Source organism: Pantoea sp. X-Soil-ISGK-259 (genome assembly GCF_059730705.1).
On sequence record NZ_AP035986.1, the window covers coordinates 115,343 to 230,685 of the forward strand.

At 55.5% G+C, this 115,343-nt stretch carries 93 protein-coding genes, 10 tRNA genes, 3 rRNA genes, 1 other RNA gene and 1 pseudogene (2 of these 108 running past the window's edge); 85 read left to right on the top strand and 23 right to left on the bottom strand.

The features are described from left to right. The 3 genes in view from AC6I77_RS00530 to AC6I77_RS00540 are tightly spaced (at most 8 nt apart) and all read left to right on the top strand, a layout consistent with a single transcriptional unit that may run on beyond the window. Positions 1–1,220, top strand: the 3' portion of a protein-coding gene (locus tag AC6I77_RS00530) for a cellulose biosynthesis protein BcsC (protein ID WP_497816673.1). The gene continues 2,596 nt to the left of window position 1, outside the view; the window shows 1,220 of its 3,816 coding nt (coding positions 2,597–3,816); its start codon lies off the left edge, out of view; its stop codon occupies positions 1,218–1,220. Continuing rightward, positions 1,220–1,663, top strand: coding sequence for a cellulose biosynthesis protein BcsD (bcsD, locus tag AC6I77_RS00535; protein ID WP_039658633.1), 444 nt, complete (start codon positions 1,220–1,222; stop codon positions 1,661–1,663). The genes AC6I77_RS00530 and bcsD overlap by 1 nt, the downstream gene beginning before the upstream one ends. Before the next feature lie 8 nt (positions 1,664–1,671). Beyond that, on the top strand, positions 1,672–2,679 hold the full coding sequence (locus AC6I77_RS00540) for a family 8 glycosyl hydrolase (protein WP_078805053.1): 1,008 nt from the start codon (positions 1,672–1,674) through the stop codon (positions 2,677–2,679). Positions 2,680–2,794: 115 nt separating this feature from the next. On the opposite strand, the gene bcsG is transcribed toward AC6I77_RS00540, so the two are convergent. The 3 genes from bcsG to bcsE are packed head-to-tail and all read right to left on the bottom strand — an operon-like array spanning position 2,795 to position 6,178. Next, positions 2,795–4,456: a cellulose biosynthesis protein BcsG gene (gene bcsG, locus AC6I77_RS00545; RefSeq protein WP_039658631.1), complete on the bottom strand. Its 1,662-nt coding sequence runs from the start codon at positions 4,454–4,456 to the stop codon at positions 2,795–2,797. Continuing rightward, positions 4,446–4,643, bottom strand: coding sequence for a cellulose biosynthesis protein BcsF (gene bcsF / locus AC6I77_RS00550; protein WP_039658630.1), 198 nt, complete (start codon positions 4,641–4,643; stop codon positions 4,446–4,448). Before bcsF ends, bcsG begins: the two co-directional genes overlap by 11 nt. Then, entirely contained in the window at positions 4,640–6,178 is a 1,539-nt protein-coding gene (bcsE, locus tag AC6I77_RS00555) for a cellulose biosynthesis protein BcsE (protein WP_039658629.1), read from the bottom strand. Before bcsE ends, bcsF begins: the two co-directional genes overlap by 4 nt. A 201-nt stretch (positions 6,179–6,379) precedes the next feature. Between bcsE and bcsR the strand changes: the two genes are divergently transcribed. From bcsR to AC6I77_RS00595, 8 genes are all read left to right on the top strand, one after another. Continuing rightward, positions 6,380–6,577 carry a cellulose biosynthesis protein BcsR gene (gene bcsR, locus AC6I77_RS00560; RefSeq protein WP_039658691.1) on the top strand — a complete coding sequence of 66 codons (198 nt, stop codon included), beginning with the start codon at positions 6,380–6,382 and terminating at the stop codon, positions 6,575–6,577. Continuing rightward, complete coding sequence (bcsQ, locus tag AC6I77_RS00565) at positions 6,577–7,308, top strand: cellulose biosynthesis protein BcsQ (protein ID WP_497816674.1); 732 nt, start codon at positions 6,577–6,579, stop codon at positions 7,306–7,308. Before bcsR ends, bcsQ begins: the two co-directional genes overlap by 1 nt. Next, a complete protein-coding gene (gene bcsA, locus AC6I77_RS00570; RefSeq protein ID WP_497816675.1) occupies positions 7,305–9,905 on the top strand; it encodes a UDP-forming cellulose synthase catalytic subunit in 2,601 nt (866 codons plus the stop codon). The genes bcsQ and bcsA overlap by 4 nt, the downstream gene beginning before the upstream one ends. Positions 9,906–9,909: 4 nt before the next feature. Then, positions 9,910–12,195: a cellulose biosynthesis cyclic di-GMP-binding regulatory protein BcsB gene (gene bcsB / locus AC6I77_RS00575; protein WP_078805049.1), complete on the top strand. Its 2,286-nt coding sequence runs from the start codon at positions 9,910–9,912 to the stop codon at positions 12,193–12,195. Continuing rightward, positions 12,188–15,655, top strand: coding sequence for a cellulose synthase complex outer membrane protein BcsC (gene bcsC / locus AC6I77_RS00580; RefSeq protein WP_497816676.1), 3,468 nt, complete (start codon positions 12,188–12,190; stop codon positions 15,653–15,655). Before bcsB ends, bcsC begins: the two co-directional genes overlap by 8 nt. A 116-nt stretch (positions 15,656–15,771) precedes the next feature. Continuing rightward, a complete protein-coding gene (gene hmsP / locus AC6I77_RS00585; RefSeq protein ID WP_375150737.1) occupies positions 15,772–17,778 on the top strand; it encodes a biofilm formation regulator HmsP in 2,007 nt (668 codons plus the stop codon). A gap of 225 nt (positions 17,779–18,003) precedes the next feature. After that, positions 18,004–19,293 (top strand): dicarboxylate/amino acid:cation symporter, encoded by a 1,290-nt coding sequence (locus AC6I77_RS00590; protein ID WP_003851983.1) that lies wholly within the window; start codon positions 18,004–18,006, stop codon positions 19,291–19,293. Positions 19,294–19,539: 246 nt separating this feature from the next. Next, on the top strand, positions 19,540–21,030 hold the full coding sequence (locus tag AC6I77_RS00595; RefSeq protein ID WP_008926420.1) for a M16 family metallopeptidase: 1,491 nt from the start codon (positions 19,540–19,542) through the stop codon (positions 21,028–21,030). Between the two features lie 2 nt (positions 21,031–21,032). Here the strand turns inward: AC6I77_RS00595 and AC6I77_RS00600 are convergent, their stop codons facing one another. Beyond that, complete coding sequence (locus AC6I77_RS00600) at positions 21,033–21,905, bottom strand: alpha/beta hydrolase (protein WP_003851978.1); 873 nt, start codon at positions 21,903–21,905, stop codon at positions 21,033–21,035. Between the two features lie 482 nt (positions 21,906–22,387). Here AC6I77_RS00600 and msbA point away from each other — a divergent pair, with 482 nt between their 5' ends. Beyond that, positions 22,388–24,145, top strand: a complete 1,758-nt coding sequence (msbA, locus tag AC6I77_RS00605) for a lipid A ABC transporter ATP-binding protein/permease MsbA (protein WP_497816677.1) — start codon at positions 22,388–22,390, stop codon at positions 24,143–24,145. A 96-nt stretch (positions 24,146–24,241) separates the two neighbouring features. Here the strand turns inward: msbA and kdgK are convergent, their stop codons facing one another. Then, entirely contained in the window at positions 24,242–25,174 is a 933-nt protein-coding gene (kdgK, locus tag AC6I77_RS00610; protein ID WP_110411748.1) for a 2-dehydro-3-deoxygluconokinase, read from the bottom strand. 279 nt (positions 25,175–25,453) lie between these two features. Between kdgK and pdeH the strand changes: the two genes are divergently transcribed. Both pdeH and AC6I77_RS00620 read left to right on the top strand, forming a co-directional pair. Beyond that, the gene (gene pdeH, locus AC6I77_RS00615; RefSeq protein ID WP_003851972.1) at positions 25,454–26,227 is read left to right on the top strand and encodes a cyclic-guanylate-specific phosphodiesterase; all 774 of its coding nucleotides are present in this window, start codon (positions 25,454–25,456) and stop codon (positions 26,225–26,227) included. 63 nt (positions 26,228–26,290) lie between these two features. Beyond that, positions 26,291–28,351: an AsmA family protein gene (locus AC6I77_RS00620; protein WP_497816678.1), complete on the top strand. Its 2,061-nt coding sequence runs from the start codon at positions 26,291–26,293 to the stop codon at positions 28,349–28,351. On the opposite strand, the gene ppiC is transcribed toward AC6I77_RS00620, so the two are convergent. Then, on the bottom strand, positions 28,352–28,633 hold the full coding sequence (gene ppiC / locus AC6I77_RS00625) for a peptidylprolyl isomerase PpiC (protein WP_312545504.1): 282 nt from the start codon (positions 28,631–28,633) through the stop codon (positions 28,352–28,354). It lies immediately after the preceding gene. 75 nt (positions 28,634–28,708) lie between these two features. Here ppiC and rep point away from each other — a divergent pair, with 75 nt between their 5' ends. Beyond that, positions 28,709–30,730 (top strand): DNA helicase Rep, encoded by a 2,022-nt coding sequence (gene rep, locus AC6I77_RS00630; protein ID WP_003851968.1) that lies wholly within the window; start codon positions 28,709–28,711, stop codon positions 30,728–30,730. A 43-nt stretch (positions 30,731–30,773) separates the two neighbouring features. Here rep and gppA read toward each other — a convergent pair whose 3' ends face one another. Continuing rightward, entirely contained in the window at positions 30,774–32,258 is a 1,485-nt protein-coding gene (gppA, locus tag AC6I77_RS00635; protein WP_497816679.1) for a guanosine-5'-triphosphate,3'-diphosphate diphosphatase, read from the bottom strand. Positions 32,259–32,264: 6 nt separating this feature from the next. Continuing rightward, positions 32,265–33,557, bottom strand: a complete 1,293-nt coding sequence (gene rhlB, locus AC6I77_RS00640; protein ID WP_003851965.1) for an ATP-dependent RNA helicase RhlB — start codon at positions 33,555–33,557, stop codon at positions 32,265–32,267. Between the two features lie 117 nt (positions 33,558–33,674). Between rhlB and trxA the strand changes: the two genes are divergently transcribed. From trxA to AC6I77_RS00730, 18 genes and pseudogenes are all read left to right on the top strand, one after another. Beyond that, positions 33,675–34,007: a thioredoxin TrxA gene (gene trxA, locus AC6I77_RS00645; protein ID WP_003851963.1), complete on the top strand. Its 333-nt coding sequence runs from the start codon at positions 33,675–33,677 to the stop codon at positions 34,005–34,007. A gap of 351 nt (positions 34,008–34,358) precedes the next feature. Continuing rightward, positions 34,359–35,618 (top strand): transcription termination factor Rho, encoded by a 1,260-nt coding sequence (gene rho / locus AC6I77_RS00650; RefSeq protein WP_003851960.1) that lies wholly within the window; start codon positions 34,359–34,361, stop codon positions 35,616–35,618. 280 nt (positions 35,619–35,898) lie between these two features. Continuing rightward, a complete protein-coding gene (gene wecA / locus AC6I77_RS00655; protein ID WP_003851958.1) occupies positions 35,899–36,978 on the top strand; it encodes a UDP-N-acetylglucosamine--undecaprenyl-phosphate N-acetylglucosaminephosphotransferase in 1,080 nt (359 codons plus the stop codon). Between the two features lie 30 nt (positions 36,979–37,008). Beyond that, positions 37,009–38,058: an ECA polysaccharide chain length modulation protein gene (wzzE, locus tag AC6I77_RS00660; protein ID WP_497816680.1), complete on the top strand. Its 1,050-nt coding sequence runs from the start codon at positions 37,009–37,011 to the stop codon at positions 38,056–38,058. Between the two features lie 10 nt (positions 38,059–38,068). Beyond that, positions 38,069–39,199, top strand: coding sequence for a non-hydrolyzing UDP-N-acetylglucosamine 2-epimerase (gene wecB / locus AC6I77_RS00665; protein WP_003851955.1), 1,131 nt, complete (start codon positions 38,069–38,071; stop codon positions 39,197–39,199). Further along, positions 39,196–40,455 (top strand): UDP-N-acetyl-D-mannosamine dehydrogenase, encoded by a 1,260-nt coding sequence (gene wecC, locus AC6I77_RS00670; RefSeq protein ID WP_039658619.1) that lies wholly within the window; start codon positions 39,196–39,198, stop codon positions 40,453–40,455. The genes wecB and wecC overlap by 4 nt, the downstream gene beginning before the upstream one ends. 86 nt (positions 40,456–40,541) lie before the next feature. After that, positions 40,542–40,658, top strand: a pseudogene (locus AC6I77_RS00675) (glucose-1-phosphate thymidylyltransferase 2 RmlA2); the annotation flags it as partial. Next, complete coding sequence (rffC, locus tag AC6I77_RS00680) at positions 40,636–41,343, top strand: dTDP-4-amino-4,6-dideoxy-D-galactose acyltransferase (RefSeq protein WP_187513414.1); 708 nt, start codon at positions 40,636–40,638, stop codon at positions 41,341–41,343. The pseudogene AC6I77_RS00675 and the gene rffC, both read left to right, overlap by 23 nt. Then, complete coding sequence (gene rffA, locus AC6I77_RS00685) at positions 41,330–42,460, top strand: dTDP-4-amino-4,6-dideoxygalactose transaminase (protein WP_039658617.1); 1,131 nt, start codon at positions 41,330–41,332, stop codon at positions 42,458–42,460. The genes rffC and rffA overlap by 14 nt, the downstream gene beginning before the upstream one ends. After that, positions 42,460–43,710: a lipid III flippase WzxE gene (gene wzxE / locus AC6I77_RS00690; protein ID WP_039658616.1), complete on the top strand. Its 1,251-nt coding sequence runs from the start codon at positions 42,460–42,462 to the stop codon at positions 43,708–43,710. The genes rffA and wzxE overlap by 1 nt, the downstream gene beginning before the upstream one ends. Next, a complete protein-coding gene (gene wecF / locus AC6I77_RS00695) occupies positions 43,707–44,774 on the top strand; it encodes a TDP-N-acetylfucosamine:lipid II N-acetylfucosaminyltransferase (RefSeq protein ID WP_105100008.1) in 1,068 nt (355 codons plus the stop codon). Before wzxE ends, wecF begins: the two co-directional genes overlap by 4 nt. Next, a complete protein-coding gene (wzyE, locus tag AC6I77_RS00700; protein ID WP_008926432.1) occupies positions 44,771–46,114 on the top strand; it encodes an ECA oligosaccharide polymerase in 1,344 nt (447 codons plus the stop codon). Before wecF ends, wzyE begins: the two co-directional genes overlap by 4 nt. 25 nt (positions 46,115–46,139) lie before the next feature. After that, positions 46,140–46,880, top strand: a complete 741-nt coding sequence (gene wecG, locus AC6I77_RS00705; RefSeq protein ID WP_008926433.1) for a lipopolysaccharide N-acetylmannosaminouronosyltransferase — start codon at positions 46,140–46,142, stop codon at positions 46,878–46,880. A 158-nt stretch (positions 46,881–47,038) separates the two neighbouring features. Next, positions 47,039–47,115 (top strand) — tRNA-Arg (locus AC6I77_RS00710). A gap of 98 nt (positions 47,116–47,213) precedes the next feature. Then, positions 47,214–47,289, top strand: a tRNA-His gene (locus AC6I77_RS00715). A gap of 16 nt (positions 47,290–47,305) precedes the next feature. Beyond that, positions 47,306–47,392: transfer RNA gene (locus AC6I77_RS00720), tRNA-Leu, on the top strand. Between the two features lie 20 nt (positions 47,393–47,412). Beyond that, positions 47,413–47,489, top strand: a tRNA-Pro gene (locus AC6I77_RS00725). Between the two features lie 32 nt (positions 47,490–47,521). Then, positions 47,522–47,651, top strand: a non-coding RNA gene (locus AC6I77_RS00730) — RtT sRNA. A gap of 926 nt (positions 47,652–48,577) precedes the next feature. Here AC6I77_RS00730 and hemY read toward each other — a convergent pair. The 4 genes from hemY to hemC are packed head-to-tail and all read right to left on the bottom strand — an operon-like array spanning position 48,578 to position 52,602. Continuing rightward, positions 48,578–49,774: a protoheme IX biogenesis protein HemY gene (gene hemY, locus AC6I77_RS00735; RefSeq protein WP_008926434.1), complete on the bottom strand. Its 1,197-nt coding sequence runs from the start codon at positions 49,772–49,774 to the stop codon at positions 48,578–48,580. Positions 49,775–49,776: 2 nt separating this feature from the next. Continuing rightward, complete coding sequence (hemX, locus tag AC6I77_RS00740; protein WP_003854351.1) at positions 49,777–50,910, bottom strand: uroporphyrinogen-III C-methyltransferase; 1,134 nt, start codon at positions 50,908–50,910, stop codon at positions 49,777–49,779. Positions 50,911–50,935: 25 nt separating this feature from the next. Then, entirely contained in the window at positions 50,936–51,664 is a 729-nt protein-coding gene (hemD, locus tag AC6I77_RS00745) for a uroporphyrinogen-III synthase (protein ID WP_003854352.1), read from the bottom strand. Beyond that, positions 51,661–52,602, bottom strand: coding sequence for a hydroxymethylbilane synthase (gene hemC / locus AC6I77_RS00750; protein WP_033743361.1), 942 nt, complete (start codon positions 52,600–52,602; stop codon positions 51,661–51,663). The genes hemD and hemC overlap by 4 nt, the downstream gene beginning before the upstream one ends. 316 nt (positions 52,603–52,918) lie before the next feature. On the opposite strand from hemC, the gene AC6I77_RS00755 reads away from it, so the two are divergent. The 10 genes from AC6I77_RS00755 (at position 52,919) to AC6I77_RS00800 (ending at position 63,723) form a co-directional block, all read left to right on the top strand. Further along, on the top strand, positions 52,919–55,477 hold the full coding sequence (locus tag AC6I77_RS00755; protein WP_003854355.1) for a class I adenylate cyclase: 2,559 nt from the start codon (positions 52,919–52,921) through the stop codon (positions 55,475–55,477). A 147-nt stretch (positions 55,478–55,624) separates the two neighbouring features. After that, positions 55,625–55,825: an LPS translocon maturation chaperone LptM gene (lptM, locus tag AC6I77_RS00760; protein WP_442844260.1), complete on the top strand. Its 201-nt coding sequence runs from the start codon at positions 55,625–55,627 to the stop codon at positions 55,823–55,825. Positions 55,826–55,853: 28 nt separating this feature from the next. Beyond that, on the top strand, positions 55,854–56,678 hold the full coding sequence (gene dapF, locus AC6I77_RS00765) for a diaminopimelate epimerase (RefSeq protein WP_008926438.1): 825 nt from the start codon (positions 55,854–55,856) through the stop codon (positions 56,676–56,678). After that, positions 56,675–57,379: a DUF484 domain-containing protein gene (locus AC6I77_RS00770; RefSeq protein WP_003854361.1), complete on the top strand. Its 705-nt coding sequence runs from the start codon at positions 56,675–56,677 to the stop codon at positions 57,377–57,379. Before dapF ends, AC6I77_RS00770 begins: the two co-directional genes overlap by 4 nt. Further along, complete coding sequence (gene xerC, locus AC6I77_RS00775) at positions 57,376–58,281, top strand: tyrosine recombinase XerC (protein WP_008926439.1); 906 nt, start codon at positions 57,376–57,378, stop codon at positions 58,279–58,281. The genes AC6I77_RS00770 and xerC overlap by 4 nt, the downstream gene beginning before the upstream one ends. After that, positions 58,278–58,994: a 5-amino-6-(5-phospho-D-ribitylamino)uracil phosphatase YigB gene (yigB, locus tag AC6I77_RS00780; RefSeq protein ID WP_457172227.1), complete on the top strand. Its 717-nt coding sequence runs from the start codon at positions 58,278–58,280 to the stop codon at positions 58,992–58,994. Before xerC ends, yigB begins: the two co-directional genes overlap by 4 nt. Positions 58,995–59,148: 154 nt before the next feature. Then, the gene (gene uvrD / locus AC6I77_RS00785; protein WP_003854368.1) at positions 59,149–61,311 is read left to right on the top strand and encodes a DNA helicase II; all 2,163 of its coding nucleotides are present in this window, start codon (positions 59,149–59,151) and stop codon (positions 61,309–61,311) included. Positions 61,312–61,378: 67 nt separating this feature from the next. Next, positions 61,379–61,435, top strand: coding sequence for a YsgD/CorL family protein (ysgD, locus tag AC6I77_RS00790; protein WP_369690086.1), 57 nt, complete (start codon positions 61,379–61,381; stop codon positions 61,433–61,435). A gap of 178 nt (positions 61,436–61,613) precedes the next feature. Next, entirely contained in the window at positions 61,614–62,567 is a 954-nt protein-coding gene (gene corA / locus AC6I77_RS00795; RefSeq protein ID WP_003854370.1) for a magnesium/cobalt transporter CorA, read from the top strand. A 97-nt stretch (positions 62,568–62,664) separates the two neighbouring features. Further along, entirely contained in the window at positions 62,665–63,723 is a 1,059-nt protein-coding gene (locus AC6I77_RS00800) for an AbrB family transcriptional regulator (protein WP_497816681.1), read from the top strand. On the opposite strand, the gene rarD is transcribed toward AC6I77_RS00800, so the two are convergent. Both rarD and AC6I77_RS00810 read right to left on the bottom strand, forming a co-directional pair. Continuing rightward, positions 63,688–64,593, bottom strand: coding sequence for an EamA family transporter RarD (gene rarD, locus AC6I77_RS00805; protein ID WP_003854374.1), 906 nt, complete (start codon positions 64,591–64,593; stop codon positions 63,688–63,690). The two genes, AC6I77_RS00800 and rarD, sit on opposite strands and share 36 nt — an antisense overlap. 23 nt (positions 64,594–64,616) lie before the next feature. Next, positions 64,617–65,087 (bottom strand): thioesterase family protein, encoded by a 471-nt coding sequence (locus AC6I77_RS00810; RefSeq protein WP_003854376.1) that lies wholly within the window; start codon positions 65,085–65,087, stop codon positions 64,617–64,619. Between the two features lie 194 nt (positions 65,088–65,281). On the opposite strand from AC6I77_RS00810, the gene pldA reads away from it, so the two are divergent. The 4 genes from pldA (at position 65,282) to AC6I77_RS00830 (ending at position 69,681) form a co-directional block, all read left to right on the top strand. Beyond that, positions 65,282–66,160 (top strand): phospholipase A, encoded by an 879-nt coding sequence (gene pldA / locus AC6I77_RS00815; RefSeq protein ID WP_003854378.1) that lies wholly within the window; start codon positions 65,282–65,284, stop codon positions 66,158–66,160. Positions 66,161–66,184: 24 nt separating this feature from the next. Beyond that, entirely contained in the window at positions 66,185–68,014 is a 1,830-nt protein-coding gene (recQ, locus tag AC6I77_RS00820) for an ATP-dependent DNA helicase RecQ (protein WP_003854379.1), read from the top strand. A 12-nt stretch (positions 68,015–68,026) separates the two neighbouring features. After that, complete coding sequence (gene rhtC, locus AC6I77_RS00825) at positions 68,027–68,650, top strand: threonine export protein RhtC (protein ID WP_003854380.1); 624 nt, start codon at positions 68,027–68,029, stop codon at positions 68,648–68,650. 221 nt (positions 68,651–68,871) lie between these two features. Next, entirely contained in the window at positions 68,872–69,681 is an 810-nt protein-coding gene (locus AC6I77_RS00830) for a DUF1460 domain-containing protein (protein ID WP_457172222.1), read from the top strand. A 70-nt stretch (positions 69,682–69,751) separates the two neighbouring features. Here AC6I77_RS00830 and rhtB read toward each other — a convergent pair whose 3' ends face one another. Beyond that, on the bottom strand, positions 69,752–70,375 hold the full coding sequence (gene rhtB / locus AC6I77_RS00835; RefSeq protein ID WP_003854387.1) for a homoserine/homoserine lactone efflux protein: 624 nt from the start codon (positions 70,373–70,375) through the stop codon (positions 69,752–69,754). Positions 70,376–70,487: 112 nt separating this feature from the next. On the opposite strand from rhtB, the gene pldB reads away from it, so the two are divergent. Beyond that, positions 70,488–71,480, top strand: a complete 993-nt coding sequence (gene pldB, locus AC6I77_RS00840) for a lysophospholipase L2 (protein WP_497816682.1) — start codon at positions 70,488–70,490, stop codon at positions 71,478–71,480. Between the two features lie 51 nt (positions 71,481–71,531). Beyond that, positions 71,532–72,332: a sugar/pyridoxal phosphate phosphatase YigL gene (gene yigL, locus AC6I77_RS00845; RefSeq protein ID WP_497816683.1), complete on the top strand. Its 801-nt coding sequence runs from the start codon at positions 71,532–71,534 to the stop codon at positions 72,330–72,332. 49 nt (positions 72,333–72,381) lie between these two features. Here yigL and glpT read toward each other — a convergent pair whose 3' ends face one another. Then, positions 72,382–73,722, bottom strand: a complete 1,341-nt coding sequence (gene glpT, locus AC6I77_RS00850) for a glycerol-3-phosphate transporter (protein ID WP_003854394.1) — start codon at positions 73,720–73,722, stop codon at positions 72,382–72,384. A 375-nt stretch (positions 73,723–74,097) separates the two neighbouring features. Between glpT and AC6I77_RS00855 the strand changes: the two genes are divergently transcribed. Continuing rightward, positions 74,098–74,958 (top strand): carboxylate/amino acid/amine transporter, encoded by an 861-nt coding sequence (locus AC6I77_RS00855; RefSeq protein ID WP_003854395.1) that lies wholly within the window; start codon positions 74,098–74,100, stop codon positions 74,956–74,958. A gap of 399 nt (positions 74,959–75,357) precedes the next feature. Here the strand turns inward: AC6I77_RS00855 and AC6I77_RS00860 are convergent, their stop codons facing one another. Both AC6I77_RS00860 and metR read right to left on the bottom strand, forming a co-directional pair. Further along, complete coding sequence (locus AC6I77_RS00860) at positions 75,358–75,837, bottom strand: YehS family protein (protein WP_003854397.1); 480 nt, start codon at positions 75,835–75,837, stop codon at positions 75,358–75,360. An 83-nt stretch (positions 75,838–75,920) separates the two neighbouring features. After that, on the bottom strand, positions 75,921–76,847 hold the full coding sequence (metR, locus tag AC6I77_RS00865) for an HTH-type transcriptional regulator MetR (RefSeq protein ID WP_003854400.1): 927 nt from the start codon (positions 76,845–76,847) through the stop codon (positions 75,921–75,923). Positions 76,848–76,991: 144 nt separating this feature from the next. Here metR and metE point away from each other — a divergent pair, with 144 nt between their 5' ends. Next, positions 76,992–79,262, top strand: coding sequence for a 5-methyltetrahydropteroyltriglutamate--homocysteine S-methyltransferase (gene metE / locus AC6I77_RS00870; protein WP_182630201.1), 2,271 nt, complete (start codon positions 76,992–76,994; stop codon positions 79,260–79,262). Positions 79,263–79,312: 50 nt separating this feature from the next. On the opposite strand, the gene AC6I77_RS00875 is transcribed toward metE, so the two are convergent. Further along, positions 79,313–80,146 carry a dienelactone hydrolase family protein gene (locus AC6I77_RS00875; RefSeq protein ID WP_008926448.1) on the bottom strand — a complete coding sequence of 278 codons (834 nt, stop codon included), beginning with the start codon at positions 80,144–80,146 and terminating at the stop codon, positions 79,313–79,315. 304 nt (positions 80,147–80,450) lie between these two features. On the opposite strand from AC6I77_RS00875, the gene udp reads away from it, so the two are divergent. From udp to tatD, 10 genes are all read left to right on the top strand, one after another. Beyond that, positions 80,451–81,212 (top strand): uridine phosphorylase, encoded by a 762-nt coding sequence (udp, locus tag AC6I77_RS00880; protein WP_008926449.1) that lies wholly within the window; start codon positions 80,451–80,453, stop codon positions 81,210–81,212. A gap of 89 nt (positions 81,213–81,301) precedes the next feature. Further along, a complete protein-coding gene (locus AC6I77_RS00885) occupies positions 81,302–82,570 on the top strand; it encodes a tetratricopeptide repeat protein (RefSeq protein ID WP_008926450.1) in 1,269 nt (422 codons plus the stop codon). 85 nt (positions 82,571–82,655) lie between these two features. Continuing rightward, positions 82,656–84,155: a DNA recombination protein RmuC gene (gene rmuC, locus AC6I77_RS00890; RefSeq protein WP_105100016.1), complete on the top strand. Its 1,500-nt coding sequence runs from the start codon at positions 82,656–82,658 to the stop codon at positions 84,153–84,155. Positions 84,156–84,230: 75 nt separating this feature from the next. After that, positions 84,231–84,989 carry a bifunctional demethylmenaquinone methyltransferase/2-methoxy-6-polyprenyl-1,4-benzoquinol methylase UbiE gene (gene ubiE, locus AC6I77_RS00895; protein ID WP_008926452.1) on the top strand — a complete coding sequence of 253 codons (759 nt, stop codon included), beginning with the start codon at positions 84,231–84,233 and terminating at the stop codon, positions 84,987–84,989. An 11-nt stretch (positions 84,990–85,000) separates the two neighbouring features. Continuing rightward, the gene (ubiJ, locus tag AC6I77_RS00900) at positions 85,001–85,606 is read left to right on the top strand and encodes a ubiquinone biosynthesis protein UbiJ (protein ID WP_110411789.1); all 606 of its coding nucleotides are present in this window, start codon (positions 85,001–85,003) and stop codon (positions 85,604–85,606) included. Beyond that, complete coding sequence (gene ubiB / locus AC6I77_RS00905; RefSeq protein WP_008926454.1) at positions 85,603–87,240, top strand: ubiquinone biosynthesis regulatory protein kinase UbiB; 1,638 nt, start codon at positions 85,603–85,605, stop codon at positions 87,238–87,240. Before ubiJ ends, ubiB begins: the two co-directional genes overlap by 4 nt. 109 nt (positions 87,241–87,349) lie before the next feature. Further along, positions 87,350–87,604 carry a twin-arginine translocase TatA/TatE family subunit gene (gene tatA, locus AC6I77_RS00910; protein WP_008926455.1) on the top strand — a complete coding sequence of 85 codons (255 nt, stop codon included), beginning with the start codon at positions 87,350–87,352 and terminating at the stop codon, positions 87,602–87,604. A 3-nt stretch (positions 87,605–87,607) separates the two neighbouring features. After that, positions 87,608–88,309 (top strand): Sec-independent protein translocase protein TatB, encoded by a 702-nt coding sequence (tatB, locus tag AC6I77_RS00915; RefSeq protein ID WP_039658604.1) that lies wholly within the window; start codon positions 87,608–87,610, stop codon positions 88,307–88,309. Further along, complete coding sequence (tatC, locus tag AC6I77_RS00920; RefSeq protein ID WP_008926457.1) at positions 88,309–89,067, top strand: Sec-independent protein translocase subunit TatC; 759 nt, start codon at positions 88,309–88,311, stop codon at positions 89,065–89,067. The genes tatB and tatC overlap by 1 nt, the downstream gene beginning before the upstream one ends. 94 nt (positions 89,068–89,161) lie before the next feature. After that, a complete protein-coding gene (tatD, locus tag AC6I77_RS00925; RefSeq protein ID WP_039658603.1) occupies positions 89,162–89,944 on the top strand; it encodes a 3'-5' ssDNA/RNA exonuclease TatD in 783 nt (260 codons plus the stop codon). Here the strand turns inward: tatD and rfaH are convergent. Beyond that, the gene (rfaH, locus tag AC6I77_RS00930; RefSeq protein ID WP_008926459.1) at positions 89,941–90,429 is read right to left on the bottom strand and encodes a transcription/translation regulatory transformer protein RfaH; all 489 of its coding nucleotides are present in this window, start codon (positions 90,427–90,429) and stop codon (positions 89,941–89,943) included. The two genes, tatD and rfaH, sit on opposite strands and share 4 nt — an antisense overlap. A gap of 240 nt (positions 90,430–90,669) precedes the next feature. Here rfaH and ubiD point away from each other — a divergent pair, with 240 nt between their 5' ends. Both ubiD and fre read left to right on the top strand, forming a co-directional pair. Beyond that, on the top strand, positions 90,670–92,154 hold the full coding sequence (gene ubiD / locus AC6I77_RS00935; protein WP_008926460.1) for a 4-hydroxy-3-polyprenylbenzoate decarboxylase: 1,485 nt from the start codon (positions 90,670–90,672) through the stop codon (positions 92,152–92,154). Positions 92,155–92,195: 41 nt separating this feature from the next. Further along, positions 92,196–92,897, top strand: coding sequence for an NAD(P)H-flavin reductase (gene fre / locus AC6I77_RS00940; RefSeq protein ID WP_008926461.1), 702 nt, complete (start codon positions 92,196–92,198; stop codon positions 92,895–92,897). 80 nt (positions 92,898–92,977) lie between these two features. Here fre and fadA read toward each other — a convergent pair whose 3' ends face one another. Further along, positions 92,978–94,141, bottom strand: coding sequence for an acetyl-CoA C-acyltransferase FadA (fadA, locus tag AC6I77_RS00945; protein ID WP_110411740.1), 1,164 nt, complete (start codon positions 94,139–94,141; stop codon positions 92,978–92,980). Between the two features lie 10 nt (positions 94,142–94,151). Further along, positions 94,152–96,335: a fatty acid oxidation complex subunit alpha FadB gene (fadB, locus tag AC6I77_RS00950; protein WP_004571216.1), complete on the bottom strand. Its 2,184-nt coding sequence runs from the start codon at positions 96,333–96,335 to the stop codon at positions 94,152–94,154. Between the two features lie 187 nt (positions 96,336–96,522). Between fadB and pepQ the strand changes: the two genes are divergently transcribed. The 11 genes from pepQ to birA all read left to right on the top strand — a co-directional run bounded on the left by pepQ (position 96,523) and on the right by birA (position 108,294). After that, positions 96,523–97,854, top strand: a complete 1,332-nt coding sequence (gene pepQ, locus AC6I77_RS00955; protein WP_004571217.1) for a Xaa-Pro dipeptidase — start codon at positions 96,523–96,525, stop codon at positions 97,852–97,854. Continuing rightward, on the top strand, positions 97,854–98,471 hold the full coding sequence (locus AC6I77_RS00960; RefSeq protein ID WP_008926464.1) for an IMPACT family protein: 618 nt from the start codon (positions 97,854–97,856) through the stop codon (positions 98,469–98,471). The genes pepQ and AC6I77_RS00960 overlap by 1 nt, the downstream gene beginning before the upstream one ends. 32 nt (positions 98,472–98,503) lie before the next feature. After that, the gene (trkH, locus tag AC6I77_RS00965) at positions 98,504–99,955 is read left to right on the top strand and encodes a Trk system potassium transporter TrkH (RefSeq protein ID WP_039658600.1); all 1,452 of its coding nucleotides are present in this window, start codon (positions 98,504–98,506) and stop codon (positions 99,953–99,955) included. Between the two features lie 17 nt (positions 99,956–99,972). Beyond that, positions 99,973–100,506 (top strand): menaquinone-dependent protoporphyrinogen IX dehydrogenase, encoded by a 534-nt coding sequence (gene hemG / locus AC6I77_RS00970; RefSeq protein ID WP_039658599.1) that lies wholly within the window; start codon positions 99,973–99,975, stop codon positions 100,504–100,506. 410 nt (positions 100,507–100,916) lie between these two features. After that, positions 100,917–102,457, top strand: a 16S ribosomal RNA gene (locus AC6I77_RS00975). Positions 102,458–102,531: 74 nt separating this feature from the next. Continuing rightward, positions 102,532–102,608 (top strand) — tRNA-Ile (locus AC6I77_RS00980). A gap of 142 nt (positions 102,609–102,750) precedes the next feature. Next, positions 102,751–102,826, top strand: a tRNA-Ala gene (locus tag AC6I77_RS00985). Positions 102,827–103,033: 207 nt separating this feature from the next. Beyond that, positions 103,034–105,941: ribosomal RNA gene (locus AC6I77_RS00990) — 23S ribosomal RNA — on the top strand. 93 nt (positions 105,942–106,034) lie between these two features. Beyond that, positions 106,035–106,150, top strand: a 5S ribosomal RNA gene (gene rrf, locus AC6I77_RS00995). Together the 16S, 23S and 5S rRNA genes with 2 tRNA genes alongside form the textbook arrangement of a ribosomal RNA operon. A gap of 150 nt (positions 106,151–106,300) precedes the next feature. Then, positions 106,301–107,338, top strand: coding sequence for a UDP-N-acetylmuramate dehydrogenase (gene murB / locus AC6I77_RS01000; protein ID WP_008927171.1), 1,038 nt, complete (start codon positions 106,301–106,303; stop codon positions 107,336–107,338). Next, entirely contained in the window at positions 107,335–108,294 is a 960-nt protein-coding gene (birA, locus tag AC6I77_RS01005) for a bifunctional biotin--[acetyl-CoA-carboxylase] ligase/biotin operon repressor BirA (RefSeq protein WP_497816684.1), read from the top strand. The genes murB and birA overlap by 4 nt, the downstream gene beginning before the upstream one ends. 42 nt (positions 108,295–108,336) lie before the next feature. Here birA and coaA read toward each other — a convergent pair whose 3' ends face one another. Then, positions 108,337–109,284, bottom strand: a complete 948-nt coding sequence (gene coaA, locus AC6I77_RS01010) for a type I pantothenate kinase (RefSeq protein WP_033743664.1) — start codon at positions 109,282–109,284, stop codon at positions 108,337–108,339. Positions 109,285–110,062: 778 nt separating this feature from the next. On the opposite strand from coaA, the gene AC6I77_RS01015 reads away from it, so the two are divergent. The 11 genes from AC6I77_RS01015 to rplL all read left to right on the top strand — a co-directional run. After that, positions 110,063–110,138, top strand: a tRNA-Thr gene (locus AC6I77_RS01015). Positions 110,139–110,145: 7 nt separating this feature from the next. After that, positions 110,146–110,230 (top strand) — tRNA-Tyr (locus AC6I77_RS01020). Positions 110,231–110,420: 190 nt separating this feature from the next. After that, positions 110,421–110,495: transfer RNA gene (locus tag AC6I77_RS01025), tRNA-Gly, on the top strand. Positions 110,496–110,500: 5 nt separating this feature from the next. Further along, a tRNA-Thr gene (locus tag AC6I77_RS01030) sits at positions 110,501–110,576 on the top strand. A 108-nt stretch (positions 110,577–110,684) separates the two neighbouring features. Then, positions 110,685–111,869 (top strand): elongation factor Tu, encoded by a 1,185-nt coding sequence (tuf, locus tag AC6I77_RS01035; protein WP_013359730.1) that lies wholly within the window; start codon positions 110,685–110,687, stop codon positions 111,867–111,869. Positions 111,870–112,100: 231 nt separating this feature from the next. Next, entirely contained in the window at positions 112,101–112,484 is a 384-nt protein-coding gene (gene secE, locus AC6I77_RS01040; RefSeq protein WP_008927141.1) for a preprotein translocase subunit SecE, read from the top strand. Between the two features lies 1 nt (position 112,485). Beyond that, positions 112,486–113,031 (top strand): transcription termination/antitermination protein NusG, encoded by a 546-nt coding sequence (nusG, locus tag AC6I77_RS01045; RefSeq protein WP_003848088.1) that lies wholly within the window; start codon positions 112,486–112,488, stop codon positions 113,029–113,031. Positions 113,032–113,178: 147 nt separating this feature from the next. Beyond that, positions 113,179–113,607, top strand: a complete 429-nt coding sequence (rplK, locus tag AC6I77_RS01050) for a 50S ribosomal protein L11 (protein ID WP_006121495.1) — start codon at positions 113,179–113,181, stop codon at positions 113,605–113,607. A 3-nt stretch (positions 113,608–113,610) separates the two neighbouring features. Beyond that, entirely contained in the window at positions 113,611–114,315 is a 705-nt protein-coding gene (rplA, locus tag AC6I77_RS01055; protein WP_003848092.1) for a 50S ribosomal protein L1, read from the top strand. A gap of 365 nt (positions 114,316–114,680) precedes the next feature. Beyond that, complete coding sequence (rplJ, locus tag AC6I77_RS01060; protein WP_003848098.1) at positions 114,681–115,178, top strand: 50S ribosomal protein L10; 498 nt, start codon at positions 114,681–114,683, stop codon at positions 115,176–115,178. A 65-nt stretch (positions 115,179–115,243) separates the two neighbouring features. Then, positions 115,244–115,343, top strand: partial view of a 50S ribosomal protein L7/L12 gene (gene rplL, locus AC6I77_RS01065; RefSeq protein WP_008927142.1) — the 5' end (the start) only. 263 nt of this gene lie beyond the right edge of the window; the window shows 100 of its 363 coding nt (coding positions 1–100); the start codon lies at positions 115,244–115,246; the stop codon falls past the right edge of the window.

Genomic DNA, 115,343 nt, shown 5'->3' on the forward strand with positions numbered 1-115,343 from the left:
CGCAGGGCGATCTGGCCGCGGGCAGCGAAACCGTCTCTCATCAGTCACAGGTTCTGCACGACGTCGATACCATGATGGATTCGCTTCAGGAGAAAACCGGCACCTGGAGTCAGGGCATGGTGCAGGTGCGGGGGCGTGATGGCGAGTCAGGCCTCAGTAAGCTGACAGAAGCCAAAGCGCCGCTGACCTTCTCAACCGTGCCGTTTGAAACGGCGCGTCTCGACTTTACCGCCACGCCGGTCTCACTCACGGCGGGCAGTGGCGCAGCCGATGCCTGGCGTCGTTTCGGCACCAATGCACTGAGTCAGGGCCGGGTTGTCGCCGCAGGCCGTGCGACGGTGAATGATCTGCCGAACGGCGTTACCGATTCGCAAACCGCCTCTGGCGTGGAGCTGAATCTGGCACTGAAGGGCGACAGTTATAAAGTGGACATTGGCAGCACGCCACTGGGCCAGGATCTCAGTACACTGGTCGGTGGCGTGCAGTGGTCACCGAAACTCACTGACTTCCTGACGCTGATCCTCACCGGTGAGCGTCGTGCGATTACTGATAGCCTGCTCTCCTACGTCGGCGCAGAAGATAAAACCAGCGGCAAACGCTGGGGACGCGTCACGAAGAACGGCGCGAACGCCCTGTTAAGCTATGACAATGGCGATGCAGGCTTCTATGCTGGCGCGGGCGCGTACAGCTACCTTGGCGAGAATGTCGCCAGCAATAACAATCTGCAGGCAACCGCTGGCGCTTATGTCCGTCCGTTCCACAGTGACGATCGCGAGCTGAAAGTAGGCATGAGCCTGTCGTGGATGGATTTCTCGAAAAACCTCAGCTACTTCAGTTACGGTCAGGGCGGCTACTTCAGCCCGCAGAACTACGCGTCGGTCTCATTCCCGATAGAGTTCTCACGTAAATTTGACGATCTCAACGTGAATATTGGCGGTGCGGCTGGTTATCAGACCTACAGTCAGGATAAGAGCGCGTACTTCCCTGCAAATGCCAGCCTGCAATCTGAGCTGGAAGCCCTTGCCGCAAGAGGCAGTGTAAAAGACGCTTACTATTCTGGTGGCAGCAAAAACGGCATCGGCTACAACCTGCACGCCGGGGCGGACTACAAACTCAACAAAGATGTGACGATTGGCGGCCAGCTGGGCTATGACACCTTTGGTGACTACAACGAAAGCAGCGCGCAGCTCTATGTCCGTTATCTGTTTGGAGAGAAGTAATGAGTGAACATTCTGGGGTATCACATCCACATCAGCCGGGCTGGTTTGACCTGGTCAGCGTGATGATTGACGGGATGGTGGCCAACGCGGGTCAGCGGGAGGCGGAGGCCTTTCTCTATAAAATGGGTGAATCACTGGCGACCCGCTATCCTTTGCCAGCGTCACGCACCGTGCAGGATCTGGAGCGCGAGGCCAACTTACAGCTGGCGCGATTTAACTGGGGCTTTGTGCAGCTTCAGCCGGAAGAGACGGCGCTGCTGATGACGTATCACGCCTTACCGGCTGGCGACAATACCCATTCTCCGGCTGACTGGCAGGCAGTATTTGGCGCAGTCATAGCCGGACTGTTTTCAGGCTGGTTACAGGGCCAGGGCGGCAGCAGGATTGTGCCGGTTACACTTGAACTCAATGATGGCAGCACGCTGCACTATCGATATCAATAGGATCGGAAATGAAACGTAAGCCATTCTGGATGGGCTGGATCTGCTCTGTTTTACTGCTGGCCTGCAGTGCGCAGGCGAGTGCCAGCGGCTGGGACACGTTTAAAGGTCGTTTTCTGACGGCGGAAGGGCGGATCACGGACACCGCCAATAACAATGTCAGTCACACCGAAGGTCAGGGTTATGGCATGTTGCTGGCGGTAGCCAACAATGATCGCGCCACGTTTGACAGGTTGTGGCAGTGGACACGCACCCAGTTAGGTAATCCGCAGACCGATCTCTTCTACTGGCGCTATGTGCCAGGCAGTGACAATCCGGTTGCTGATAAGAACAACGCCTCGGATGGTGATGTGCTGCTGGCCTGGGCGCTGCAGCGTGCTGCTCAGAAATGGCAGGTGGAGAGCTACCAGCAGGCATCTGACCGTATTCAGCGCGCCATCATCAAGCTGGATGTCACGAACTTTGGCGGCTATACCGTCCTGCTGCCGGGCGCGCAGGGTTTCAATAAAACCAGTTACGTGGTGCTTAACCCTTCCTATTTCCTGTTTCAGGCGTGGCGTGAGTTTGGCGAGCGCAGTCATCTGCAGGTCTGGGATAAGCTGATTAATGATGGTTTTACGCTGCTGGGTAAGCTGAGTTTTGGCAAAACCGGTCTGCCGCTGGACTGGGTTGCGCTGAATGCCGACGGTTCGGTTGCCCCGGCTGTCGGTTACTCAAACCGCTTCAGTTATGACGCGATTCGCGTACCGCTGAACATCTGGTGGTATGACCCGCACAGTCTGGCGCTGGTGCCGTTTCAGCGCGTCTGGCAGGGTTACAGCCGTATGCTGACTCCCGCCTGGTTCGACGTGCTGGCAAATGCACCTGCACCTTATCATCTTGAGGGCGGTCTGCTGGCGGTGCGCGACCTCACGCTGAATGAGACCGGCTATCTGAGCGATAAGCTGGCTGCGGATCAGAACTACTTTTCCGCCAGTCTGCAGCTGCTGACCTGGCAGGCGTTTCAGGAGAAGCGCTGATAACAGGCAGAATGGCGGCGCTGGCCGCTATTCTGCTGCCGACAGTAACACGATAAAAATGGGTCAGGCGCTAAGCGGCGGCTGACCCGCACTTCTGCTTTCCGGCAGTGATGCGTTACTCCGGATAGGGCACCCAGTCTCCGCCATTTAGCCTGATCCAGGGCTTGCCCTGATACATCATCACCACTGCACCGTCGTTTTCCGACACCACTGGCGTCTGCGGCAGCTTGTCAGTCAGCACCGACATATTGACATTGGGCGCATTAAATACCTGCCCATCCACCACGCGAGACACAATCTCTGAGACTGCCAGCAGACTGGTTGGCGCATCAATATTGAGTGGCTGTCCCTGATGCGGGGCTTTCATGCCGACAAACTTAATCCCGACCGGCACATGCGTAATACCCGGGCTGGGAATGTCGCGCAGCCCTGACATCTGCATCTTATCGCCCTGCAGGGCGGCCCCATGCTCCGGCACCACCAGCACCATCACCCGACGGCCTGACTTCTCCAGCTGAGTAAGGAAGGCGTCGATCTGATCAAACAGCAACTGAGCGCGCGGCTTCCATGGGGCTGTCTGGGTGCTGCCCAGTTCGCGGGTGCCGTCGTGCAGCGGGATCAGGTTATAGAAGGTGGCGCTGCGGGCATCGCTGCTCTTGCTGCGATCGTCGAGCCAGCGCTGCATCAGTTGGGCATCATTGAACACCGGCGTGCTGTCGAATGAAGTCACCTCCGGCGCAATACCCGCCTGCGACATCAGCGGTGCCTGAATATCCCCGCCTTCGCGCAGTTCTTTGAGATAGTTACCAAACACGCCGGTGTGGTCCATCATCAGCTGCTCTTTAAAGCCCAGCTTCGCCAGATTATCGAACAGATAGCAGCGTGAATCAGTGGGTTTGTAGAGATCGCTGTGCGAGGTCTGACCGCAGCTGGCACGCAGCAGACGAATCCCTGCCGGTCCGCTGTAGCTCGTGGCGGAGTTGTAGTTGGTCAGCATGATGTCGAAGTGATGCCACAGCGGATGATTACGCAGTTGCGAGGCATCCATATCTGACCAGGCGAGCGAACAGATGTTGATCACCAGAATGTCGAATGGCTGTGAATCGGCAGGCAGGCTGTCGGGGAAGTGGGTAACGCGCTTGCGCTCACTCTCATAGAAACGGTTGAGCCAGGCGGTCAGATTCGTACTGGTCGCGGGTGCAGACTGATCGAGCCCATCCGGCGTAGCGGCTGGCTGGCTGGCGGCTGGCGTCTGATTCAGGACCACCTGCGGAGTGGCTGCGCGGGTCGGTAGCAGCGACATCGCCGGGCCAGCGATAGTGAGTACGTTGAGCCAGATCAGCATCAATGAAACCAGCACGGTGATACGAATCCACTGCGCAACAAAGAGATAGAGAACCAGCAGGACAAAGAGCGCACCTATCATTTGCCAGTTGATAAAGCGGTCTGCCAGATCGAGAAGATAGGCTGCGGAGAAGCCCGCCAGCTGATCGCCCTGGCTCATGATGCTGCTGAGTCCGGGCAGCCAGGTGTCATGCCAGAACAGCCCGACACCAATGGGGATCGAGACCCAGTGGCGCAGGCGATGCAGGCGTACCGTCGGCAGCGGGAAGAGCAGCCAGGCGAGAAACACCAGGTTGCTCAGCGCGTGAAAGTTGAGATAGCCATACCACAGCAGGGCGAACTTCACTAAAAAGTAGAAATTCCAGCCGCCCAGTCCGCGCCAGCAGGACCACAAACCGGAAGAGTGGGCCGCAGCGGGTTGATCATTTTTCATTAATTTTTGCATCCGTTTTTGGAGATTGACGCTGCCAGTCACCTTCAGACTTTAGCGCACGCGCAGGCAACAGCCGATTCAGCAGGCCGTTCCAGCGACGCGGCAGCCAGCGTTGCCAGACAGGCTTTAGAATCAGCAGGATAAAAATAGCCAGCAGCGCAATCTGTACCCAGTCCATCAGGTTCATCGGGATTCTTTCTCCGGCAGTAAAGTGATGGGCTGCGGTGCCGAACGTACAGGCGCATCCACTGGCTTGAGGGTGGATTCGAGCAGAGATTCTGAAACCGGCGTCAGTTCCTGAATCGCCATCGGCGTCAGTTTTTTAATATTGCTGACTTCCGCAAGAATATGATTATCCTCGAACCAGACCATCCGGTTTGCAAATAGCTCATCGTGAGGCAATGAAAATATATATTTCAAGGCCTTATCGAGATCGTTGTAGCGGCAGGAGGAGAGAAACAGTATGACGCGATCTTCCAGCACCGTGACCAGGTCGCCGAAGCGACGCGGTTTACAGAGCGTCAGAATCTGCTGGGGTTGAAGCTGCGGCACTGGCCGCAATGCCACCAACAGGCCCTTATCATTTTCCGGCAGTAAGGTATTACTGATCAACTGGCTGACTGATTGACAGAAGGCGTCAAGCCGCAGGTAGCCTTTCTCATGCAGCGGCTGCAATGAGGCGGTTAACGCCTCAAGACTGGCGGGAACGCGACGGTTAAACACCTGTCCCTGAAGACCTTCCAGCGTGGTCAGAAAGCGCGACATAGCTGCGTTAGCCGGCACGATGGTGTTGACTCCGCAGGCCAGCAGCAGCCGCTCGTCGCTATAACGCAGGCTGGCCCCCATCTCACGTACCACAATTTTCATTCCGTTGCCGCGAGCACGACGCAGGCTGTGAACCATCTTCGCCAGTTCGCCGATATAGTCGCTGCGGGTCAGACTAAAAATAACTGTCGCGGCATTAGCCTGCTGTGCCTGGAACCAGACCTGCTCATTATCATCAAAGAGCTGCCACTGGCGTGAAAGCGGCGGCGCGCCCTCAAGCACGATTTTGTCCGCGAGATAATGTTGTTCGTCATTAAGGCTCAACGGTTCCTGCTTTTCATTTAAGGCAAAGAAACGATCTTCTTCACAGCCCAGACGTATTGCACGATCGGCGAGCAGGCGTTCCGCGGCATACCACCAGTTAATTCGATACTGCCAGCTGTCCTGCTGAAAGCTCAAATGGGCAACGCCATCCAACTGACGAAAATAACGCTGAAGATTATTACTCAGGTTTATTATGGTGGTGCCGGAGGTAATGATTAAAAGTGTGAGTTTGCTTTTATGTAGCGTGCGGCGCATACCCTTTATCCACCGGGTTAATTCGGCGTCATCGAGCTTATCCCATTGCGCTGCGCTGCTGTTAAATATCACCAGTCCGTTTTTACTGCCAAGCGTACGCAGAAAATCATTTTCCAGCAGCAAAAGACTCCGTTTGCTTTTGGAAAGAGAAAATAGCGGGATACGGTCGGGGCCGCCGATCGGGTCGGGCGTCAGGAGATCACGAGGCGGTTGATCAGCGCTGATGAGCGTGACGGCCTGCTGATGTGAAATCACCTGTCGAATCAACATGCGGGCGTCATCCTGCCGTGCACACGTCACCCAATAACAGCCAGGCGTTTGCAATGCCGTTAATTCAGGCTGAACATGCAACAGCCCTAGCGAAAAAGAATTTTTCATATTGAATTCGTTATTTTTCCAGTCCAGGCTAGCTTATTATAGACAGGCCAGGATGTAACCTGAGAAATTTAAACATTGCCAATGACAAACTGGCTCACAACGTCTGGCAAATGCAGCGTTGCTGAAAATCTTTTTGAACCTCCTTTTTATGCGCAGGCGACTATTCTGAGTCTGACAGTGTTTTATCTTTGGCGAACAGTAATGAAAAATCCAAATCTTCATACCCCTGAGGCCGCCGATGGCGATCGTCAGGATGATATTAGTGCTTTGCGTGACGCCTTTTCTTTGCACGCTTTTCGCTATGTCGATATTGCGCGCGAAGAGCGTCTGAAAGAGATTTTGTCACGCTGGACGCTGTTAGCCGAAACGGTCCCCAGCCAGCCTGAGCAACCTCACTGATGCCGCAGATAGCGCTTCAGGGCGTGCGGGGCGGTGTCGGCACAACGTCTCTTTGTGCCGGACTGGGCTGGGCGCTGGCGGCTCTCGGCGAGCGGGTGTTGCTGATCGACGGCTCGCCGGTTAGTCAGCTCGGCATGCATTTCAATCTGCCCGCTCAGCAGGAGAATGGCTGGATGAAAGCCCTGTGCGAAGGGGGAGACTGGCAGCACAGCGCGCTGTGCTATCCCCATGGGCCTGACTTGCTGCCACATGGTGTGCTTTCTCATCAGCATTCTTTGACTATCACCCGTCAGAATGAGTCTGTCGCCGCACCGCTGCTCCAGGTATTGCCGGACCTGCAGGCGCGCTATCAGTGGATTATTTTTGATCTGCCTGCCGACTCCCTGCCGTGGCATGAAACACTCTATCAACAGCTGGACGGCATACTCTGTGTCATCCAGCCTGACGCCAATTGTCATTTGCGCCTTAGCCAGCGCCGCTTTCCGGCGCGCACCTGCTTTGTTATCAATCAGTTTAATGCTAACAGCCGTCTGCAGCAGGATCTGCATCAGCTTTGGATGGCTTCACTGGCGCAGCTGATACCGCTGCTGATTCATCGCGATGAGGCGCTGGCAGAGGCGCTGATGATGAAGCAGCCGGTCGGTGAATATCGGCCACATGCGTTAGCCAGCGAGGAGATCATCACGCTGGCTAACTGGCTGTTACTCAATCTGAAGGGAGTAAGTTCTTGAATCCGTTGCGCTGGCTGTTGACTGCGCCCGCCTGGCAATCGCTGCATCGGGGCTATACCACTGCGCGAGGCAATGGTGCCTCCCGCTTCGCCAGCGCACTTCATCTTTTCTGGTCTGTTCTGGGCCTGATGCTGCTCCGCTTCGAAAGCCCGGGCTGGCAGAGTGTGATTCAGCAGCGCCGCCGCCTCTATCCGCACATCTCACCGGAGCGTCCGCGTCCGCTGGATATCCTGCGCTATCTGATCCAGACACTGTGGCTGATTATGATCCGGCTCCCCCAGGCGAGCGCCCGCGATGGCGTTAAGGGCCTGAGCGCACTTTCTGGCTGGCGGCAGCACGGCTATCGCTGGCTGGACAACGTTATTGCCCGCTCGCAAACCCAGGGCATTGATACGCGCATCGAACAGCGACTGAAGCGCCTGTCGCCGCCGATGCGACGCAGCCTCTTTGTCGTGACGGCTCTCTTTGCCTCACTGCTGGCGCTGCTCTGTATCAGCCAGCCCTTTGGTCTGATGACGCAGTTTATTTTTGTCGTACTGCTCTGGGGTCTGGCGATGCTGGTCCGGCGCATTCCGGGTCGTTTTCCTACCATGATGCTGATCGTGCTGTCGTTGACCGTGTCGTGCCGCTACCTCTGGTGGCGCTATACCTCGACGCTGAACTGGGACGATCCGCTGAGCCTGATCTTTGGTTTGCTGCTTATTGCAGCAGAGACCTACGCCTGGGTGGTGCTGGTGCTGGGCTATTTCCAGACGCTGTGGCCGCTTAACCGGCAACCCGTCTCCATGCCGGCTGACCGTTCGCAGTGGCCATCGGTGGACCTGCTGGTGCCGACCTATAACGAAGCTCTTAGCGTTGTCAGACCGACGCTCTATGCTGCGCTGGGTATCGACTGGCCGAAAGATCGCCTGAATATCTATCTCCTTGACGACGGCAACCGGCCGGAATTCCGCGAGTTTGCCACCAGCATTGGCATTAACTATGTGGCGCGTCCCTCTAACGAACATGCCAAGGCGGGGAACATCAACCACGCGCTGAAAAACTACTGCCGCAGCGACTTCGTGTCGATCTTTGACTGCGACCATGTGCCGACACGCGCTTTTTTACAGATGGCCATGGGCTGGTTTATCAAAGATCCCCGGCTGGCGATGCTGCAGACGCCGCATCACTTCTTTTCGCCCGATCCGTTTGAGCGCAATCTCGGGCGGTTTCGCCGTACGCCGAATGAGGGTTCGCTCTTTTATGGGCTGGTGCAGGACGGTAACGATACCTGGGACGCCGCCTTCTTCTGTGGCTCCTGCGCCATTCTGCGCCGCACTGCGCTGGAAGAGATTGGCGGTATTGCCGTAGAAACCGTCACTGAAGATGCCCATACGTCGCTGCGTCTGCACCGGCGTGGCTACACCTCGGCCTACATCCGCATTCCTCAGGCGGCCGGGCTGGCGACCGAAAGTCTGTCAGCGCATATCGGACAGCGTATTCGCTGGGCACGCGGGATGGTGCAGATTTTCCGCCTTGATAACCCGTTGTTTGGTAAGGGGTTGAAGTGGGTACAGCGGCTCTGTTATGCCAACGCTATGCTGCACTTTTTGTCCGGTATTCCGCGGCTGATCTTCCTGCTGGCACCGCTGGCGTTTTTACTCTGCCATGCCTACATCATCTATGCGCCTGCCCTGGCGATCGCTATCTATGTTTTACCTCACATGCTGCACACCAGCCTGACCAACTCGCGTATTCAGGGGCGCTGGCGTCACTCTTTCTGGAGCGAAGTTTACGAGACGGTGCTGGCCTGGTATATCGCCCGGCCTACTACCGTGGCGCTGTTCAATCCTCACAAGGGTAAGTTTAACGTCACGGCGAAAGGCGGACTGGTCGAGGAGCAGCATCTGGACTGGGTGATAACCAAACCCTATATGTTGCTGGTGTTGCTTAATGTGGCGGGCGTGTTGATGGCGTTCTGGCGCATGCAGCACGGTCCGGCCAACGAGATACTGACCGTCTGCGTAAGTCTGATTTGGGTGCTCTATAACATGATTATTCTTGGCGGTGCGGTGGCGGTTTCCGTTGAAGCCCGGCAGATCCGCGAGGCGCACCGTGTAGAGATCGCCATGCCGGCCGCCATCGCACGCGAAGATGGTCATATGCTGCCCTGCACGCTGCGTGACTACTCGGATGGCGGCGTCGGGCTGGAGATGCGCGAGCCGGATGCGCTGCGGGAGAATGAAAAAGTGTGGCTGCTGCTGCGTCGTGGACAGCAGGAGTTCAGCTTCCCCTGCCAGGTGCAGCGTGTCTTTGGCCACCGGGCTGGCGTGCGTCTCCATCAGCTGACCACCCGGCAGCATATTGAATTTATCCAGTGTACCTTCGCTCGCGCCGATACCTGGGCACTGTGGCAGGACGGTTTTCCGGAAGATAAGCCGGTGCAAAGCCTCGCCGATATCATGATCCTCGGTTTCAAAGGTTACCTGCGCCTGGCGGAATATGGCCCGCCGCAGTTACGTCGGTTGTTTAACCTGCTTACCGTTGGGGTGAGCTGGCTGGCTTCGCTGTTGCCGCAAGGCATCCGTGCGCCAGCTTCAAAAAACGCATTGAGTTGATGATATGACGATAACGAGAGTAAACAGGTGGGTCGCTGCGCTGCTGTTGGGTTCCACAACACTAAGCTGCGCCCTGGCGCAGGAAAATATGGCGGTCACTCCCGGAGAAACCGCGGTGCAATCTTTGCCGCCACAGCCTGCTGCACCGCTGCGTAACAGTCAGCTGAGCTTTGTTAAGCTGGCACCACCGCCGGGTAGCATGACGCTGAGCGGAACACGTACCAGCGGGCAGATCGAGTTCGGTGTGCGCAGTGATGAGGTGGTGACGCGTGCGCTGCTTAATCTTACCTATCGGCCCTCGCCTGCGCTGCTACCTGTGCTGTCGCAGCTGAAGGTTTATCTCAACGATGAGCTGATCGGCCTGATCACCATTACCCCGGACCAGCCGGGTAAAGAGATTCAGACGCAGCTGGCAATCGATCCTCACTATATTGCTGACTTTAACCGCGTGCGCTTTGAGCTGGTTGGTCACTACGCCAACATCTGCGAAAATCCGGCCAACAGCACCATCTGGCTTGATATCGGCAAAGAGAGCGGCATCGATCTGACGCTGCAAAAACTGCCGCTGAAAAATGACCTCTCCCATTTTCCTGAACCCTTTTTTGATACCCGCGACACGCGACCGCTGACCTTGCCGATGGTGTTTGCTGCCCAGCCGGACATAAAGCAGCAGCGGGCTGCCGCGATTCTCGCCTCCTGGTTCGGCAGCAAAGCTGCCTGGCGCGGACAGCGCTTTCAGGTGCTCTACAATCAGCTGCCGCAACAGCAGCATGCTGTGGTGTTTGCCACCAACGATGCGCGCCCGGATTTTCTGAAAGATTTGCCGCCGGTTGTAAAGCCGACCGTGGAGATAGTGAGTCAGCCTGACAGTCCCTATGAAAAAATGCTGCTCATCCTGGGACGCAACGACGACGATTTGCTGACGGCGGTGCAGGGGATTGCGCAGGGTGAGTTGCTGTTACGCGGGGACACCTCGACCATCGACCGCGTTACGCTGCTGGCACCGCGCCAGCCCTATGATGCGCCAAACTGGGTGCGCACCGATCGCCGCACCACCTTTGCTGAACTGACTCAGTATGAAAACCAGCTGCAGTCTGACGGCCTGCAGCCCAATCCCATCAGCCTGACGCTGAATCTGCCGCCCGATCTCTTCCTGGTTCGCGCGCGCGGCATCGACATGGATCTGAGCTATCGCTATACCGCGCCTTTCCAGTCGGATGGCTCGCGGCTGGCAGTGAACCTGAATAATCAGTTCATCCAGGATTATCCGCTACCGCCTAAAAACACGGCCGGTCAGCAGTTGCTGCATATTCCCCTGATTCAGGGAATGCTGGACAAAAACCATGAACTGCTGATTCCGGCGTTACGCCTGGGTGTGGTTAACCAGCTGCGCTTCGATTTTGACTATGCCAACACCTTTATTGGTGGCAATGCTGACGGGCGTTGTGAAACCGTGACGCCGGTCGGTCATCATGTGGTGGTGGACGACAGTTCCAGCATCGATTTTTCTGGCTATCGCCACTACATCGAAATGCCATCACTGCGTGCCTGGGCAAATGCGGGCTTCCCGTTCAGCCGTTATGCCGATCTGGCGCAAACCCTGGTGCTGATGCCGCCAAAACCAGACGTCCAGCAGGTCAGCACACTGTTGAATGCGATGGGCAATAGTGGTGCACAGACTGGCTATCCGGCACTGCGCGTTCAGTTGACCGACGACTGGGCCACGGCGAAAAAGCAGGATGTGGATCTGCTGATGATCGGTGTCATCCCCAAAGATCTTCAGAATGACCTGCGGATCCCGGCGCTGGTCGACGCCACCGCCAGCTGGCTGAAAGAACCCGTGCGACGGGTCACGCCACAGATGAATCCGCAAAGCGGTCGCGATCAGACGGCAGAAAGCACCACTGCCATCAGCTCCCGCGGCCCGCTGGCAACGGTGATTGGCTTCCAGTCGCCGTTTTACGATCAGCGCAGCGTGGTTGCGCTGCTCGCCGATGGCACGCCGCGTGGCTGGCAACTGCTCAACGAGGCAATGAGTGACAGCGATAAGCGTGGCGCAATGTCTGGCTCCACCGCGATTATCCGCGAGTCAGGGGTTAACAGTCTGCGGGTTGGCGAGAGCTACTACGTTGGTCATCTGCCGTGGTGGGAGCGTCTCTGGTCGCTACTCTCGACCCATCCCTTCTGGCTGGCACTCTGCACACTCTTTGTGGTGGTGCTGTTCGCGCTAATGACGTGGCGTCTGATGCGAATTATTACCCGTCGTCGTTTACTGGATGAAGATGAATAACGCTCAGGTACTGCGGGCGGGCATGCTGCTTGGTGCGCTAAGTGCGCTGCCGGGGCTGGCCGCACCGACTGACGGACCGGAAGTCTCGCCAGTCGAGTGGCTGCTGGCACAGGTCCGCACCGGCGAGTCGACTAACAAATACGATCTGGTACAGCAATCGCTCTACCGGCTGGAGAAGATGGACCCGGATAATCCGCAGGTGCTTGCGGCGCGTCTGCGTCTGGCGCTGCATCAGGGCGATATCACCGCAGCGCAGACGTTGCTGGATCAGCTCAACAGGCTGGCGCCCGGCTCGACGGCGGCGCGTGAGTCTGCCGCAGGCCTGCGCATGATGTCGCCAGAGGGGCGGCAGCAACTGCAGCAGGCGCGATTGCTTGCTACCTCAGGGCGGCTGGCGGAAGCAAAAAGCGCGTACGATGCGCTGTTCAACGGCGTGTTTCCCGATCCCAACATCGCCCTGGAGTACTGGCGGCTGATGGCGCGCCTTCCTGGCCAGGAAGAGGTCGTATGGCAGCAGCTGCAGGCGATGGAACAGCGCTATCCGGGCAACGTTGGCGTCGGATTGCAGATTGCCCGCATGGCATTTGCCCGGCAGCAGTCGGCGCAGGCGATAGTCCAGCTGAAGCGGCTGGCGGAAAGCAGCGGCGGGCGTGATGCCGCGGCTGATCTCTGGCTGAAACAGATTAACGATCAACAGGTCAGCGACAGTAGCGTCGCGCAGTTGAAAGAGTATCTCACCGTCTTCACCGAGGGCGATGCGCATCAGCAGGGCCTGGAGGCGCTCTCGAAGCAGCAGACGACGCTGGCCGATCCCGCTTATCGCGAACGGATGCGCGCGCTGGCGCTGGTCGACGCAGGCAATGTGAATAACGCGATGGCGATCCTGAACCGGGCACTGAAAGCGAATCCCGATAATGCCGAATTAATGGGGGCGATGGGGCAGACCCAGGCCCGCGCGGGCCATCGTGATGCCGCCATTCTCTGGCTGGAACGCGCCATCAAAGCGGGACAGCAGAGCACGCTGATCGGCAAATGGCAGTCGCTGCTGCAGAGCAATCGCTACTGGCTGGCGATTGAGCAGGGCGATAAAGCGCTGGCGCAGCATGATATTGAAGGGGCCGGACAGCACTATCGTGCGGCCCAGAAGTATGACAGCAGCGACAGCTATGCCCTGATTGGCCTGGGTGATGTGGCGATGGCGCGTAAAGATGCGGCGGGCGCAGAACAGTTCTGGCAGCGCGCGCGACGGCTGGATGGCACCAATATCACCGCAGTGCGTCGGCTGGCGGGGCTTTATCAGGCTGTGTCGCCTGCACGCGAGCTGGAATTTATTACTACCTTACCCGCCGGGCAGCAGCGCGCCCTGGCTGACACGCTGCGCCTGCTGCGCAGCGATAGCCTGCGCACGGAAGCAGATGCTTTGGCGCAGCAGGCTCGCTGGCCGCAGGCGGCAGAGAAATATCGCCAGGCACGGGAGCTGGCTCCGGATGACGTCTGGCTCAGTTACCGGCTGGCTGGCGCGCTGCGTAACAGTGGTGACGTGCAGCAGGCGCAGACGATAATGCGCGCGGTCGCGCAGCAACATCCGCAGGATGCGACTGCACTTTACGCGACCGCACTCTGGTTCTCGGGCAACGATAACGACAGCGAGGCACTGGCCACGCTGCATCGTCAGCCCGATGCGCAGTGGAGCAGCGATATGCGTCAGCTGGCTGACCGCCTGAAACAGAATCAGATCTATGCCCAGTCCGAGGCGCTGCGCGCCGCCGGGCGGGAGCCAGCAGCCGTAACGCTGCTTGAGCAGCAGCCAGTTTCCAGCCGACGTGACCTGACGCTGGCCGACTGGGCACTGGCACGCGGTGACGCGCTGCAGGCGCTGGCAGGCTATCAGCAGGTACTGTCTCGCGAGCCGGAAAACGGCGATGCGGCGCTGGGACGAATCGAAGCGCTGGTTGCCCTGCAGCGCAACAGCGAAGCCCTACAGGCGCTTGAGCAACAGCCGCCGATTCAGGCGAGTGTCAATGCGGACAGGCGTGCTGCGCTGGCGTGGCAGGCGGTGGGTGAAACCACGCGGGCTGCCGTGTTGTTTAGCGATCTGAAACAGCGCGCCGCCTCGCTGCCACCTTCTCAGGATAAGGCGCTGGTGTTTCGTGATTCGGCACGACTTGAACGTTCGCAGCAGCAGCCTGAACAGGCACTGGCCGATTATCGTCAGGCGATGACGGCCAGCGGTATTGATAGCAGTGGCAATATCAGCCGCGCCACCCGCAACGATCCGCAGGATGAGTGGCTGAAGCGCAGCCTGCGCAGCGACACGGCCGATCTCTATCGTCAGCAGCAAACCACGCTGACAGTGCAGCAGGACTATTCACGCAACAGCGGTACGGGCGGCATCTCTGACTTTACGGCGCACACCACCATGCTGCAGGCGGAACATCCGTTTGCCGATGGGCGCGGCTTTTTCCGGCTCGACCGGGTGGACGTTTCCGCAGGGACCTTTACCACCCGAAACGGTAGCTTTAATGATTTATTTGGCAGCTGTGACGATGTGAATTCCGGCGGCTGCACTTCTCAGACTCACCAGCGTGACAGTGGCACGGCGCTGGCCGCTGGCTGGCATAATGCGATCTGGTCGGCCGACCTCGGCACCACGCCGCTGGGTTTTGAAGTCACTAACTGGACCGGCGGCCTGAGCTGGAAAACCGATGTGAAGCAGCTCGGTGTGACGCTGACCGCTTCACGCAGGCCAATTGCCAGTTCGCTGCTCTCCTATGCCGGGACGCGCGATCCGGCAGTCAACGGCAGTAAAAGCTGGGGCGGTGTGGTGGCAACGGGCGGCAGCATCGGGCTGAGTTACGATCAGGGCGGTGCGCATGGTGTCTGGGGCGACATCAGTGTGCATCAGATCACCGGCAAGAATGTCGCTGATAACAGCCGCGAGCGCCTGATGGGCGGCTATTACTACAAGCTGATCAACACCGACAATCGCCGTGCGACCATCGGGCTGAACAGCATGCTCTGGCACTATCAGAAGGATCTCAGTGATTACACCTTCGGCCAGGGCGGCTACTACAGTCCACAGCAATATCTCTCCTTTGCTGTGCCGGTCACCTGGCGGCAGCGTACGGAGAACTGGTCATTTGATCTGGGCGGTTCAGTTTCGTGGTCACATTCGAAAACGGATGCGCAGCAGCGTTATCCGGTTAATCCTGGCTTCACCCTTGCCAGCAATCCCTCTTCCGCAAGCAGCGCCGGCGGGGGGATCGGCTACACGCTGCAGGCAGTAGTTGAGCGGCGGCTGACGTCGGCGTGGTTTGTAGGAGCAGGTGTCGATATTCAGCAGGCGAAAGATTACACCCCGAGCCACGGCCTGATCTATGTACGCTATGCTGCCGGGGGCTGGGAAGGGGATCTGGATATGCCGCCACAGCCGCTGGTTCCCTACGCAGATTTTAAATAATCCCGATCGGGAAAAAGCCGGACTTTTCAGACGGTAAAAAAGTCAGTTTATGGGATATACTGGCGGGCATTGTACTGTCTGCTATCTGGGCTTTTTTCATCGTCAGGAGAGAATTTTTGCGCGTAAGCCGGTCACTTACGATAAAGCAGATGGCGACAGTTTCGCTGGTTGCGGTTATCACCATCAGTATCTTTATCGTCATCCAACTGTTTCATTTTGTGCAGCAGCGCAGAATTGACTACGCCCAGCAGATGGAGAATATCGCGCACACCGTCCGTCAGCCGCTGTCGGAAGCGGTGCTGCGCGCCGATATTCCTCAGGCCGAACGTATTCTTCACTCCCTGAAACCGGCCGGTATTTTATCGCGCGCCGATGTGGTGCTGCCGAATGCGTTCCAGGCACTGCATGCCGATTTCGAGGTGGAAAAACCGGTGCCGCGTCTGGTCGCCCGCCTGTTTGAGCTGCCGGTACAGATTACCCTGCCGCTCTATTCAGTCGAAAATACCGGGATGCCGAAGCCGCTGGCCTATCTGGTGTTGCAGGCTAACTCGACGCGCGTCTACCAGTTTATCCTCAGCACGCTCTCGACCATGATTATCACCTATCTGTTGCTGGCGCTGATTCTTTCCGTGGCGATCAGCTGGTGCATTAACCGGCTGGTGGTGCATCCGCTGCGCAATCTCTCTCGCGAACTGCAGGAGCTGCCGCCCCAGTCGATTCTGACGCACAAGCTGTCGCTACCGCAGAGCCACCGTGATGATGAAATCGGTATGCTGGTCCGTAGCTACAACCGCAATCAGCAGGTGCTGGAGTCAATCCATGATGAGATGAGCCGGCTGACGACCCATTTTCCCGTCACCGATCTGCCCAACCGCACTCTGTTTCTGGCGCTGGTCGATCAGTGCATGCGCATGCCTGAACAGTCACTGGGTCTGATGGTCATCCGCATTGAAACCCTCCAGGAAGCTAACGGCGTACTCAGCGATGAGCAGCGCGATACACTGATGCTGACGCTGGTGGAGAAGATCCGTAATACCCTGGACGACCATACTTTGCTGGCGCAGACCGGGACCAGCGATTTTGTCCTGCTAATGAAGCGTGCAAGCAATCCGTTCCGCGCGCTGCGTCTGGCGCGTAATCTGATGATTCGCCTTAATCAGCCGGTTAACCTCCATCAGCTCCAGCTGCGCCCAAATCTCAGCATCGGTCTGGCGCTGCATGAGGATCAGCCGCTGAGCGCGAATGAGCTGCTTGACCGCGCGACGTCGGCGATGATGTCGGCCCGTCATCAGGGCAAAAATCAGATCCTGTTCTTTGATGCCGCACTGACTGAGCGCGCGCAGAAGCGTCTGACTCAGGAGCATGACATCCTGCAGGGTCTGCATGATGATCAGTTCGCGCTTTACCTGCAACCGCAGGTCGATATGCGGACCGGCGCGTTAACCGGCGCCGAAGCCCTGTTGCGCATGCGCCAGCCAGACGGCAGTTATGGTCTTACCGAAGAATTTATTGCCAGCGCCGAAGAGATTGGCGTGATTAGCGCGATAGGTCGCTGGGTGTTTGAAGAGGCGTGCCGCATTCTGGCTGGCTGGCAGCGCCAGGGCATTATGCTGCCGCTGAGTGTGAATATTTCCGCTGTGCAACTGCGGGACACCGGCGTGGTCTCTCATCTGCAAGCCCTGCTGACGCGCCACCGCATCGCACCCGACACGCTGGTGCTGGAAGTGACAGAGACCGCTCAGCTTGATGATGCAGAACAGGCGATGTCGATGCTGCGCCTGTTGCAGCAGACCGGCGTCGCCGTGGCCCTGGATGATTTTGGCATGGGCTACTCCAACCTGAACTATCTGCATCAGCTGAAAGCGTTGCCGGTAAACAAGCTGAAGATGGATCGCAGCTTCGTGGCGGCGCTACCGCATGACGACACAATGGTCCGTATCGTCGCGGCTATCGCCGAGATTATCCACCTTGAAGTGATTGCCGAAGGCGTGGAAACAGCCGAGCAGCGCGACTGGCTTCTGGCGCGCGGTATCGCTATCGGGCAGGGCTATCTCTACGCTGAAGCCCTGCCTCTGACCCGATTTAATCAGGCGTGGATTGAAAACTCCTCACTGCCGCAATAATTGCCTGATTCATTGATTTTGCGAGAATTTTAGTTACAAAACCCCTTGCTGAAGCGTTTCAGTTCAGAATTACGATCCCAGGGTTTCCTGGGCGTTTGTCACCCTGTATTAATCACGTAAACAGAGTGTTATTTTCGGGTTACTGTCAGGCGCTACCTCTGTTGCCTGACAGTCACAATAACGAATCCGACAACATCACCTCACGGCGTTAGTGGACACCTGTTTATGAAAACCTCACTTTTTAAAAGCCTTTATTTCCAGGTGCTGATGGCGATTGGCATCGGCGTTTTGTTAGGCCATTTTTACCCGGAGTTAGGGACCCAGATGAAGCCGCTGGGAGATGCCTTTGTTAAGTTAATCAAGATGATTATCGCCCCGGTCATTTTCTGTACCGTGGTGACCGGCATCGCTGGCATGGAAAGCATGAAAGCGGTAGGACGGACCGGTGCGGTTGCGCTGCTCTATTTTGAAATTGTCAGCACCATCGCGCTGCTTATCGGCCTGATCGTGGTGAACGTGGTGCAGCCAGGTGCCGGGATGAACGTTGATCCTGCCACGCTGGATGCCAAAGCTGTGGCGATGTACGCGCAGCAGGCTGAGCAACAGGGTGTCGTCGCTTTCCTGCTGGATATTATCCCCAACAGCGTGATTGGCGCCTTTGCCAGCGGCAACATTCTGCAGGTACTGCTGTTTGCCATTCTGTTTGGTTTTGCCCTGCATCGTCTGGGTAACACCGGCACGCTGATTTTCAACGTGATTGAAAATTTCTCAAAAGTGATTTTCGGCATTATCAATATGATCATGCGTCTGGCACCGATAGGGGCATTTGGCGCAATGGCGTTCACCATCGGTAAATATGGCGTGGGTTCACTGGTGCAACTCGGCCAGCTGATTATCTGTTTCTATATCACCTGTATTCTGTTTGTGGTGATTGTGCTGGGGCTGATTGCGCGTCTGTTTGCCGGGTTCAGCATCTTCAAGTTTATCGCCTACATAAAAGAAGAGCTGCTGATTGTGCTGGGGACTTCCTCTTCCGAATCTGCGCTGCCGCGCATGCTGGATAAGATGGAGAAGCTGGGCTGCAAGAAATCGGTGGTCGGGCTGGTGATTCCCACCGGCTATTCCTTTAACCTGGACGGCACCTCGATTTACCTGACCATGGCGGCGGTATTTATTGCTCAGGCGACCAATGCGCACATGGATATCTTCCATCAGATTACGCTGCTGGTGGTGCTGCTGCTCTCTTCCAAAGGTGCGGCGGGGGTAACCGGAAGTGGATTCATCGTGCTGGCGGCGACGCTCTCTGCGGTGGGCCATCTGCCGGTGGCGGGTCTGGCGTTGATTCTCGGTATTGACCGCTTTATGTCCGAAGCCCGTGCGCTGACTAACCTGATTGGTAACGGTGTAGCGACCGTGGTGGTGGCGAAATGGGTCGACCAGCTGGATCATAAACAGCTGACCGATACGCTGGCAGGCCGAAATAAAGAGAATAAAGCGACTGAATCTTCAATTTAATCATTGAATTTAACTTAAATCCCCACAAATGCCCGCTGTCGCTTGCCCTGACAGCGGGCATTTGCATAATAAACCCCACTTGTTTTTTTTGACGTTTTTCACTTCGTTACGCGACATCCTGAGCTTCCTGTGGTCAAACACTTTGTTGTTGGATAACAGCGCGATTCGGCGCCAGCCGATTCGTTAATAACAGCGGCAATATGCGCCAGTGATAACAATATTTGAATTATTTGAGTAGGGGTTCACATGCAGGGCACCAGAATTCGGCTTTTGGTTGGTGGATTAGTGCTGGCAAGCAGCTTTGGTCTCCAGGCAGAAACGCTGCAACCGGATCCGGCCTGGCAGGAAGGCAAGCTGGATAATGGATTTAACTGGCAGTTACTGGCCACACCGCAACGCCCCAGCGACCGCATTGAACTGCGGCTGGTGGTGAATACCGGTTCGCTGGTAGAGAGTGCGCAACAGACGGGCTTCAGTCATCTGCTGTCGCGCCTGGCGATGGTGCATAACACCGCGCTTGATAACAACCAGCAACGCGCGCTATGGCAACAGGCGATGGATCCACAGCGTCCGCTGCCGCCTGTCATTACCTCCTATGACTCCACCCAATATAATCTGAGTCTGCCGAATAACCGTCCCGAACTGCTGAAAGAAGCACTGAACTGGCTGGCGGCCACGGCGGGCAATATGGCTATCACCGAACAGGTGGTCAACACTGCGCTGGCCGCCTCCGATCCGGTGGCGACCTGGCCGAAAGATTCGCAGGATGTCTGGTGGCGCTACCGCCTGAAGGGCTCTGCGCTGCTGGCGCACGATCCCGCCGCGCAGCCGCGCGCACCCGTCGATTTAACCCAGCTCAACGATTTTTATCATCAGTGGTACACCCCTGATGCGATGACGCTCTACGTTGTTGGCAATGTTGATAGCCGGAACCTTTCTGAGCAGATCAACAAAACCTTCTCGGCGCTAACCGGGAAACGTGAAACGCCTGCACCTCTGCCCACCCTGTCGCCGCTGCCGCACGAGCCGGTGAATCTGGTGAGCAGCAACATGACGCAGGATCGTCTCTCACTGGTGTGGGATACGCCGTGGCAACCGATTCGGGACTCCCAGAATCTGCAACGTTACTGGCAGGGCGACCTGGCCCGTGAAGCGCTGTTCTGGCATGTCCAGCGTGCACTCAGCGACAGCAAGGCGCAGGGCATCCAGGTAGGATTTGATTGCCGCGTGCTCTATCAGCGTGCGCAGTGCTCGATCAACATGGACGGGCGCAACGACAACCTGGCGCAGAATATGAATCTGGTGGCGCGCGAGCTGGCGAACGTGCGTGATAAAGGCATTCCGCAGGAGGAGTTTGATGCGCTGATGGCGCAGAAGCTGCTGGAGCTGAATAAGCTCTTTACCACCTATGCCCGCACCGATACCGATGTGCTGATGAGCCAGCGCCTGCGATCTCAGCAGAACGCCGTGGTCGATATTGCGCCTGAGCAGTATCAGAAGCTGCGTCAGACTTTCCTGGCCGGCCTGACCCGTGAACAGTTGAACCAGGAGCTGCGCCAGCAGCTGACGCAGGAACTGATGATGGTTCTGATTCAGCCGGAAGGCGAAGCGGAAACTAACGTGAAGAGCCTGCAGGAGAGCTGGGACAAAGTAATGTCACCGGCAACGGCACCGGCGACCAGCAATGAAGCCAGCCCGCCGGATAGCAACGTCAAAGACGTTCCGCCCGCCGCTTAACGTCAGGTTTTTGCCCTGAGCCACTCGGTCACTAACATCGGCCAGCTGGCGAGGGGCAAATCTGCCACGCCACGGATACCAAATCCGTGCCCGCCTTTCTGATAGAAATGCACCTCTGCCGGCACCTTATGCTCACGCAGCGCGCCAAAAAACGCCATGCTGTGATTCACCGAGACATCATCATCGTCGGCGGCGTGGATCAACAGTGTCGGTGGCACCAGCGGATGAACACGGGTTTCCATTGAATAGGCTTCAATGGTTTTCTGATCCGGCCACGCACCCAGCAGGCGGGTTCTGGCACCCTCATGGGCAATGCCATCACGCATGCTGATCAGCGGATAAACCAGTACCATCGCATCCGGACGCGGCGAGAAGTTTTCTGCGCCATCCTGCACCGGATAGAGTTTCTCTGCGAAACGCGTTCCCAGACTGGCTGCCACGTGGCCGCCCGCCGAAAAGCCCATCATCACAATGTATTTACCGTTCAGGCCACGCTGTGCCCGTTCACGCAGGACGCGAACCGCACGCTGCGCATCGGCCAATGGCGCGTCGGGACCTTCATGATGTCCATCATAGGGCAGGCGATAGGTCATAACCGCCAGGGTGTAACCCATCGATGTAAAGAAGGTGGCCAGGGCGCTGCCTTCACGATCAATCATCACGCGCTGATAGCCACCACCCGGTGCAACCAGCAGGGTAATCCCGTTTGATTCGACCGGATGCCAGATCGCCATCTCAGGGCAACGTACGCCGGTCGCTGCGCGATCGTAAGGCTCATACTCTTTTGCCATATCGACGATCTGCGGCTCTGCGCGCGAATCGCTGGCGCCTGGCGCATCACCGTGTGGCCAGATATTAATAATTTCTGTGTGCATAAATAGATCCTGATGCGGGGAATATTTTAATTGTTTTGTTCGCGGCCGGAGAGAACAGCGTCCTGCTGTCTTTTGATTAAAAGATGGTCTTTTTTCAGGCGGTCGTCCATCCGAAAAGGGCAAATCTGACCAGATTCGGACTATGCCTGGTGGTGGATCCATTTATATAAATGATTAATTTTAATCAATAAATTATAAGGCGGGTTGAAGAGGGATGCCGCTGGAAGTCCGTCATTAACCACGAATTTGCAGCTTAAGGTAAATGGCTGGCATGGCTCGCTTTGTTAGCCAAAATTTACCGGATATCACGCTGTGTGCTGTTCAGACAGCATAATGATTTTACCGCCAGAATCACGTTCACTTCGCTGCAGGGGCTTAAGTGCCAGTCTCATTTGGGAATGTTCAGCGTCGGGCAGTTTCCTGTTGGTTGATGAGGTTTAACATAACATCAGCCGTTCATTCACAACGGTAAGATGAATTCCATGTTTGATAACGATCTCTCTACCCGGCAAACCTTCTCTCGTTTGTGGCCGACGATTTCTCCCTTCAGACTGGGGCTGGTGGTTGCGGGTGTCGCCCTGATCGTCAACGCTGCAATCGATCCATTGATGCTGACGTTGCTGAAGACGCTGCTTGACGATGTGATTGGCAGGAATAACCACGGCATTCTGATCTGGATGCCGCTGGTGATTATCGGGCTGATCCTGGTCCGCGGTGTGAGCGGCTATATCTCCAGTTACTGTATCTCCTGGGTATCAGGCAAAGTGGTCATGGCCCTGCGTTGTCGACTGTTCAGCCATATGATGGGCATGCCGGTGGCTTTTTTTGATCAGCAATCAACCGGCACGTTGCTCTCCCGTATCAGCTACGACTGCGAACAGGTCGCCTCCTCTTCGTCCGGTTCGCTGGTGACGGTGGTCCGTGAGGGAGCCTCTATTCTTGGCCTGTTTGTGATGATGTTCTACTACAGCTGGCAGCTTTCCCTGATCCTGCTGGTGCTGGCACCCATTGTGTCGCTGGCGATTCGCATCGTCTCCAGGCGCTTTCGCGGTATTAGCAAGAACATGCAGAACACCATGGGGCAGGTAACGTCTCATGCAGAGCAGATGCTGAAAGGTCATAAAGAGGTACTGATGTTCGGCGGCCAGCAGGTCGAGACGACCCGCTTCGAACAGGTCAGCAACAACATGCGTCGTCAGGGGATGAAAATGGTCTCAGCGACCTCGCTCTCCGATCCCATTATTCAGCTGCTCGCCTCCTCTGCGCTCGCCTTTGTGCTCTATGCGGCGAGTTTTCCCTCTGTGATGGCCACACTGACGGCGGGTTCTATCAGTGCGGTGTTTTCCGCCATGCTGATGCTGATGCGTCCGTTAAAGTCACTGACTAACGTTAACGCCCAGTTCCAGCGCGGTATGGCTGCCTGTCAGACACTGTTTGCCATCCTGGATACTGAACAGGAAAAAGATGAAGGAACATACGTGATTGAACGCGCGACCGGCAATATAGAATTTCGCGATGTCACCTTTACCTATCCGGGATCGGAAACGCCCGCGCTGGAGCATATTAACCTGACCATTCCCGCCGGTAAAACTGTGGCGCTGGTGGGCCGTTCCGGTTCGGGTAAATCGACTCTCGCCAGCCTGCTGACACGCTTTTACGACATCGACAGCGGAGAGATTTTGCTGGATGGTCATGCGCTGCGTGACTACACCCTGGCCTCGCTGCGTGAGCAGGTGGCACTGGTCTCTCAGCACGTTCACCTCTTCAACGACACGGTCGCCAACAACATCGCTTATGCCCGTACCGACGTCTTCAGCCGTGAAGCAATCGAAAAGGCGGCACAGATGGCCCATGCTATGGAATTCATTAATAAAATGGATAACGGACTGGATACAGTGATTGGGGAGAACGGGGTGCTGTTGTCGGGTGGGCAGCGCCAGCGCATCGCGATTGCCCGCGCCCTGCTGCGCGACAGTCCAATTCTGATCCTCGACGAGGCGACCTCGGCGCTGGATACCGAATCTGAACGCGCCATTCAGTCTGCGCTGGAGACGCTGCAGCAGAACCGGACCACGCTGATCATCGCTCACCGGCTCTCAACCATTGAAAAGGCCGATGAAATTCTGCTGGTAGAAGAGGGGAGGATTGTGGAGCGCGGCTCGCATCAGCAGCTCCTGCAGAAGAACGGCGCGTATACACGGCTCTATAAGATGCAGTTCAGCCAGCCGCTGTGTGCGTAAGAGGTGTGAATGCCAGAAGCTAAAAAATGCGCCTCCGGGCGCATTTTCGTCATCACCATTCGCCGATCGATCTTCACGACGCTAACGGCTACAGCATCATTCAGGCATCGCCGCTGCCGGAATTATCGCGCCGCGATGCTGAATCACGATACTGGCTGTCAGATGCCCACGCTGCGCGGCTTCCTCCGCAGAAGCCCCGGTCAGACGGCGCGCCAGATACCCGGCACTGAATGAATCACCGGCAGCAGTCGTATCGATCACTTTCTCTTTCGCCAGACGCACCGCAGGCACATCAATCAGCGGCGCATCGCCGGTGACCACCAGACAGGAGTCGGCACCGCGCTTAATCACGATTTCGCTGGCGCCCGCCTGACGGGTTCGTGCGATAACCTCTTCCAGCGGCGCTTCGCCCCACAGCAGATGCTCATCATCCAGTGTCAGGAAGGCGATATCGGTACAGTTCAGCATGGCGCGATATGCAGCCTGCGCACTGGCGCGATCGGCCCATAAACGCGGGCGGTAGTTATTATCAAAAATCACCTTGCCGCCATTTGCCCGGCAACGGGCCAGTAGCGTCATTAGCTTCTCACGGCTGGACGGCGGCAGAATAGCCAGACTGATGCCGCTGAGATAGAGATAATCGTAGTGCGACAATTGCCCGGCTATCTCCTCAGATTGCGGGCTATCAAGCCAGTAACGCGCCGCAGCATCGCTGCGCCAGTACCAGAAAGTACGCTCGCCATCGGCATCCGTTTCAATCACATACAGGCCCGGCATCTTATTATCGAGGCGCTGGATCAGGTCCGTATTCACCTTCTCCTGCTGCCAGGCGGCGATCATCTGATCGCTGAACGAATCCGTTCCCAGCGCAGTGACATAATCGACCCGCAACTGCTGCTCATCGACCTGGCGGGCGAGATAAACTGCCGTGTTAAGCGTATCGCCGCCAAAGCCCCGTTTGATGTTCTCACCCTTTTCGGACAGCTCAATCATGCATTCGCCAATAATGGCGATTTTCTTGTGCGTCATGGTTTCAGACCTGTAGTGAAATATCGTCCTAGTCTCGCGTCTGGTATGGCAGACGTCAATGATTTTAAAACGCCGTTTTAATTTAACTTAAGGCATGAAACAGCCTCGATCTGGCAGATAAACGCGGCTAACGTCGGCTTGTTTAGCCGATTATGTTAGCGAGACGGCTGATAAACTCGCCGTTTTATATTGCCATGCCGTTCATCTTAATATCACAGGCACTTTTGATAATCGCTCAGTCACCCATTTTGGGGACTTGTTACCACTCAGGGAAATAGCATGGTGATGGAGAGTATTAGCCAATGGCTGCCGTCTTCAAACGACCTTAAACTCCACCCGGAAACCCCGCTCTTCTGGCAACAATGTCATCGACGCTATCGGTTTCAGCCCATCTACCGGGTTACCGGTCAATTACTTGCCATTGAACTCCTGACTGCCGTGTCGCATCCTTCTGAACCGGAACGGAATCTTTCGCCTGAAGCCTGGTTTGCCGGACTCGATATTGCCCGGCGCCTGGATGTCGTGCATGAGCAGCTTGAACTGCTGGCAGAATGGAGCGAATTTTTTAAGCGCAGTGATATGGTCGCTTCGGTCAACATAGACGGTCCTTCACTGCTCGCCATTCAGCAACGACCCGCCATTCGCCGCCTGATTGCCCAGCTGCCCTGGATACGGTTTGAGCTCACCGAGCATCAGGCGCTGCCGCAGGAGGAGAAAGTGGCGAAAATACCGGAACTGGGGCCGCTGTGGCTGGATGATTTTGGTTCAGGTATGGCAAATTTCTCAGCGCTGACTGAACTGAAATATGATTACATCAAGCTGTCGCGCGACCTGTTTATTATGCTGGGCACGACGGATGAAGGGCGGAGTCTCTTTTCGATGCTGCTTGCGCTGATTAATCGTTACTGTAACGGTGTCATTGTTGAAGGGGTGGAAACGGAAGCGCAGTGGCAGCAGGTCAAAGCGTCGCCTGCGATTGCTGCACAGGGCTATTACTTTTCGCGTCCCGTCCCCTTTTCTGAATTGAATCACCTCACTCTCCAGCTTCCCTGATGCCGTTGCTCGTGGTCTCGACTATCTTTAACGCAGACCGTGAATGTGCAAGGAGAAAGCGTAATGTCGCGTACCGGGAAAATCGTCAGCTGGGTAGCAGGTATTCTGGTGCTGTTGATTGTGGTGATTATCGTTGTGATCGCTACCTTTGACTGGAACCGCCTGAAGCCCACCATTAATCAGAAAGTCTCAACAGAATTAAACCGTCCCTTTGCGATACGCGGGGATCTGGGCATCGACTGGGCACGAAATCGCGACGAGGCAGGCTGGCGGCGCTGGGTGCCGTGGCCGCAGATCCATGCGGAAGATATTATGCTGGGCAACCCGCCTGACATTTCTGACGTCACCATGGTGCATCTGCAGCGTGTCGACGCCACGCTGTCACCCCTGTCGTTACTGCATAAAGAGCTGTTCATCCCGTGGATTAAGCTGCAGCGACCCGATGCGCGACTGATCCAGACCGCCGATAAAAAGAACAACTGGACCTTTACCCTTGCTGACAGCGACAAGGATGAGAAGAATGCCGCGCCATCGGCCTGGTCCTTCCGTCTGGATAATATTCTGTTTGATCAGGGCCAGATTCGTTATCGCGACGCCATTAACCGCGCCGATGTCACGGTACAGGTCAATCCACTGGGCAAACCGGTGCCGTATACGCAGATCGCCGGAGGCGATGACCAGCAGAAAGGCGCAGGCGACTTTGTCTTTGGCTGGCAGGCCAGCGGCACCTACAACAACGAGAAACTCACTGGCGACGGCAAGATTGGGGGCATGCTGTCATTGCGAAGCCAGAACACCCCCTTCCCGATTCAGGCCGATGTGCGCAACGGCACCACGCGGGTTCAGGTGACTGGCGGTTTGCAGGATCCAATGAACCTCGGCGGGCTTAACGTGCGACTACGCTTCTCGGGCGATACGCTGGCTAATCTTTATGGCCTGACCGGTGTTCTGTTGCCTGACACACCGCCTTATGAAACTGACGGCCATCTGATAGCGAAATTCAATGGTAAAAAGGGCGCGGTCTACCGCTATGAGAAATTCAATGGTCACATTGGTGACAGCGATATTCATGGCTCGCTGATCTACCGCCAGGTCAAACCTCGCCCGACGCTCAGCGGCGAAATGACCTCTGAGCAACTGCGTATGGCCGATCTGGGTCCACTCATTGGCGTGGACTCCGGTAAAGGCAGTGAAAAAACCGCGCAGGCCAAAGCGCGTCGCGGTGAGAAATCGAACCAGCCTGCTGATCGCGTGCTGCCGCATGATAAATTCGAGACCAAAAACTGGGATGTGATGGATGCCGACGTGAAGTTCAGCGGCAAACGGATCGAACACAGTAATTCACTGCCGTTAAGCGATCTCTATACCCACTTACAGATGAAAAACGGCGATCTGCTGCTGGACCCGCTGCGCTTTGGTGTAGCGGGCGGCAATCTCAACAGCACTATCCGGCTGGAGGGTGATCACTCGCCAATGCGCGGTCGGGTTGACCTTCATGTTCGTAAGCTGCAACTGCGTCAGCTCTTCCCGACGGTGGAGGCGATGAAGAACAGCCGTGGTCAGCTCAATGGCGATGCCAGCTTTACCGGCACCGGTAACTCAGTGGCCGACCTGCTGGGAACCAGTAACGGGCAACTTAAGCTGCTGATGAATGACGGTCTGATCAGCCGCAGCCTGATGGAAATTGCCGGTCTCAATGTCGGTAACTATGTGGTGGGTAAACTGTTTGGCGATGACCAGGTGCGCATCAACTGCGCCGCCACCGATCTCAAACTGCAGAATGGTGTGGCAACGCCCAACCTGTTTGTGTTTGACACCGAGAACGCGATTATCAATGTCTCCGGCAACGCAAACTTCGCCAGCGAGCGGCTTGATTTGTCGGTGAATCCGGAGAGTAAAGGCATTCGCATCGTGACGCTGCGCTCGCCGCTCTATGTGCGCGGCACCTTTAAAAATCCTGATGCGGGCGTGAAAACGGGGCCACTGCTGGCGCGTGGTGCCGCTGCCGTGGCGCTGGGCGCGGTCGTAGGTCCTGCAGCGGCGCTGCTGGCACTGATCTCTCCAAGTGATAACGAAGATAACCAGTGCAGCACCGTCCTGCAGCAGATGAAGCAGAAGAAGTAACTAGTTGCGGTAGAGCACTTTGATAATGTGATAACCAAAGCCGGTCTTTACCGGCCCGTAAGGCGTCAGCAGCGGGCAGGTAAAGACCGCTTTATCAAAGGCCGGTACCATCTGTCCCTGACGGAATTCGCCCAGATCGCCACCCTTCCGGCCGGAAGGACAGGTTGAGTGCTTCTTTGCCAGCTCCTGAAAATTGCCGCCTTTCGCCAGTTTCGTCAGAATCTCTTTTGCCAGCGCTTCCTCTTTAACGAGGATGTGTAAAGCCGCCGCGGTTTTCGCCATGTTGGTATCTCGGTTGTGTATAATTGCCGCCCAGTATAAACCCCTTTCTTTTGATCTAATCAGGCGATTTCTCCTATGCGTTTAAACCCCAGCCAACAACGTGCCGTCGAATTTGTTACCGGTCCCTGTCTGGTGCTGGCGGGCGCGGGATCGGGCAAAACCCGCGTGATTACCAATAAAATCGCCCACCTGATTCGTGAATGCGGCTATCAGGCGCGCCATATCGCTGCGGTGACCTTTACCAATAAGGCCTCGCGCGAAATGAAAGAGCGTGTGGCGCAAACCCTGGGCCGCAAAGAGGCGCGCGGCCTGCTGATTTCGACCTTCCATACGCTGGGACTGGAGATCATCAAACGCGAAACCGCGGCGCTGGGCATGAAGTCCAACTTCTCCCTGTTCGACGATCAGGATCAGCTTGCGCTGCTGAAAGAGCTGACCAAAGAGTGGCTGGAAGAGGATAAGACGCTGTTACAGCAACTCATTTCCACCATCTCGAACTGGAAGAATGATCTGATCGATCCGCAGGGGGCCGCCGCGCTGGCGCGTTCGCAACAGGATAATATTTTTGCTCACTGCTATGCCCTTTACAGCCAGCATCTTAAGTCGTGCAACGTGCTCGATTTCGATGACCTGATTCTGCTGCCGACGCTGCTGCTGCAGCGTAATCAGGAGGTGCGTGAACGCTGGCAGCAGCGTATCCGCTATCTGCTGGTGGATGAGTATCAGGACACCAACACCAGTCAGTATGAGCTGGTTAAACTGCTGGTTGGCGCACGGGCGCGCTTCACGGTGGTCGGCGATGATGATCAGTCCATCTACTCCTGGCGTGGTGCGCGGCCGCAGAATCTGGTGCTGCTGAATCAGGACTTCCCTGCGCTGGAGGTCGTGAAGCTGGAGCAGAACTACCGCTCTTCGCAGCGCATCCTGAAGGCGGCGAATATCCTGATTGCTAACAACCCGCACGTCTTTGAAAAAAAATTGTTTTCGGAACTGGGGCAGGGCAGCGAGCTGAAAGTGCTGACCGCTAACAGCGAAGAGCATGAGGCGGAACGGGTGACCGGCGAACTGATCGCACATCACTTTATCAACCGGACGCAGTATAAAGATTACGCGATCCTCTATCGCGGCAATCATCAGTCACGGACCTTTGAAAAGTTTCTGATGCAGAACCGCATCCCTTATCGCATCTCTGGTGGCACTTCGTTCTTCTCGCGACCCGAGATCAAAGATCTGCTCGCCTATTTGCGCGTGCTGACCAATCCTGAAGATGACAGCGCGTTCCTGCGTATCGTCAATACGCCGCGCCGTGAGATTGGCCCGGCTACGCTGCAGAAGCTCGGTGAGTGGGCCAATCTGCGCAGCAAGAGCCTGTTTAATGCCAGTTTTGATGTCGGCCTGGGGCAGACGCTAAGTGGCCGTGGTCTGGAGCATCTGCAGCGCTTCACCCACTGGCTGAATGAGATTATCCAGCTCACTGAACGTGAACCCGTGAATGCGGTGCGCGATTTGATCCGCGGCATCGACTACGAAAGCTGGCTGTTCGAAACCTCCGGCAGTCCGAAAGCCGCCGAAATGCGGATGAAGAACGTCAACACGCTGTTTCAGTGGATGACAGAAATGCTGGAAGGCACTGATATTGATGAGCCGATGACGCTGGCGCAGGTGGTAACGCGCTTTACTCTGCGCGACATGATGGAACGCGGTGAAAGTGATGAAGAGCTGGATCAGGTACAGCTGATGACGTTGCACGCCTCTAAAGGACTGGAGTTCCCCTATGTGTTCCTGGTGGGCATGGAAGAGGGGCTGTTGCCGCATCAGAGCAGCATTGATGAGAACAATATCGAAGAGGAGCGACGGCTGGCTTACGTCGGGATCACCAGGGCGCAGAAAGAGCTGACCTTTACCCTGTGTCGTGAACGCCGGCAATATGGCGAGTTAATCCGGCCTGAACCCAGCCGTTTTCTGCTGGAGCTGCCGCAGGACGATTTGCAATGGGAGACCGAGCGCAAAGTGGTCAGCGCGGAAGAGCGGATGAAAACCGGACAGAGCCGTGTCGCCGGTCTGAGAGCGATGCTGGATAAGGCGAAAAAGAGTTAAACCGGTGCAGGAGGCGAAGACATTTCGCCTCACACGGGTACCATTACGACAGGGTTAACAACCAGTGGACGTAAGACTGATAGTGGCTTTCCTGCTCCAGCAGTTCGCTGCGCAGCGGATGCGCTTCCAGCCAGCCTGCGGGCAGGGTCAGATGCAGGGCATCGTCGTCTGCCTGTAGCCGCACAGCAGGCAGGGTGTCGTCGCGACGGCGGGTGGAGAAAATAATCGCCAGTCGCAGCAGACGGCACATCCTTTCCGCCAGACGCGGCGGCAGGGCGTTTTGCTGGGTCAGCAACGCCAGGTCGATGCTACCGCTCTGGTTTTGCAGCAAACAGGCCAGCAGCTTCTTCTGCGCCGGTGTGAAGCCGGGAAGGTCGAGGTGACGGACCAGATACGCCGCGTGCTGTGGCGCATGACGGAAGTCGACGCTCAGGCCGATTTCGTGGATCGCGCAGGCGCTGAGCAACAGCTCACGGCAGCGCTGATCCAGCTTCCACGGCGCAGAAACCTGACGGAAGAAACTTTCTGCCAGTTGACGCACGCGGTCTGCCTGTTCGACATCGATGCTGAAACGGCGCTGGACGTTTTGCAGCGTGCGGGTGCGGATATCGCGGTCAATAGGCAGATGCAGCATGCCGTAGACCAGTCCTTCCCGCAGTGCGCCGCCCGCCAGTGTCATGCTATCAATGCTGAGTTCCTGGAAGATGGCGATCAGGATCGACAGGCCACTGGGGAAGACCAGCGCCCGCTCCAGCGTCAGCCCTTCGATTTCCAGCTCTTCCAGTTTGCCGCACTGAATAGCGCGCTGCTTCAACTGCTGCAGTTTATTCAGCGTGATGCGCTCATCCATGCCCTGCGCCACCATGATCTCCTGCAGTGCCTGAACCGTGCCGGATGCCCCGACACAGGCCTGCCAGCCCTGTTCACGCAGTTGCGCTGCCACGGGCTGGATCATCTCACGCGCCGCCAGTTCGGCCTGATCAAAGTTCTCTTTGGCCAGGTGACGATCGCTGAAGAAGCGCTCCAGCCACGTCACACAGCCCATCGACAGACTAAACAACACCGAAGCATGTGAGCCATCGCCGGTGGCCAGCTCGGTGCTGCCGCCGCCGATATCGACCACTAAACGCTGGTCGGACCCGCCCGTGGTGTGGGCCACGCCCTGATAGATCAGGCGCGCCTCTTCTTCACCGCTGATAACGTTGATAGTACAGCCGAGAATCTGTTGAGCCGTATCAAGAAAGGTCTGCGCATTGGCAGCCAGACGCAATGTGGCGGTCGCCACCACGCGAATCTGATCGGGGGGAATATCCTGCAGTTGTTCAGAGAAGAGTCTGAGGCATTGCCAGCCACGCGACATCGCATCGGCTGACAGCAGGTTATTTTTATCCAGGCCGGCAGCAAGGCGAACCTTGCGCTTTATTTTTGCGATGGTCTGAATACTGCCAGATACCTCGCGCACCACCAACATATGAAAGCTGTTAGATCCTAAATCAATCGCTGCATAAAGTGACGATGCGCTTAGCATGGTGCCCTAACCTGAACGTTTACGGTTGTTGTTGCGAGGCGCGCCGCGACGATTGGCGTTATTTCCCCCGCGACGCGGGCCGTTGCCGGAACGACTGCGTTGCAGACGCTTAGGCGGCGGTAAATCAGTTAACAACGCTTCACTGCTGTACTTGCTGACCGGGATGCTATGGCCAATGTACTCTTCAATCGAAGGCAGGTTCAGCGCGTACTCTTCACAGGCCAGGCTGATAGAGTGTCCGCTGGCGCCCGCACGACCGGTACGGCCAATACGGTGAACATAATCTTCACAGTCGTCTGGCAGATCGTAGTTAAAGACGTGGGTTACCGCCGGGATGTGCAGGCCGCGAGCTGCAACATCAGTTGCGACCAGAATATCTACATCGCCTTTGGTGAAGTCATCCAGAATACGCAGACGCTTCTTCTGAGCAACGTCGCCGGTCAGCAGGCCGACGCGGTGTCCATCAGCAGCCAGGTGGCCCCAGACATCTTCACAGCGGTGCTTGGTGTTGGCAAAAATAATGGCGCGATCGGGCCACTCTTCTTCCAGCAGGGTCTGCAGCAGGCGCATTTTCTCTTCGTTAGACGGATAGAAAAGCTCTTCCTGAATGCGATGGCCGGTTTTTTGTTCCGGTTCCACTTCCACATATTCAGCACTGTTCATGTGCTCAAATGCCAGTTCACGGACGCGATAAGAAAGGGTGGCCGAGAACAGCATGCTCAGACGCTGGGTAGCCGGCGGCATGCGACGGAACAGCCAGCGAATATCTTTAATAAAGCCGAGATCGAACATGCGATCGGCTTCGTCCAGCACCATAACCTGAATAGCACCGAGGTTAACGTGATTCTGTTTCGCGTAGTCGATCAGGCGACCGGTGGTTGCCACCAGAATATCAACGCCCTGCTCAAGCACTTTCAGCTGTTTGTCATACCCGTCTCCGCCATAGGCGAGACCCAGTTTCAGGCCGGTTGAGGCGGTAAGGGGTTCGGCATCTGCATGAATCTGCACAGCAAGTTCACGCGTCGGCGCAAGAATTAATGCCCGTGGCTGGTTAACCTGACGGCCTTCCGCCGCAGGATGAGAGAGAAGATGATGAAACGTTGACGTCAGAAACGCCATCGTTTTGCCGGTACCGGTTTGCGCCTGGCCTGCAACATCACGCCCTGAAAGCGTAAAAGGCAGAGCTAACGCCTGAATCGGCGTGCAGTATTGAAAGCCTTTAGTATCAAGGGCTTCCACCACTTTTGGGTGCAGGGCGAAGTCGGAAAACTTCTGTTCAGTTAAGTGTGTTTTGCTCATAGTGTGGTAGAATATCAGCTTACTATCGCTTTACGAAAGCGTATCCGATGAAATAAAGTCAACCAACATTGGTATATTTTACGCCAATTCGCCAGGCATAATCTTGTGGAGTAAAACATGAGCAGCGATAAAATCGTTCATCTGACTGATGACAGTTTCGACACCGACGTGCTGAAAGCCGACGGCGTTACACTGGTAGATTTCTGGGCTGAATGGTGTGGTCCTTGCAAAATGATCGCGCCAATCCTTGATGAAGTTGCTGAAGAGTATGATGGCAAGCTGACCATCGCTAAGCTGAATATTGACGATAACCCAGGCACGGCACCGAAGTATGGCATTCGTGGTATCCCGACGCTGCTGCTGTTTAAAAATGGCGAAGTCGCCGCGACCAAAGTGGGCGCGTTGTCTAAAGGCCAGCTGAAAGAGTTCCTGAACGCCAATCTGGCGTAATGCAGGACTGAATGTCTGGCAGTGGTGAATTTATCTCCTGCTGCTGGACGTTCACTTTCAGGCGTGCTAAGTTACCAATACTGCATTACGAACTTACCTTGTAGTTAGCATCTAAAGTTTTCCCTTGTTGAACCCTGTCGCCCTGTACCTTATAAAGGTAGAACGGTTCAGCAATCTTACGGTTAGCTCCAACTCTGGCATCACATTCGGACACCTTCTTGCATACCGATCGCCATTTCATACGATGATCGTCGGGAAGAGCCGAAAAGAGCCATTAACGGCATGGATTAATTGCCATACCACTCACGACAAACATTCCGAGTATTACCCCGAGTTTAAGAACCCATCACTATGAATCTTACCGAATTAAAGAATACGCCGGTTGCTGAGCTGATTACTCTCGGCGAAAATATGGGACTGGAAAACCAGGCTCGTATGCGCAAGCAGGACATTATCTTTTCAATCCTGAAGCAACACGCAAAAAGCGGCGAAGACATCTTCGGTGATGGCGTGCTGGAGATCCTTCAGGATGGATTTGGATTCCTCCGTTCCGGAGACAGCTCCTACCTCGCCGGCCCCGATGATATCTACGTTTCTCCCAGCCAAATCCGCCGTTTCAACCTCCGCACGGGTGACACCATCTCTGGCAAAATCCGTCCACCAAAAGAAGGTGAACGTTATTTTGCGCTGCTGAAAGTTAACGAAGTTAACTACGACAAGCCGGAAAACGCGCGTAATAAGATTCTGTTCGAAAACCTCACGCCGCTGCACGCAAATAAACGTCTGCGTATGGAGCGGGGTAATGGCTCAACGGAAGATTTAACCGCACGCGTACTCGATCTGGCCTCGCCAATCGGTCGTGGTCAGCGTGGTCTGATTGTGGCACCGCCGAAAGCCGGTAAAACCATGCTGCTGCAGAATATCGCGCAGAGCCTGGCGTATAACTACCCGGATTGCGTGCTGATGGTGCTGCTGATCGATGAGCGTCCGGAAGAAGTGACCGAGATGCAGCGTCTGGTGAAAGGCGAAGTTATCGCTTCAACCTTCGATGAGCCAGCTTCACGCCACGTTCAGGTTGCTGAAATGGTGATCGAAAAGGCCAAGCGTCTGGTTGAACACAAGAAAGATGTCATCATCCTGCTCGACTCAATCACACGTCTGGCGCGTGCCTACAACACCGTGGTTCCTGCTTCAGGTAAAGTCCTGACCGGTGGTGTGGATGCCAACGCCCTGCATCGTCCAAAGCGTTTCTTTGGTGCTGCACGTAACGTGGAAGAGGGCGGTAGCCTGACCATCATCGCGACCGCGCTGGTTGATACCGGTTCTAAGATGGACGAAGTGATTTACGAAGAGTTTAAAGGTACCGGTAACATGGAACTGCATCTCGCCCGTAAAATTGCTGAAAAACGCGTCTTCCCGGCGATTGATTACAACCGCTCTGGTACGCGTAAAGAAGAGCTGCTGACCTCTCAGGAAGAGCTGCAGAAGATGTGGATCCTGCGTAAGATTATTCACCCAATGGGCGAAATCGACGCAATGGAGTTCCTCATCAACAAGCTGGCGATGACCAAAACCAATGATGAATTCTTCGACATGATGAAGCGTTCTTAATCCGGGATTGCCAGGCCGAAGCACAGATTCGGCTTTTTTAGTCCAGATGCGCAGAAAATCGACCTTACGCCACGTCTCAACGTGGCGTTTTTCATTTGTGAGCTATAGGATTGAACACTGGCAGGAGCATTTATAATGACTGTGGTAGTGATGGCGAACTTTTGACCGTTCGTCTGTCTCTTAATGCAGAATTCGGAATCCGACACAGCGACCGGCGCGTTTTTTCGCGTATTGTTGTGCGGGATGTTAGCTGAGAGCGTTTAACGTGAATTTACTCACTATGAGTACTGAGCTTGGATTAATTTTTCTCTTTTCCCTGGCTTTCCTCTTTTTTGCTCGAAAAGCAGCTAAAAAAATTGGTTTAGTTGATAAGCCTAACTCACGTAAACGCCATCATGGCGCGATTCCGTTGGTGGGCGGCATTTCTGTGTTCGCAGGTATCTGCTTTACGTTTGCCATCACCAACTATTACTTGCCTCATGCGATGCTCTATCTGGGCTGCGCAGGGGTGCTGGTGCTGGTTGGCGCACTGGATGACCGTTTCGATATCAGCGTCAAATTCCGCGCGGTCGTGCAGGCCATTGTCGCGCTGGTGATGATGTTTGGCGCAAAACTTTATCTGCTCAGCCTGGGCTTTATCGTCGGCCCGTTCGAGCTTATCGTTGGCCCCTTTGGCTATGTGCTGACACTGTTTGCCGTCTGGGCTGCAATCAACGCCTTTAATATGGTGGATGGCATCGATGGTCTGCTGGGCGGCCTCTCCTCCGTCACCTTTGCCGCCATGGGAATCATCCTCTACTTCGATGGCCAGACCAGCCTTGCGATGTGGTGTTTTGCGATGATTGCCGCCACGCTGCCCTATATTCTGCTTAATCTTGGCTTCCTTGGCCGCCGCTTCAAAGTCTTTATGGGTGATGCCGGCAGTACCATGATCGGTTTCACCATTATCTGGATTCTGCTGGAAACAACGCAGGGCCTGAGCCATCCCATTACCCCCGTCACCGCACTCTGGCTTATTGCCATTCCGCTGATGGATATGGTGGCGATTATGTATCGTCGTCTGCGTAAAGGCATGAGCCCGTTCTCGGCTGACCGTCAGCACATCCACCATCTGATCATGCGCGCCGGTTTCACCTCACGTCAGGCCTTTGTGCTGATCACTGTTGCTGCGGCCATCCTTGCCGGGATCGGTGTGCTGGGCGAATATCTGGCGTTCATTCCGGAGTGGGTGATGCTGCTGTTGTTCCTTGGCGCTTTCATGGTTTACGGCTACTGCCTGAAACATGCGTGGCGCGTGGCGCGACGTATCCGGCGCATTAAGCGCCGCCTGAGCCATTACCGCGAAGCAAAAAATAAATGAACCCGATGCTGATTAAAGGATACTTCTTCCATGCCTTCTGACGTTGTGGACAACGAACTGGATATTCGCGGCCTGAGCGGCCGTTTATGGCGTGGCAAACGCTGGGTCATCGGGCTGGCACTGCTGTTTGCTCTGGTCGCCTGGCTGGTCACGCTGCTGCTGAAACAGGTCTGGAGCACCACCGCGATCACCGATCGTCCCACGGTGAACATGCTCGGTTCATACTATTCGCAGCAGCAATTCCTGACCAATCTGGATGCGCGCAGCAACACCTTAACCCTGTCAGCACCGTCACCGACAGTGATGGATCAGGTTTATCAGGAGTTCATCATGCAACTCGCGTCGTGGGATACGCGTCGTGAGTTCTGGCAACAGACGGATTACTTCAAGAGCCGCAAAACCGGCAATGCGCATAACGATGCTGCGCTGCTCGACGATATGATCGGCAATATCCTGTTTACGCCTGCTGACGCGGCCCATAACCTGCCCGATAACGTCAAACTCAAAGCGGAAACGGCGGGTGACGCCAATAATTTGCTGCGTCAGTACATTGCCTACGCCAGTGAGCGCGCCGCGCGTCATCTGAACGATGAGTTAAAAGGTGCCTGGCGGGTACGTACCGATCAGCTGCAGGCGCAGGTGAAACGTCAGGAAGATGTGGCTAACGCGGTGTTCCAGCGCCAGCAGCATCGGCTGGAGCAGGCGCTGAAGATCGCCAGCCAGCAGGGCATTAATGAGAAGCAGACGCGCGAAGTGGGTGAGAATCTGGCAGACAGCGATCTGTTCCTGCTGGGTCAGCCGGTTTTACAGGGCCAGCTGGATACCCTGCGCGCAACGGGGCCGAGCTTTGATATCAGCTATGATCAGAACAGAGCAATGCTGACCACGCTGCAGGCCGGACCAAAACTGAACAGCAAGTTTCAGACCTACCGTTATCTGCGCACACCGGAAGAGCCGGTATCACGTGACAGTCCGCGACGTCTGTTCATGATGATTATGTGGGGTGCCGTTGGGGCATTAACAGGCGCTGGAGTGGCGCTGGCACGTCGTCCGCGTCTGATGTCAGACACGCATGAGTGAGAGAAACAGTGTGAAAGTTCTGACCGTATTTGGTACTCGTCCCGAAGCGATTAAAATGGCGCCACTGGTTCAGGCGCTGTCGCAGGATCCTGCTTTTGAATCGCGCCTGTGCGTCACCGCACAGCATCGCGAAATGCTCGATCAGGTGTTGCGTCTGTTTAAGCTCGAACCGGATTATGACCTTAATATTATGCGCCCTGAGCAGGGACTGACTGAGATTACCTGTCGCATTTTAGAGGGCATGAAAACCGTCCTGCTCGATTTCAAACCAGACATTGTGCTGGTGCATGGTGACACCACCACAACACTGGCTGCGAGCCTGGCCGCCTTTTATCAGCAAATTCCGGTCGGGCATGTCGAAGCCGGTCTGCGTACCGGCGATCTCGCTTCGCCGTGGCCGGAAGAGGGCAACCGCAAACTCACCGGCCATCTTGCCCGTCTGCACTTCACCCCTACCACCCGCTCGCGTCAGAACCTGTTGCAGGAAAACCTGCCCGATTCGCGCATCATTGTGACCGGCAATACGGTCATTGATGCGCTGCTGTGGGTTCGCGATCGGGTGCTGGATGACTGCAATCTGAATGCACAATTAGCGGCGCGCTATCCCTTTATCAACCCGGATAAGAAACTGGTGCTGGTTACCGGTCACCGGCGTGAAAGCTTTGGCGGCGGTTTTGAGCGTATCTGCAGCGCGCTGGCGCAGATTGCCCGCCAGCACCCTGAGGCGCAGATCGTCTATCCGGTGCACCTCAATCCGAATGTCAGCGAGCCGGTTAATCGGATTCTCAGCGGCATTGAGAATATCATTCTGATTGAACCGCAGGAGTATCTGCCTTTTGTCTGGCTGATGAACCGTGCCTGGCTGATTCTGACCGATTCCGGCGGCATTCAGGAGGAAGCGCCTTCACTGGGTAAACCGGTGCTGGTCATGCGTGACACGACCGAGCGTCCGGAAGCGGTTGATGCGGGTACCGTTAAACTGGTAGGGACGGATATCGACAGGATCGTGGCCAGTGTCAGTGAATTGCTGAGCGACGACGATGCCTGGCAGGCGATGAGCCATGCCCATAATCCGTATGGCGATGGCAAAGCCTGTGGCCGAATTTTACAAGCCTTAAAAGATAACAGAGCTGAATTATGAGTTTTGAAACCATCTCCGTGATTGGACTGGGATACATTGGGCTGCCGACGGCAGCCGTTTTTGCCTCAAAGGGAAAAAAAGTGGTGGGCGTGGATATCAACGCGCGTGCCGTTGAAACCATCAATCGTGGCGCAATCCACATCGTAGAACCCGATTTAGATGAAGTGGTGCATGCGGCTGTTACGCGTGGCGACCTGCGCGCCACCACGCAGCCTGAACCCGCTGACGCTTTTCTGATCGCCGTACCGACGCCGTTCAAAGATGAATATCAGCCCGATCTGCGCTTTGTGAAAGCCGCAGCGGAGTCGATCGCACCGGTTCTGAAGAAGGGCGATCTGGTCATCCTGGAGTCCACCTCACCGGTGGGCAGTACAGAACAGATGGCCGAGTGGCTGGCTGCGGCGCGTCCTGACCTGCGCTTTCCGCAGCACGGTGAGACGCCCGATATTTTTGTCGCCTACTGCCCGGAGCGCGTACTGCCTGGCAAGGTAATGGTTGAGCTGATTAACAACGACCGGGTGATTGGCGGCATGACGCCTGCCTGTTCCGCCCGCGCCAGCGCGTTATACCGGCTGTTTCTGAAAGGTGAATGCGTTGAGACCAACGCCCGCACCGCCGAGATGTGCAAGCTGACTGAAAACAGCTTCCGTGACGTCAATATCGCCTTTGCCAATGAGCTGTCGCTGATTTGTGCCGAACAGGGAATTAACGTCTGGGAACTGATTGCGCTGGCGAATCGTCATCCGCGCGTCAATATTCTGCAACCCGGTCCCGGCGTGGGTGGTCACTGTATCGCCGTCGATCCCTGGTTTATCGTGGCGCAGAATCCTGAACTGGCACGCCTGATCCGCACCGCGCGTGAGGTGAATGACGCCAAGCCGCAGTGGGTGCTGGACCAGGTGAAAACCGCGCTGGCGGATTGCCTGACCCAAACCGGCAAGCGCGCCAGCGAGGTCACTATCGCCTGCTTTGGTCTGGCCTTTAAACCTGACATTGACGACCTGCGCGAGAGCCCGGCCGTGGGCGTGACTCAGAAAATCGCAGAGTGGCACAGTGGCAAGACCTGGGTGGTTGAACCTCACATTGAGCAGCTTGCGGACTCGCTGGCTGTCAACGCCGAACTGGTCTCCTGCGAGCAGGCGCTGGCTCAGGCCGATATTCTGGTGATGCTGGTCGATCACCGTGCCTTCCGCGCGATTAACGCCGCCGATGTTCAGCAGAACTGGATTGTCGATACCAAAGGCGTGTGGCGATGAAGCGCTTTTTGATCACGGGCGGTGCCGGTTTTATCGGTTCGGCTCTGGTGCGCTTTATACTGTAGACGGCTGGTAAAACTGGTCCCTGGCGTAACAGCTGGCTCAGCGATGACCAGTTGCGTGCCGCGGGTGAAGCGCTGACAAAAACTGGCTATGGCCAATACCTGCTGGATTTATTACATGCCCGTCCACGTCAATATTAATCCCCTTAGCTGGGAGAGCACATTCTTCGGTGTTGATACCGTGCGGCTGGAGCCGCAGGGCGAGACGCCGCTGGAGCAGGCGCTGCGGCATCCCTGCGCACTGATACAGATGAAAGTCGCTGCCAGCGAGACGGCACTGATTGATACGCTGCAGCAGCATCAGTTTCAGCTGGCAGAAGGCGAAGCAGACCTGACGCTGGCGGTTAAAGAGACGGAACGTCAGGCGGGGATTCGCATTGCGCGTGACGCACAAATTCCGCCACTGCGCGATGCCGCATCTCAGCTCTTCAGCCAGAGCCGTTTTCGCGCGCCCTGGTATGCGCCGGACGCCAGCGGTCGCTTCTATGCGCAGTGGATTGAAAATGCGGTGCGCGGCACATTTGACGACCAGTGCCTGGTAGCCAGTGACGCCACCGGTCAGTTGCAGGGTTTTGTTTCGCTGCGCGCGGCAGACGGCGATGCGCGAATCGGTTTGCTGGGCGTGCTGCCTGACGCGCAGGGCCAGGGCGTGGGTCAGCGACTGATGCTGGCGGCGGCGGACTGGGCGCGGGTAAGACAGCTGGCTCAGCTTCGGGTTGCCACCCAGATGAGTAATCTCACGGCGATGCGCCTCTATTTACGCAGCGGTGCCCGGCTCGACAGCACCGCCTACTGGTTTTACAGGAAAGGTCATGATTCCATTTAATGCGCCCCCGATTGTGGGCACAGAAATTGATTATATGCAGTCGGCAATGAACAGCGGCAAGCTGTGCGGTGACGGCGGATTTACCCGTCGCTGTCAGCAGTGGATGGAGCAGCGTTTCGGTAGCAAAAAAGTGCTGCTCACTCCCTCCTGTACCGCTTCGCTGGAGATGGCGGCGCTGTTAATCGATCTGCAGCCCGGCGATGAAGTGATCATGCCGAGCTACACCTTTGTCTCGACCGCTAATGCCTTTGTGCTGCGCGGCGCGCGCATCGTGTTTGTCGATGTGCGCCCGGACACCATGAACATCGATGAAACGCTGATCGAAGCCGCTATCACTGAAAAAACCCGCGCCATTGTGCCGGTGCATTACGCAGGCGTGGCCTGTGAAATGGACACCATTATGGCGCTGGCGGCAAAGCATAAGCTGTTTGTGATCGAAGATGCGGCGCAGGGCGTGATGTCACGCTACAAAGGGCGCGCCCTGGGCACCATTGGTCATATTGGCTGCTTCAGTTTTCACGAAACCAAGAACTACACCGCCGGTGGCGAAGGTGGCGCGACACTCATTAACGACGCCAGCCTGGTCGAGCGCGCCGAGATCGTGCGGGAAAAAGGCACCAACCGCAGCCAGTTCTTCCGGGGTCAGGTCGATAAATATACCTGGCGCGATATGGGGTCGAGCTACCTGATGGCCGATCTGCAGGCGGCCTATCTCTGGGCGCAGCTGGAAGCCGCTGAGCGCATCAACCAGCAGCGGTTACGTATCTGGCAGCGCTATTACGACGCACTCCAGCCGCTGGCGGCCCAGGGACGTATCAGCCTGCCGGTGATCCCCGCCAGCTGTGAACACAATGCGCACATGTTTTATATCAAACTGCGCGATCAGGACGATCGCCAGGCGCTGATCAACTGGATGAAAGAAGCTGAGATACTGACGGTGTTCCACTATATTCCGCTGCACAGTTCGCCAGCCGGTGAGCGTTTCTCGCAGTTTGTCGGCGACGATCGCTATACCACGCAGGAAAGTGAACGTCTGCTGCGCCTGCCGCTGTTCTATAACCTGTCCGATAATAATCAGAGCACGGTTATCAGCTCACTGCTGAGCTTCTTTTCCTGATGTCATTGGCCAGAGCTTCAGTGTGGACCGCATCGTCCACGCTGGTAAAAATTGTGGCTGGTCTGCTGGTGGTCAAACTGCTGGCGGTGAGTTTCGGACCCGAGGGTGTCGGCCAGGCGGGGAACTTTCGTCAGCTGATCACCGTGCTGGGTGTGCTGGCGGGCGCGGGCATCTTCAATGGCGTCACCACCTATGTGGCGCAGTATCAACAGCAGCCCGGACAACTGCGCGCGATGGTGGGCACGGCATCGGCAATGGTGCTGGGCTTTTCCGGTGTGCTGGCGCTGCTGTTTCTGCTGGCGGCGGCACCCATCAGCACCGCGCTGTTTGGTCATGATCGCTATCAGGGCGTCATCCGCGTCGTCGCCTTTCTTCAGCTCGGTATCGCCTGGGCCAACTTTACCCTGGCGCTGCTGAAGGGTTATCGCGATGCGCGCGGTAATGCGCTGGCACTGATTCTCGGCAGCCTGACTGGCGTGGCGGGCTATCTGCTCTGCTGGTGGCTGGGTGGCTATCAGGGGGCGCTGATTGGCCTGGCACTGGTGCCGGCCTTGCTGCTGCTGCCGGCGCTACTGATGCTGAAACGCCGCGCACCGCTGCCGCTGAGCTGGCTGCGTCCGCAATGGCACCCTGAGCTGGCGCGTAATCTGGCAAAATATACCCTGATGGCGCTGATCACGGCTGTGACCCTGCCGGTCGCCTGGGTGTTGATGCGTAACCTGCTGGCAGAGCAGGAAGGGTGGGCGCAGGTCGGATTGTGGCAGGGTGTCACCAGCATTTCGGATGCCTATCTGCAGTTTATCACCGCAACCTTTAGCGTCTGGCTGCTGCCGACGCTGGCGCGGCTCGAGAGCAAACGCGACATTGCACGCGAGATTGGCCGTGCACTGCGTTTTGTACTGCCCGCCGTAGCAGTTGCCAGTTTTGGTGTCTGGGTGCTGCGCGATTTCGCCATCAGCCTGTTGTTCTCTGAGGCTTTTCGCGGGATGCGCGATCTTTTCGTCTGGCAGCTGTGCGGTGATGTTTTTAAAGTCGGTGCCTATGTTTTCGGATATCTGGTTATCGCCAAAGCCTCGCTGCGCTTTTATGTTCTCACTGAGATCAGCCAGTTTCTGTTGCTGACGCTGTTCTCACGCTGGTTGATCCCGTTACATGGCGCGACGGGTGCGGCGCAGGCCTATATGTTTACCTATGTGGCTTACTTTGCCCTGTGTTGTGGCGCTTTTATTGTTTACTGCCGGAAAAAATGACTTTAATTCACGTTTTGGGATCGGACATTCCCCACCACAATCTTACGGTGCTGCGCTTTTTCAACGATGTACTCAGCGTTGAGCAGCCCGTGGCTTCGCCACGCCATTTTATGGTAGTAACGCAGCAGCCAGAGAGCCTGGCACCGTTCAGTGCATTGCAGATTGAGTGCTTTACCAGCAAGAAAGCGCTGGCGCAGGCGGTGCTGCAGCGGGCCAGACATCGTCAGCAGCGCTTTTTCTGCCACGGTCAGTTTAACCCGTGGATCTGGCTGGCATTACTCAGTGGCAAGTTGCGCCGTTCCCAAATCTTCTGGCATGTCTGGGGTGCCGATCTCTATGAAGATTCACGCAGCCTTAAGTTTCGCCTGTTCTATCTGGTTCGCCGGCTAGCACAGGGACGCGTTGCTCAGGTTTTTGCGACCCGTGGCGACCTGCATCACTACCAGCAGCGTCATCGCAGGGTGCCGGGTTCACTGCTCTATTTCCCGACCCGAATGCCCGCCGCCGCTGTTGAGTCTGATCCCGCTGAGCCGTTTACGCTGCTGCTGGGCAACTCCGGCGATCCGAGTAACCGGCACATTGAAGGCTTAAAAGCGATTCGCGCGCAGTTTGGCACACAGGTGCGTATCGAGGTGCCGCTGGGCTATCCGCCAGGCAACGAGGCGTACATCAGTGAGATTCAGGCTGCAGCAGAGACACTGTTCCCGGACGGGCAGGTGAATCTGATGCGTGAAAATCTGGCGTTTGATGATTATTTAGCGCTCCTGGCGCGCTGTCATGTCGGCTATTTTATGTTTGAACGTCAGCAGGGAGTGGGAACACTCTGTCTGCTGATCCAGGCCAACGTGCCGTTTATCCTGACCCGCAAAAATCCGTTCTGGCGTGATGTGGCTGAGCAGCAGCTTCCGGTATTGTTCAGCGAAGATACGCTGTCGCCTGCGGTGATTGCCGAGGCACGCCGCCAGCTGATGAGCTGTGATAAACAGGCGATCGCCTTTTTTGCGCCGGGGTATCTCGCAGGCTGGCGGGCCGCGTTACAGCTCAGCGAAGGGGAGTTGTCATGAGTCTTATGCAGTTTGGCGGCCTGCTGGTGGTCTATCTGCTGTCGCTGGTTTTTATTCTGACGCTGACCTGGCGGGAGTTTAAGCGCGTCCGTTTTAACTTCCATCTGTTCTTCACACTGCTGTTCTTACTGACCTTTTACTTCGGCTTCCCACTGACCTCGGTGCTGGTGTTTCGCTTTAATGTTGAGGTGGTGCCGGTCGAGAATCTGCTGGAGGCGTTGCTGTCAGCGACGGCGTTTTACGCCATTTATTACGTCAGTTATAAAGTGCGGCTGAAGCCCGCCAGTGCGCCACCGGCGAAGCCCTGGCTGCAGATGAATCGGGTTGAAACGCACCTGACCTGCGTGATTCTGGCGCTGGTGGCGCTGGGAACCGTCACTGTGTTTTTCATTCACAACGGTTTTCTGCTGTTCCGCCTGACTGCCTATAACCAGATCTTCTCCAGTGAAGTCTCGGGGGTGGCGCTCAAGCGCTTCTTCTACTTCTTTATTCCGGCGATGTTGATCCCCTATTTTCTGAGCCCGACGCGCCGCAACTGGCTGCTTTTCCTGGTTGTAACAGTGGCCTTTGGTTTGCTGACCTACGCACTGGTGGGCGGCACCCGCGCCAATATCATTATTGCTTTTGCCCTGTTCCTGTTCATCGGGATCACCCGTGGCTGGATCACTCTGTGGATGCTGGCAACAGCGGGCGTACTGGCAATTGCGGGGATGTTCTGGCTGGCGCTGCGCCGCTATAACCTCGACGTAATGGGCGATGAAGCGTTTTATACCTTCCTCTATCTGACGCGTGATACGTTCTCACCGTGGGAGAATCTGGCTCTTCTGCTGGATAACTACGCCCGCATTGAGTTCCAGGGTCTGGCGCCGCTGTGGCGTGATTTCTACGTTTTCATTCCGACCTGGCTCTGGCCGGATCGGCCGCTGGCGGTGTTAAACAGTGCGAACTACTTCACCTGGGAAGTGCTGAATAACCATTCTGGCCTGGCGATTTCCCCCACATTAATTGGATCGCTGGTGGTGATGGGCGGCGTCTGGGCGATTCCAGTTGGTGCTGTCGCGGTAGGGATGATTATCAAAGCCTTTGATGCGATCTATCAGCGTGGCTGCCTTGAGACCAACCGGTACACCGGCGCCATCCTGCAAAGCTTCTGTTTTGGCGCGGTGTTTAACATGATTGTGCTGGCCCGCGAAGGTCTTGATGCGTTCGGTTCTCGCGTGGTGTTTTTCTGCATCATTTTTGCTGCCTGTCTGGGCATAGCTAAATTACTTTTCTGGTTACTGGATCGCGCAGGTTTGATTCGCGACCGCAGCAGGCGGGTGTTACACAGCCCGCTCTGATTAACCTCTGGGATTGACGGAAGATATGACAACGTTAACTGAGACGCCGCAGTACCGGATTCGCGGCGTTGATTTGTATGGCTTCGAAAACATGCCGTCGGCGGTGAATTTTTTGATGCCGCCGCAGCGCGTTCGCAGCGGTATTTTAGTGGCGATCAATGCAGAGAAGATTCTGACCGCTGAGCGGGATGAGGGATTACGCACGCTGTTAGCGCAGGCTGAATATGCGTATGCCGATGGCATCAGTATTGTGCGGTCGATTCGTAAAAAATATCCGCAGGCGTCGGTGCAGCGCATTGCGGGAGCAGATTTATGGGAAGCGTTGATGGAGCGCGCCGGGCGTGAAGGGACGCCGGTGTTTCTTATCGGTGGTCGCCAGCGGGTGCTGGATGAAACCTGTGATAAGTTACGCCGCCAGTGGAATGTGAATATTGTTGGCGCGCAGGATGGCTATTTTGCGCCAGCCGATCAGGATGCGCTGTTTGCCCGGATTGCGGCTAGCGGTGCGAAGCTCGTCACTGTAGCGCTGGGATCGCCACGTCAGGAGCTGCTGATGCTGGCGTGCCGTGCGCACTGTCCTGATGCGCTCTACATGGGCGTAGGCGGAACCTACGATGTTTTTACCGGTCATGTGAAGCGCGCCCCTAAAATCTGGCAGCGACTGGGGCTGGAGTGGCTCTATCGTCTGATTCGACAACCGAGCCGCCTGCGCAGGCAATTAAAACTGCTTAAATATTTGCGCTACCACTGGCGCGGCGATCTCTGATATTGCTGATAAATGCCGCATTTTTAGGCATTGTGAGAGAGGAAATGCACTATTTGTCGAGAAAGTGCACAAAGCGTAATCAAACGCGTCTTTTTATTTAAAAAGCACTAGACACGATGGGCGCTTATCTCTAGTATGCACATCCGCAACGGCGCTACGCGCCCGTAGCTCAGCTGGATAGAGCGCTGCCCTCCGGAGGCAGAGGTCTCAGGTTCGAATCCTGTCGGGCGCGCCATATCGTTTGTGCGCATGAGCTTCGGTGGTTGATTTACCGCGGTTGGCAGTAGAGATTTAAATGCTGCAGGTTTTAAATCTGTGACATTAAGAATTGTGGTGGCTATAGCTCAGTTGGTAGAGCCCTGGATTGTGATTCCAGTTGTCGTGGGTTCGAGTCCCATTAGCCACCCCAGATTTTGCTGGGAAACGCGAAGGTGGCGGAATTGGTAGACGCGCTAGCTTCAGGTGTTAGTGTCTTAACGGACGTGAGGGTTCAAGTCCCTCTCTTCGCACCAGGCAAAACAGTTAAAAAAATCGGCGAGTAGCGCAGCTTGGTAGCGCAACTGGTTTGGGACCAGTGGGTCGGAGGTTCGAATCCTCTCTCGCCGACCATTTTTAGAAACCTGTCTGAAAAGACAGGTTTTTTTTCGTCTGTATAAAAGAGGATGAGGACCTCCGAAGGAGGTTTGAGCCGAGCGAAGCGAGACAACGTTGCTTCAGCAACGGCCCGCAGGGCGCTGCTCATAGAGCAGTGTAATCCTCTCTCGCCGACCATTTTTAGAAACCTGTCTGAAAAGACAGGTTTTTTTCGTCTGTAGAAAGAGGATGCAAATTTCTGCGAGAGATTAGGGGCGCAGGCTGTGGAACAATGTTGCGGTGAGTGCGAGCCTGCGAAGGGAACACCGTCAGATGAATCCGGCTTTAGATCTCTCACCAGTCTGAAGCGTCCATGTAAGTTCCCGATGCGTCTGCCAGACTTGAAGCGAAGGGAGCATACGCCTGTAGCAAAGCATCGCGGGCCACGGACGGCCCGCGCTGAGGCCGCCAGGGATGGCGTCTTTTGCGTCTTTGCGAAAGGCGTATGCTCCCTGAAGCCGGCACAGCGGTGAGAACGGGCTGCTGTTTGCTAATCTTCGATGCCAGCTCTCCCGCTTTGATTTCGCCAGTTGTCAGTTAAAGTTGCTTAAGCAGGAGTAGCAGCGTCGTGAATCGCCGACAAATAAGTCATTGTTATTGTTAAGTTCACAGAGAGATTGGCCTCGCTGTCTCTATTAAGAGACAGAGAAAATGCAAGCTGTCGCCGGATACCGACACTTAACATCGGACATGGCTAAGAACAGATTTGGCACTGTGATTAAATTATTGATTTATAATTACTTTAAAAATAAACCTTAACCTGGCACGGCTTGTGCAATACTTCTGCTGTAGATGCTCATTCCACCTCTTATGTCTGCTTATGCTACATAAACCTGGGAATGATGCAGAGCCAATTTTCGGTACCTGTTGTCTGCCTGCCTGTATCGCGTGAGCCTTACAGGGTTAACAGACACCACGTTGAGTCAGGTACCTCCCGGTTGTCTTACCGACCTGATCTTACACCTGCCACTGGCAGGTGTTTTTTTTGCCTGCGAGAACCGGAGGGCAGATTTTGGGCACAAAAAAGCCGGGCGAGCCCGGCTTTATCCTGTCTGACAATCGCATCAGGCGTTTGGGTTATTCTTCAGCGTCAGCAACAACCCTTCACGGCGCATTTTTGCAGCCTCTTCCGGGCGATGCAGACGGTCATAAACATCTGCCAGCCATGCATAATCGAACGCATCCGGACGCTGCGCCAGCGCCTGCTGCAGCGCGTCAGCTGCCTGCTGCCATTCCCCATGACGCATCAGCAACTGCCCCAGCGTACTGTGCAGCAACGGCGTTGCGCCATGCTGTTTAATCTGCTGACGTAATGCTTTCTCCAGTGCTTCGGGATTGCCGCTTTTGATACGTGGCATCAGCAGTACCAGACGATCATCATAATGACGTTTCAGGCCTTCCAGCACGATAGACTGTGCGGTGTCGTGATCGTCACACTCAATCAGATGATCCGCCATGGCGACCTGCAACGTCGTATCCTGACGGGTCTTGCGACTCAGTGTGCTCCACCAGCGCTTCAGCCCATCACTGCCCTGATCAGCCATCGCCTGATTCATCAGACCCAGCCAGGCCTGCTGCTGCAAGGCATCACGATGGAGCTCATCGCCGACCTGTGACTTCTGCATCGACGGCAGAATATCCAGCAACGCACTCCAGGCACCTGTGCGAATATACGCCTGTTCGGCCAGGCGCAGTACTTCCGGGTGACGCGGTGCCACTTCCAGCAGGCGGTCGATGCTATGACGCGCAGCGTGATCTTCGTTACGTGCCAGCTGAATACGTGCGCGGGCGATTTCCACCGGAATGGTATTGTTTTCCGACAGCTCTGCAGCACGCTCAAGATGCTGATTAGCACGGGCTTCATCACCACGCTGTTGTGCAGCTTCTGCAGCCAGCAGATAGTTGGCTACAGGCACATCAGCGTGATCGGCATCTTTAGAGAGCAGTTTCTCAACCTGACGGTGGTCGCCTTCTGCCAGCTTCATCAGCGCCGACTGGGTATGGCGCTGGGCGCGACGGCGTTTACGTCCGGTAAACCAGCCACGGGTTCGCGCGCCGGTGTGCAGCACGCGGCGCAGCAGCCACTCTACGGCCAGAATCACCAGCAGGCTGAGAATAAGGATAATGACCAGGCCTGTGACGCTGGTTTCGATATTCCAGTTATCAGTCTGAATCAGCACGTAGCCCTGATGACCGGCAATCATCGGTCCCAGCACCACGCCCGCAATCAGCAGGATAAAGAGGATAAATACCTTAAGCATGCTTAGCCCCCCTGCTGATTAGCAGCGGCAGAAGGTTGCGCTAACAGGTTGCGCACCCGCGTCTGCATCAGCTGTTCCAGCAACGGCTGACTTTCCAGGTTATCCGGCAGATCCATATTGATGTTCTGCTGACTCAGCTCATCCAGCTGAGCAAGGAAAGCTTTGGTGGCGGCATCATTAGTGTCGTACCAGGCGCGAACCCAGGCGGACACGGTATCGATAGATTGTTTATAAATCTCATCCTGATGACGCGGAACAGCCTGAGCAGCGATCAGCAGACGCGAGCGGATATTCTCACGCAGATATACATCCTGATTCGGTGCCAGCAGCGGCTGTGCGGTGTTATCGCGGCGACGGATGGTAATAAAATCATCCATAAAATTATGCCAGCTTTTCACCAGATTCTGACGCCATTCGCGCACCGAACCTGAGAGCTCGCCACCATCGCTGTCCATCGGCGCATCATCGCTGTCGTTATCGGCCAGACGCAGATTATCAACGTTGTTCGACAACTGATTCAGCTTGAGGATCACGCCGTCGTAGTCGACCTGCGTAACGGAAGAGAGGTTGCTGATATCCTGGGTCAGCGCACGGCGCACATTCATCACGCTGGGATCGTTCATGTCGGCCAGGCTGGCATCGGCGCTTTTCAGCAGTGCCGCGGCTGTCGTGACATCCTGATCGCTCCAGAGTTTGCGGCCCGCCAGTTTCACCAGATAGTCCGCCTGTGCCAGCAGCCAGCTGCGCACGTCGTTGCCAGAGATCACGGCTACTTTTTCACGCAGGGTTTCCAGCTCTTTTGCTGAGGCATTCTGCTGCTGTTGCGCAGTCTGCAACGCCTTTTCAGCGCTACTTAATTGCTGTGTCAGCTGCTGTTTATCGCTGCCGGCCTGCTGCTGCAACGCGCTTAACTGGTCGCTCAGCTTTTGATTGGTTTGTGCCTGTAAATCAGCCTGATGTTTCCCGTTAAGGTATAAACCCGCACCCATCGCCAGCGCGATGACAATCGCAACGGCACCCAACACCATGCCACCCTTTTTCGCATTACGCGGTGGTGTGCTGTTGCTGGAAGAGGAGCGGTCAACCGCTGGGGTGGTTTCTTCAACCATGGCGGAGGAGTCTTTTTGTTCCGTCATATGTGGCACATCCCATTGTTAAAGTTCAGCGTAACGCGCGCAGCAGCGCATCGTTATCGGCACCATCGGCTACCTGAATATCCTGCCAACCTAATCCAGCGGCCAGGGTAGCCAAACGTTCACTGACGACAATCAGTCGGCAGTGGAGCAGCCATTCCTCACGATCAACTGCGGGGAACAGCGAAAAGAGCTGTTGTAACATTTCACCGCTGGTCACCACCAGCACCGAGACGCCGCGATCGCGCCAGCGGCGGCCTTCAACGGGTCCATCATAATGCTTCTGGCAGCGCTGGTAGCAGGCAGCAAACGTCACCTCAGCACCTCGCCGGGTTAAGGTCTCTGCCAGCAACTCGCGTCCGGGATCGCCTCGCAGGATCAGCGCACGTTTACCGGAAATCTGCTGAAGCGTGTTTATCTGGATCAATTCCTCACTGGTTTCATGTGCATGTGGCCAGGTCACCTGCTGGCCACTGACGGTGTGAAACGCCAGTGCGGTGCTGCGACCAATTGCATAATAGTCCAGCTCAGTGGGCCATGCTTTGATCGCGTGCTGCGCGTAGTGAATAACCTGCTGAGAAAGGATAAAGACGAGGTCGCCAGCATGAAGTCCGGCGAGCTTCTGGGGCAGAGAGGCGAGGTCAGCGCCCGGTGCGAACTCGATCAGCGGCAGGCTCCACGCCTGTTTGCCAAGGGCATGCAGGCGCGATACCAGCTCTGCCGCTGCGGGTTCCGGGCGCGTCACCAGGATGGTCATGCCGGCGGCTGCCCCTGGTAAACTTCTTTCAGGATTTCACGTGCGCCGCCATTCAGCAGTTCATCGGCCAGTGAAATGCCCATCTGTTCTGCCTGCGCGCGTGGACCCCGGCGTTCGCCGCTGACCATCACCCGGCCATCTGGTGCGCCGACCATGCCGCGCAGCCAGAGGTCATTGCCTTCCAGCACCGCGAAACTGCCGATGGGTACCTGGCAGCCACCCTCTAAGCGGGTATTCATGGCGCGTTCCGCTCTGACGCAGACTTCGGTGTCATCGTGGTTCAGTGCCCGTAACAGGTCAATTAAGACGCTGTCGTCCAGACGGCATTCAATGCCGACCGCACCCTGACCCACGGCGGGCAGGGAAACTTCGGCAGGCATTGCCTGGCGAATGCGATCTTCCAGTCCCAGGCGTTTCAGCCCGGCAACGGCCAGAATGATCGCGTCATACTCTCCGGCATCGAGCTTGCCGAGACGGGTGCCCACATTACCCCGCAGCGAACGGATCACCAGATCCGGACGGCGCGCACTAATCTGGCACTGACGACGCAGGCTGGAGGTGCCGACAATGGCTCCCTGTGGCAGCGCGTCAATAGAGTCATAATGATGGGAAACGAACGCATCGCGCGGATCGTCGCGCTCGCAGATGGTCACCAGGCCCAGACCTTCAGGGAAACTGACCGGCACATCTTTCATGGAGTGCACAGCCATATCGGCACGGCCATCCTGCATCGCCAGCTCAAGCTCTTTGACAAACAGTCCTTTGCCACCCACTTTTGCCAGCGGCGTATCAAGAATAATGTCACCTTTCGTGACCATAGGCACCAGCTCAACGCGAAGTCCCGGATGGGCACTCATGAGGCGTTGCTGTACATAATGTGCCTGCCATAATGCGAGCGGGCTTTGTCTTGTAGCAATTCTGAAAATTTTGTCTAACATGCTGTTAACCATTTTTATCGTTCACTGAATATCCTATCATCTCTGGATGAATACTGTCAGTTTCAACGGATTGAAAAGGGCCTGCGCACGGTTTCAGGCCCGGATTATCAAGCCATAACGTGGGAACCAGCGCTGAAAAGGCGGGAAGCTGGTAAGAACGTGCTAAACTGTTAAGTAGCGCAACTTTCTTTACGGTCAATCTGGCGAGTGTTAGATTGATCACGTTTCCAGCAATTATCTGCCCACTTTTTACTTTAATAAGCGGCAGAGCGTGGAAACAGGGTGCTTAAACACTGGGACAATCAGGCGAAACGTCTTGTACCTCTACATTGAGACACTGAAACAGAGACTGGATGCAATCAACCAGCTGCGCGTTGATCGTGCGCTGGCTGCTATGGGACCCGCTTTTCAGCGCGTCTACAGTCTGCTGCCAACCTTATTACATTATCAACATCCTCAGATGCCGGGTTACCTTGAAGGTAGCGTTCCATATGGCATCAGCTTCTACACGCCTGATGAAAATCAGCGCCAGCTGCTGGCCGATCTCACCGGCGACAGCGACCTGCGCCATGCCGATGCGCCGAAAGGCGAGATGCCAATCACCGCCATTTACTCCATGGGCAGCACCTCGTCTGTCGGCCAGAATAGCGTCTCGGATCTCGATATCTGGGTCTGCCATCAATCCTGGCTTGATAATGAAGAGCGCCTGAATCTGCAGCGCAAATGTACGTTATTGCAGAAGTGGTGCGTCTCAATGGGTGTGGAAGTCAGTTTCTTCCTGATTGATGAGAACCGCTTCCGTCACAATGAAAGCGGCAGCCTGGGCGGTGAAGATTGCGGCTCAACCCAACACATTTTGCTGCTGGATGAGTTTTACCGTACTGCGGTTCGTATGGCGGGCAAACGTCTCCTGTGGAATATGGTACCGGGTGAAGAAGAGCATCACTATGACGATTACGTGATGTCGCTGTACGCGAAAGGCGTGCTGACCCCCAATGAGTGGCTCGATCTGGGTGGCCTCGGTACGCTGTCTGCTGAAGAGTATTTTGGTGCCAGTCTGTGGCAGCTCTATAAAAGCATCGACTCGCCTTATAAAGCCGTACTGAAAACGTTGCTGCTGGAAGCCTATAGCTGGGAATACCCGAACACGCAGCTGCTGGCGATGGATATCAAACAGCGCCTGCACGACGGCGAAATCATCTGCTTCGGACTCGATCCTTACTGCATGATGCTGGAACGCGTAACGCACTATCTCACCAGCGTTGACGATCAGCCGCGTCTTGATTTGGTTCGTCGCTGCTTCTATCTCAAAGTGTGTGAAAAGCTCAGCACCGAAGATCATCATCATCGCACCGGCTGGCGTCGCGAGATTTTATCGCAGCTGGTCAAAGAGTGGGGCTGGAACGAAGAGAAGATTGCCGTTCTGGACAACCGCGCCGAGTGGAAAATTGAGCGGGTGCGCGAAGCTCATAATGAATTACTGGATGCGATGATGCAAAGTTATCGCAACCTGATCCGCTTTGCCCGCCGTAATAACTTAAGCGTTAGCGCCAGCCCGCAGGATATCGGTGTATTAACCCGTAAACTGTATGCCGCGTTTGAAGCGCTGCCGGGCAAAGTGACGCTGGTGAACCCGCAGATTTCGCCCGATCTCTCTGAACCGAATCTGACCTTTATTCATGTCCCACCTGGCCGTGCCAACCGTTCCGGCTGGTATCTCTATAACCAGGCACCGGATATGGATTCGATCATCAGCCATCAGCCGCTGGAATATAACCGCTACCTGAACAAGCTGGTGGCGTGGGCGTGGTTTAATGGTCTGCTGACCCGCAAAACCCGGCTGCATATTAAAGGCAATGAGATTTGCGATCTGGCGCGTCTGCAGGAGCTGGTCAACGATGTTTCCAGCCACTTCCCGCTGCGTCTGCCTTCGCCGACACCAAAAGCGCTCTACAGTCCGTGCGAAATTCGTCACCTGGCGATTATTGTTAACCTTGAGCATGACCCGACAGCGGCCTTCCGCAACCAGGTGGTGCACTTCGACTTCCGCAAGCTGGATGTTTTTAGCTTTGGTCAGCAGCAGCAGTGCCTGATTGGCAGTATCGATCTGCTCTATCGCAACTCCTGGAATGAGGTGCGTACACTGCATTTCAGCGGCGAACAGGCGATGATCGAAGGACTGAAAACCATTCTTGGCAAGATGCATCAGGATGCCGCACCGCCGGATACGGTGGAAGTGTTCTGCTACAGCCAGCACCTGCGCGGTCTCATCCGCACGCGCGTGCAGCAGCTGGTCTCAGAGTGCATTGAGCTGCGCCTTTCCAGCACACGTCAGGAGCCGGGCCGCTTTAAAGCGCTGCGCATGGCAGGCCAGACCTGGGGTCTGTTCTTTGAACGTATGAGTGTTTCTGTGCAGAAGCTGGAAAATGCCGTTGAGTTTTATGGCGCGATCTCCAACAACAAGCTGCATGGACTCTCTATTAAAGTCGAAACGAATCAGACACCGCTGCCACCCGTCGTTAACGGCTATGCCAGCGAAGGCATCATTCAGTTCTTCTTTGAAAACACCACGGATGAGCGCGGCTTCAATATCTACATTCTTGATGAGACGAATCGGGTTGAGGTCTATCACCACTGTGAAGGCAGCAAAGAGGAGCTGGTGCGCGACGTCAGTCGGTTCTACTCCTCATCGCACGATCGCTTCACATATGGGTCGAGCTTTATCAACTTTAACCTGCCGCAGTTCTATCAGATTGTGAACACGGGTGAGCGATTCCAGGTGATTCCGTTCCGTAGTCAGACGCTGACGCAGCTGTGTACGACGCAGCCTGACAACGACAACAGCGACTATCAACCGCGCTATCAGGTGCATTGATGCTGACGGCCTGCCTGCGCTCTGCAGGTGGCCGCTATCTTTCTGGCTTGTCACCCGGTTCACGCTATTAGCGGGGATTTCCTGTTGCTTTTCCACCTTCAACTGCGATGATAAGCATCCAGGTAAAGGACATGAAGAGCATAAAGAATGAAGAAAGTAATAAGCCTGTTGGCCGTGACACTGGCTCTAACCAGCCTTGCAGGTTGTGGTCTGAAAGGACCGCTTTACTTCCCGCCGAAGGATCAGCCGAAGAAACAACAATCGCCGACCGAACGCCAGAAAGCGGATGCCAAAAAAGCCGATGTGGGCGGACTGGTTACCGGCAACTCAGGCGTACAAGCGAACTAATCTGATGGCTTATCCGGCGGAGCAAAAAATGCAGTTCTCCAAAATGCACGGTCTCGGCAACGATTTTATGGTTGTGGATGCAGTGACACAAAACGTCTTTTTTTCGCCGGAGTTGATCCGCCGGCTGGCCGATCGTCATCTGGGGATCGGATTTGATCAGCTGCTGATTGTTGAACCCCCTTACGATCCCGATCTCGATTTCCACTATCGCATTTTCAACGCCGACGGCAGTGAAGTGGCTCAGTGCGGTAACGGTGCGCGCTGTTTTGCCCGCTTTGTTCAGCTCAAAGGGCTGACCAACAAGACCGATATCCGGGTCAGTACGCAAAATGGCCGTATGGTCCTGACCGTGACGCCGGATGACCAGGTGCGCGTGAACATGGGCGAGCCCAACTTTGAGCCTCAGCAGGTGCCGTTCCGCGCCAACAAAGCCGAAAACCTCTATCTGCTGCGCGTTGCCGAACAGACGGTAATGCTGGGTGCGGTATCGATGGGTAATCCTCACTGCGTCATCCAGGTTGAAAGTGTGAAAACCGCGCAGGTTGAACTGCTGGGCCCGATTCTGGAGAGCCATGAGCGTTTCCCGGATCGCGTCAATGTGGGTTTTATGGAGATCATCAATCCCGAACATATCCGCCTGCGCGTCTATGAACGCGGCGCGGGTGAAACACAGGCGTGCGGCAGTGGCGCCTGTGCTGCCGTTGCATGCGGCATTCAGCAGGGCATTCTGGCACCTAACGTCCGTGTCGATCTGCCTGGTGGAACGCTGCATATCTCCTGGAAAGGTGCCGGTCAGCCGCTCTATATGACCGGGCCTGCGACACACGTCTACGATGGGTTTATTCATCTATGAAAAATATCGAAGAGCAGACTGACAGTTCGGTTCTGCTGGACGATCAGGCCGTCAGTGATTATCTGCGGCAGAATCCCGATTTCTTTATCCGCAATGCCCGCGCAGTTGAACAGATGGCGGTGCCGCATCCGGTGCGCGGCAGCGTGTCGCTGGTTGAGTGGCACATGGCGCGGCAACGCAACCACATTCAGCGGCTGGAAGAAGAGATCACGCTGCTGATGGAGCAGGCCAGCGCTAACCACGAACTGTTTGACCGTCTGCTGTCGCTGGAAAGTCATCTGGCAGCGGCTGATTCGCTGCAGGATATGCTCAACCGACTGCACCGCTGGGCACGTGAATTGGGCCTGGCAGGTGCCAATGTGCGGCTGTTTAGTGATAAATGGCTGCTGGGCGCGCCTTCCGATTTCTTTCAGCTGAGCCTGTCGCGTCAGGCGTTTGAACCGCTGCGTATTCAGCGCTTCGGTAACCAGCATCACTATCTCGGCAACATTAATGGCCCGGAACTGCTGCTGCTGCTGCCGCAGGCAAAAGCGATCGGTTCGGTGGCCATGTCGCTGATGGGCGAAGAGGGCGATCTCGGCGTGCTGGTGTTCAGCAGTCGCGACAGCCAGCACTACCAGTCGGGTATGGGGACACTGCTGTTGCAGCACCTGTCGCAGATGATGCCTGATCTGCTTTCCCGCTGGGTCGAGCGCGCATGAGTAGCACGCTGCTGGAGGCTGTCGACGGATTCCTGCGCTACCTGAAAGTGGAGCGCCAGCTGAGTCCGTTAACCCAGAGCAGTTATGCGCGACAGCTTGCCGCGCTGGTGGCGATTGCTGACGAGATGAAGCTCAGCAGCTGGGCACAGCTGGAACCCGCGCAGGTGCGCAGCATGGCGGCGCGTAGCCGTCGTGCCGGACTCTCTGCCAGCAGCCTGGCGCTGCGTCTCTCTGCGCTGCGCAGTTTCCTCGACTGGCAGGTGAGTCAGGGTTTGCTCTCCGCTAATCCTGCCAAAGGGGTAATGACGCCACGTAAAGCACGGCATCTGCCCAAAAATATTGATGTTGATGAAGTGAATCAGCTGCTGGAGATCGACCTTGACGATCCGCTGGCGGTGCGCGACCGGGCGATGCTGGAAGTAATGTATGGCGGCGGTCTGCGTCTCTCCGAACTGGTCAATATGGATTGCCGCCATGTCGATCTCGATTCCGGTGAAGTGTGGGTCGTGGGTAAGGGCAGCAAAGAGCGCCGGGTTCCGATTGGCCGCACGGCCGTCACCTGGATCCAGCACTGGCTGCCGCTGCGTGAAACGTTCGGTGCCCAGGATGATGCGCTGTTTCTGTCGACACGCGGCAACCGCATTTCGCCCCGCAACGTACAGAAGCGCTTTGCCGAATGGGGCATCAGACAGGGTCTGGCGAGCCATATCCATCCGCATAAGTTGCGACACTCTTTTGCCACCCATCTGCTGGAGTCCAGCGGCGACCTGCGCGCCGTGCAGGAGTTACTGGGGCATGCGAATCTGTCGACGACCCAGATCTACACCCATCTCGACTTCCAGCATCTGGCTTCGGTGTATGACGCTGCGCATCCCCGCGCCAAACGAGGAAAGAACGAATGAAGTTTTATCGTCCGCTGTCGGCCATAAAAGCTATGAGCTTCGACCTTGATGACACGCTCTACGATAACTACCCGGTGATTCGTCGTACCACGCTGGAGTCCCATGCGGCGTTGCAGGCTTTTCATCCGGCGCTGCGTGACTTCACGCCGCAGGATTATCAGCAGTTGCGTGACGAACTGCTTCAGCGTGAGCCTGAAATCTATCATGATGTGTCGGAGTGGCGACGCCGTTCGGTAGAGCTGGCGATGCTGAATGTCGGCCTCTCTGCCACTGAAGCGACAGCGGGCGCGGCAGATGTCATGGCGGTCTTTCATCAGTGGCGGAGTCAGGTCGAGATGCCGGATGAGACGCATCAGACGCTAAAAGCGCTGGCGGAAAAAATCCCGCTGGTGGCGGTCACCAACGGTAACGCCTGCCCGGAAAAAATGGGCATTGCGCACTACTTTCAGTTTACGCTGCGGGCCGGGCCGGATGGGCGCGCCAAGCCGTGGCAGGATATGTATCAGCTTGCCGCGCAACGCCTTGATATCGCACCACATCATATTCTGCATGTCGGTGATGACCTCACAACCGATGTCGCGGGCTCACTGCGCTGCGGACTGCAGGCCTGCTGGATTAACCTGCGGCAGGGCAACCTGATGCATATCCCGGATGCGCGCCTGTTGCCGCATGTCGAAATTTCGCGGTTGGCATCACTCACCTCACTGCTATAATGGCTGTAAATTTATCCAGTCGTCTCCTCTTTTCTGCTTTGCCGCCGTCGCTAATCTGGCATCTGTGTCGCCGCCTGACGGGCAGCGATACTGTCTTGCGGCAGGCGGAATAATCAGCGCGACGACGACGCTTTTTCTCTGGTAAACGGTGCTTATGGACGTTTCTGAACTGCTCGATGGTTTGAATGACAATCAGCGCGCTGCCGTTGCGGCTCCGCGCAGTAACCTGCTGGTGCTGGCAGGCGCGGGCAGTGGTAAAACGCGGGTGCTGGTGCATCGCATTGCCTGGCTGATGTCGGTGGAGAATTGCTCTCCCTATTCAATTATGGCGGTGACCTTTACCAACAAAGCGGCCGCGGAGATGCGTCACCGTATCGAGCATCTGATCGGCACCAGTCAGGGCGGGATGTGGATCGGCACCTTCCACGGCCTGGCGCACCGTTTACTGCGCGCTCACCATCTTGATGCCGGTCTGCCGCAGGATTTTCAGATCCTCGACAGTGAAGATCAGCTGCGTCTGCTTAAGCGCCTGATTAAATCCATGAACCTTGATGACAAGCAGTGGCCTGCGCGTCAGGGCATGTGGTACATCAACGGCAAAAAAGATGAAGGCCTGCGGCCAAAGCATATTGAAAGCTACGGCAATCCGATTGAGCAGACCTGGCTGCGCATTTATCAGGCCTATCAGGAGGCCTGTGATCGCGCCGGTCTAGTCGATTTCGCTGAGCTGCTGCTGCGCGCCCATGAGCTGTGGCTCAACAAGCCGCACATTCTTAATCACTACCGCGAACGTTTTACCAACGTGCTGGTGGATGAGTTTCAGGATACCAACAACATTCAGTACGCCTGGATTCGGATGCTGGCGGGTGACAGCGGTCGTGTGATCATCGTAGGCGATGATGACCAGTCTATCTACGGCTGGCGCGGCGCGCAGGTCGAGAATATCCAGCGCTTCCTGCAGGATTTCCCTGGCGCGGAAACCATTCGTCTGGAGCAGAACTATCGCTCAACCAATAACATCCTGAAAGCCGCCAACGCCCTGATCGCCAACAACAATGGCCGCCTGGGTAAAGAGCTCTGGACCGAAGGCAGCGATGGTGAGCCAATCTCTATCTATTGCGCCTTTAATGAGCTGGATGAAGCACGCTTTGTGGTTAACCGCATCAAGGTCTGGATGGAGAACGGCGGCGCGCTCAACGACTGCGCCATTCTCTATCGCAGCAACGCCCAGTCGCGTGTGCTGGAAGAGGCGCTGCTGCAAAGCAGCATGCCGTACCGTATTTATGGCGGCATGCGCTTCTTCGAACGCCAGGAGATCAAAGATGCGCTCTCCTATCTGCGTCTGATGGCGAACCGCAATGACGATGCGGCTTTTGAGCGCGTGGTAAATACCCCGACACGTGGCGTGGGCGATCGCACGCTCGACGTGGTACGTCAGACCGCCCGTGAGCGTCAGATGACGTTGTGGCAGGCCACGCGCGAACTGCTGCAAAGCCGCGCGCTGGCTGGCCGTGCCGCGTCTGCGCTGCAACGCTTCTGTGAGCTGGTCGATTCACTGGCTACGGAAACCGCCGATTTACCGCTGCATGTTCAGACCGACCGGGTCATTAAAGACTCAGGCCTGTGGCTGATGTATGAGCAGGAAAAAGGTGAGAAGGGCCAGGCGCGTATCGAAAACCTTGAGGAGCTGGTGACGGCAACACGCCAGTTCAGCTATCAGGACGAAGATGAAGATCTGATGCCGCTGCAGGCCTTCTTGTCCCATGCCGCCCTTGAAGCGGGTGAAGGTCAGGCGGACAAGTGGCAGGATGCGGTTCAGCTGATGACCCTGCACTCGGCGAAAGGGCTGGAGTTTAGCCAGGTCTTTATTGTCGGCATGGAAGAGGGGATGTTCCCGAGCCAGATGTCGCTGGATGAAGGCGGCCGTCTGGAAGAGGAGCGTCGTCTGGCTTATGTCGGCGTAACCCGTGCCATGATGAAACTGACACTGACCTACGCTGAAACCCGCCGACTCTATGGTAAGGAAGTGTATCACCGGCCTTCCCGTTTCATCGGCGAACTGCCCGAAGCGTGCATCGAAGAAGTGCGTCTGCGCGCCAGCGTGAGCCGTCCGGTAAACCATCAGCGGATGGGTGCCCCGGTGACCAAAAATGACAGCGGATTCGCGCTGGGTCAGCGTGTTCATCACGCGAAATTTGGCGAAGGCACCATCATTAATCTGGAAGGCAGCGGTGAACACAGCCGCCTGCAGGTGGCGTTTCAGGGGCAGGGAATCAAGTGGCTGGTGGCGGCTTACGCAAAGCTGGAAACGCTTTAGCGTGCGGTTGACGGCTTTTTCGTCTCAGCGTAACATGCGCCCACTATTATCATGAGAGGACAATGCCTTGGACACGCCCAGTCGATGCTGGCTCAATGACCTGGATACCAGGAATAACATCTAAGGCTACCTCTTTACGCGGGTAGCCTTAGCGGTTATCAGCGACCTCCCTTTTTGATTCCGTCGCACGAGTCAGCACTGATTTATCTCTGAAACTCTGTTTCCGTGTTCAGGCCGCACGTTCCATGTTGAGGAACGGCGGACTGCCTTGTCCCATTTAGTCTGCAATGGGGAGTATTGCTATGCTGAGCGCATTTAAACTGGATCACAGCCGCCTGACGCGACTGGAGCTGGAAGACGAAAACGACAAACTGACCACCTCCGTCTGGGTCGATCTTATTGAACCGGAAGAGGGCGAACGTGATCGGGTGCAGTCAGAACTGGGTCAGAGCCTGGCAACACGGCCTGAGCTGGAAGACATTGAGGCCTCAGCACGTTTCTTCGAAGATGAAGATGGTCTGCATATTCACTCCTTCTTCTTCTATGAAGATGCTGACGATCACGCCGGTAACTCTACTGTGGCGTTCACCATCCGTGAAGGCCGCCTCTATACACTGCGCGAACGCGAACTGCCCGCTTTTCGCCTCTATCGTATGCGCGCCCGTAACCAGACGCTGATCGACGGCAATGCCTTTGAGCTGCTGCTCGACCTGTTTGAAACCAAAATCGAACAGCTTGCCGATGAAATCGAGAACATCTACAGCGCGCTGGAGAAACTCAGCCGGGTGATCATGGAAGGTCAGCAGGGCGAAGAGTACGATCAGGCGCTGTCGCGGTTAGCGGAACTGGAAGATATCGGCTGGAAAGTGCGCCTCTGTCTGATGGATACCCAGCGCGCGCTGAACTTCCTGGTGCGTAAAGCGCGCCTGCCGGGCAATCAGCTGGAGCAGGCACGTGAAATTCTGCGCGATATCGAATCGCTCCTGCCGCATAACGAATCGCTGTTCCAGAAGGTGAACTTCCTGATGCAGGCGGCAATGGGCTTTATCAATATCGAGCAGAACCGCATCATCAAGATCTTCTCCGTGGTCTCCGTGGTATTTCTGCCGCCAACGCTGGTGGCTTCCAGCTACGGGATGAACTTCGAGTTTATGCCGGAGTTGAAGTGGAGCTTTGGTTATCCTGCGGCTATCGGCCTGATGATTCTTGCCGGACTGGCACCTTATCTCTACTTCAAGCGTAAAAACTGGCTTTAAAACAGCCACGGGCCATCTCAGATGGCCCGTTTTGCTGGCTCTCATCCCCGTTTCTGCGTACTCTGACCCTCCTGTTTTTACAAATAATTAACTTCTTATGGACGCTTTTTCGTTGCGCGCGCAGTGGACGCTGCTGTTGCTGGTCTCAGTGTTGCTGGGTGCGGTGCTGCACTATTTTCATGTGCCTGCCGCGCTGTTACTGGGACCGATGATCGTGGGCGTGGTGATGGGGCTATCAGGTGCCACGCTGCGCATTGATAAACGGTTCTTCCTGGTTGCTCAGGCCGTTCTGGGCTGCATGATTGCGCAAAGCCTGTCACCTTCGATTCTGACACCGCTGATTCAGGACTGGCCGATCGTACTGGCGGTGCTGTTGCTGACGCTGGCGGCCAGTGGCTTGTCCGGTTTTCTGCTGGTGCGCTTCAGTCATCTGCCTGGCCCGACCGGCGCATGGGGATCGTCGCCGGGGGGAGCATCGGCCATGGTGGCGATGGCGGGTGACTTTGGCGCTGACGTCCGGCTGGTGGCGTTTATGCAGTATCTGCGGGTGCTGTTTGTCGCCTCGGCGGCCGCGCTGGTGGCGCGCATCGGGCTGGGCGATGAAGCACACAGCGTGTCGCTGCTCTGGTTTCCGGCGCTGAATCGCGGTTTTGCCATTACCCTGGTCGTCATGCTGCTGGGCGCATGGCTGGGCACACGACTGCGCATTCCTTCTGGCGCGTTGCTGCTGCCCGCACTGGCGGGTGCGGCACTGAACAGCAGTCATATCGCGATATTACAGGTGCCGGAATGGTTGCTGGCCGTGGCCTATGCGCTGATTGGCTGGAGCGTGGGACTGCGTTTCACCCGCCCGATTTTTCTGCTGGCACTGCGCACGCTGCCGCAAATGCTGGCCTCGATCTTCGGGTTGATGTTGTTGTGTGGCGGGCTGGCGTGGATACTGACCCGAATGCTGGATATCGATCTGATGACGGCTTATCTCGCCACCAGTCCAGGCGGACTGGACACGGTGGCGATTATTGCTGCAGGCACGCAGGTCAATATGGCGTTTGTGATGGCGATGCAGACGTTGCGTCTCTTTACCATCCTGCTGACCGGCCCGGCTTTAGCGCGCTTTATCTCACGCTACGCGCGCACGGGAACGGGAGCGGAATGAAAACGCCACCGCATCGCAGACAAACACCAGCAGCGCCAGCCAGATGAAGGCAAAGGTCACCAGCTTGTCTGGCGTGATGGTTTCACCGTAAAACACCACCGCCAGGACAAACATCAGCGTCGGGCCGAGGTACTGGAAGAAGCCCACGGTGGAGAGTCGCAGTCGGCTGCAGGCCGCCGCAAACAGCATCAGTGGAATGGTGGTAACAATGCCGGCCGCAATCAGCTTCAGGTTGAGGCTCAGCGGGTTAGCCGATAAATGGCTGGTGGCGCTGTCGGCAAAGCCAAACAGGTAAATCGCCGCCAGCGGGAACAGCCACAGGGTTTCAATCAGCATACCGCTCTGCGCATCGACCTGAATCTTTTTGCGCAAAAGACCGTACAGGGCAAAGCTCAGCGCCAGGCCCAGCGCGATAATCGGTAACGATCCAAACTGCCACAGCTGCACCAGCACGCCGACGGCTGCCAGCAGTACGGCCAGCCACTGCAGGCGACGAAAGCGTTCGCGCAGAAACAGCATGCCGAACACCACGTTAATCAGCGGGTTAATAAAGTAACCGAGGCTGGCTTCCAGCATATGCTGATTGTTGACCGCCCAGATGAACAGCAGCCAGTTGCCGCCGATCGTCACTGCTGTCAGCGCCAGCATCAGCACTTTTCGGGGCTGGCGCAATACGCTGCGTACACCGGGCCAGCTGCGGCTCAGGGTAATCAGCAACAGCATAAAGAGCGCAGACCAGATCACGCGATGCGTCATGATTTCTGTCGCGGGAACCTGTTTCACTAGCTTGAAATAGGCGGGCGCAATGCCCCAGATAAAGTAAGCGCCCAGTGCAAAGCCAACGCCCTGCCGGGTTTGTTGCGTATCCATATGCGATCCATTCAATGTCGTGGTTAGCCGATAAGATAGGTGGCAGTCGCCGTAGCGATGTAGTCGCCATGTTGATTGTGCAGCTCCACCCGAGCCACGCCGACTTTGTTACCGGCACGCAGCAGGCTGCTGGTGGCGATGAAGCGTTCACCGCGTCCGGGACGTAAATAGTCGACACGCATATCAATGGTGCCCATGCGCGACAGACGCTGGCGCAGCTCCTCCTCAGTGATGCTCTCCTGACGGGTTAGCGCATTACTGACGCACACCATGCCCGCAGCCACATCCAGTACCGAGGCGATAACACCGCCGTGCAGGATCTGCTGTGCCTGATTACCTACCAGCATGGTTTTGTTATTGAAACTGATCTCTGCGTAGTCTGCGTCAAGGCGCAGCAGCTCCAGGCCCAGCGCCTGATTAAACGGCATGTGATAAACGAAAATTTCGCCGACCAGCTTACGAGCGTCCTGCTGTGTCAGCACGGGTGATGACATGATGATGTGTCCTGAAAAAATCGGGCCAGAGGGGCGCGGAACGTTAATGAGTTGTGTATTCTATGACGCCTGCGAGGGTGTTTCCAGTTTAAGAAATCAGCACTCATGCTCGCTGCCATTTGTGTGTAGAATGGCCTGCTTTTTACGACACCCTTTCAGTTATTCTGATACGCAGTTGCTCACCGGAGAATTCTATGCGTAAGCATCGCGCCTTGCTGGCGGCAATGTTGATATTTCCTGCGCTGGCGCAGGCGGATGAAGCCCAGATTAAAGAGGTTCATGACGCGCCACAGGTCCAGGGCAGCATTATTGCTAACCTGCTGGAGAAGCACGACAACCCGTTTGTTCTCTATCCTTACGAGAACAACTATCTGCTCTACACCTATACCAGCGATCTGAATAAAGAGGCGATCTCATCTTATAACTGGGGAGAAAATGCCCGTAAAGATGAAGTGAAATTCCAGCTCAGTCTGGCATTTCCGTTATGGCGCGGTATTCTGGGCGACAACTCCGTCCTGGCGGCCTCTTATACACAGCGTTCCTGGTGGCAGCTGTCGAATAGCGCGGAGTCTTCGCCATTCCGCGAAACCAACTATGAACCTCAGATCTTCCTCGGCTGGGCAACCGACTATTCACTGGCGGGCTGGACCTTACGGGATGTTGAAGTGGGTCTGAATCATCAGTCCAATGGACGAAGCGATCCGACTTCACGCAGCTGGAACCGTGTTTATGCGCGTCTGATGGCGGAGAACGGTAACTTCCTGGCGGAAATCAAACCCTGGTATCGCATCCCGGAAGGGGAGAGCAGCGATGATAATCCTGATATCACCAAATACATGGGTTATTACCGTGCCAAAGTGGGCTACCGGCTAGGCGACAGTATTTTCAGCGTTGAGGGCAACTATAACTGGAACAGCGGTTATGGCGGCGCGACAATGGGCTGGAGCTACCCTATCAGTGAGCATGTACGCTTCTATACTCAGGTATTTAGCGGTTACGGTGAATCACTGATCGATTACAACCATCGCCAGACGCGTCTGGGTGTGGGTGTAACGCTTAACGACTTGTTCTAATCTCAAACGTAAGACAGGAATCGCGTGGCAACCTCGGCAGTTCTCAATCAGGAAGCGCTGGCGCAGCAGGTATTGCAGGATACCTTCGGCTATCAGCATTTTCGTCCCGGTCAGCAGACGATCATTCATCAGGCGCTAAGCGGGCGCGATTGCCTGGTGGTGATGCCCACTGGCGGAGGGAAATCGCTTTGTTATCAGATTCCGGCGCTGGTGCGCGAGGGACTGACGCTGGTGGTGTCACCGCTGATCTCTCTGATGAAAGATCAGGTCGATCAGCTGCTGGCGAATGGCGTGGCGGCGGCGTATCTCAACTCCACCATGACGCGCGATCAGCAGCAGACGGTGATGGCAGACTGCCGTACCGGTCGGGTTAAGCTACTTTATATCGCTCCCGAACGCCTGATGATGGATAACTTCCTGGAAAGTCTGGCGCACTGGCAGCCCGCGATGCTGGCCGTGGACGAAGCGCACTGCATTTCCCAGTGGGGCCACGATTTCCGTCCGGAATATGGCGCACTCGGAAAGATGCGTCAGCGCTTCCCGGAATTACCGGTGATGGCACTGACCGCGACGGCGGATGAAACCACCCGCAATGACATCGTTAACCTGCTGCACATGCAGGATCCGCTGATCCAGATCAGCAGCTTTGACCGTCCTAATATCCGTTACACGCTGGTGGAGAAATTTAAACCCACCGATCAGCTGCTGCGCTACGTTCAGGATCAGCGCGGTAAGTGCGGCATTATCTACTGCAACAGCCGGGCGAAGGTGGAAGACACCGCCGCGCGTCTGCAAAGCCGTGGATTCAGCGTGGGCGCCTATCATGCCGGAATCGATAGCGAACAGCGTGGCCGGGTGCAGGAAGCGTTTCAACGTGACGATCTGCAAATCGTGGTGGCGACGGTGGCCTTTGGCATGGGTATCAACAAACCCAACGTCCGTTTTGTCGTTCACTTCGATATTCCGCGTAATATTGAGTCCTATTATCAGGAAACCGGCCGGGCCGGACGTGATGGTCTGCCCGCCGAAGCGATGATGCTCTACGATCCGGCCGATATGGCCTGGTTGCGTAAATGCCTCGAAGAGAAAGTGCCAGGGCCGCTGCAGGATATTGAACGCCACAAGCTCAATGCGATGGGCGCGTTTGCGGAAGCGCAGACCTGCCGGCGTCTGGTGCTGCTGAACTATTTTGGCGAGGGTCGCCAGCAGCCATGCGGCAACTGCGATATCTGTCTCGATCCGCCTAAACGCTATGACGGTCTGGTTGAAGCGCAAAAAGCGCTTTCCGGTATCTACCGTGTTGGTCAGCGTTTTGGCATGGGCTATATCGTTGAGGTGCTGCGCGGGTCTAATAATCAGCGTATTCGTGAACAGGGTCATGACAAACTGCCGGTTTATGGGCTGGGCAAAGACCAGAGTCACGAACACTGGGTCAGTGTGTTACGTCAGTTAATCCATCTGGGGCTGGTGACGCAGAATATCGCTATGCATTCGGCGTTGCAGTTGACCGAAGCAGCGCGCCCGGTGCTGCGCGGTGAAGTGCCACTGATGCTGGCAGTGCCGCGATTGATTACTGCGAAAACAAAAAGCAGCAGTCCGGCGAAGTTTCTCGGTGGCAATTACGACCGCAAGCTGTTCGCCAAGCTGCGTAAGCTGCGAAAAGCGATCGCCGACGAAGAGAATATTCCCCCCTATGTGGTGTTCAATGACGCCACACTGATAGAGATGGCAGAACAGATGCCGGTCAGCGCGTCGGAGATGCTCAGCGTCAACGGCGTGGGCCACCGCAAACTGGAGCGCTTTGGCAAACCTTTCCTGGTGATGATCAAAGAGCATCTTGATGATGAAGAATAAAGGACACTGATTATGCTGATGTTATTCGCAACGGTTGCGCTGGTTCATCTGGTGGCATTGATGAGCCCCGGCCCTGATTTCTTTTTCGTATCGCAAACCGCCGCCAGCCGCTCGCGTAAAGAGGCGATGATGGGGGTACTGGGTATTACACTGGGTATCGTTGTCTGGGCGGGCGTGGCGCTGATGGGACTGCACCTGATCCTGGAAAAAATGGCGTGGCTGCATCAGGTCATCATGGTCGGTGGTGGACTCTATCTGTTGTGGATGGGCTGGCAGCTGATGTGTTCGGCACGTCAGCGACACAAACAGCCGCAGCAGGATGAGCCCGTAGTTGAGCTGCCGAAACGCGGAATGAGCTTTCTCAAAGGCCTGCTGACGAACCTGTCGAATCCTAAAGCAATTATTTACTTCGGTAGCGTCTTCTCGCTGTTCGTCGGTGATGATGTGGGTTCGGCAGAGCGCTGGGGCCTGTTCCTGTTGATTATTGGGGAAACCTTTGCCTGGTTTGCCCTGGTCGCGGCTATCTTTGCGCTACCGTGGATCCGCGCTAAATATCAGCGCCTGGCAAAGTGGGTCGATGGCATGGCAGGCGTCCTGTTTGCCGGTTTTGGTATCCACCTGATTATTTCACGTTAAGCGCTGCAATCCCTTTATGCCGGAGAGCGCATTGCGCATCCGGCAAAACTTCATTGCCTGTGGTATCTCTCTGAACTTCACGTGCGTGACGACTGTCACAAACTGCACCTGTTAACGCCCCACTGTTACAACCGCGTATAAATCGTCACCCTTCTTTGATTAATGAAACCTTCACCTCCGGTATGGTCGTATCGACGGACTCTGTTTTCATGGAGATGATAATGAACACAAAACCCCTGTTAGTGTTGTTAATCGCGTTCTGCATCAGCGCCTGCGCCGCGCCTGAGGCTGCCCATTATCGCGTTCCTGACCAGGTGAAGGGAGACAGGATATCGGCCATCCTGGCGCAGTTGCCTCCGGTGTCTGAGCAGCAGCAGGGCGAAAGAATTAACCAGATCTCCGCTGCGTTTCTCGGTACGCCTTATCAGGCGGATACGCTGATCGGCTCACCCGAAACACCAGAAGCGCTGGTGATCAATTTCAACGGAGTGGATTGTTTCACGCTGCTTGATTACGTTCAGGCGCTAAGCCGCAGTCAGGATCGCGCCAGCTTTGAGGCTAACCTGGTTCGCACCCGTTACGCGGGTGGAGAGGTCAGCTACCTGAAACGGCGTCACTTTTTTTCCGACTGGTTTGCTGAAAGCCCGCGTAATGCCACTGACATAACCCGCACACTCAGCCCGGATGCGGTGACGGTGGTGAAGCAACTGAATCGTGAGGTCAGCGGAAAAGAAAGGCTGCCCGGTCTGAGTGTGGTTCCCCGACGCATAACTTACATCCCAGCTCGCGCGATCACATCGCAGGTACTGAAGCAGATTCAGACCGGCGATTACATTGGCGTTTATACCAATGCTCAGGGGCTGGATGTGTCGCACGTCGGGATTGCCGTCTGGCATGATGGACGGTTGTGGTTCAGGAACGCCTCTTCGCTGGCCGCTCATCGCAAAGTGGTCGATACGCCATTCAGGGAGTATATGCGATCAAAACCGGGCATTATTGTGTTGCGTGCGGTGCCATTGACCGCGCCGTAGTGTCGCCAGGGAGAGGGGATGTGATGCAGGGAAGGATCGCGCCGACCTCAGCGTGTCGGCGCGTAAGGCCTTACGCGATCTTTCTGGCGCTGGCCAGCAGCGCGCCCACCGCCATAAACAGACCACCGAAAATGCGGTTCATCAACTTCATCTGTTTTGGCCCTTTAATCCAGCCAGCAATCCGCGTTGCCAGCGTGGCGTAGCCAATCATCACGATGATATCGACCACCACGGTGGTCACGCCCAGCACCAGATACTGCATAAACAACGGCTGATGCGGCTGGATAAACTGCGGGAACAGGGCGGCCAGAAAGACGATACTTTTCGGGTTGGTCAGGTTAACCAGCACGGCGCGTTTGAACAGGCGACGACGCGGCATCGCTTTGGCGACCGCATCCAGATCGATGCCACCTGCGGAGCGCCATTGCTGAATACCCAGCCAGACCAGATAGGCTGCACCGGCCCATTTCAGAATTTCAAATGCCAGCAGCGACTGAGAAAACAACGCGCCCAGACCGATACCGACCAGCACGATGTGCAGTGCCAGGCCGACCTGCAAACCGGAGATGGACGCTACCGTGCCGCGATAGCCGTGGCTGATACCGGTACTCATGGTGTTGATTGCGCCGGAACCGGGCGACAGGCTCAGGATTGTGGTTGTAAGCAGATAGGTCAGCCACCATTCGATGGTCATGGGTCAGGCTCTCTTTAGTAGCGGAATTGTGACACAATACGCCAGAAATAAGCGCGACGCTACGGCCTGCGCATGGCATTCATGACTCAGTATCCGGTCATCAGGAGGGCGAATGAATCAACACAAAGCCAGTTGGCTGCGACGTGAAAAAGCCTTTGCTGCCTTCGCCACCGGGCCGCTGCTCGATTTCTGGCACAGTCGTGAAGAACGGGAATTTACCGGCGTAGGAAATCTGACACTGCGCTATGTCCGCTTCACATCGCCGCAACATAAGCGTGTGATCCTGATTGTGCCAGGACGCATCGAGAGTTACATAAAATATCCTGAGCTGGCGTACGATCTGTTTCACTGCGGATTTGATGTGGTGATTCTGGACCATCGCGGTCAGGGGCGTTCCGATCGCCTGCTGGAAGATACACACCGTGGTCACGTAGCGGAATTTACCCATTATGTCGACGATCTTGAAACGCTCTATCTTAAAGAGATTGTCAGCGGTCACTATCAGCAGCGCTATGCGCTGGCTCACTCGATGGGTGGCGCAATCTTAACGCTGTTCCTGGCGCGTCAGCCGCAGGCGGTTCATGCGGCAGCGTTAGTGGCGCCGATGTTTGGCATTGCCTTGCCGCTGCCCTCATTTCTGGCCCATCGGCTTCTTGACTGGGCGGAGAAACGTCCGGCTATGCGCGATGGCTATGCGCTCGGCACCGGACGCTGGCGCGCGCACCCGTTTGGCATTAACCGGCTGACACACAGCACCGAGCGTTACCGGCGAAACCTGCGATTTTATGCGGACGATCCGGCGATTCGCGTCGGCGGGCCAACCTACCACTGGGTGCGTGAAGGCATCCATGCCGGTCGCAATATTATCAGTCAGGTCGATAAGATCACCACGCCGCTACTGCTGTTACAGGCCAGCGACGATCGGGTGGTCGACAATCGTTCACAGGATCTGTTTTGTGCCGCAATGGCCGCGGCGGGTCATCCGTGTGAGGGCAATAAGCCACGGGTGATCGAGGGTGCGCGTCATGAGATCCTGTTTGAAAAGGATGAGATGCGCGCCGAAGCACTCAATGCAGTGGTCGACTTTTTTTCATCGCACCACTGACGTTTTTTATCCGACCGGTTAAACCGGCAGAACCAGATACCCGAGGTTTTCATGTATCACATCGTTGCATCCGATCTGGATGGCACGCTGCTTTCTCCCGAACATCGTCTGACCCCTTTTGCGCGTGAAACACTGCAGCAGCTGGTCGCGAAAGATATTCACTTTGTGTTCGCCACTGGCCGTCATCATATTGATGTCGGACAGATGCGCGACAGCCTGGCCATTCCTGCCTATATGATCACCTCAAACGGCGCGCGCGTGCACAACGCACAGGGCGAACTGGTGTTCAGTCATAATCTGGATGAGGACATCGCCAGCGATCTGTTTGGTCTGCAGTATCATCACAGCGATATTCTGACGCACGTTTACCGCGACGATGAGTGGTTTGTCAGCCGTTCAAGCCCGGCGGAGCAGGACTATTTCCGCGAGTCGGTCTTCAACTATCAGGTCTATGAGCCGGGTCTGTTGCCTACTGATAACATCAGCAAGGTTTTCTTCACCTGCGAAAATCCTGAGCATCTGATTCCGATGGAGCAGGCGATTGAAGCGCGCTGGGGCGACCAGGTTAATGTCAGTTTCTCGCTGCCAACCTGTCTGGAAGTGATGGCGGGTGGCGTGTCGAAAGGGCATGCGCTGGAGGCGGTCGCGAAGACGCTGGGCCACACGCTGAAAAGCTGTATCGCTTTTGGCGACGGCATGAATGATGTGGAGATGCTGAGCATGGCGGGTAAAGGCTTTATCATGCAGAACGCCCATCAGCGGTTGAAAGATACGCTGCCAGCGCTGGATGTGATTGGGTCGAATGCCGATGATGCGGTGCCGCAGATGCTTCGCACGCTCTATCTGGCTTAAGCCGTCAGCGTAAAACAGGGCCGGATAACCGGCCCTGTTTTTATGGCCGTCAGGCGAGGGTCTTTTTGTGTTTGTGTTCGCTGACCATGGTCAGTAACAGCAGAATAACCGCCAGCACACAGCCCGCAATCATGACCATGAAGCCGCCGTCCCAGCCGAAATAATCGACGGTGTAACCGACAATGGCGCTGGCCGCCACCGATCCGCCCAGATAGCCGAACAGGCCGGTGAAGCCCGCTGCCGTGCCCGCCGCTTTTTTCGGTGCCAGTTCCAGCGCGTGCAGACCAATCAGCATCACCGGACCGTAGATCAGGAAGCCAATCACGATCATGCAGGCCATGTCGACGCCAGGATTACCCGCCGGGTTGAGCCAGTAGATCACAGTTGCAATGGTCACCAGCGTCATAAAGAACACCCCGGTTGCACCGCGATTGCCGCGGAACACTTTGTCCGACATCCAGCCACACAGCAGCGTGCCCGGAATCCCCGCATATTCATACAGGAAGTAGGCCCACGACGATTTATCCAGCGTGAAGTGTTTTACTTCGCGCAGATAGGTCGGCGACCAGTCGAGAATGCCGTAGCGCAGCAGATAAACAAAGACGTTGGCCAGTGCGATGTACCACAGCAACTTGTTTGGCAGCACATACTTCATGAAGATCTGTTTTGCCGTCAGCTCCTCTTCGTGGCTGGCATCGTAATCAGGCGGATAGTCGTTTTTGTACTCTTCAATCGGCGGCAGACCACAGGATTGTGGGGTGTCGCGCATCAGCGCAAAGGCCAGAATCGCAATAGCAATCGCGCCAAACGCCGGCATGTAGAGTGCTGCTTTCCAGTCGTTGAACCACGCCATACCGAGCAGGAACAGCAGAGGCGGAATACCGCCGCCTACGTTATGCGCACAGTTCCAGACCGAGACAATCCTGCCGCGCTCCTTCTGCGACCACCAGTGAACCATGGTACGTCCACAGGGTGGCCAGCCCATGCCCTGGAACCAGCCGCAGACAAACAGCAGCACGAACATCACCATGATGCTGGAGGTCGCCCAGGGAACGAATCCCATAATCAGCATCACCGCCGCGGCCAGAATCAGACCAGCCGGTAAGAAGACGCGCGGATTTGATCGGTCAGAGACCGAGCCCATGATGAATTTTGAAAAGCCGTAGGCAATGGAGATGCCGGATAAGGCAAAACCGAGATCGCCACGTGAAAAACCCTGCTCCACCAGATAGGGCATGGCGAGTGCGAAGTTTTTCCTGACCAGATAGTAGGCCGCGTAACCAAAGAAGATCCCGATGAAAATTTGCCAGCGCAGGCGACGGTAGAGCGGATCGACATGATCCTCCGCCACCTGCGGCTGACGTGGTGCAGGTTTAAAAATGCTCAGCATCAGTGAGGCCCTCCAGGGCACATTATGGTTTTTTATTCCCAGCAGGTTGGGGCAGGAAAAGAGCAGAAAAAAATGGACGCAGGATGTTCCATTTCGCGCAAAGAATAGTGTTAGTTGCGCAACGTTACTGTGATGAGTGACACATTTGTTACAGTTTTATTACAGTTGATAGCGAATATGATCATCCGATGGATCATTTCGCGCATTTTATCTGGCATAAAACCCATTCCGGCACCGCTTATGTCAGTAAGTGTAAACAAGTCATTTTTCGGGCGTTTTAATCGCCTGGTTAGTAATCAGATGTCAACCAGATTTAACAGCCTGAGGGCTGCACATTGTTTACACTGACGGCCTGTTTATTTCGGGATCGTCACCGTGTTTTTATTGATTATTACCACCATTCTGTGGGCCTTTTCGTTCAGCCTGATTGGCGAGTATCTTGCCGGTCAGGTAGACAGCTGGTTCTCTGTGCTCATGCGTCTGGCGCTTGCTGCGCTGGTGTTTCTCCCTTTCCTGCGCTGGCGCGGCCATCGCCCTTCGACATTGCTGCTTTATATGCTGGTGGGGATGTTGCAGCTGGGCGTGATGTATCTGCTGAGCTTCGAAGCCTATCTCTACCTGAGCGTGTCGGAGTTCCTGCTGTTTACGGTGATGACCCCGCTCTACGTGACGCTGATTTATGATCTGATCAGCCGTCGTCCACTGCGCATCGGCTATATCTTCAGTGCGTTGCTGGCGGTGGCAGGCGCGGCCATTATTCGCTATGACAAAGTCAGCGATCATTTCTGGTTTGGCCTGCTGTTAGTGCAGCTGGCAAACATCTGCTTTGCGGCGGGAATGGTAGGTTATAAGCGTCTGCAGGAGACCCGACCCATGCCGCAGCATACCGCTTTCTCCTGGTTCTATCTGGGGGCAGTGTTGATTGCGGTGATCGCCTGGTGTGCCTGGGGTAACCCGCAGAAGTTGCCGACGACTTCATTGCAGTGGGGCATTCTGGTCTGGCTGGGGGTGGCAGCTTCCGGTCTCGGCTATTTTATGTGGAATTACGGTGCGACGCAGGTCGATGCCGGTACGCTGGGCATTATGAATAACATGCACGTTCCCGCCGGGCTGCTGGTGAATCTGGCTATCTGGCAGGAAAAGCCGCACTGGCCGAGCTTTATTGCGGGCGCGCTGGTGATCCTCGCCTCACTGTGGGTGCATAAGCGGTGGGTGGTGGGGCGTAGTGACCGGTAATCATTAGGTGCTGGGACAAACCGTTGCTGTAGCCGGACTGCGGCCTCCCGGGCTGGCGCGTCCGATCGCGAAGGAATCTCACCTCGCTGTGGATCGGCCGGGCCATCCCTGGCCCGGACGCTTCGCTCTTCAGACGCGCCAGCCCTGGAGACTTAACAGCATCATCGCAGTTGAACAAAGGACTCAGAGCGAATATGAAGGAGGGGATGGCGGGTTGAGAAGTAAAGCGTCCGCCGCAAGGACAAAAACGTCGGGAGCGTTTTTGAACAACGCACAGCGTCGGCCCGCTTGCGGGCGAGCCTCACGGATGAGGCGAGTAAACCGGCGGTCGAGGCTCCAGGGATGGATTTACGCCGTCTTTACGCAGCAACCCGCCATTTCCGACTGGATGGCGCCATATCAGGCAGGCTTCTCACTCTTAGGGCGCTGAATCATCGCCAGCCCTTTCAGGAAGTTGCGCAGAATCTGGTCGCCACACTCGCGATAGTTCTTATGATCCGGTTTGCGGAAAATCGCGCCAATCTCAGCCTGTGAAACAGTAAAATTCACACGCTTCAGGACATCAGGAATGTCGGTGGTTTTCAGATCAAAAGCGATGCGCAGCTTTCTCATGAAGATATTGTTAGTCATCTTGCGTTCTATGGACGGCGCGGGCGCATCTTCACTTTTGCCACGACGGTAAAAGATCAGGCCATTCAGAAAATAACCCATCAGCACATCCGGGCAGGGACGAAACGCGGCATCGTCATCTTTTTTCAGCCACGCCTGAATATCCGCTACCGGCACGTCACATTGCGCCAGCGCAAAAATCTCCACCATTTTGGCATCGCTCAGATTGAGCATGTAGCGCACGCTGCGCAGAATATCATTGTTAGTCATGGTGAGATCTTCTCATGTTCAGTCGACAGGCTGCGCATTATAGGGGATTTCGCCCGCGTTCGCGCAGGTTTGTGCCCGCCGGATTACCGCTGTAATACTGCACCGGGCAGCGCGGCGTCGCGCACAAATGGCAGATGCTCGCAGGCGTGCTGACGGGCAAAGCGGATAAAGGCTTCCAGCACAGGCTGACGCTGCTCGCCTTCGCGCACGGCGGCATAAAGACGGCTCCAGAGGCCATCGCCCAGCGTGCGGGTAACGACCAGACCCTGCTTCTCAAAACTCTCCACCACCCAGTGCGGCAGTGCGGCAATCCCCATGCGCGCCGACACCATCTGAATCATCAGCAGGGTGTTATCCACACTTTTCAGAGCCGGACTCACGCCCGCTGGCTGCAGGAAGTGACGCCAGATATCCAGACGCTGACGCTGAACCGGATAGATCATTAACACTTCATCGGCCAAATCTTCTGGCGAAATCTGCTCAACCTGCGCCAGCGGGTGGTCCGTCGCCAGTACCAGCCGCACTTCATAATCAAACATCGGCGAGTAGAACAGGCCCGAGCGCGCCAGAATGTCGGAGGTCAGCACCACATCCAGCTCACCCTGTTGCAGAGCGGGCTGCGGATCAAAGGTCACGCCTGATTTGAAATCCATCACCACCTGCGGCCAGCTCTGGCGGAACTTGTCCAGCGCGGGAGTCAGCCACTGAATGCAGCTGTGACACTCAATCGCCACCCGCAGCGTGGTCTGATGCGGCTCATGACAGGCCTGCAACGCCTGCTGAATCTGCGGCAGCACCTGCTCAGCCAGCTGCAGCAGAATATCCCCCTGCGGCGTAAAGCGTAGCGGCTGACTTTTACGCACGAACAGGCGGAATCCCAGCCGCTGCTCCAGATCGCTGAACTGATGAGATAACGCCGATTGCGTCTGATGAAGCTGGGCCGCCGCCGCCGCCAGCGATCCCGTATTGCGCAGAGCCTGAAGCGTCCGCAGGTGCTTGAGTTCGATCATGAGAGTCCTTCACATCGAAAATGAACATATTGCGCTTGAGCGACATACAGTACCCGCAGATTATAGCAGTGTAAACATCTGGACGGCTAAACATCTTTGGCTGCCCATTTTAGCCAAAGTGAAAGATTATCTGGAGAACAGCACATGACTATCCTCAACCATACCCTCGGCTTTCCCCGTATTGGCCTGCGCCGTGAACTGAAAAAAGCACTGGAGAGTTACTGGGCAGGCGACAGCACGCAGCAGGCACTACTGGCGACGGGCCGCGAGCTGCGGGCGCGACACTGGCAACAGCAGAAAGAGGCGGGCGTCGATCTGCTGCCGGTCGGCGATTTCGCCTGGTATGATCATGTGCTGACCACCAGCCTGCTGCTGGGCAATGTGCCTGCACGTCATCAGAACACAGAGGGCACCGTTGATCTGGATACGCTGTTTCGCGTGGGGCGCGGGCGTGCGCCGACTGGCGAACCCGCGGCGGCGGCAGAAATGACCAAATGGTTTAACACCAACTATCACTACATCGTGCCGGAATTTACTCAGGGCCAGACATTTAAACTGAGCTGGACTCAGCTGCTGGACGAGGTTGATGAGGCGCTGGCGCTGGGCCATAACATTAAGCCGGTGCTGCTCGGGCCGGTGACGTATCTGTGGCTGGGTAAAGTCAAAGGTGAACCCTTTGAACGTCTGTCGCTGCTGGCGGCGATTTTGCCGGTCTATCAGCAGGTGCTGGCGGAACTGGCAAAGCGCGGCATCGAATGGGTACAGATTGATGAACCCGCCCTGGCGCTGGAGCTGCCGCAGACCTGGCGCGACGCCTTTCAGCTGGCGTATGACGCTCTGCAGGGCCACAGCAAGCTGCTGCTGACCACCTATTTTGACAGCATCGGCCAGAACATTGATGTGATTCGTGCGCTGCCGGTGCAGGGCCTGCATGTCGATCTGGTCCATGGCAATGATGATATTAAGCAGCTGAATCAGCAACTCCCCGCCAGCTGGCTGCTGTCGCTGGGCGTGATCAACGGACGTAATGTCTGGCGCGCCGATCTGAGCCGCTGGTTCAGTCGCCTGCAACCGCTGACCAGAGAGCGTGAGCAGCTGTGGATTGGATCTTCCTGCTCACTGCTGCACAGCCCGATCGACCTGAGTGTCGAGACCCGCCTGGATGACGAAGTCAAAAGCTGGTTCGCCTTTGCGCTGCAGAAATGTGCTGAGCTCTCGCTGCTGAGTCAGGCTCTGAACAACAATGATGCGGCGTCGCTGGACGCCTGGAGCGCGCCGGTGCAGGCCCGTGCTCACTCCCGACGGGTGCATAATGCGGCGGTGGGGCAGCGTCTGGAGGCCATCACGCCACAGCACAGTGAGCGGCAGAGTGCTTACCCGGTTCGCGCCGTCCTGCAGCGTCAGCGTTTCAATCTGCCCGCCTGGCCTACCACCACCATTGGCTCTTTTCCACAGACCACTGAAATTCGCGGCCTGCGTCTCGACTTTAAACAGGGCCGTCTTGACAGCAGTCATTACCGCACCGGCATCGCGGAGCACATTAAACAGGCGATTACCGAGCAGGAGCGGCTGGGGCTTGATGTGCTGGTGCATGGCGAAGCAGAACGTAACGATATGGTTGAGTACTTCGGCGAGCATCTGGACGGCTTTGTCTTTACCCAGAACGGCTGGGTGCAGAGCTACGGTTCTCGCTGTGTGAAACCGCCTGTCATTATTGGCGATATCAGTCGCCCGGAGGCGATCACTGTGGAGTGGGCCCGCTATGCCCAGTCGCTGACGGACAAGCCGGTAAAAGGGATGCTGACCGGTCCGGTGACGATTCTCTGCTGGTCATTCCCGCGTGAAGATGTGTCACGTGAAATCATCGCTAAGCAGATCGCGCTGGCGCTGCGTGATGAAGTGGAAGATCTGGAGAAGGCGGGCATCGGGATTATTCAGATTGATGAGCCTGCGCTGCGTGAAGGTCTGCCCCTGCATCAGTCTGAGTGGGCGACCTATCTGAACTGGGCCGTTGAAGCGTTCCGGCTGAATGCGGCGGTGGCGCGGGATGAAACCCAGATTCACACGCATATGTGTTACTGCGAGTTTAACGACATTATGGACGCCATCGCAGCCCTGGATGCGGATGTCATCACGATCGAAACTTCGCGTTCTGACATGGACCTGCTGGAGTCGTTTGAAGATTTCGAGTATCCGAATGAAATCGGGCCCGGCGTCTATGATATTCACTCCCCCAATGTTCCCAGCGTGGAGTGGATAGAAGCACTGTTGCTGAAGGCGGCGAAACGGATTCCGGAAACACGTCTTTGGGTAAACCCGGACTGCGGTCTTAAGACGCGTGGCTGGACGGAGACGCGTCAGGCGCTGGCGAATATGGTGACGGCGGCGAAGAAACTGCGTGGTGAGACGGCGTAGGAATGGGGCCGGTGGGTAAAATCAGGGGCGCAGAAGCGCCCCTTTTTCATTTATTTTGATGCCACGCCATACTGCCTGAACCAGGCCAGCATGCGTTGCCAGCCATCATTCGCTGATTCAGCATGGTAGCTCGGACGGTAATCAGCATTAAACGCATGTCCCGCTTCGGGATAGACGATGATCTCGGCGGTTGCATTAGCGGCATGCAACGCCTGACGCATCTGCTCGACGCTCTCCAGTGGAATGCCGTCATCCTGACCACCATACAAACCTAACACCGGGGCACTCAAGTCGACCGCAATATCAATAGGATGCTTCTGCTGCTTCAGCGTACGCTCACCGGTCAGTCGCCCGTACCAGGCAACCGCGGCGCGCAGCTGTGGGTTATGCGCGGCGTAGAGCCAGCTGATGCGGCCACCCCAGCAAAAACCGGTGATGCCCATGCGACGGATATCACCGCCATTACGCGCCGCCCAGTTAGCGGCATGATCGAGGTCAGCCAGCACCTGAGTGTCAGGGACTTTACTGACCAGCTCGCTGAATAGCGTCGGGATATCATTGTATTCAGAAGGATCGCCCTCGCGGAAATAGAGCTCGGGCGCGATCGCCAGATAGCCTTCCAGCGCAAGACGACGGCAGATATCCCGGATGTGTTCATGCACACCAAAGATTTCCTGCACCACCAGGACAACAGGCAACGGGCCTTCCGCTGAGTGAGGCTTTGCAAAAAATGCCGGCATGTTTTCGCCCTGGCTGGGAACCGAGGTTTCACCTGCATGAATGGCCGGGCTTTCGGTAATGATGGTCGTAGAGGCGGTGGGCTGCACGGCAGGGGCAAAGCCGCCCGTCGCCGGTTTTTGTGCCATATTATCACTGGGTTTCATTATTCTCTCCGTGCAAGCATTTGCGCAATCACGTAACTATAGCCTGGCGACAAAGCATATGCGCCAGGTGTCGGGTAACAGAATCAGCAGCGAATAAAATCATCCTCCTCTTTAACATTGCGCTGACCCGGACACAGCCTCGCGAAGAGCTATCGGGACCAGGAAGATGTTATTGTGTGATATCAATCACATTTCATCTGGCTGGAAATGTAACTTTCATTTTCTTAAGTGAATGCTGTCACATATTTATCGGGCGTGCTGGCGTAGAGTGGCGCGATACCTTCCCTTAACAGGAGTCTGAAAAATGACACAGTCTGACGTTTTCCATCTTGGCCTGACTAAAGCCGATCTGCAGGGCGCCACCCTGGCGATTGTGCCGGGCGATCCGGAGCGTGTGAAGAAAATTGCCGGACTGATGGAAGATGCCACGCATCTCGCCTCACACCGTGAATTTACTTCATGGCTGGCAAAAATTGATGGTAAACCCGTTGTGGTCTGCTCAACCGGTATTGGCGGTCCTTCAACGTCGATTGCGGTGGAAGAGCTGGCACAGCTCGGCGTGCGCACCTTCCTGCGTGTCGGGACCACTGGCGCGATCCAGCCACATATCAATGTTGGCGATGTACTGGTGACCACCGCATCGGTTCGTCTGGACGGGGCCAGCCTGCATTTTGCGCCGATGGAGTTCCCGGCAGTGGCAGATTTTGCCTGTACCACCGCACTGGTTGCTGCCGCAGAAGCCTGTGGCGCGAAGACCCATATCGGTATCACCGCCTCATCTGACACCTTCTATCCGGGCCAGGAGCGTTACGACACTGTTTCAGGCCGCGTCGTCAGCCGCTTTAAAGGTTCGATGAAAGAGTGGCAGGAGATGGGTGTACTTAACTATGAGATGGAATCCGCTACACTGTTAACCATGTGCGCCAGCCAGGGTCTGCGAGCCGGCATGGTGGCGGGCGTGATTGTGAACCGCACGCAGAAAGAGATCCCGGATGCGGTCACCATGAAACAGACAGAAAGTGACGCAGTGAAGATTGTGGTCGAAGCGGCGCGTCGCTTGCTGTAGGCCGCGTCAGGCAGCAGGTTTTTGTCCAGACTCAAAACCTGCTGCCGGTCGTTAATGGCGCGTAACGTCAGTGAAACCTGAGAGTGTTTATGCGCAACACCATTCCTGTCCGACGTCCTCTCCCCGGCGCGAATCCTGCCGCACTCAATGCCCGCCTGGAACGCAGTGCCGAACGTTTCCGTGCCGCCATGCAACAGGGCGACTATGCGCTGGCAGCCCAGTGCTGCGAAGAGGTGCTGCGCTCAATGCCCAACCAGATGCAGGTGCTGAGCGACTACGCCCTTTGTCTGCTGCGTCTGGGTCAGTACAATAAAGCGTACAAAATCTATCAGAAGATTTATCAGTCACCGCCCGCTGTGCAGGCTACAGCTTCTGAAACCTGGCTGGATGGCCTGACCGAAGTGTGTGGCTGGCTGGATAAAAAGGACGAAGTCGCACGTTACGGTCTGGCGTCGCTGATGCGTTCTGATGCACGTTTCAGTCAGGGGCAGCGCATGGCCTTTCCCGCTCCGCAACCTGAGCCTGTTGATCTCCGTCAGCCGCAGCAGAATGTCATTGCTTTCTGCCTGTATGGCGATCAGCCACGTTACTGCGAAACCTTAATCAAAAACGTTGAAGTCGCGCCTGAGTTTTATCCCGGCTGGGTCTGTCGCATCTATCTTGATGACAGCGTGCCGCAGCATGTCTGGCAGCGCCTTGACCAGTCGCACGTCCAGCTGGTCGATATGTCTCATGAAAAAACTTTGTATCCAACCCTGTGGCGTTTTCTGGTGCTCGACGATCCCGCGGTGAAGCGCTTTATCGTGCGCGATGCCGACTCGTTGCTCTCGGAGCGCGAAGCGGCGGCGGTTAATGCCTGGCTGGCGTCGCCTTACTGGTTCCACCATATGCGTGACTACTTCTCTCATACCGAACTGCTGCTGGCAGGGATGTGGGGCGGCTGTCACGGCGTCTTCCGGGGTGTGGAACAGGCGATGCGTGATTTCATCGCGCAGTATCAGGGTAGTGAACGCTTCACCGACCAGTATTTCCTCAAGGTAGCGCTGTGGCCAACTGTGCGCGAAAGCCTCCTGAGCCATGATGAGTTGTTTCATTTCCATCAGGCCCAGCCGTGGCCTGACCATACGCCTGTGCGCTGGAATACGCCGCATTTTCACGTTGGTAGTAATGCGGGATTTGCCAGTATGACCGGTAAAACCAGCGCCGCTGACGGTAACCGGCAGCGCGTCGCGATCACCTCCGGCGAGACAACCTGGCACTATCTGGCGCAGGTCAAAAACGGTGAATGGCTGCTGCCGATGCCGTTTTTCCTGATTGATGCGTGGCAGGCTGGAAAGCTGACGGTGGCGGCTCTGTAAGCCGCTGAGTCTGGCTAAAATTGTCTGGACATTCATACAGTGCGACTCTACCTTTTCCCTCAGCAGCCTGAGTCGCGGGGAAATCATGGATCAGCACATCATCATCAGCGCCTGTCTGGCGCTTGCCGGGTTAGGGATTGGCTGGATGCTGGCACAGTTACGTGCCGGTCATCAGGTCGCCAGTTTCCAGACCGAGCGCCGTCTGCAGGAAGAGGCGCAACAGCGCCAGCAGCAGCAAATCGAACAGCTTCAGCAGCAGACGCAGCAGCGTGAGCAGGAACTGCGTCAGCTTCACGGCGCACTAAGCGGTGCCAATGAGCGACTGCAACAGCTTGATTACTGGCGCAATGAAAGCGAACAGCTCAATCGTGAACTGCGTAATCAGCTGGAGGTTAACAGCGCGCAGGAAGCAGAACTGCGTGAAGTGACCATCCGCCTGGAAGAGACCCGCTTCGCAGCTGAAGAGAAACAGCGCCTGCTGACCAACAGCGAACAACGCCTCAGCGCCCAGTTTGAAAACCTCGCCAACCGTATTTTCGAAAACAGCGGCCGTCGCGTCGATGAACAAAACCGCCAGAGTCTGGATGGGCTGATTGGCCCGCTGCGTGAGCAGCTTGATGGCTTTCGTCGTCAGGTTCATGAGAGCTTTGGCGCAGAGGCGCGTGAACGCCACACCCTGACCCATGAAATCCGGCAGTTACAGCAGCTGAATGCGCAGATGGCGCAGGAGGCATTAAACCTGACCAAAGCGCTGAAGGGCGACAACAAAATTCAGGGTAACTGGGGTGAAGTTGTATTGGGCCGCGTGCTGGAAGCCTCCGGACTGCGTGAAGGTTATGAATATGAAACCCAGGTGAGCATTCAGTCAGAACAACAGGGCAGGATGCAGCCGGATGTAATAGTGCGTCTGCCGCAGGGCAAAGATGTCGTCGTGGATGCCAAGATGACGCTGGTGGCTTATGAGCGCTACTTCAATGCAGAAGATGAAATTGAACGTGAGCAGGCGATTCAGGAGCATGTCGCTGCCATGCGGGCGCACATCCGCCTGCTGGGCCGAAAAGATTATCAACAGTTGCCCGGTTTACGATCGCTGGATTATGTGTTGATGTTTATCCCGGTTGAGCCCGCCTTTTTGCTGGCCATTGATCGCCAGCCTGAGCTGATTGGCGAGGCACTGCAGCAGAACATCATGCTGGTCAGCCCCACCACACTGCTGGTGGCGTTGCGGACCATTAATAATCTCTGGCGCTATGAGCATCAGAGCCGCAATGCACAGCGTATTGCCGATCGGGCAACCCGGCTCTATGACAAGATGCGGCTGTTTGTCGATGACATGACCGGCATTGGTCACAGTCTTGATAAGGCGCAAAACAGCTATCGCGAGGCGATGAAAAAGCTGTCAGAGGGGCGCGGCAACCTGATTGCGCAGACAGAGGGATTTCGGGCGCTGGGCGTGGAGATCAAACGGCCCATCAACCCGCAACTGGCCGAACGCGCCATGCCGGAAAACCGGGCGGATGAGGATGCAGATGACGACAGGGATGCGGATGAGAGTGAGCCGCGTGTGAGACGCCTCCACGAATAGTATGGGCGCAGCGTGCCTGACTTCCGTGACTCTGATACACTTCGGGAAGTATTGTTTGTGGAGCAGGTAAAACCGATGGCAGATGAATCACAGCAGGAAACCACCCATTTTGGCTTTCAGACGGTCGCCAAAAGCGAAAAAGCTGACAAAGTCGCGGACGTGTTTCACTCCGTAGCGGCAAAATATGACCTGATGAACGATTTGATGTCGTTTGGCGTCCATCGTATCTGGAAGCGTTTTACCATTGACAGCAGCGGCGTACGTCGCGGTCAGCGCGTGTTAGATTTGGCCGGCGGTACGGGCGATTTGACCGCAAAATTCTCTCGCCTGGTGGGCGAAACCGGTCAGGTTGTCCTGGCCGATATCAACAGCTCCATGCTGAAGATGGGCCGCGAAAAGCTGCGCAATCAGGGTGTGGTTGGCAATGTGAGTTACGTACAGGCCAACGCAGAAGCTCTGCCTTTCCCCGATAACTATTTCGACTGCATCACCATCTCCTTTGGTCTGCGCAACGTCACGGAAAAAGAGAAAGCGCTGGCCTCGATGTTCCGTGTCCTTAAGCCGGGCGGACGTCTGCTGGTTCTGGAGTTCTCTAAGCCGGTGCTGGATCCGCTGAGCAAGGCGTATGACGCTTACTCATTCCACATTCTGCCGCGTATCGGACAGCTGGTGGCGCAGGATGCAGAGAGCTATCGCTATCTGGCCGAATCGATCCGCATGCATCCCGATCAGGAGACCCTGAAAGCGATGATGAACGATGTCGGTTTTGAAAATACCACTTACTCCAATATGACCGGCGGCATTGTTGCGCTGCATCGTGGATTTAAGTTCTGAGTGAGATGGTAATGAACCTGATGCCCTTGATTACCGCAGGCCTGGAAACGGCACTGAACCGTATTCTCTATCGCGATCGCGGCCTGAAACCGGCGCGGCAACGTCTGAATGGCAAAGTGCTGACGCTGCGCCTGACTGAGTTCTCTTATCCGCTGGTGCTGGTTTTCAGTGAACAGCAACTGGACGTGTTAGCGGACTGGCAGGATAGCAGTGACTGCACGGTGATCACCTCGCTGAAAACGCTGACGAAGCTGCGCGATCGCCAGCAGCTGACGCCGCTGATTCGCAGCGGTGAGCTGCAGGTTGATGGCGACCTGCAGGTAGTGCAGCAGTTCTCCGCGCTGATGGATCTGGCTGAGCTGGACCCGGCAGAATATCTGGCTCCCTGGGTAGGCGATATCGCCGCACAGGGCATCAGTCAGCGCTCGCAACAGGCATTCCGCTTTTTCACAGGCGAAGTGCAGCGTCGCCAGGATTATCTCGGACAGGCTATCACCGAAGAGTGGCGTGTTGCGCCTGGTTCGCTGGAATTAGCCTGGTTTTCTGAGGAGGTCGACGCGATGGAACGTTCGCTTGAGGCGCTTGATGCGCGTCTGGCGCAGCTGGAGGCAAAATGAGTTTTGGAGAGATCCGCCGCTTATATCTGATCATGAAGGTGTTTCTGACCTATGGCCTTGATGAACTGATACCTCAGACACGCCTCACATTCCTGTTTCGCCTGTGGCGTCGCTCTGTTTTCTGGATCCCGAATCTGCATCAGCATGAACCCATCGGCGCACGTATGCGCATGGCGATGGAGCAACTGGGTCCGGTCTGGATCAAGTTCGGGCAGATGCTCTCGACCCGTCGGGATCTCTTCCCGCCGCTGATCGCCGATCAACTCGCGATCCTGCAGGACCGCGTAGCGCCCTTCGATGGCGTCAAAGCGAAAGCGCAGATTGAAGCCTCAATGGGCGCGCCGATTGAAACCTGGTTTGATGATTTTGATATCAAGCCACTGGCGTCAGCATCCATTGCACAGGTGCACACCGCCACGCTGAAATCGACCGGCAAGAAAGTGGTGATCAAAGTGATCCGCCCCGATATTTTGCCGGTGATCAAAGCGGACATGAAGCTGATCTATCGCCTGGCCCGCTGGGTTCCGCGTCTGCTGCCGGATGGCCGCCGTCTGCGTCCGGTCGAGGTGGTGCGCGATTATGAGAAAACCCTGCTTGATGAGCTGAACCTGTTACGTGAAGCAGCCAACGCCATTCAGCTGCGCCGGAATTTTGAAGACAGCCGCATGCTCTACGTACCGGAAGTCTATTCAGATTACTGCAGCGAAACCATGATGGTGATGGAGCGTATCTACGGCATTCCGATTTCTGACGTTGCTACGCTGGAACGCCATGGCGTGAATATGAAGCTGCTGGCTGAACGTGGCGTGCAGGTCTTTTTCACCCAGGTCTTTCGCGACAGCTTCTTCCATGCGGATATGCATCCGGGCAACATCTTTGTCAGCTATGACCATCCGGAAGATCCACAATATATCGGCATTGACTGCGGTATCGTGGGTTCACTGAACAAAGAAGATAAGCGTTATCTGGCGGAAAACTTTATCGCGTTCTTTAACCGTGATTACCGTAAGGTCGCGGAACTGCACGTAGACTCCGGCTGGGTGCCGCCCGATACCAATGTCGAAGATTTCGAGTTTGCGATTCGTACGGTCTGCGAACCGATTTTTGAAAAGCCGCTGGCTGAGATCTCCTTCGGACATGTGCTCCTGAACCTGTTTAACACCGCACGCCGCTTTAACATGGAAGTGCAGCCGCAGCTGGTCCTGCTGCAAAAAACGCTGCTTTATGTGGAAGGGATTGGCCGTCAGCTCTATCCTCAGCTCGATCTGTGGAAGACAGCCAAGCCGTTCCTGGAAGAGTGGATTAAGGATCAGGTCGGTCTGCCGGCCATTATCCGTGCGGTGAAAGAGAAAGCGCCATTCTGGGCTGAAAAGTTACCCGAGCTGCCCGAGCTGTTTTACGACAGCCTGCGCCAGCACAAGCTGCTACGGCATAGCGTCGATAAATTGGTGGGTGATATGCACGCACAGCGCGTTCGTCACCATCAGGCGCGCTACCTGTTTGGCGTCGGGGCAACGTTGCTGTTAAGCGGAACGGCTGTACTACTCACCCGACCGGACTGGGACTTCTTCCCGGCGGTGTTAATGGCGGCGGGAATCGTCTCCTGGTTAATCGGCTGGCGTAAGACAAACTGATTGTCACGTCCGTCTAAAAAAAGGTAATGTCGCTGGCTCAGGCCCGGTTGAAAAGGGCACTCTGTGGTGCATTACCTCATCGTTTTCACAGAATATTAGAGGCTATCTCATGGGCGGTATCAGTATCTGGCAATTGGTAATCATTGCCGTCATTGTTGTACTTCTGTTCGGTACCAACAAATTACGTAATCTGGGTTCGGATTTAGGTTCTTCGATTCGTGGCTTCAAAAAAGCCATGAGTGACGAGGACGATAAAAAGGATCAACCGAAAGAGCAGGATGCTGACTTCGCGGCCAAAACGCTGGCTGATAAACAGCACACTTCGGCTACCAAAGAAGACACCAAGAACGACAAGCAGGTGTAAACCGTGTTCGATATTGGTTTTAGTGAACTGGTATTAGTATTCGTTATCGGGCTGATTGTACTCGGCCCGCAACGTTTACCGGTTGCGGTGAAAACCGTAGTCGGCTGGATCAGGGCGATTCGTTCGCTGGCAGCCAATGTGCAACATGAACTGGCGCAGGAGCTCAAGCTGCAGGAGCTGCAGGACAGCCTGAAAAAGGTGGAAGAAGCGAGCCGCGGCACGCTCTCACCTGAGCTGAAAGAGTCGATGGAAGAGCTGCGTAAAACGGCGGATTCAATGAAACGCTCGGTCAGTCAGAGCATCGACATTGAAAAAGAGGAAGACGAGGCAAACACCATTCACTCGGCCCAGCACAGGCCCGTGTCTCATCCTGCTTCAGAAGCAGGAGACGCATCTGAGTCTGGCACGGCGGAACTTTCGGCGACACCGGCTACCGCAGAACATCAGGCCAGCGCGCCAGCACAGGCCCCCGCTCCGGTTTCAGACGCTGTCACGGCTGTGCAACCTGCTGCGGCACCTTCCGCTGTTGCCACTGCCCCGGCACAGGCTCCGTCAGCCGTTTCATCCGCGCCGGCTGTGCAATCTTCTGCCGCACCTGCCGCCGTGGCCAGCGCCCCGGCACAGGCGCCTGCGGATGAAGCCGCCAGACCGGCCAATGCTGCGCGACATTCCGCTCCACCCTCTTCTGCAAGTGATGAACGATAATGGCCGTTGAAGATACTCAACCGCTCATCAGTCATCTGATTGAGCTGCGTAAGCGACTACTGAATTGCATGATCGCAGTATTAGCGATTTTTCTGGTGCTGGTTTTCTTCGCCAATGATATTTACCAGCTGGTCGCGGCACCTCTGATTAGCCAGATGCCGGTTGGATCGAGCATGATCGCGACTGATGTCGCCTCACCGTTTTTCACCCCGATTAAGCTGACTATCATTGTGTCGGTGTTTCTTGCGGTGCCAGTGATCCTCTATCAGGTCTGGGCATTTGTCGCTCCGGCGCTATACCGGCATGAGCGCAGGCTGGTTATGCCACTGCTCTTTTCCAGCACTTTCCTGTTCTATTTCGGAGTAGCGTTTGCCTATTTTGTGGTCTTTCCGCTGGCATTCGGTTTTTTCACCAAAACCGCGCCGATCGGCGTCACCGTTGCGACAGATATTGCCAAATACCTCGATTTTGTCATGACGCTGTTTATGGCATTTGGCGTGGCGTTTGAAGTGCCGGTGGCGATTGTGCTGCTGTGCTGGACCGGCATCACCAGTCCGGACGATCTGAAGAAGAAACGTCCTTATATTCTGGTGGGTGCCTTCGTCGTCGGGATGTTGCTCACACCGCCGGATGTTTTTTCCCAAACTTTGCTCGCTATTCCGATGTACTGCCTGTTTGAAGTCGGCGTATTCTTTTCCCGTTACTACGTGGGTAAAGGCCGCCGGTCACAGGATGAGGACGAGAACATCGACTCCTGATGCCGACCGCGTTACCGTTACCCGCACAGGCGGGAAGCGATCAATCCAAACCGCCCTGATGGGCGGTTTTTGTTTATAAACTGTGGGAAAAATTATGTTTGATATCGGTGTAAACCTGACCAGCACGCAATTCGCCTCCGACCGGCAAAAGGTGGTTAAACGCGCGCGTGATGCGGGCGTCACCGGCATGCTTATTACCGGCACTAATGCGCTGGAGAGCCAGCAGGCTCAGCGGCTGGCTGAAGCGCAACCCGATTTCTGCTGGTCTACCGCGGGCGTTCATCCTCATCATGCCAGCGAATGGTCCACGGACATTGCCAGTACCCTGCGTCGACTGGCTGAAAAACCGGAAGTGGTGGCTATCGGTGAGTGCGGGCTCGATTTTAATCGCAACCTGTCGGCGCATGAGCAGCAGGAGTATGCGTTTGATGCACAGCTGGCACTGGCGGCGGAACTCAACATGCCGGTGTTCCTTCACTGCCGTGAAGCCCATGCACGTTTCGCCGCGGTGCTTGAACCCTGGCTGCCAAAATTGCCGGGTGCGGTGATTCACTGCTTTACCGGCACGCGTGATGAACTTGAAGGCTGTCTGGCCATGGGATTATCCGTGGGGATCACGGGCTGGGTGTGCGATGAGCGTCGTGGTCTGGAACTGCGAGAGCTGCTGCCACTGATTCCGGCCGATCGTCTGCTGCTGGAAACCGATGCGCCGTATCTGCTGCCACGCGACATGCGTCCGCGCCCGACTTCACGCCGGAACGAACCCTGCTTTTTACCGCATATTGTGCATCAGGTGGCGACATGGCGTGGGGAGAATGCTGAGGAACTGGCGGTCCGCATTGATCAGAATGCGCGGACGTTGTTCAGACTGGCTTAAAGCTTGCGGAACTGCTTGTTATCCACACTGCGCATCACCTGCTTGTTCAGCAGATTAAGCAACAGAATCGAGCGTGTTTCACCATCCGGCTCGGCAAAGATGGCGCGCAGCCCCTCAAAGGTCCCTTCAGTGATAACCACTTCGTCGCCGCTTTGAGGGGTTTCCGGATCAAGCAGGATTTGCGGGACATCAGTCTCCAGCGCTTCAATCACGGCCGATGGCACGGTCGCAGGTGTGGTGCCGAAGCGCACAAAGTGGCTGACACCGCGCGTGCTGCTGATGGTCGTGGTGTGAATCGCTTCCGGATCGAATTCAATAAACAGATAATTTGGAAACAGTGGCTCACTCACCGTGGTACGTTTTCCGCGCACGATCTTTTCCAGAGCGATCATCGGACTCAGGCAATGCACTTCCTGCCGCTCCAGATGCTCCTTCGCGCGCAATAGCTGTCCACGTTTGCAATAGAGTAAGTACCAGGATTCCATAACTGCTCCCATTGAATGGACGCTAAGAATAGCAAACCTGCTGCCAGAGTTATAGCGCAGGGGCAGGGTAAAGCGTCCTGCAAAGAAAATAAACTGAGACTTTTCTTAACAGGCCGGCTGGCAGGTGAAAAGGTAACTGAAAATTGACGTCTGCTTAAGAGGCTGCACTATAAACCTCAGCATATCCGCTTAATCAGACCTATAATGGCCGATTCACTCTGGCCGGAAAGCTAAAGCCGCATGAAATATCACGATTTAAGAGACTTTCTCGCGCTGCTCGAACAGCGCGGTGAGCTAAAGCGCATTACCCAGTCGATCGATCCCGAACTGGAAATGACCGAAATTGCCGACCGTACACTGCGCGCCGGTGGTCCCGCCTTGCTGTTTGAAAACCCGAAAGGGTACGACATGCCGGTACTGTGCAATCTGTTCGGCACGCCAAAGCGCGTGGCAATGGGCATGGGCCAGGAGGAGGTCAGCGCACTGCGTGAAGTGGGTAAACTGCTGGCCTTCCTGAAAGAACCGGAGCCGCCAAAAGGCTTCCGCGATCTGTTCGATAAAATGCCGCAGTTTAAGCAGGTTCTGAACATGCCGACCAAACGGCTGCGTAATGCACCCTGTCAGGAGGTGGTGTTCAGTGGCGATGACGTTGATCTGACGCGCATTCCGGTGATGAAGTGCTGGCCCGGTGATGCGGCACCGCTGATTACCTGGGGCCTGACTGTGACGCGCGGCCCCCATAAAGAGCGGCAGAATCTTGGTATCTATCGGCAGCAGGTGATCGGCAAAAATCGTCTGATTATGCGCTGGCTGTCGCACCGTGGCGGTGCGCTTGATTATCTGGAGTGGACGAAAGCGCATCCGGGTGAGCGTTTTCCGGTGTCGGTGGCGCTGGGTGCCGATCCTGCCACCATTCTTGGTGCCGTGACGCCGGTGCCTGATACGCTGTCAGAATATGCGTTTGCCGGTTTGCTGCGCGGCAATAAAACCGAAGTGGTGAAGTGTCTCTCGAACAATCTCGAGGTGCCTGCCAGCGCTGAAATCGTGCTGGAAGGGTATATCGAAGCGGGCGATATGGCGCCGGAAGGCCCTTACGGTGACCACACGGGCTACTACAATGAAGTAGATAGCTTCCCGGTGTTTACTGTGACGCATATTACGCAGCGCCATAAGCCTATCTATCACTCTACCTACACTGGCCGTCCACCGGATGAACCTGCGGTACTGGGTGTGGCGCTGAATGAAGTGCTGGTGCCGATTCTGGTGAAGCAGTTCCCGGAGATCGTGGACTTCTATCTGCCGCCAGAGGGTTGCTCATACCGCCTCGCGGTTGTGACAATTAAAAAGCAGTACGCAGGGCATGCCAAACGTGTCATGTTTGGCGTCTGGTCGTTTTTACGGCAGTTCATGTACACCAAATTTGTTATTGTGTGTGACGATGACGTTAATGCGCGTGACTGGAACGATGTGATCTGGGCGATCACCACGCGTATGGATCCGGCTCGCGATACGGTATTAGTGGAAAATACCCCGATCGATTATCTCGATTTCGCCTCGCCTGTGTCCGGGCTGGGATCGAAGATGGGGATGGATGCGACCAACAAGTGGCCGGGTGAAACGCAGCGCGAATGGGGTACACCCATTGTGAAAGACCCTGCGGTCACCGCGCGCATTGATGCCATCTGGGATGAGCTAGGTATTTTTGATCAGCCGCCACAGCGTTGATGGCGAGCACAACCATAAAGACGACCCGACAGAGGGAACGCATGACAACGTTAAGCTGTAAAGTAACTTCAGTTGAGGCGATTACCGACACGGTCTATCGCGTTCGCCTGATCCCTGAAGCGGAATTCAGTTTTCGCGCGGGACAGTATCTGATGGTAGTGATGGATGAGCGCGACAAGCGTCCGTTCTCACTGGCTTCAACGCCGATGGAAAAAGATATCATTGAGCTGCATATCGGCGCGTCCGATCTGAACCTCTATGCCATGGCCGTTATGGATCGCATCCGTAACGATCGCCAGATCACGGTTGATATGCCGCACGGCGACGCCTGGTTGCGCGAAGAGAGCACTAAGCCGCTGATTCTGATTGCGGGCGGCACCGGTTTCTCCTATGCCCGTTCAATTCTGCTTACCGCGCTGGCGGAACAGCCAGAGCGCGATATCGCCATTTACTGGGGCGGACGTGAGCTCAAGCATCTGTACGATATGGACGAGCTGGATGCGCTGGCAGTCAAGCACCCGAACCTGAAGGTGATCCCGGTCGTCGAGCAGCCCGAAGCGGGCTGGCAGGGTCGGTCAGGCACGGTCCTGACAGCCGTGATGCAGGACTTCAGCACGCTGAGCGAGCATGAGATCTACATCGCCGGACGGTTTGAGATGGCGAAGATTGCCCGCGATCGTTTCTGTGCCGAGCGTGGCGCCGTAGAGTCACAGATGTATGGCGATGCGTTTGCCTTTATCTGATTCCCGGTAGCAGCCTGTAGCAGACAGAAAAAACCCGCCGGTTAACGGCGGGTAAATCTGACAAAGTAAGACTCAACGTATTACAGACGCTCGAATACGGTCGCAATCCCCTGACCCAGTCCGATGCACATGGTAGCGAGTCCGAAACGGGCATCGCGTCGTTCCATAATATTCAGCAGTGTGGTGCTGATGCGCGCGCCGGAACAGCCCAGCGGATGGCCTAAAGCAATCGCACCGCCATTCAGATTCACCTTGTCATCCATCAGCTCCAGCAAACCTAAGTCCTTGATGCAGGGCAACGTCTGCGCGGCAAAGGCTTCGTTCAGTTCAAACACGTCGATATCACTGACGCTTAACCCCGCCCGTTTCAATGCCAGTTTACTGGCCGGAACCGGTCCATAGCCCATGATCGACGGATCACAGCCGACCACTGCCATGCTGCGGATGCGGGCGCGTGGCGTCAGCCCCAGTTCACGGGCGCGTGATTCACTCATGACCAGCATGGCGGCTGCACCATCTGACAACGCCGACGACGTGCCCGCCGTGACGGTGCCATTCACCGGATCGAAGGCGGGTTTGAGCGCCGCCAGTCCTTCGGCGCTGGTCTCCTCGCGGATCACTTCATCAAAGTCATAGCGTTTAAGAATGCCGTCGCTGTCGTGTCCATAAGTGGCGACAATCTCAGTGGCGAAGTCGCCGCGCTGGGTGGCCTGCCATGCGCGCTGGTGCGAACGCAGGGCAAACGCATCCTGCTGCTCACGGCTGATATGATGCATACGTGCCAGCATCTCGGCAGTTAAGCCCATCATGCCTGCGGCTTTGGCGACGGTGCGTCCCAGGCCGGGATGAAAATCCACACCGTGATTCATCGGCACGTGCCCCATGTGCTCCACGCCACCGATCAGGCAGCACTGTGCATCGCCCACCATAATGGCGCGGGCCGCATCGTGCAGCGCCTGCATTGACGAACCGCACAGCCGGTTAACGGTAGTGGCCGGTACAGAGTGCGGGATTTCGGCCAGCAGCGCGGCGTTACGCGCGATATTAAATCCCTGTTCCAGCGTCTGCTGTACGCAGCCCCAGACGATATCGTCGAGCGAAGTCGGATCCACTGCCGGGTTGCGGCTCAGAATTTCGCGCATCAGGTGCGCAGAGAGGTCTTCAGCGCGCACGTTCCGAAAGGCTCCGCCTTTTGAACGTCCCATTGGCGTGCGCACCGCATCAACAATCACCACATTTTCCATCTTTTTGCCCTCAGGCGCTTTTCAGCGCGGCTTCATCAATCGGTTTAGCGGCGGGATACCAGCTTTCATGCTGATGGGCTTTCTGCACCAGCAGCGCAGGCAAGGCATAGAGCCCACCGAGCGCGCTATAGCGGCGTGCCTGATCGACCACATTGCTGTTGCCCAGGGTATCGAGATAGCGGAATGCGCCGCCACGGAACGGCGGGAAGCCAAGGCCGTATACCAGCGCCATATCTGCTTCAGCGGGTGAGGCGATAATCTTCTCTTCAAGGCAGCGCACCACTTCATTCAGCATCGGCAGCATCATGCGGTTCAGGATCTCTTCGTCACTGAAGACCCGCGCGGGCTGACAGACCTGTTGCAGCAGTGTGTCCACCTCTGCATCGGGCACTTTCTTCAGCTTGCCTTTTTTATCCTCTTCCCAGCGCCAGAAACCTTTGCCATTTTTCTGGCCAAAACGACCGGCATCAAACAGCAGGTCAATCGCATCACGATAGTCATGCTTCATACGATCCGGGAAACCGTCCGCCATGACGCTTTGCGCGTGATGTGCGGTATCGATGCCTACCACATCCAGCAGCCAGGAGGGACCCATCGGCCAGCCGAACTGTTTTTCCATTACTTTATCAATCTGGCGGAAATCAGCGCCGTCGCGGAGCAGCAGGTTGAAAGCGGCGAAGTAGGGGAACAGCACCCGGTTAACAAAGAAGCCGGGACAATCATTCACCACGATAGGGGTTTTGCCCATTTTGCTGGCCCAGGCCACCACTTTACTCAGCGTGGCTTCACTGGTTTTCTCGCCACGAACCACTTCAACCAGCGGCATACGTGGCACCGGATTGAAGAAGTGCATGCCACAGAAGTTTTCCGGGCGTTGCAGCGCCTGCGCCAGCTGGCTGATAGGAATGGTCGAGGTATTGGAGGCCAGAATCGCGTCTTCACGCAGATGCTGTTCGGTTTCAGCCAGCACTTTGGCCTTGATCAGCGGGTTCTCAACCACGGCTTCCACCACCACATCGGCCTGATCAAAACCGGCATAATCGAGTGTGGGCTGGATAGTGGCGATCACACTGGCGAGTTTGTTGCCGTCGATTTTGCCGCGTTCTAACAGCTTATTAAGTAACTTACTGGCTTCGTTCATCCCCAGGGTTAGCGCCTGTGGGTTGATATCTTTCATTCTGACCGGCACGCCTTTCCACGCAGACTGGTAGCTGATGCCGCCACCCATAATGCCTGCGCCCAGTACTGCCGCCTGAGCGGGGGCGCCGCTTTCGCTGCCACGCTTTTTCGCCAGGCCTTTGACGTACTGGTCGTTAAGGAAGATGCCGACCAGAGCGCGAGCTTCATCAGACTGCGCCAGCGGCACAAACGCCGCGGTTTCAAGTTTCAATGCATCGTCACGGCCAAGGCTGGCCGCCGCTTCAATGGTTTTCACTGCCATCAGCGGGGCGGGATAGTGTTTACCTGCAGTCTGCAGCACCATCGCTTTCGCAATAGAAAAGCTCATGGCTGCTTCAATCGGGCTGAGTTTCAGCGGAGCCAGTTTCGGTGCCCGGCGCGCGCGCCAGCTGCCATCAGTGGCGGCGGCTTTGAGCATGGTGATCCCCGCCTCGCGCAGTTTTTCGCGAGCGACCACGGCATCGACCAGACCGAGTTTCAGGGCGGCATTGCCATCAACATCTTTGCCCGCCGCAATAATTTCCAGTGCACTGTCGGCACCCAGCAGGCGTGGCAGCCGCACACTGCCACCAAAGCCAGGCATGATGCCAAGTTTGGTTTCCGGCAGGCCAATGCGGGCGTCCGCAGTCGCAATACGCAGATCGGTTGCCAGCACGCACTCACATCCGCCGCCCAGCGCATAGCCGTCAATGGCGGCCAGGGTCGGCACGGGTAAATCTTCCAGACGATTGAAGATGCTGTTGGCATAGCTCAGCCACTGGCTCAGCTTTTCGGTGGGTGCATTAAACAGTGAAAGGAACTCGGTGATATCCGCACCCACAATAAAAGCAGGTTTAGCGGAGCTCAACAGCAGGCCGCGAAGATCTGGCTGCTGCTCCAGCACTGCAATTGCCTCGCCCAGACTGGCGACAGTTTGCGTATCAAGCTTGTTGACTGAGCCTGCAGCGTCAAAAACCAGCTCGGCGATACCATCGTCCAGCCAGTGAAGTGTAAGGTTAGCGCCTTGGTAGAGCATGTGCGTCTCCTGAAACCGCGAAAGGTGATCTGGTCATACCAGATGATCGTGAGTGTGGGAGGGATGTTAATTATTTGCAAACTGCTCTTTGCTTATTTGCTAACAAGATCACAGCCGTGTCGACATCAGCAACTGCGCAAGGGGTATGCTAAACTTGCGGCCATTTCGCGACACTGGAGAGACGTCAATGGATTCACTGAAGACCTTGTATCACGCGCACATCGCCACGTTGCAACAACGGGCGCAGCAGGTGCTGGCACGCAATAAACTGGATGCGATGTTGATCCATTCCGGTGAGTTGTTGACGGTGTTTCTGGATGACCACACCTATCCGTTTAAGGTGAATCCGCAGTTCAAGGCCTGGGTGCCGGTGACACAGGTTCCCAACTGCTGGCTATGGATTGATGGCGTGAACAAACCGAAACTGTGGTTCTACTCTCCGGTGGATTACTGGCATAACGTTGAACCTCTGCCGGATAGCTTCTGGACTGAAGATGTCGAGGTTATCGGCCTGAAAAATGCGGATGAGATTGCGCAGTTGCTGCCTGCACAGCGTGATAATGTCGCTTATATCGGCCCGATCAACGCACGGGCGGCACAGCTTGGTATCGCCTCCGGCAATATCAATCCTAAAGCGGTGATCGACTTCCTGCATTTCCATCGCAGTATCAAAACAGATTATGAACTCGCCTGTCTGCGCCAGGCGCAGAAGCTGGCAGTGGCGGGTCATCGCGCAGCGAAAGAGGCGTTCTCGGCGGGCTTAAGCGAGTTCGATATCAACCAGGCGTATCTGACCGCGACCGGTCATCGCGATACCGATGTGCCGTACGGCAATATCATTGCGCTGAATGAACACGCTGCGGTGCTGCACTACACCCGGCTGGATCATCAGCCGCCGGCGAAACGCCACAGCTTTTTGATTGATGCGGGCGCTGAGTATCTTGGCTACGCCGCCGACCTGACCCGCAGCTATGCGGCGCAGAGCAGTTCGCTCTATGCCAGAATGGTTGAGGCGATGAACGCGGAAGAGCTGGCGCTGATCGCCACGCTGAAAGCGGGCGTGCGCTACACCGATTATCATCTTCAGATGCATCAGCGTATTGCGAAGATGTTGCTGAAGTTTGAGCTGGTGCAGGGCATCAGCGAAGAAGCGCTGGTGGCTGAAGATCTGACCGGGCCGTTTATGCCACATGGGCTGGGGCACCCACTGGGTCTGCAGGTGCATGACGTAGCGGGTTTTATGCAGGATGATCAGGGCACGCATCTGGCCGCGCCTGCGCAATATCCTTATCTTCGCTGCACCCGCGTGCTGCAACCGGGCATGGTATTAACCATCGAGCCAGGCTTCTATATTATTGACTCATTACTGGCACCACTGCGTGCAGGCCGTTTCAGTCAGCACTTTAACTGGCAGGCTATCGATGCACTTCGGCCTTATGGCGGAATTCGTATCGAGGATAACGTGGTGATCCATGCGCATCGCGTTGAGAACATGACCCGCGATCTGCATCTGGCCTGATGGAAGCCTTTGATATTCCCGCGGTGCCCGTGAGCAGCAGTGAGGAGACGATCAAAAAGAGTCGCTTCATTACGCTGCTGGCGCACACCGAGGGGGCAGAGGCGGCGCGCGCCTTTGTCCAGCAGGTCAAAAACGAGCATCCGGCTGCCCGGCATCACTGCTGGGCATGGGTCGCGGGCGCGCCGAATGATTCTCAACAGCTCGGCTTCTCTGATGATGGTGAACCTTCGGGTACAGCAGGGAAACCGATGCTGGCGCAGCTGATGGGCGCGGATATTGGCGAGATTACTGCCGTGGTGGTGCGTTACTACGGCGGCATCATGCTGGGAACCGGCGGCTTAGTGAAAGCCTATGGTGGTGGCGTTCAGCAGGGGCTTAAGCTGCTGCCACGACAGCGCAAAGTGCCGATGAAGCTGTTCACTCTGCAATGTGACTATCCACAGCTCAGTGATGTTGAACGGCTGGTACAGCGTTTTGACGGTAAGGTGACCGACAGTCAGTTTCAGGATCGCATTGCGCTGACGCTGGCTGTACCTTACGGACAAATCGACGGTTTTAAAAAAAATCTGTCAGACTTTAGTCGGGGTGCATTATCGCTGATCCCGCTCACACCCTGATGTTCATCTCTATTATTTAAAGGAACGGCTGAATGCACTTTCGCGCCATTACCCGCATAGTCGGTCTGCTGGTGATCCTCTTTTCAGTGACGATGATTTTGCCCGGCCTGGTCGCATTGATTTATCGCGATGGCGCGGGGCGGGCGTTTAGCCAGACCTTTATGATGGCGCTGGTGATCGGCTCGCTGCTGTGGTGGCCGAATCGCAAAAAGAAAACCGAACTCAAACCGCGGGAAGGGTTTCTGATTGTCGTGCTGTTCTGGACGGTGCTGGGCAGCGTAGGGGCCATGCCCTTTATCTTTGCCGAACAGCCCCATCTTTCCGTGACGGATGCGTTCTTTGAATCTTTCTCTGGCCTGACAACGACCGGGGCCACTACGCTGGTGGGGCTGGACTCGCTGCCTAAAGCCATTCTCTTCTATCGACAGATGCTGCAGTGGCTGGGCGGTATGGGAATCATCGTGTTAGCGGTGGCGATATTGCCGATTCTGGGCGTCGGAGGTATGCAGCTCTATCGCGCTGAAATGCCGGGGCCGCTGAAAGATAATAAAATGCGGCCGCGTATTGCCGAAACAGCGAAAACACTCTGGCTGATCTATGTTCTGCTGACGGTGGCCTGTGCGCTGGCATTGTGGCTGGCAGGCATGCCGGCCTTTGATGCTATTGGTCACAGCTTCTCGACCATCGCGATTGGCGGCTTCTCAACCCATGATGCCAGCATCGGCTATTTTCACAGCGGCACTATCAATACTATCGTGGCGGTGTTTTTGCTGATCTCAGGCTGTAACTACGGCCTTCACTTTGCCATGTTAAGCGGGCGCAATCTGCGCGTGTACTGGCGCGATCCTGAATTCCGCATGTTTATAGGCGTTCAGCTGACGCTGGTGTTGATCTGCACGCTGGTGCTCTGGTTCCACAATGTTTACGACAGTGGCTGGCAAACGCTAAACCAGGCCTTTTTCCAGGTCGTTTCCATGGCCACCACGGCAGGATTCACGACCGACAGCATCTCACGCTGGCCCTTGTTCCTGCCGGTGCTGCTGTTGTGCTCCGCCTTTATCGGCGGCTGTGCCGGTTCAACCGGCGGTGGCCTGAAGGTTATCCGCATCCTGCTATTATGCAAGCAGGGTAACCGTGAGCTTAAGCGTCTGGTTCACCCGAATGCGGTCTACACCATTAAGCTGGGGAATCGGGCGTTGCCTGAGCGTATCCTTGAGGCCGTATGGGGATTCTTCTCGGCTTATGCGCTGGTGTTCCTGGTCAGCATGCTGGCGATCATTGCCACCGGTGTCGATGACTTCTCGGCATTTGCTGCCGTTGCCGCGACGCTGAATAACCTCGGGCCCGGTTTAGGGGTTGTGGCCGATAACTTCGCTTCAATGAATGACGTGGCGAAATGGATTCTTATCTCCACCATGTTGTTCGGGCGTCTCGAGGTATTTACCTTGCTGGTGCTGTTCACGCCTACTTTCTGGCGTGAATAATTAATAAGGATGCTGATATGAAAGCGCTGATTCTCTATTCCACCCGCGACGGACAAACAAAGAAGATTGCCTCTTCTATAGCCGAGATGATCCGTCAGCACCAGCCATGCGATGTGCTGGATATTCAGGATGCCGCTCTGCCTGACTGGGCGCAGTATGATCGCGTGCTGATTGGCGCCTCTATTCGCTACGGTCATTTCCAGCCGGTCGTCGATAAGTTCGTAAAGCTTCATCTCCCTGCATTGCAGCAGCGTACCAGTGGTTTCTTTTCGGTAAACCTCACGGCGCGCAAACCTGAGAAGCGTTCTCCTGAAACGAATGCTTATACGCAGAAGTTCCTTGCCAGCTCGCCGTGGCAACCTGATTGCTGTGCCGTGTTTGCGGGCGCGCTCTATTATCCGCGCTATCGCTGGTTTGATCGCGTCATGATTCAGTTGATTATGCGTATGACTGGCGGTGAGACCGATTCCACAAAAGAAGTGGAGTACACGGACTGGCAGCAGGTACGCACTTTTGCTAATGATTTTGCACAGTTACCAGGCAAATCGTAGCGAAATAGCGCGATTTGATGAAAATTACTGCGAACAGTAATCTTTTCGCAATAAACACTTGTCAGTCCGCGCGAACTTCCCTATAATGCGCCTCCACTGACACGGCAAACCGGAAACGGAAAACGGGTCAGCAGGCACAGGAGACTGCGCCGCCGGAGAAAAACTTCTGAGAAAGAGGTTGACTCTGCAGGAGGAAAGCGTAATATACGCCACCTCGCGACAGGACGCTAACGCACTGTTCGCACTGCTCTTTAACAATTTATCAGACAATCTGTGTGGGCACTCGCAGGATTGATATCAGCGTCTCCGGACGTAAAAAAATATCAAGCCTCACGAGTGAACACATAATGAAATTCATTATGACGTTTTACAGATGAGCACCGCTTAACTTGTTTAAGCAAATCAAACTTAAATTGAAGAGTTTGATCATGGCTCAGATTGAACGCTGGCGGCAGGCCTAACACATGCAAGTCGGACGGTAGCACAGAGAGCTTGCTCTTGGGTGACGAGTGGCGGACGGGTGAGTAATGTCTGGGGATCTGCCCGATAGAGGGGGATAACCACTGGAAACGGTGGCTAATACCGCATAACGTCGCAAGACCAAAGAGGGGGACCTTCGGGCCTCTCACTATCGGATGAACCCAGATGGGATTAGCTAGTAGGCGGGGTAATGGCCCACCTAGGCGACGATCCCTAGCTGGTCTGAGAGGATGACCAGCCACACTGGAACTGAGACACGGTCCAGACTCCTACGGGAGGCAGCAGTGGGGAATATTGCACAATGGGCGCAAGCCTGATGCAGCCATGCCGCGTGTATGAAGAAGGCCTTCGGGTTGTAAAGTACTTTCAGCGGGGAGGAAGGCGATGTGGTTAATAACCGCATCGATTGACGTTACCCGCAGAAGAAGCACCGGCTAACTCCGTGCCAGCAGCCGCGGTAATACGGAGGGTGCAAGCGTTAATCGGAATTACTGGGCGTAAAGCGCACGCAGGCGGTCTGTTAAGTCAGATGTGAAATCCCCGGGCTTAACCTGGGAACTGCATTTGAAACTGGCAGGCTTGAGTCTTGTAGAGGGGGGTAGAATTCCAGGTGTAGCGGTGAAATGCGTAGAGATCTGGAGGAATACCGGTGGCGAAGGCGGCCCCCTGGACAAAGACTGACGCTCAGGTGCGAAAGCGTGGGGAGCAAACAGGATTAGATACCCTGGTAGTCCACGCCGTAAACGATGTCGACTTGGAGGTTGTTCCCTTGAGGAGTGGCTTCCGGAGCTAACGCGTTAAGTCGACCGCCTGGGGAGTACGGCCGCAAGGTTAAAACTCAAATGAATTGACGGGGGCCCGCACAAGCGGTGGAGCATGTGGTTTAATTCGATGCAACGCGAAGAACCTTACCTACTCTTGACATCCAGAGAACTTAGCAGAGATGCTTTGGTGCCTTCGGGAACTCTGAGACAGGTGCTGCATGGCTGTCGTCAGCTCGTGTTGTGAAATGTTGGGTTAAGTCCCGCAACGAGCGCAACCCTTATCCTTTGTTGCCAGCGCGTGATGGCGGGAACTCAAAGGAGACTGCCGGTGATAAACCGGAGGAAGGTGGGGATGACGTCAAGTCATCATGGCCCTTACGAGTAGGGCTACACACGTGCTACAATGGCGCATACAAAGAGAAGCGACCTCGCGAGAGCAAGCGGACCTCACAAAGTGCGTCGTAGTCCGGATCGGAGTCTGCAACTCGACTCCGTGAAGTCGGAATCGCTAGTAATCGTGGATCAGAATGCCACGGTGAATACGTTCCCGGGCCTTGTACACACCGCCCGTCACACCATGGGAGTGGGTTGCAAAAGAAGTAGGTAGCTTAACCTTCGGGAGGGCGCTTACCACTTTGTGATTCATGACTGGGGTGAAGTCGTAACAAGGTAACCGTAGGGGAACCTGCGGTTGGATCACCTCCTTACCTGAAGATACCTTCCCGCGCAGTGTCCACAACAGATTGTCTGATAAAAAGTAACGAGCAGAAAAAACCTCTACAGGCTTGTAGCTCAGGTGGTTAGAGCGCACCCCTGATAAGGGTGAGGTCGGTGGTTCAAGTCCACTCAGGCCTACCAAATTCGCACTCACGCTGCGTTATGTCTCCGGCTCGCATAGTTGACTATGCTTCGCGGAAACATGCCCTGCCTGAGCACGAATTGCATTTCTCACGAAGTGTACTCGGTTGAGTGGTAGTAGTGGTCTCTGCAGTAACTGTATGGGGCTATAGCTCAGCTGGGAGAGCGCCTGCCTTGCACGCAGGAGGTCAGCGGTTCGATCCCGCTTAGCTCCACCATACCGTTTATCTGTTTTTTCTGAATACTTCAGAGCGTACCGGCAACGGTGTGCTGCGAAGTATTATGCTCTTTAACAATCCGGAACAAGCTGAAAATTGAAACGACGTGTCGTTTTCATTCTCCGTAATAAGAATGAAAAATGCGACATGTTCGAGTCTCTCAAATGCTTGCAGCTCGCAGCGTTGTAAAACGCCTGTGGGTTGTGAGGTTAAGCGACTAAGCGTACACGGTGGATGCCCAGGCAGTCAGAGGCGATGAAGGACGTGCTAATCTGCGTAAAGCGACGGTAAGGTGATATGAACCGCTACAGCCGTCGATGTCCGAATGGGGAAACCCGGTGCACTCTGTGCATCATTGCAGCATGAATACATAGTGCTGCAAGGCGAACCGGGGGAACTGAAACATCTAAGTACCCCGAGGAAAAGAAATCAACCGAGATTCCCCCAGTAGCGGCGAGCGAACGGGGAGCAGCCCAGAGCCTGAATCAGCATGTGTGTTAGTGGAAGCGTCTGGAAAGTCGCAGGGTACAGGGTGATACTCCCGTACACAAAAGCACATATGCTGTGAGCTCGATGAGTAAGGCGGGACACGTGGTATCCTGTCTGAATATGGGGGGACCATCCTCCAAGGCTAAATACTCCTGACTGACCGATAGTGAACCAGTACCGTGAGGGAAAGGCGAAAAGAACCCCGGCGAGGGGAGTGAAACAGAACCTGAAACCGTGTACGTACAAGCAGTGGGAGCCCTCTTTATGGGGGTGACTGCGTACCTTTTGTATAATGGGTCAGCGACTTATATTCTGTAGCAAGGTTAACCGTATAGGGGAGCCGCAGGGAAACCGAGTCTTAACTGGGCGTTAAGTTGCAGGGTATAGACCCGAAACCCGGTGATCTAGCCATGGGCAGGTTGAAGGTTGGGTAACACTAACTGGAGGACCGAACCGACTAATGTTGAAAAATTAGCGGATGACCTGTGGCTGGGGGTGAAAGGCCAATCAAACCGGGAGATAGCTGGTTCTCCCCGAAAGCTATTTAGGTAGCGCCTCGTGAACTCATCCTCGGGGGTAGAGCACTGTTTCGGCTAGGGGGCCATCCCGGCTTACCAACCCGATGCAAACTGCGAATACCGAGGAATGTTATCACGGGAGACACACGGCGGGTGCTAACGTCCGTCGTGAAGAGGGAAACAACCCAGACCGCCAGCTAAGGTCCCAAAGTCATGGTTAAGTGGGAAACGATGTGGGAAGGCACAGACAGCCAGGATGTTGGCTTAGAAGCAGCCATCATTTAAAGAAAGCGTAATAGCTCACTGGTCGAGTCGGCCTGCGCGGAAGATGTAACGGGGCTAAACCATGCACCGAAGCTGCGGCAGCGACACTATGTGTTGTTGGGTAGGGGAGCGTTCTGTAAGCCGTCGAAGGTGTGCTGTGAGGCATGCTGGAGGTATCAGAAGTGCGAATGCTGACATAAGTAACGATAAAGCGGGTGAAAAGCCCGCTCGCCGGAAGACCAAGGGTTCCTGTTCAACGTTAATCGGAGCAGGGTGAGTCGACCCCTAAGGCGAGGCCGAAAGGCGTAGTCGATGGGAAACAGGTTAATATTCCTGTACTCGGTGTTACTGCGAAGGGGGGACGGAGAAGGCTATATCAGCCGGGCGACGGTTGTCCCGGTTTAAGCGTGTAGGCGGAGGGTCCAGGTAAATCCGGTCCCTTATTAACGCTGAGGCGTGACGACGAGGCACTACGGTGCTGAAGTGATAAATGCCCAGCTTCCAGGAAAAGCCTCTAAGCATCAGGTAACACAGAATCGTACCCCAAACCGACACAGGTGGTCAGGTAGAGAATACCAAGGCGCTTGAGAGAACTCGGGTGAAGGAACTAGGCAAAATGGTGCCGTAACTTCGGGAGAAGGCACGCTGGCGCGTAGGTGGAGGGACTTGCTCCCCGAGCCGAAGCCAGTCGAAGATACCAGCTGGCTGCAACTGTTTATTAAAAACACAGCACTGTGCAAACACGAAAGTGGACGTATACGGTGTGACGCCTGCCCGGTGCCGGAAGGTTAATTGATGGGGTTATCCGCAAGGAGAAGCTCTTGATCGAAGCCCCGGTAAACGGCGGCCGTAACTATAACGGTCCTAAGGTAGCGAAATTCCTTGTCGGGTAAGTTCCGACCTGCACGAATGGCGTAATGATGGCCAGGCTGTCTCCACCCGAGACTCAGTGAAATTGAACTCGCTGTGAAGATGCAGTGTACCCGCGGCAAGACGGAAAGACCCCGTGAACCTTTACTACAGCTTGACACTGAACATTGAGCCTTGATGTGTAGGATAGGTGGGAGGCTTTGAAGCGCGGACGCCAGTTCGCGTGGAGCCAACCTTGAAATACCACCCTTTAATGTTTGATGTTCTAACGTAGGCCCGTGATCCGGGCTGCGGACAGTGTCTGGTGGGTAGTTTGACTGGGGCGGTCTCCTCCTAAAGAGTAACGGAGGAGCACGAAGGTCAGCTAATCACGGTCGGACATCGTGAGGTTAGTGCAATGGCATAAGCTGGCTTGACTGCGAGAGTGACGGCTCGAGCAGGTGCGAAAGCAGGTCATAGTGATCCGGTGGTTCTGAATGGAAGGGCCATCGCTCAACGGATAAAAGGTACTCCGGGGATAACAGGCTGATACCGCCCAAGAGTTCATATCGACGGCGGTGTTTGGCACCTCGATGTCGGCTCATCACATCCTGGGGCTGAAGTAGGTCCCAAGGGTACGGCTGTTCGCCGTTTAAAGTGGTACGCGAGCTGGGTTTAGAACGTCGTGAGACAGTTCGGTCCCTATCTGCCGTGGGCGCTGGAGAATTGAGGGGGGTTGCTCCTAGTACGAGAGGACCGGAGTGAACGCACCACTGGTGTTCGGGTTGTCATGCCAATGGCATTGCCCGGTAGCTAAGTGCGGAAAAGATAAGTGCTGAAAGCATCTAAGCACGAAACTTGCCCCGAGATGAGTTCTCCCTGACTCCTTGAGAGTCCTGAAGGGACGTTGAAGACTACGACGTTGATAGGCCGGGTGTGTAAGCGCAGCGATGCGTTGAGCTAACCGGTACTAATGACCCGTGAGGCTTAACCTTACAACGCCAGAGGCGTTTTTGAGAGACACGATTTTCAGCCTGTACCGGATATATCTGCGCGGCCTTAAGGGGCGGCGCGGAGAACAGAATCTGCCTGGCGGCTTTAGCGCGGTGGTCCCACCTGACCCCATGCCGAACTCAGAAGTGAAACGCCGTAGCGCCGATGGTAGTGTGGGGTCTCCCCATGCGAGAGTAGGGAACTGCCAGGCATTATATAAGTGAAGAAGCCCCGCACGAGAGTGCGGGGCTTTTTTACGTCTGCAGATCGTGAAAAACCTCATCATAATCCCCGAAAACAGCCTGAGAACCCCTCCCTGATACGGTAAACTACGCCCAGATAACTCAGTAAAGGTCGTCAAATGTCCAGCCAGCATCCTTCCTTAAAAGCCGACAATACGCTTGGGCTTGAAGTACATACACAGAAACGCATCGTTGCTGAGACGCCAGCTGCCATTCTGGCTGCATGGCAGGCCAGCCAGCGTGATCAAACCCCTTTCATGGTGCTTGGTGAAGGCAGCAATGTCCTCTTTCTGGATGATTTCGCTGGTACTGTGGTACTTAACCGCATTAAAGGCATCAACATTCAGGATGAGTATGAGTACTGGAAGTTGCATGTCGGAGCAGGTGAGAACTGGCATCAGCTGGTTAAGAGCACACTGGAAAAAGGGATCACTGGCCTGGAGAATCTGGCATTAATCCCTGGAATGACGGGTTCTGCACCGATTCAGAACATTGGTGCCTATGGTGTGGAATTAAAAGATGTCTGCGAATATGTGGATGTGCTTAACCTGGACAGTGGTGAGACAGAGCGTCTCGATCGTGAAGCCTGTGAATTTGGCTATCGTGACAGCATTTTCAAGCATCGCTATCAGAGAGGTTATGTCATCGTCGCGGTCGGGATAATCCTGCCTAAACAATGGCAGCCCGTATTGACCTACGGTGATCTGAAGACTCTGAATCCGGTAACGGCTAGCGCCTGGGATGTTTATCACGCGGTGTGCCAGATGCGGCAGAGCAAATTACCGGATCCAAAAGTGACCGGGAATGTAGGCAGCTTCTTCAAAAATCCGGTCGTTACCGAGGCGCAGTGCAGCGCCTTGCTGGCGCATTTTCCAGCTATGCCACACTATCTGATGCCGAATGGTGAAACCAAGCTGGCAGCCGGATGGCTTATCGATCAGTGTCAGTTGAAAGGTTATCGTATCGGCGGTGCCGCCGTTCATCAGCAACAGGCTCTGGTGCTGATTAATGCTGATAATGCCACACCTGACGATATCGTTGCGCTGGCAAAAACCGTGCGTGCGAAGGTGGGTGAAAAGTTTGATGTCTGGCTGGAGCCTGAGGTGCGGTTTATTCAGGCACAGGGCGAGTGCAATGCTGTCGGGGTAATCGCATGAAAGACAACAGTATCCCGCTAAAGCTGGTCGATATTTTATCTGACGGTGAGTTTCATTCTGGCGAACAGCTGGGTGAAACACTGGGCATGAGTCGCGCAGCCATTAACAAGCATATCCAGACCTTAAAAAGCTGGGGACTTGACGTTTATACCGTGACAGGGAAGGGCTACAGTCTCTCTGCCCCGATGCAGCTGTTGGATGAGCAGGCAATTGTCGCTCAGGTTAAGCAGGGCAATATCTCTGTTATCCCGGTGATTGACTCCACAAATCAGTATCTGCTGGAGCGCATGCATGAGATGGAGTCGGGTGCTGCCTGTATCGCTGAGTATCAGCAGGCTGGTCGTGGCCGTCGTGGGCGTCAATGGTTCTCTCCCTTTGGCGCTAATCTCTACATGTCTATGTACTGGCGTCTGGAGCAGGGACCCGCTGCGGCGATGGGTCTTAGTCTTGTGATTGGTATTATCATTGCTGAGACATTACGTTCATTAGGGGCTGATGATGTTCGCGTCAAATGGCCCAATGATATTTACCTTAACGATCGCAAACTGGCAGGTATTCTGGTCGAACTGACCGGTAAAACGGGTGATGCCGCGCATATCGTCATGGGGGCCGGGATTAACCTTGCTATGCGTACAGCCGATGCATCGCAGATTAATCAGGGCTGGATTAACCTGCAGGAAGCCGGTGTATCCGTTAACCGCAATGAGCTGGCCGCCCATCTGATAAATAATCTGCGCGAAGCCCTGCCGTTGTTTGAGCAGGAAGGGTTAACGCCCTTTGTTACACGCTGGATGGTGCTGGATAACTTTATTCACCGGCCTGTTAAATTGCTCATTGCTGAACGTGAAGTGCATGGTATTGCGCGGGGCATTGACAGTCAGGGTGGCCTGTTACTTGAGCAGGATGGCGAAATAAAAGCCTGGGTGGGCGGAGAAATATCTCTACGTCCTCTCTGATCAAAAAAGCCTGCACTAATGCAGGCTTTTTTACTGGAGCGGTTATTTACGCAGGCGAACCCTGTCGACCGCATGATTGCCACTTTTAGTCATGATCAGGCTGGCCCGTTCGCGCGTTGGCAGGATATTTTCCCGCAGGTTTAGCCAGTTAATCTCTTTCCATAAATTGCCCGCTATCTCTACTGCTTCCGCTTCTGAGAGCTGGGCATAATGGTGGAAGTAAGAGTCCGGGTCGGTAAATGCACCCTGGCGGAATTTGAGGAATCGATTGATATACCAGCTTTGCAGCAGCTCTTCCTCAGCGTCGACATAGATAGAAAAATCAACGAAGTCTGAAACAAAGACATGATGTGGGTCATGGGGATAGTCCATGCCACTCTGCAATACATTCAGACCTTCCAGAATAAGGATATCAGGCTGCTGAACCACTTTATCGCCATCAGGGATGACATCATAAATCAGATGCGAATAGACCGGTGCTGTGACCTGACTGGCGCCTGATTTCAAATCGGAGACGAAATTGACCAGCCGGTGCATATCATAAGATTGCGGAAACCCTTTTTTCTTCATTAATCCGCGCTCTTTCAGCACGGCATTGGGATGAAGAAAGCCATCCGTCGTGATCAATTCTACTTTACGATGTTCAGGCCAGCGGCTGAGCAACGCCTGTAATACACGCGCAGTTGTGCTTTTACCTACGGCTACGCTGCCCGCAATACTGATGATATAGGGGATTTTCTGGCCATTGGTACCCAGAAATTGCTCCAGTACAGCCTGCCGACGAACATTAGAGCTGATATAGAAATTAAGCAGGCGCGAAAGTGGCAGATAAATTTCTGCTACCTCCTCCAGCGAGAGATCCTCGTTGATGCCCTCCAGCTGCGCGATCTCTTCCTCTGACAGTGTCATAGGAACGGAATCACGTAATGCAGCCCACTGCTCACGAGTGAACTCTAAATAAGGCGTTGTCAGGGGGGTCGTTTTATCCATAAGCATGCATCTGACCGCAAATTCATTGCTATCAACCGCGTGTCATCCGATAAGCAGGAGAGCACAGGTGAAATAAATCACGAATCGCTGGTTTATCAGTGAGAACAATGGGCTGGAGGGTATCACCAGTATGGCTTTTAACAGAAGTAAAAAGATAAACGTGATCACGCTTTCGTCGGCATACCCACAAAACATCATAATAACGCTAATTCTCACAGCTGTATCACTACGTATAGTGCTACACGGGCCATCAAAGCTTATGTGCGGCTTTTATCTGCCTTAAATAGTATTCACACGCCTTTATGACCCAATAGAGCTGTAACGGCGTAGAGAGAGGCTAAAAGCGCATACATTCAATATGCAGCGTGTGTTTCCCAACTTATGAATAAAGAGCTGCGAGACACTGGAAGCGTTTTTTACCGTTATCGTCGTACCAGCGAGAGAGATATGCAGGACAAAAACGTCTCCCTGTTCTGCAGATATCTTAAGTGCACGAAAAATAACGCCGATAAGGGTTAAAAAAGCATCACTCAGAACAGGCTGCGCAAAATAAAAAGGCGATGGGCGGACTATTTTACCTTAAAAAGAGCATGCCAGAGCAGCAGGGGACGATAGCGAGGCAGGGTGGGCGGTGTAAAAACAGGACCAGATCGCACAAATATTCTGCACAAAAACGCCAGAATGCGATGATTTGCACAAATAGTAAGCGATAGAACAAAATTAGTGATTTTTTAGTTGCATCGAAGGCCCGACCTTCCTAGAATGCGCTCCACTTGATGCCGGCTTAGCTCAGTTGGTAGAGCAACTGACTTGTAATCAGTAGGTCACCAGTTCGATTCCGGTAGCCGGCACCATCAAGTAGGTGGGATTCCCGAGCGGCCAAAGGGAGCAGACTGTAAATCTGCCGTCACAGACTTCGAAGGTTCGAATCCTTCTCCCACCACCATCTCAGCCTCACGGTTGAGTACAGGTAAACAACCTGTTTATCTGTCAGGTGAGTCACTTATCACCCTGAATTCAGACTGAGCGTTAGCGAAGTCAACGTCGGTCAGCTTCGCTGGCAGACAGTAGATAGCAGAGAAACATTCACTGTTATCTGCAAGCTACAGAAAGAACAGGTAGCCGAGTTCCAGGATGCGGGCATCGTATAATGGCTATTACCTCAGCCTTCCAAGCTGATGATGCGGGTTCGATTCCCGCTGCCCGCTCCAGATGTGCTGATATGGCTCAGTTGGTAGAGCGCACCCTTGGTAAGGGTGAGGTCCCCAGTTCGACTCTGGGTATCAGCACCACTTCCTTTAATCTCCCTCCTGATTTTCTCTGTAACTTCCTTGCAGTCAGGCAATGCCTGGTTAATGTGATGATATCATTGATATATCCGTGTCTTAGAGGGACTAGCGATGGCTAAAGAGCAATTTCAACGTAACAAACTGCACGTAAACGTGGGCACCATCGGTCACGTTGACCACGGTAAAACCACCCTGACTGCAGCTATCACTACCGTACTGGCTAAAACCAACGGCGGCCAGGCTCGTGCATTCGATCAGATCGACAGCACACCTGAAGAAAAAGCCCGCGGTATCACCATCAACACCGCTCACGTTGAGTATGAGACTGCTGCACGTCACTACGCTCACGTTGACTGCCCAGGCCACGCCGACTATGTGAAAAACATGATCACCGGTGCTGCGCAGATGGACGGCGCGATCCTGGTTGTTGCTGCGACTGATGGCCCAATGCCACAAACCCGTGAGCACATCCTGCTGGGTCGTCAGGTTGGCGTTCCTTACATCATCGTGTTCCTGAACAAGTGTGACATGGTTGATGATGAAGAGCTGCTGGAGCTGGTAGAGATGGAAGTACGTGACCTGCTGTCACAGTACGACTTCCCAGGCGACGACACCCCAATCGTTCGTGGTTCTGCTCTGAAAGCGCTGGAAGGCGTTCCTGAGTGGGAAGCGAAAATCATCGAACTGGCTGAACACCTGGACAACTACATCCCGGATCCAGTCCGTGCGATTGACATGCCGTTCCTGCTGCCAATCGAAGACGTATTCTCAATCTCTGGCCGTGGTACTGTTGTTACCGGTCGTGTTGAGCGCGGCATCGTTAAAGTCGGCGACGAAGTTGAAATCGTGGGTATCAAAGATACTGCGAAATCAACCTGTACCGGTGTTGAGATGTTCCGTAAGCTGCTGGACCAGGGTCAGGCAGGCGAAAACTGTGGTGTTCTGCTGCGCGGTATCAAGCGTGAAGACATCCAGCGTGGCCAGGTTCTGGCTAAGCCAGGCTCAATCAAGCCACACACCCAGTTCGAGTCAGAAGTTTACGTTCTGTCTAAAGACGAAGGTGGTCGCCATACTCCGTTCTTCAAAGGCTATCGTCCACAGTTCTACTTCCGTACAACTGACGTAACCGGCTCAGTAGAGCTGCCAGAAGGCGTTGAGATGGTCATGCCAGGCGACAACATCAAAATGGTTGTTACCCTGATCCACCCAATCGCAATGGACGAAGGTCTGCGCTTCGCAATCCGCGAAGGTGGCCGTACCGTTGGCGCGGGTGTTGTTGCTAAAGTTATCGCATAATTACCGATAACGTTTGACGCAATGCACACGGAAAGGGCATCATTTGATGCCCTTTTTGCACGCTGTTTCATAGAACCTGGCTCATCAGTGATTTTTTGAATCATAATCATTGCTGAGACAGGCTCTGTTATGCGGCGTTGGATACCGAGTTACGCCTCAAAAGCTCATTCGGTTTGGACGCCTCGCACTGCGGGGCAGAATAGTTTCTGAATTATTGTGGCAGGTTGGTTTATGAGTGCGAATACCGAAGCTCAAGGGAGCGGGCGTGGCCTGGAAGCGGTAAAGTGGGTAGTAGTTGTATTACTGCTGCTTGCAGCGATTGTAGGTAACTACCTCTATCGTGATGTGTCACTGCCACTGCGTGCATTAGCCGTAGTTGTACTGATTGCAGCGGCTGGCGGCATTGCGCTTTTAACGACCAAAGGCAAAGCGACCGTGGCTTTTGCTCGTGAAGCAAGAACAGAAATGCGTAAGGTTATCTGGCCAACCCGCCAGGAAACGCTGCACACCACGTTAATCGTTGCCGCGGTTACTGCCGTGATGTCACTGATTTTGTGGGGGCTGGATGGTATTCTGGTCCGTCTGGTATCGTTTATCACTGGCCTGAGGTTCTGAGATGTCTGAAGCTCCAAAGAAACGCTGGTACGTCGTACAGGCGTTTTCCGGTTTTGAAGGCCGCGTAGCCCAATCGCTGCGCGAGCATATCAAATTGCACAACATGGAAGAGCTGTTTGGCGACGTCATGGTTCCGACTGAAGAAGTCGTTGAAATCCGTGGTGGTCAGCGTCGTAAGAGCGAGCGCAAGTTTTTCCCGGGATACGTACTGGTTCAGATGGTTATGAATGACGCCAGCTGGCACTTAGTACGCAGCGTCCCGCGCGTGATGGGTTTCATCGGCGGTACCTCTGACCGTCCGGCACCGATCAGCGATAAAGAAGTTGATGCGATCATGAACCGTCTGCAGCAGGTCGGCGACAAGCCTCGTCCGAAAACGCTGTTTGAGCCGGGTGAAATGGTTCGCGTTAATGACGGTCCATTTGCTGACTTTAACGGTGTGGTTGAAGATGTGGATTACGAGAAGAGCCGCCTGACGGTTTCCGTATCTATCTTTGGTCGTGCAACACCGGTTGAGCTGGACTTTGGTCAGGTGGAGAAAGGTTAACCTCTTTCCGCTCAAAAATTAGCTGTTGCAGCAGGCGCGAAATTTAACTACAATTTCGCGCCTTTTGTTTTTATGCGCTGGCAACAGCGTGTAAATCGTTATCACGGGGAGCCTTTACAGGCGCTATAACCCAATTGAGGAAATATCATGGCTAAGAAAGTCCAAGCCTACGTCAAGCTGCAGGTTGCAGCTGGTATGGCGAACCCAAGTCCACCGGTTGGTCCAGCACTGGGTCAGCAGGGCGTTAACATCATGGAATTCTGTAAAGCGTTCAACGCTAAGACCGAATCTCTGGAAAAAGGTCTGCCGACTCCTGTTGTTATCACCGTATACAGCGACCGTTCTTTTACCTTCATTACCAAAACGCCTCCGGCTGCCGTACTGCTGAAAAAAGCAGCGGGCATCAAGTCTGGTTCTGGTAAGCCGAACAAAGATAAAGTCGGTAAAGTGACTCGTGCTCAGGTACGTGAAATCGCAGAAACCAAAGCTGCGGACATGACTGGTTCTGACGTTGAAGCGATGACTCGCTCAATCGAAGGTACTGCTCGTTCCATGGGCCTGGTAGTAGAGGACTAAGAAATGGCTAAGCTGACCAAGCGCATGACCGTAATTCGCGACAAAGTTGACGCGACCAAGCAGTATGACATTGCTGAAGCTGTTGCTCTGCTGAAAGAACTGGCTACTGCCAAGTTCGTTGAAAGCGTTGACGTTGCTGTCAACCTCGGCATTGATGCACGTAAATCTGATCAGAACGTGCGCGGCGCGACCGTTCTGCCACACGGTACTGGTCGTTCAGTACGTGTTGCTGTCTTCACCCAGGGCGCAAACGCTGAAGCTGCTAAAGCAGCAGGCGCTGAGCTGGTAGGTATGGAAGACCTGGCTGATCAGATCAAGAAAGGCGAAATGAATTTTGACGTTGTTATTGCTTCTCCGGATGCAATGCGCGTTGTTGGCCAGTTAGGCCAGATTCTGGGCCCACGCGGCCTGATGCCAAACCCGAAAGTCGGTACTGTAACCCCTAACGTTGCTGAAGCAGTTAAGAATGCTAAAGCGGGTCAGGTTCGTTATCGTAACGACAAAAACGGCATCATCCACACTACCATCGGTAAAGTGGACTTTGACGCTGACAAACTGAAAGAAAACCTGGAATCTCTGCTGGTCGCGCTGAAAAAAGCAAAACCATCTCAGGCGAAAGGCGTGTACATCAAGAAAGTCAGCCTTTCAACCACCATGGGCGCCGGCGTTGCCGTTGACCAGGCTGGTCTGAACGCAACAGCAAACTAATTGCTGCTTGAAACGGGCGAAAAATTCACCTAGAATCTTACGCCCGTTGTTCTGTTATTAGCAGAACAGGACATCAGAGAGTCGGAACTGACTGTTGCGTTTATCGCCTTTCCTTCTGACTCTGCTGTGTCACACAGAATTTAGGTTGGAGCCAGGCCTTATCCTGGCCTCCGTCCAAGACCGCAGGCGCTGTTTATCTCCGGATATTCCGCTTAATACCCTGCGTAGACGGTGACAGAACCAAAAGAATTTTTTCTTAGCTGGATTCTGCTCACCGTGTTCGAGCGCTTACCACCCTTCGGGGTGGTTAAGTGAAGTGAGTTCCGGGGAAATCCTTTCCCGGTCAAATCCAGGAGCAAAAGCTAATGGCATTAAATCTTCAAGACAAACAAGCGATTGTTGCTGAAGTCAGCGAAGTAGCCAAAGGTGCGCTTTCAGCGGTTGTTGCGGATTCCCGTGGCGTTACCGTTGATAAAATGACCGAACTGCGTAAAGCAGGCCGTGAAGCTGGCGTTTACATGCGTGTTGTTCGTAACACCCTGCTGCGCCGCGTCGTTGAAGGAACTCAATTTGAGTGCCTGAAAGACACGTTTGTTGGTCCGACCCTGATTGCATATTCTATGGAACACCCGGGCGCTGCTGCTCGTCTGTTCAAAGATTTCGCGAAAGCGAATGCAAAATTTGAGGTCAAAGCTGCAGCCTTTGAAGGTGAGCTGATCACGGCGGCCAATATTGACCGTCTGGCAACTCTGCCGACCTACGAAGAAGCACTGGCACGTCTGATGTCGACCATGAAAGAAGCCGCTGCCGGCAAACTGGTCCGCACTCTGGCTGCTGTACGCGATGCAAAAGAAGCGGCTTAAGGCCATATTCTTTTCTTCGTACTTGCTTACGTATAAACTTTTTCTGATTCTTAGGAACAATTGTCATGTCTATCACTAAAGACCAAATTCTGGAAGCTGTTGCAGCGATGTCCGTAATGGAAGTTGTTGAGCTGGTTTCTGCAATGGAAGAAAAATTCGGCGTTT

Excerpts from the sequence above, each read along its gene's own strand:
- wzyE (WP_008926432.1), top strand. The coding sequence starts at position 44,771 with ATGAGTCTTATGCAGTTTGGCGGCCTGCTGGTGGTCTATCTGCTGTCG.
- rfaH (WP_008926459.1), bottom strand. The coding sequence starts at position 90,429 with ATGGAATCCTGGTACTTACTCTATTGCAAACGTGGACAGCTATTGCGC.
- metR (WP_003854400.1), bottom strand. The coding sequence starts at position 76,847 with ATGATCGAACTCAAGCACCTGCGGACGCTTCAGGCTCTGCGCAATACG.
- AC6I77_RS00860 (WP_003854397.1), bottom strand. The coding sequence starts at position 75,837 with ATGACTAACAATGATATTCTGCGCAGCGTGCGCTACATGCTCAATCTG.
- ppiC (WP_312545504.1), bottom strand. The coding sequence starts at position 28,633 with ATGGCGAAAACCGCGGCGGCTTTACACATCCTCGTTAAAGAGGAAGCG.
- rhlB (WP_003851965.1), bottom strand. The coding sequence starts at position 33,557 with ATGAGCAAAACACACTTAACTGAACAGAAGTTTTCCGACTTCGCCCTG.
- bcsB (WP_078805049.1), top strand. The coding sequence starts at position 9,910 with ATGACGATAACGAGAGTAAACAGGTGGGTCGCTGCGCTGCTGTTGGGT.
- secE (WP_008927141.1), top strand. The coding sequence starts at position 112,101 with ATGAGTGCGAATACCGAAGCTCAAGGGAGCGGGCGTGGCCTGGAAGCG.
- uvrD (WP_003854368.1), top strand. The coding sequence starts at position 59,149 with ATGGACGTTTCTGAACTGCTCGATGGTTTGAATGACAATCAGCGCGCT.
- rffC (WP_187513414.1), top strand. The coding sequence starts at position 40,636 with ATGCCCGTCCACGTCAATATTAATCCCCTTAGCTGGGAGAGCACATTC.
- hemC (WP_033743361.1), bottom strand. The coding sequence starts at position 52,602 with ATGTTAGACAAAATTTTCAGAATTGCTACAAGACAAAGCCCGCTCGCA.
- pdeH (WP_003851972.1), top strand. The coding sequence starts at position 25,454 with ATGGTGATGGAGAGTATTAGCCAATGGCTGCCGTCTTCAAACGACCTT.
- wecF (WP_105100008.1), top strand. The coding sequence starts at position 43,707 with ATGACTTTAATTCACGTTTTGGGATCGGACATTCCCCACCACAATCTT.
- dapF (WP_008926438.1), top strand. The coding sequence starts at position 55,854 with ATGCAGTTCTCCAAAATGCACGGTCTCGGCAACGATTTTATGGTTGTG.
- rffA (WP_039658617.1), top strand. The coding sequence starts at position 41,330 with ATGATTCCATTTAATGCGCCCCCGATTGTGGGCACAGAAATTGATTAT.
- AC6I77_RS00770 (WP_003854361.1), top strand. The coding sequence starts at position 56,675 with ATGAAAAATATCGAAGAGCAGACTGACAGTTCGGTTCTGCTGGACGAT.
- rplK (WP_006121495.1), top strand. The coding sequence starts at position 113,179 with ATGGCTAAGAAAGTCCAAGCCTACGTCAAGCTGCAGGTTGCAGCTGGT.
- AC6I77_RS00600 (WP_003851978.1), bottom strand. The coding sequence starts at position 21,905 with ATGCACACAGAAATTATTAATATCTGGCCACACGGTGATGCGCCAGGC.
- AC6I77_RS00885 (WP_008926450.1), top strand. The coding sequence starts at position 81,302 with ATGCGCAACACCATTCCTGTCCGACGTCCTCTCCCCGGCGCGAATCCT.
- metE (WP_182630201.1), top strand. The coding sequence starts at position 76,992 with ATGACTATCCTCAACCATACCCTCGGCTTTCCCCGTATTGGCCTGCGC.
- rarD (WP_003854374.1), bottom strand. The coding sequence starts at position 64,593 with ATGGATACGCAACAAACCCGGCAGGGCGTTGGCTTTGCACTGGGCGCT.
- bcsF (WP_039658630.1), bottom strand. The coding sequence starts at position 4,643 with ATGAACCTGATGGACTGGGTACAGATTGCGCTGCTGGCTATTTTTATC.
- rmuC (WP_105100016.1), top strand. The coding sequence starts at position 82,656 with ATGGATCAGCACATCATCATCAGCGCCTGTCTGGCGCTTGCCGGGTTA.
- bcsE (WP_039658629.1), bottom strand. The coding sequence starts at position 6,178 with ATGAAAAATTCTTTTTCGCTAGGGCTGTTGCATGTTCAGCCTGAATTA.
- bcsD (WP_039658633.1), top strand. The coding sequence starts at position 1,220 with ATGAGTGAACATTCTGGGGTATCACATCCACATCAGCCGGGCTGGTTT.
- rhtB (WP_003854387.1), bottom strand. The coding sequence starts at position 70,375 with ATGACCATCGAATGGTGGCTGACCTATCTGCTTACAACCACAATCCTG.
- hemG (WP_039658599.1), top strand. The coding sequence starts at position 99,973 with ATGAAAGCGCTGATTCTCTATTCCACCCGCGACGGACAAACAAAGAAG.
- fadA (WP_110411740.1), bottom strand. The coding sequence starts at position 94,141 with ATGGAAAATGTGGTGATTGTTGATGCGGTGCGCACGCCAATGGGACGT.
- wecG (WP_008926433.1), top strand. The coding sequence starts at position 46,140 with ATGACAACGTTAACTGAGACGCCGCAGTACCGGATTCGCGGCGTTGAT.
- kdgK (WP_110411748.1), bottom strand. The coding sequence starts at position 25,174 with ATGACGCACAAGAAAATCGCCATTATTGGCGAATGCATGATTGAGCTG.
- AC6I77_RS00830 (WP_457172222.1), top strand. The coding sequence starts at position 68,872 with ATGAACACAAAACCCCTGTTAGTGTTGTTAATCGCGTTCTGCATCAGC.
- trxA (WP_003851963.1), top strand. The coding sequence starts at position 33,675 with ATGAGCAGCGATAAAATCGTTCATCTGACTGATGACAGTTTCGACACC.
- AC6I77_RS00590 (WP_003851983.1), top strand. The coding sequence starts at position 18,004 with ATGAAAACCTCACTTTTTAAAAGCCTTTATTTCCAGGTGCTGATGGCG.
- wzxE (WP_039658616.1), top strand. The coding sequence starts at position 42,460 with ATGTCATTGGCCAGAGCTTCAGTGTGGACCGCATCGTCCACGCTGGTA.
- hemD (WP_003854352.1), bottom strand. The coding sequence starts at position 51,664 with ATGACCATCCTGGTGACGCGCCCGGAACCCGCAGCGGCAGAGCTGGTA.
- fre (WP_008926461.1), top strand. The coding sequence starts at position 92,196 with ATGACAACGTTAAGCTGTAAAGTAACTTCAGTTGAGGCGATTACCGAC.
- xerC (WP_008926439.1), top strand. The coding sequence starts at position 57,376 with ATGAGTAGCACGCTGCTGGAGGCTGTCGACGGATTCCTGCGCTACCTG.
- tatA (WP_008926455.1), top strand. The coding sequence starts at position 87,350 with ATGGGCGGTATCAGTATCTGGCAATTGGTAATCATTGCCGTCATTGTT.
- rho (WP_003851960.1), top strand. The coding sequence starts at position 34,359 with ATGAATCTTACCGAATTAAAGAATACGCCGGTTGCTGAGCTGATTACT.
- coaA (WP_033743664.1), bottom strand. The coding sequence starts at position 109,284 with ATGGATAAAACGACCCCCCTGACAACGCCTTATTTAGAGTTCACTCGT.
- tuf (WP_013359730.1), top strand. The coding sequence starts at position 110,685 with ATGGCTAAAGAGCAATTTCAACGTAACAAACTGCACGTAAACGTGGGC.
- bcsC (WP_497816676.1), top strand. The coding sequence starts at position 12,188 with ATGAATAACGCTCAGGTACTGCGGGCGGGCATGCTGCTTGGTGCGCTA.
- rplJ (WP_003848098.1), top strand. The coding sequence starts at position 114,681 with ATGGCATTAAATCTTCAAGACAAACAAGCGATTGTTGCTGAAGTCAGC.
- rhtC (WP_003854380.1), top strand. The coding sequence starts at position 68,027 with ATGCTGATGTTATTCGCAACGGTTGCGCTGGTTCATCTGGTGGCATTG.
- udp (WP_008926449.1), top strand. The coding sequence starts at position 80,451 with ATGACACAGTCTGACGTTTTCCATCTTGGCCTGACTAAAGCCGATCTG.
- AC6I77_RS00800 (WP_497816681.1), top strand. The coding sequence starts at position 62,665 with ATGGACGCTTTTTCGTTGCGCGCGCAGTGGACGCTGCTGTTGCTGGTC.
- pldA (WP_003854378.1), top strand. The coding sequence starts at position 65,282 with ATGCGTAAGCATCGCGCCTTGCTGGCGGCAATGTTGATATTTCCTGCG.
- murB (WP_008927171.1), top strand. The coding sequence starts at position 106,301 with ATGTCCAGCCAGCATCCTTCCTTAAAAGCCGACAATACGCTTGGGCTT.
- wecA (WP_003851958.1), top strand. The coding sequence starts at position 35,899 with ATGAGTACTGAGCTTGGATTAATTTTTCTCTTTTCCCTGGCTTTCCTC.
- AC6I77_RS00810 (WP_003854376.1), bottom strand. The coding sequence starts at position 65,087 with ATGTCATCACCCGTGCTGACACAGCAGGACGCTCGTAAGCTGGTCGGC.
- bcsR (WP_039658691.1), top strand. The coding sequence starts at position 6,380 with ATGAAAAATCCAAATCTTCATACCCCTGAGGCCGCCGATGGCGATCGT.
- wzzE (WP_497816680.1), top strand. The coding sequence starts at position 37,009 with ATGCCTTCTGACGTTGTGGACAACGAACTGGATATTCGCGGCCTGAGC.
- pldB (WP_497816682.1), top strand. The coding sequence starts at position 70,488 with ATGAATCAACACAAAGCCAGTTGGCTGCGACGTGAAAAAGCCTTTGCT.
- bcsG (WP_039658631.1), bottom strand. The coding sequence starts at position 4,456 with ATGAAAAATGATCAACCCGCTGCGGCCCACTCTTCCGGTTTGTGGTCC.
- bcsQ (WP_497816674.1), top strand. The coding sequence starts at position 6,577 with ATGCCGCAGATAGCGCTTCAGGGCGTGCGGGGCGGTGTCGGCACAACG.
- yigL (WP_497816683.1), top strand. The coding sequence starts at position 71,532 with ATGTATCACATCGTTGCATCCGATCTGGATGGCACGCTGCTTTCTCCC.
- yigB (WP_457172227.1), top strand. The coding sequence starts at position 58,278 with ATGAAGTTTTATCGTCCGCTGTCGGCCATAAAAGCTATGAGCTTCGAC.
- hemY (WP_008926434.1), bottom strand. The coding sequence starts at position 49,774 with ATGCTTAAGGTATTTATCCTCTTTATCCTGCTGATTGCGGGCGTGGTG.
- pepQ (WP_004571217.1), top strand. The coding sequence starts at position 96,523 with ATGGATTCACTGAAGACCTTGTATCACGCGCACATCGCCACGTTGCAA.
- tatC (WP_008926457.1), top strand. The coding sequence starts at position 88,309 with ATGGCCGTTGAAGATACTCAACCGCTCATCAGTCATCTGATTGAGCTG.
- wecC (WP_039658619.1), top strand. The coding sequence starts at position 39,196 with ATGAGTTTTGAAACCATCTCCGTGATTGGACTGGGATACATTGGGCTG.
- ubiB (WP_008926454.1), top strand. The coding sequence starts at position 85,603 with ATGAGTTTTGGAGAGATCCGCCGCTTATATCTGATCATGAAGGTGTTT.
- trkH (WP_039658600.1), top strand. The coding sequence starts at position 98,504 with ATGCACTTTCGCGCCATTACCCGCATAGTCGGTCTGCTGGTGATCCTC.
- corA (WP_003854370.1), top strand. The coding sequence starts at position 61,614 with ATGCTGAGCGCATTTAAACTGGATCACAGCCGCCTGACGCGACTGGAG.
- ubiE (WP_008926452.1), top strand. The coding sequence starts at position 84,231 with ATGGCAGATGAATCACAGCAGGAAACCACCCATTTTGGCTTTCAGACG.
- fadB (WP_004571216.1), bottom strand. The coding sequence starts at position 96,335 with ATGCTCTACCAAGGCGCTAACCTTACACTTCACTGGCTGGACGATGGT.
- AC6I77_RS00595 (WP_008926420.1), top strand. The coding sequence starts at position 19,540 with ATGCAGGGCACCAGAATTCGGCTTTTGGTTGGTGGATTAGTGCTGGCA.
- AC6I77_RS00875 (WP_008926448.1), bottom strand. The coding sequence starts at position 80,146 with ATGAAACCCAGTGATAATATGGCACAAAAACCGGCGACGGGCGGCTTT.
- birA (WP_497816684.1), top strand. The coding sequence starts at position 107,335 with ATGAAAGACAACAGTATCCCGCTAAAGCTGGTCGATATTTTATCTGAC.
- msbA (WP_497816677.1), top strand. The coding sequence starts at position 22,388 with ATGTTTGATAACGATCTCTCTACCCGGCAAACCTTCTCTCGTTTGTGG.
- AC6I77_RS00620 (WP_497816678.1), top strand. The coding sequence starts at position 26,291 with ATGTCGCGTACCGGGAAAATCGTCAGCTGGGTAGCAGGTATTCTGGTG.
- ubiJ (WP_110411789.1), top strand. The coding sequence starts at position 85,001 with ATGAACCTGATGCCCTTGATTACCGCAGGCCTGGAAACGGCACTGAAC.
- nusG (WP_003848088.1), top strand. The coding sequence starts at position 112,486 with ATGTCTGAAGCTCCAAAGAAACGCTGGTACGTCGTACAGGCGTTTTCC.
- gppA (WP_497816679.1), bottom strand. The coding sequence starts at position 32,258 with ATGCTAAGCGCATCGTCACTTTATGCAGCGATTGATTTAGGATCTAAC.
- ubiD (WP_008926460.1), top strand. The coding sequence starts at position 90,670 with ATGAAATATCACGATTTAAGAGACTTTCTCGCGCTGCTCGAACAGCGC.
- lptM (WP_442844260.1), top strand. The coding sequence starts at position 55,625 with ATGAAGAAAGTAATAAGCCTGTTGGCCGTGACACTGGCTCTAACCAGC.
- hemX (WP_003854351.1), bottom strand. The coding sequence starts at position 50,910 with ATGACGGAACAAAAAGACTCCTCCGCCATGGTTGAAGAAACCACCCCA.
- AC6I77_RS00960 (WP_008926464.1), top strand. The coding sequence starts at position 97,854 with ATGGAAGCCTTTGATATTCCCGCGGTGCCCGTGAGCAGCAGTGAGGAG.
- tatD (WP_039658603.1), top strand. The coding sequence starts at position 89,162 with ATGTTTGATATCGGTGTAAACCTGACCAGCACGCAATTCGCCTCCGAC.
- rplA (WP_003848092.1), top strand. The coding sequence starts at position 113,611 with ATGGCTAAGCTGACCAAGCGCATGACCGTAATTCGCGACAAAGTTGAC.
- glpT (WP_003854394.1), bottom strand. The coding sequence starts at position 73,722 with ATGCTGAGCATTTTTAAACCTGCACCACGTCAGCCGCAGGTGGCGGAG.
- rep (WP_003851968.1), top strand. The coding sequence starts at position 28,709 with ATGCGTTTAAACCCCAGCCAACAACGTGCCGTCGAATTTGTTACCGGT.
- AC6I77_RS00540 (WP_078805053.1), top strand. The coding sequence starts at position 1,672 with ATGAAACGTAAGCCATTCTGGATGGGCTGGATCTGCTCTGTTTTACTG.